This window comes from Olsenella phocaeensis, from assembly GCF_048189965.1.
GTDB classification, from domain to species: domain Bacteria; phylum Actinomycetota; class Coriobacteriia; order Coriobacteriales; family Atopobiaceae; genus Olsenella_I; species Olsenella_I phocaeensis.
The window spans coordinates 1-115,343 of the sequence record NZ_DBEZHV010000015.1 but is presented as its reverse complement, the minus strand read 5'-3'; the positions used below and the strand labels follow the sequence as shown (position 1 = coordinate 115,343).

Sequence of the window (115,343 nt, the reverse complement as noted above, 5' to 3'; positions counted from 1 at the left end):
CCGTGGACGAGTCTGCCATCACGGGCGAGCCCCTTCCCGTCGAGAAGGGCGTGGGCGACCGGCTGACGGGCGCCACCGTGTCCAGGCGGGGCTGGCTGGCCATGGACGTGACCGCCGTGGGCGAGGACACGGCCCTCGCGCGGATCATCCGCCTCGTGGACGAGGCGACCAGCACCAAGGCTCCCATCGAGAGGCAGGCGGACCGCATCGCCGGCGTCTTCGTGCCCGTCGTCATCGCCATCGCGCTGGCCACGCTGGTGGCCTGGCTCGCGTTCCTCTCGCCTGGCGACTTTGCCGGCGCCTTCACGCACGCCGTCTCGGTCCTGGTGATCAGCTGCCCCTGCGCGCTGGGGCTGGCCACGCCGACGGCCATCATGGTGGGCACCGAGCGCGGGGCGGCCAACGGCATCATGATAAAGAGCGCCGAGGCCCTCGAGGGCGCCTGCAGGTTGGACACCGTGGTGCTGGACAAGACCGGCACCGTCACCGAGGGCGCGCCCCGCGTGACCGACGTGGTGATGGCCGAGGGCGTCGAGGAGGACGAGCTCGTGGGGCTCGCCGCCGCGCTCGAGCGCAAGAGCGAGCACCCCCTGGCCGAGGCCGTCTGCGCCTATGCCGACGGGCGTGACGTGGCCAGCGAGGCCGAGGTCGAGGGCTTCGAGCAGGTCGCGGGTGGTGGCCTTGCGGGCACGGTGGCAGGCTATGCCGTGCTGGCCGGCAACGCGCGCCTCATGGCGCAGCGCGGCGTGGATGTCTCTGGGCTCACGCGTGCGGCGGACGACATGGCGGCACGGGGGCGCACGCCGCTCTTCTTTGCCGCCGACGGGAGCGCCCTGGGCCTCATGGGCGTGGCCGACGTGGTCAAGCCCAGCTCCGCCGAGGCCGTAGCCCGCCTGCGCCAGATGGGCGTGCGCACCATCATGCTCACCGGCGACCAGGCCGCGACGGCGCAGGTGGTCGCCGACCAGGTGGGCGTGGACGAGGTGGTGGCGGGGGTCCTTCCCGACCAGAAGGAGGAGAAGGTCCGCGAGCTCCAGGAGGCAGGCGCCAGGGTGGCCATGGTGGGAGACGGCATCAACGACGCGCCGGCCCTGGCCCGGGCGGACGTCGGGATCGCCATCGGTGCCGGGACCGACGTGGCCATAAGCTCGGCGGACATCGTGCTGATGCGCTCCGACCCGGCAGACGTCGCCACGGCGATCGAGCTCTCGCGCGCCACGATGCGCAACATCCGCCAGAACCTGTTCTGGGCCCTGTTCTACAACGCCATCTGCATTCCGGTGGCCATGGGCGTGCTGGCCCCGTGGGGCGTCACGCTCAATCCCATGATCGGGGCGGCCGCCATGGGCTTCTCGTCCGTGTTCGTGGTGAGCAACGCGCTCAGGCTCTTCGGCTGGAGACCCAGCCGGGCGGCGCGGGGTGGTGGCGCGGGCGTGCGTGACGCCGGAGTGGGTGGCGCGGGCGTGCGTTCCGCCGGAGTGTGTTCCACCGGAGTGGGTGGCGCCGTGGCGAAGGGCGTTGAACTGCGCAGGACCGAGACGCGCGGCGGAACCAAGCAAGTCGATGCAAGCGGGAAGGCTCTCGAGGGAGCCGACGAAGGGAGAGAAGACATGACCGAGAAGACCCTGAACGTCGAGGGGATGATGTGCCAGCACTGCGTGGCCCATGTGACCGAGGCCCTGGAGGGCGTCAAGGGCGTCAAGAACGTCCGCGTCTCGCTGGAGGACGGCACGGCCAAGGTGGATGCCGGGCTGCTCGTCAAGGACGAGGCTCTCGAGCAAGCTGTGGTGGATGCCGGCTACAAGGTGACCTCCATCGCGTAGGAGGCACCGCCGAGGATGGCGCCTGGGCTGAGGTGCCTGGCGCACATGGTGCGGGGGCTCGCTCCGGCGGACCCCCGTACTTTCTGCCTTGCGGGCGTGGACTTGCGGTTGTGCGGCGTCACCTCTCGTTCTCTATGCCTTTCTCTGAAATCACCAGCACAAAACCCCAGTTGAGAGGTACGGCAGTTCAGAGAGTTGCATAGAGAAGCGAGGCTGGGGGGCTACGGCGCGCTCGTGGTTGGGGGCGTGCTGGCGACCGGGGGCAGCTTGTGCCGCGGGCGAGGGGCGCTGTCGATGAAGAGACAGCTCCCCGTCCCCACGGCCGCTATTCCGCCCTGCGCACCCTCAGCCGCAGCAAGAAGGCAAGGGCGACGATTGCCACGGTCGTCGAGGCGGCAAACAGCACCGACTGGGCCCCAAGCCTGTTCGCGAGCAGCGGCGCGAGGAGCAGCGGCACGATGCCCGAGCTCATGATGCCCATTCGAATGACGCTGCTCACCCGACCCAACTGCCCGATCTCGCAGCGTTCCTGGACGAGCGTGTGCTCGACGGGAACGGAAAGGCCGTTGCCCACGCCCAGGACAAGCTGTCCCAGCACGGCGCACCATGGCTTCCTGGTTCCGACATAGAGCATGGCACCCAGGCCCTCGACGAGGAGGGTGGTGGCCAGGAGCCTGAGGCTCACCTGGCGGCGTGGGATGCGCAGCAGCGCGAGCGACCCCAGCGTGCAGCCCACGCCAGCCACCATGGAGAGCCAGCCCATCCAGGACGCGTCGAGTCTTAACACGTCACGGTAGTAGACGGACTCGAGAGCATCGAAGGCCCCAAAGGCAAAGAAGCCAAAGAAGCACATCGCAAGGATGAGGCGAAGGTCGCGGGAGGAGAGCGTCACGCGAAGCCCCTCCCCGAATTCGCGCAGGGTGGCCTTCGGCAGCGGGCCATCGTCCCTCTCGCCTGCCTGCCGTGCTCCGGGCAGCTCCTTGCATGCGACGGCGTAGGTCAGCGCAGCCCCGAGCGATGCCGCCATGAACGCGAAGACGTCGCTGGTCGATGACGCCGCAGAGATGGTCCCTCCGATGGCGGGCCCCACCACGACGGAGACGCTCGTCGCGGTGTCAATGAGCCCGTTCAACTGCTTGAGACGCTCGCCCTCCTGCGTGAGGTAGGGGGCGAAGCTCGACAGCGTCCCACTCGAGACACTCCACGCGAGGCCAAAGAGGCAGGAGGACATCATGAGCATGAGGGGAGAGAGGGGAACGGCCCACGCAAACGACGCCAGGCAGATCCCGCCGGCGAGCGAGGCCAGCAGGACCTGCCGCGGCCCTCTGCGGTCGATCAGTATGCCAGCGGCGATGCTGCCGAGGAACGTCGCCGCGTTGTACGCAAGGGTGAGAAGGGAGACCAGGTCGGTCCCCGCGCCAAGCGCATAGGTCGCATAGCCGATGATGCCTATGAAATAGGATGACTGGAAGGCGGTCACGAGAAAGAAGGATGCGAGCACGAGGGCGCGCTCGGATGGGCTGCACGCCCTGAGCGACTTGACGAGATGCATGGGTGGTCTCCTGGGTGACGTCTGCAAATGCCCATCGCCGCTGGCCCATGGGCCTCGCGTGCGGTGGCGATGCATATGAGGGATGCGGACAAGAGTGGACAGGCTGGCTGCCACGGCACGCCCTAATGGGCGAAGCGCTCCTTGATCCCAGCAGACATACGACATTCTCCCAGACGGAGTGGGCCATCAAGAGTCGACGACGGCCCCTTGCTCGTGCAACAACACGCGGGCAACTATAGCACAGCCCCGCCCGGCTCCACTACTTGGGCGGGGCGGGGCATGCTCTGCGCGCTTATCGCATCCTGTTAGAGATTTATGAGTATCGAGTCACCAAGGTGCAGGAGCCCATTGAGGTTCACCGTCAGCCGTCCCAGCTGCTGAACGGGGACGCCAGGCAGCGTGCTGATATCAAATCCGCAGCTCACGAGCGCTGTGAGAGTAGAGAGGGCCCCAAGTCCCACGAAGCCCAGGCCGGAAGAGAGCAACTCCTTGGGCCATCGAGGGGCGTGGAGCCTCGTGCGGGGTCGCGATTCCGCCGCATCACCCTGCCCGCCTCGCCTGAAGAGGCCGACGATCCGAAGGCCAAGCAGGCGGATGGTCTCCACGAGGGCTTGCGTCGCCCAGACGACCAGGGGAAGCAGGAGCAGCGCCGTGCCCGTGGAGAGCATCCCCACGCCAAAGACGAAGAGCCCGGAGAAGGGCACACCCGCGTGGAGGGACGAGAAGAACGTCACGACGCTTGCGACCCCCAGGAGGATCCCGCAGCCAAAGAAGAGCCACGCGCAGAGCAGGAGGGAGAAGAGCGTGACGTATGCCGACGCGACCACCATCAGGAACGCGATGACGAACATCCCCCATACGGGGAGCGTCAGGATCGCCAGCACGAGGTTGACCAACGCGAAGCGCGTGGCAAAGCGACGGACGAGGTGGGGGACGGGAGCCGTCTCGCTGGCTGCCGCCTGGGCACAGGTGACGGGCGACCCCATGCACGCGGTGGCTTCCTGCTCGGAGAGCCCGTCGTCCATGCGCTCGTCGATGGCGTCGGCGTAGTACTCCCTTGCCGCACGGACCTCGTCTGCCGAGAGCCGACGCTTTGTCAGCTCGCCTTCGAGCGCGTCGAGGAATGCCCCTTTGTTCATTGCTCCGCTCCCTTCTGGATGAAGTCCATAAGTCGGTCGATGGCGTCGCGCTCGGCGACGAATTCCCGTAGCTGGAGGCGCCCCTGCTCGGTGATGGAGTAGTACTTGCGTAGGCGACCGTTATGCTCGCTGCGATACTCCGTGAGGGCGCCCTGCTTCTCCAAGCGACGAAGCACGGGATAGAGCGTCGACTCCGAAAGCTCCAGCGATGGCGGGGCATCCCTCACGATCTGGTATCCGTAGGAGTCCTGTGCGGCGAGGATGGCAAGAACGCACGCATCGAGGAACCCACGCTTGAATTGCGAGTCCAACTTTCCCCCTCTCTCTAACTGTGCTTTACATCATACTATGTAAAGCACAGTATGATGTAAAGAGAAAAAGAGGCCGACTCCGCAGGAGAGGAGGGCGACGTGCGCGATGCGTGCGGGACGGTTCGGCGCCGTCGAGACGCTACGGGTCAGTGCGCTATGTGACTCACCAGGAAGTCAGCCGCCACGTTGACGACCTCGCTGTAGGCCGGCTCCACGAAGCCGTGGCCCCCGCCGTGCACGACGTGCAGCTCGGCGTGGGGGAACAGCGCCGCGGCACGCTCGGAGTACGAGAGCGGCACGGCCTGGTCGCTGTCTCCGTGGCAGATGAGCACGTCGCGAGGGAACGAGGGGATGTGCTCGAAGAAGTCGTAGTCCCAGCAGCTCTGCAGGAATGCCTTGCTCACCGTCGTGGTCATGATGGGGAACTCGTCGGGGATGTCCTCTCGCCTTGGGCAGGCGGCGCGCACGGAGTCGTGCAGGTTGAAGGCGGGGTAGAGCAACACGCAGGCGCGCACGAGCTCGGCGTTGGCGCGCGCGGCCATGAGCGTGACGGTGGCCCCCAGGCTGGCTCCCATGAGGAAGACGTTGTCCTCGTCCACGAAGGGCTCCCGCGAGAGCTCCCATGCAACGGACTCGAGGTCGTGCTGCTCGGTGAAGAGCGACATGCCGCCGGGCTGGTCGCTCGAGCGGCTGTAGGGTCCCGAGCCGCAGAAGTCGAAGACGTAGCTGACCATGCCGCGCTCCGCCGCCGTGCGGGCGTAAGGCTCCATGTCACCACGGTTCGTGGCGAGTCCGTGGGAGAAGATCGCGGTGGCTCGCGGGCGACCGTCGTCGAAACCCTCGGGCAGGAAGAGCTTGCCGTAGATGTCCCGGTCCTCGCGCCGGCCCCACCATTCGCGCTCGACGTAGCTTCCCATGTGGCCTCCATCCTCTGCGACGCATGGCGTCGCTGCGCGCATGCGTGGCGCTTGCGCCTGCGTCGCGTGCGATGCCATGCGCGGTGTGTTGCGCATTGTGAGGATTCTAGGGGACGACAGGGACGTTGGGTCGGCTGCTGCGCATTTCGACCCACGGACGTAATGCGAGGGATGATGTCGGCATCCCTCCGCCGTGACCCGTATTGCTGTGGCGCAGTGGTTTGCTGCGACGCTGTGCCCTGCCGCGACGCGGCGACGCGCCCTGCTACGATGCCGTACCCTGCTGCGACGCGCCCTCACCCTGCCGCCTCTCTCACCCTCCGTTCTCTATGCAAGTTCCTGACTTGTGCGTCCTCAACTCACGTTCTCTATGCCTTTCTCTGAAATCGCTATCACAAAACCCCAGTTGCGATGCGCTGTCGTTCAGAGAGTTGCATAGAGAATGCCGTATGCGGGGGGGGATTCCGCTGAGAACGCCGTATGCGGGGGGGGATTCCGCTGCCAACCCGCTGCCGGAACTCACCACCGGAACCCCGCTGTTGGACCCCGCTACCGGGATCCATCGTCGGACGGCTGCCAATCACGATGGCCGGGGCGAAGCTCGATTCTTCCAGGATCGCCCACCCTCGGGACCCCGTAAGCCACAAGCAGACGAGAGAAGCGCTGGTCATCGAGCAGGTCGGCGAACGAGAAGCGCAGGATGCGCGCACCCTGTGCGCTGATCCTGGATTCCCGCAGGCGCTCGTCGGCAAAGATGTCAACGGCATCTCTCCCCTGCGTCATGCGGGGGTTGCGGTACTTCTCTCGTCCGTCGAACTCGCCAAACACCGTCGCTCCGTCAAGCGCCGCCCAAGCGAAGTCGACACGGTAGCCATGCCAGGGCTCCAACGGGTCTGGCACCTCGACCTGCAGCTCGGGAAGCATGAAGCCAAGCTCTATCATCGCCCCACGAGCTATCGACTCGCCGCCGCTCTCCGCACGGCCATCGGCATAGGACGCCGCCACGCGCGCGTGCTTGATGCCGCGAGCTCCCTTGTGAGGTGCCGCGAACAGGGACGTGAGCCACTCCCGTGGTTTTCCGGTCACCCTCAGTGCGGAGTCGGCGAGCGCGAGCCCGCCTCGGAAGTCGAGTCTCCTCAGACAGTCGTAGACGGTCCGCTCCAAGGTCGAGACCCGTACGCCTGCGACGACCGTGCGCTCGTCGCGCCCGATGACGTGCCTTCCGACGTTTCTTGTCGAACGACATGGTGCCTCTTTGCGCGTGGCGACCTCGATGCGACTGGCGGAGCGGTACGAGACGGAGAGCCCATGGACGAGCGCGGCTGAAGCCCCGCAGAACACCCAGTCGGGATGGAGTGTCGCGAGCGCCCGAATTCGGCACATCGCGCGTCTGGCCGCATCGAGCCCATCCCAGTGTGCCGCACGTGCGTAGGCAGAGCTCTGGACGCGCGCAAGCTCCCCACGTCGGGTCAGATGGTCGAGACGATTCCGTACGGCCGTGGTGGATGGAACCAGGCAGCTTTCGCGTGCCTCGGCGTCGTCCAGGGCCACCCTCAGCTCGTCCGCCACGCTTCCCTCCACGCCTCCCCCTTCGACGGGAACTACTGGTAAATGGAATGATTTCCCATATGTGGGGAGACGTCCACACCGCCCGTCTGGTTGTTGTTCCGCAAACGGTAGCTTTGCGCTTAGCTGCCACGTTCTCTATGCAAGTTCATGACGGGCCCCTCCTTCTCTATGCCGTTCTCTGAAATCGTCATCGCAAAAGCCCAGTTGGTGCATGATTCATTTCAGGAGAATGCATAGAGAACGAAAGGGGGGAACGGGGTCGGCGCGACGGCGGGGGGCGCGGGCGTCCGGCGCGGCGGCGGGGGAGAGGCGGCGGCGCCCCGGCGCGGCGGGGCGTGCCGGGAATGCGATAATCGACGGCGCAACGAGCGCACGTCGCCGGAAGAATCGGTGCAAGGGAGAGGCACATGGCACAGGAGCAGTCGCAGATGTCGATGTTCGCGAGCGGGGACGACCCGGCCGGCGCCCCCGTCGGCGTCCCCGCATCGCAGCCCGCCGCGCAGCAGTCGCCAGCCGCCCGCGCCGCAGAGCTCGACCGCATCCTCAAGCACGCCGCGTATCAGTACTATGCCCTCGACGACCCGGAGATGTCGGACGCCGACTTCGACCGCGCCCTGCGTGAGCTGCAGGACATCGAGGCTGCCCATCCCGAGCTCGCGCGCCCCGACAGCTACACCCAGCGCGTGGGCGGCTACGTGAGCGAGCAGTTCGCACCCGTCCAGCACGCCCAGCGCATGTACTCCATCGACGACGCCATGGACCTGGGTGAGCTCGACGAGTGGCTTGCCCGCACCGACGAGGCCCTGGGCTCCACGCCCGACGCTCCCGTCGCCTACACCTGCGAGCTCAAGATCGACGGCTTGGGCGTGGCGCTGACCTACCGCGACGGCCAGCTGGTGCGTGCCGCCACGCGTGGGGACGGGACCACGGGTGAGGACGTCACGGCAAACGTCCTCACCATCGACGACATCCCGCGTGCCCTGGCGCCCGCAGGCCTCGACGACGTCGCCGACGGCGGCTTTGGCCACTCCATCGAGGTGCGCGGCGAGGTCTACATGCCCAAGCACAGCTTCGTGCGCCTCAACGAAGAGCGCGACGCCGCCGGCGAGCAGGTCTTTGCCAACCCCCGCAACGCCGCCGCCGGCAGTCTCCGTCAGAAGAACGCGGCCATCACCGCCCATCGCGACCTCGAGACCTTCATCTATGCCGTGGCGGACGAGTCCCCGCTGGCCGTGGACACCCAGCACGCCTTCCTCGACTGGCTGCGCGCCTGCGGCTTCCACGTGAACGACCGCGCCGCCCTCGTCACCAGCTCTCGAGAGGTGCATGACTTCTGCGCCGACGCCCTGGCGCACCGAGACGAGCTCGACTACGACATCGACGGCGTCGTGGTGAAGGTCGACTCCTTCGCTGGCCAGGACGCGTTGGGCTTTACCGCCCGCGCCCCGCGCTGGTCCATCGCGTTCAAGTTTCCCCCGGAGGAGAGGCGCACCGTCCTGCGCGAGATCCGCGTCCAGGTGGGCCGCACCGGCGTCCTGACGCCGGTCGCCGAGTTCGACCCCGTCGTGGTCGCCGGCTCGACCATCGCCCGTGCGACCCTGCACAACATCGACGAGGTGCGCCGCAAGGACGTGCGCGTGGGCGACACCATCGTGGTGCATAAGGCGGGCGACGTGATTCCCGAGGTCGTGGGTCCCGTGACCGAGGGCGACCTGGCTGCCGGGCACGAGGCGCGCCCCCTCTGGCAGATGCCCGAGGCCTGTCCCAGCTGCGGGAGTCCCGTGGTCCGCGAGGAGGGCGAGGTCGCCTTCCGCTGTGTCTCGATCGACTGTCCGGCCCAGGCCTCCGAGCGCCTCATCCACTGGGGCAGCCGCAAGGCCATGGATATCGACGGCCTGGGCGACGAGCTCGTGGGCCGCATGGTCGAGCAGGGCCTGCTCACGGACGTCGCGGACTATTACGACGCGCTCAGCGAGGACCTCCTCGCCGGCGTCGACACCGGCCGCGTCTACGAGACGAGCGCGAAGGACCACGAGGAGGGCGACCCGATCCTGGTGGGGAGGACCATCGCCGGCAAGGTGATGGCGCAGGTCGAGGAGTCGAAGGGCCGCGGGCTCTCGCGTGTGCTCTTCGGGCTGGGAATCCGTCACGTAGGGGCCAACGTGGCGGTGCTCCTCGCCGAGCGCTTCGGCAGCATGGCCGCCCTCTCGTCGGCGAGCGAGGAAGAGATCGCGCAGGTGGACGGTATCGGACCCAAGATCGCGGCGTCGGTGTGCGAGTTCTTCTCCGTGCACGAGAACGTCGCCGTGGTCGAGCGCCTGCGCGAGGCGGGCGTCGTGCTCGAGGAGGAGGTCCGCGAGCCCGAGCGGCCACAGTCCTTGGCGGGCCTCACCTTCGTGCTCACGGGCACGCTGCAGAACTACAAGCGCACGGACGCGGGTGACCAGCTCAAGGCCCTGGGCGCCAAGGTCTCGGGCTCGGTCTCGAAGAGGACGAGCTTCGTTGTGGCGGGGGAGGCGGCGGGCTCCAAGCTCGCCAAGGCGCAGGAGCTGGGCGTGCCCGTGCTGGACGAGGCGGCGCTTGCGCAGATCCTCGCGACGGGGGAGCCACCCCAGGCGTAGGTCGCGCCAGGCGAGAGGGTCGTGCCGGGGCGACGGCGTACGCCTCGCGGTCGCATGCCGCATCGACCCCGCCCCTCTCGCCTTGTCAGCCTTCAGGTTTTCAGAAATTTGTCAATCTAGTTTCAGATTACCAAGAACGTGGTCGCCCTTTGGTGGGCTGCCATGGATTTTAAGCTAGCTTACGATTTCGATTCGCATAATGCCTCCAACCCAGCCTCCAGACGCCGTGACGGCCACCCTGAGCTGGGCGAGGAGAGGAGGCAGCATGCAGTTCGTTTTCAAGCGCAACGAGCTCAAGTACCGCCTGCGGGAGGACCAGCGCAGGCTCCTCGAAGAGCTCCTGGCGGCACACATGGAGCCTGATGCCCATGGGGCGTCCACCGTGCGCAACGTCTACTACGACACCCCCACCCACCTTCTGGCTCGACGCTCCGAGGAGCACCCGCTCTACAAGGAGAAGCTCCGACTGCGCAGCTACGTGCCCGCGCGCGAGTCCTCCCTCGTCTTCATCGAGCTTAAGAAGAAGTTCGATGGGGTGGTGTACAAGCGTCGCGCGACCCTTCCCCTCGCCGCCGCGGAGGCCACGCTCGTCGGCGAGCGGGCACCCCAGGGGCAAATCGAGCGCGAGATCGCCACGGTGGCGTCCGTCTACGAAGGCTTGCGTCCGGCGATGTACCTCGCCTACGAGCGAGAGGCCTTCTTCGCCCGCGGCGACCATGACTTCCGCGTCACCCTCGACCAAGGCATCCGCTGCCGCTGGGACGACGTGAGCCTGGCGGGCCCCACCGACGGCGAGCTGCTCATTTCCCCTGGCGAGACGCTGATGGAGCTCAAGAGCAGCCAGGCCCTGCCCCTCTGGATGGTCGAGTTCCTTGGCTCCCAGAGGATCTTCAAGGCGAGCTTCTCGAAGTACGGGGCCGCCTGGCGACTTCAGTCCTCCCGTCGTCCCCTGTGCCAGCAGGTCCTGTCGACAGGCGGGAGGGAAGGTCTGCCTCTGGTGTCGGGTCCCCGCGCCGGCGAGCAGGTCCGTGCCAAGCTTCGCCGCGGCATAGCGCCCTACGTCATCCAACGAGGCTAGAGGAGGAACCCAGCCATGTTCGAGACGCTCTTCAACGACACGAACCTCAGCAACGCCACCACGGCGCAGGACGCCTTCGAGTTCGTCGTCTGCATGCTCGTGGCCCTGGCGCTGGGGCTCGCCCTCGCCCTCATCTACGGCTACCGCGGCCGACACACCCGGAGCCTTGCCATGTCCCTGGTCACCCTTCCCGCCATCGTCGCCGTGGTCATCATGATGGTCGACGGCAACGTGGGGACCGGCGTCGCAGTTGCCGGAGGTTTTAGCCTGGTGCGCTTTCGCAGCGTCCCCGGCCAGGCTCGCGACATCGCCTACATCTTCCTGGCCATGGCCCTGGGCCTGGTTTGCGGCATGGGCTACCTGGCGCTCGCCGCGATCGTGACCGTGGCCATAGGCGGCTGCAACCTCGTTCTCCAGGCAGTCGACTTCGGCCACGGGACCGAGGACGATCACCTCAGCCTGCGCGTGACCATTCCCGAGGACCTGGACCACACCCACGCCTTCGACGACCTACTCGAGCGCTACACCAGCCAGCATGAGCTCGTCTCGGTGAAGACCACCAACATGGGCAGCCTCTACAAGCTCGTCTACGACGTCTGTCTGCGCGAACCGGAGCAGGGGCGGCCCCTCATGGACGAGCTGCGCTGCCGGAACGGCAACCTCGAGGTTGCCCTTGCGCATCGGGAGGTGGCGGGAAATGAGATGTAGGAGACGCAACGAAGGTGGGGAGCCCACGGGGGCTCGCACGGGTGACTTCGGACAAGGGGAGAGGTGCGGATTGGTCGCGGCCACTTCCCAGGGGCGTATGCATGGCCTTCGTGGTGGCGTCATCGTCGCAGGCTTGGCGTTCGCCCTCGCTGCGACCCCGCTCACAGGCTGCACCGCAAGCGCCGTGCAGTCATCGACTGCGACGGGCGCTTCGACGGAGTCCGGATCGACCAGTTCCGTTGCGAGTGGGACGGCGATCAGCCTGGTGGATGCAAGTTCCCAGTTCACCGACCGCGACCTCGACGCCAGCTATGACGAGTCGGGCGCCACGCGCGTCGAGCTCGCCGACTCGGGGTCGAAGGTCACTGGCGGCGGGGCGAGCGTGGACGGCGGTACCGTGACCATCACCGAGGGCGGCACATACGTCGTCAGCGGCAGCCTGTCGGATGGGCGGATAGTCGTGAGCGCGGGGGAGGAGGACAAGGTGCAGGTCGTGCTCGACGGCGCGAGCGTGGGCAGCTCCTCGAGCGCCGCCCTCGTCGTGACGCAGGCCGACAAGGTCTTCCTGACCTTGGCCCAGGGCAGCCAGAACACCCTCACGGCAAGCGGTGCGGACGTCGAGTCGGACTATGGCAACGTGGACGGCGCCGTCTTCTCGAAGTCAGACCTCACCATCAACGGCGATGGCAGCCTGAGCGTCTCGAGCTCGCAGGGCCATGGCATCGTCTGCAGGGACGACCTGCGGCTGGTGGACGGCATCGTGGACGTGAGCGCGGCGGGCCATGCCATCCAGGCCAACGACAGCGTCCGCGTCAACGGCGGCGCCTGGACCCTCACGGCAGGCACGGACGGCATCCATGCCGAGAACGACGAGGACCCCTCGAAGGGCTACGTCTACCTCGCCGGAGGCTCGCTGGGCATCACCGCGGGCAGCGACGGCATCGACGCGGGCTCGGTCCTGCAGGTGGATGGGGGCAGCGTGAGCGTCGCCGCCCAGGACGACGGGCTCCACGCCGAGTACGACCTCGCCATCAACGGTGGCAGCGTCAACGTCACCCAGAGCTACGAGGGCGTCGAGGGCGCGCGCGTCAGCATCACGGGCGGCGAGACGAGCGTCGTCTCGAGCGATGACGGCCTCAACGCGGCAGGCGACCCGACGGGGTCTACGGGCGCTACGGGCGTGACGAGCTCGACGGATTCGACGAGCGTGACGGACCCCGCCCAGTCCGGTCAGGCACCGTCGGCGCCGAGCGGTGGCATGATGGGCTCCGACTCCAGCGCATCCATCCTCATCAGTGGCGGAAGGGTGGTGGTGAACGCCGGGGGCGACGGCATCGACTCCAACGGCGACCTCACCATCACGGGGGGCGAGACCTACGTGAGCGGCCCCACCGGCGACGGCGATGGGGCCGTAGACTACGGCGACGGCGCCACGGCCACCATATCGGGCGGCATCGTCGTCGCGGCGGGCTCCGCGGGGATGGCCGAGGGCTTCTCGGCCTCCTCCTCGCAGGGAAGCATGCTGGTCGCAGCCTCGGGCGACGCCGGTGATGTGGTGACCCTCAAGGACTCCGGCGGAGAGACGCTCGCGTCCTTCTCGCCTGCCAAGTCCTTCGCCTGCGTGCTGGCCAGCGCTCCGGGCGTGGAGTCCGGCAAGAGCTACAGCCTTGAGGTCGGAGGCAGCTCGACCGAGGTGACCATGGATGGCACGACCTACAGCGACGTGAGCGCCGCCATGAGCGGCGGTGCTCCGCAGGGCGGAGGCGGCCAGACGGGCCCGGGCCAGCCAGGGTTCGCCCCCGGAGGCGGCTCGACTTCGGGCGACGCGCGGATCGATCCGGGGCTCCTCTCGCCTGATGGCCGGTGACTCGGGCGCTAACCGCGCAGATTACGGCCAGTTTGCGCGCGAAAGAGAGAATAACCAGGTAAATTGATCATCCTGAGCAGTTCGCAGATGGGCTGCGCGGGACGGGACATAGGAGTTGGAGCGAACGGCGCCCCCACGTCCTGCACACGTGGGGGCGCTATAGTGACGGCATGAACACGATACTCTTCTCCCTGGCGCTCATCCTGGCCGTCTGTGCCTTCGCGCCCTTCCTCGCCAGCCTCGTTCCCGGCCGTGCCGTGCCCGAGGTCGTCTTCCTCGTCTTCGCCGGCGCCTTCCTGGGCGCGCATGGGCTCAAGCTGATCAACACCTCGAGCATCGCGCTCAGCCTGGTGAGCGACCTTGGCCTGGGCTTCCTCTTCCTCAAGGCAGGCTACGAGATAGACCCCCGCGAGCTGGTGGGGCACTCCGGTCGGGTTGCCGCCGCGTCGTGGGTGGCCTCGCTCGCGGTGGGGAGTGCCCTCGTCCCGCTCTTCGCCAACCTGGGGCTCTCGGACCCCGCAGCCTGGATGGCGCTCGCCATCGCCATGACCACCACCGCCTACGGCACCCTGGCGCCCATCCTGCGCGACCGCGACCTCACCCAGACCCGTGTCGGCCGCCTGGTCACCGTGCACGGCGCCTTCGGGGAGCTCCTTCCCGTCGTGGCCATGTCCTTTCTGCTCTCGTCTCGCTCCACGGTGGGCACGCTCGCGAGCTTCGCCACCTTCGGCCTCATCGCCCTCTTGGTCCTGGGTCTCTCCGCCAGGGCGAAGGGTGCCGGCGCACGCTTCTGGCACTTCCTGGTCAACGACGTGGGCCATGCCTCGCAGCCCCTCCTGCGCATGGTGTCGGCCGTGCTGGTGCTGCTGCTCCTGGCGGCGACCTACTTCGACTTCGACGCGGCGCTCGGCGCCTTCGCCGCTGGCTTCATCCTGCGCGCCCTCTTCCCCGAGGGCAACGAGCAGATGGAGGAGAAGATCGACATCATCTCCAATGGCTTCTTCCAGCCAGCCTTCTTCGTCATCTCGGGCGCGGGGATCGACCTTGCCGCCGCCACCCAGAACCTGCCCCTGCTCTTTGGCTTCATGGGCGCGCTGGTCCTGGTGCGCGGCGTCATGGTGGCACTATCGCTGCACCTCGACCCCAAGACGCGCGACCTGAGCTGGCGCGAGCTCGTTTCGGCCGCGGCCTACTGCACCATGGCGCTGCCGCTGGTCGTCGCCGTGACCTCCGTTGCCGTCGAGGGCGGCGTCATGGCGTCGCAGAGTGCGTCGGTGCTGGTCACCGCAGCCGCCCTCACGGTGCTTGGCATCCCCGTGCTGACCTCCTTCGTCCGTGTGGCAGACGACGCCGACGTGGCGAGCGCCGTGCTCGAGGTCGCGCGCGGGGAGGGCAGCCTCACCGAGGTCGTGGAGGGCCACAGCAGGGCCTACCAGGAACGGCAGCGCGTCTTTCGGGAGCAGCGCCGCCTGGGCAGGAGTCGCGGCCTGCAGATCAGCTCGGCAGACTACCTTGCTGGCAGGGGCAGGGCCTCGCGTGCGGAGGGCCACCGTCCCCAGAGTCCCCAAGAGTAGGGGAGAGGGGCGGCGCCACGCGCTCGCGCCGCCGAGCCAGGCTGCGGGCCCACGTCGCTCGGGCCTCCTTGCCCCAGGCTCCGGACCGGGCCGCATGCCGCCGGTCGTCAGGTTGCTCGGGCGCTGCCCAGGCCGCTAGGCCTCCTGGGGCCTGCCGTCGTAGTCGACGCGTCCCGCCAGCTCCCGCAGGGCCTCGACGTCGCGCGTGACGAAGGCCTCCGCCAGGTCGGGCCAGGCGTCCAACGCCGCATAGAAGAGGTCGGGGAAGCTCTCGAACCGCCGCTCTCCCGTCGAGGGGTCCGCCCATTCGTGACGGTCCAGGTTTGCGGCAGGGCAGTCTCCGCCCTCCCAGACGGGATGGGCGAGGGACGCCAGCTTGGAGTGAGGGCGCACGAGCCTCTCCACTGCCATGAGGGCACGACCCCGAGGCGAGCCCACGGGCTCGATGGCGCGGTACAGGAGCTCGTAGTCGTGGGTGCAGCCGGCGTACTCCTCCGCGTCGAGGGAGACGCCGTAGACCTGCCAGGCCAGCTGGGAGAGCAGGGCGCCCGCGACGCGGTCGATGCGCTCCGTGCGCGCCAGCATGTCGGCGGGAGGCGCCTGGACCACGGTCTGACGGCGCAGCTCCCAGAGGAGCCAGCTGTCGATGTCGGTCTCGATCAGGCTGTGGACCTCGCTCTGTGCGTCCTCGAGCCCGTCCGCCGCCGCGATGATGGCCGCCTGCTGGGCGTACACGAAGGCATGGGAGCCGCTGTCCAGTGCGTAGTGGCTGAGCATGCCCAGCGCGAAGGCGCGACCACAGGTCTTGTCGTCCTCGCGCAGGTGGCTCACGGCGTCGCGCAGGGCGAGGAAGGCGTCGAGCACCTTCTGGCCGTGCATGAGGCTGCCTAGGCGATGACAGGTGGCAGCCGTCCGGGGAAGGGTCGAGAAGCGCGCGAAGAGAGGGTCGGGACCCTGGTTGCCCAGGAGGAAGGCTAGGAGGTCCTGCTCGTCTGCCAGAATCCCCTGGGGCAGGAGGGCGGCCGCCTCCTCGCCAAACAGGTGGTGCGTGATAAGTGCCGGCATCCTGCTGCTCCTTGCCTCGTCCCATGCGGATGACTGGGCTACAGGGTAGACCATTTTGTGACCGTGGCATCGAGTCCGTCCCATCGGGCCGGGCAGTCGTACAATCGCGTTTCTGTGCAAAATCGCGAGCGCAGTTGGGGGGTTGTGCCGTGTCCATCGCAGGAATATTCATCCTGGGCCTCGCGCTCTCCGCCGCCGCTTTCGCCGTCACCATATCCAACAGCTTCGTGTACGGCGGCGAGCGCCGTTCGCGCCTGCTGCTCATGCCGCTCTTCTTCGGTGCCTTTCAGGCGCTCATGCCCCTTTTGGGCTATTACCTGGGAGAGCTCGCGGCGGAGCTGATCGAGGCCTACTCCGGAGTGGTGACCCTGGTCATCCTGGGGGTCATCGGGGGCAACATGGTGCGCGAGGGCGCGGCGGCGCTCATGGACCCAAGCTCCAGCGAGGCCTGCCAGGTCGCGGTGGTCTCGGGGAAGGACGGGAGCGCCTCTCGCCTGACCATTGCCACGCTGCTCTTCCAGGCGGTCGCCACTGCAATCGACGCCTTCGCCGTGGGCGTGTCGCTCAGGGCCATGGCCGTCAACCTGCCGCTTGCCGTGGGCGTCATCGGCCTCACCACGGCAGCCTGCTGCGTGGTCGCGCTTGCCATCGGCCGCAGGCTCGGCTGCCTTTTGGGAGATCGCGTCGAAGTGGCGGGCGGCGTCGTGCTCGTCATCATCGGCCTGAGGGCCTTCCTGGGGTAGACGGCGCGCCCCTTCGCCGTGCGAGGTGGGTGGGGCGAGCACGTCGAACGCGTTCGTCTGCCGCGCGACTACGTCCAACGCGTTTGTCCGCTATGCGACTACGTCGAACGCGTCAACCCAGTGCGCGACTACGCTCGGCGCGTCTATTTGATGTTCGACTACGTCGAACGCGTCTGAGCGCCGCTCGCCAACTGGGCAAACGCGGAGGCATCAGACGCGTTGGACGCTGTCAATGAAATGAGACACGCGTTGGACGTCGTCGGCAAGGTGAGACACGCGACGGACGCACTTGCGGACAGCACGCACGCGCGGCGGCCTAGACGTAGAAGAGCATCCTGTTGTAGCTGGGCACGGGCCAGTAGTCCCTGCCGCAGATCCTCTCCATGCCGTCCACCAGCTCGCGCAGCCGCGCCATGGCGGGGATGACCTCGTCGCGGTAGAAGTCGTCCTGCTCCTTGCAGCTTGCGATGCCATGCGCGTGGGAGTTCTTCTCCTCGAGCTCTGCCACGGCCTCGTGGATGGCGTTGATGCCGTCGGTGAGCGCGACCACGGTGGCCTTCTCGGCCGTCGCGGCGATGCCGATCTCGGCCTTGGCGGCGACGGAGGTCGCGATGTCGCCCGAGTAGCTGAATAGGGCGGGCAGGTACAGGTGGCGCGCCATGTAGACCATGGTGTTCGCCTCGATGTTGCTGAGCTTCGCGTACTGCTCGGCGGCGGCGGCGTAGCGCGCGCGGCTCTCCGCCTCGCTGAGGACGGAGTACTTCTCCATGAAGGCGATGTTCTGGGGCTCGATCATGCAGGGGAGGGCGTCGGGCGTGGTCTTGAGGTTGAGGAGCCCGCGCCGGGCCGCCTCCTCCTCCCACTCGTCGGCGTAGCCGTTGCCGTCGAAGATGACGCGCTGGTGGTCGCGGAAGGTGTGACGCACGAAGCGCATGGCCACCTGGGTGAAGTCGCCCAGCTCGCCGATGCGGTCCGCCACGTAGGAGCAGAAGCGGTCGCACTGCTCGGCCACGGCGGTGTTGAGCACCACGTTGGGGTCGCTCAGGTTCTGCTGGCTGCCGCACATGCGGAACTCGAACTTGTTGCCCGTGAAGGCGAAGGGGCTGGTGCGGTTGCGATCGGTGTTGTCGCGCAGCACGTCGGGTAGGGCGGGCACCCCCAGGTCGACGAGCTCGCGGTCGTGGGACTCGGCGTGCTCCTTGCGGATGAGCGCGTCGACGACGGGCGAGAGCGCGTCTCCCAGGAAGACCGAGATGATCGCCGGGGGCGCCTCGTTGGCGCCCAGGCGGTGGTCGTTGCCCGCGGACGCGACGGAGGCGCGCAAGAGGTCGGCGTGCTCGTCGACGGCCGCGACCAGGCAGGCGAGGAAGACGAGGAACTGCAGGTTGTCCTCGGCCTTGTCCCCTGGCTCGAGCAGGTTCTCGCCGTCGGCGGAAAGAGACCAGTTGTCATGCTTGCCCGAGCCGTTCACGTACTCGAAGGGCTTCTCGTGCTCCAGGCAGGCCAGGCCGTAGTGGGTGGCCAGAAGCTTGAGCTTCTCCATGGTGATGAGGTTGTCGTCGATGGCGAGCGGCCCCTGCTCGAAGATGGGTGCGAGCTCGTGCTGACAGGGCGCGACCTCGTTGTGCTTGGTGCGCGCGGGCACGCCGAGCTTCCAGAGCTCGTCGTCGACCTCCTTCATGAAGGCGTTGACGGAGGGGCGGATGGCGCCGAAGTAGTGCTCCTCGAGCTCCTGGCCCTTTGCGGGCTCGCAGCCGAAGAGGGTGCGGCCGCAGAGGATGAGGTCGGGACGCGCCTCGTAGTCCTCCTCCTTGATGAGGAAGTACTCCTGCTCGGGGCCGCAGGTGGTCACCACGCGCCGCGGCTCCTTGCCGAAGAGCGCCAGGACGCGCTTGGCCTGCTTCTCGAGGGCCACCTCGGAGCGCAGGAGCGGGGTCTTCTTGTCCAGCGCCTCGCCGGTGTAGCTGATGAAGGCGGTGGGGATGCAGAGCACCTCGTCCTTGATGAAGGCGGGGCTCATGGGGTCCCAGACGGTGTAGCCGCGGGCCTCGAAGGTGGCGCGCAGGCCGCCGTTGGGGAAGCTCGAGGCGTCCGGCTCGCCCTGGACCAGCTCCTTGCCCGAGAACGCCATGAGCACGGTGCCGTCGTCCTTGGGGTTGATGAAGCTGTCGTGCTTCTCGGACGTGATGCCCGTGAGAGGCTGGAACCAGTGGGTGAAGTGGGTGGCGCCCTTCTCCAGCGCCCACTCCTTCATGGCATGCGCGACCTCGTTGGCGATGTCGAGGTCGAGGGGCTTGCCGTCGTCGATGGTCTGCCGGAGCTCGCGGTAGGTCGGCTTGGGAAGCCGGTCCTGCATGTCCGCGTCCGTGAAGACCAGGCTGCCGTATTCCTCGGAAACCTTGTCCTTTGACATGGTGCCCCCAATTCCCCTGTGAGCCCGCGCTCCGCGGTGGCCCGGGCCTGCGTTTCTTTCCGAAAGGTACACTACCTGACCCCTGTTAAAGGGGAGTGAACGGCCACCGACACGAAATGCGGGCATTGGCTGCGCTCGGGTGCCCCGCCTGCCCCATGCGCTCGCGACTTGGCGTGGCTGGGTGAGAGGGGACGCGTCCTTCGCGGGTGGGGCGACGATCCCCGTGAGGGTCTTCGCAAAGGCCGCCGTCCCTCTTGTCCCAAAATGTGTCCGTCCCTCTCGCCTCAAAACTGTTAGTAATTAGGTAACATTAAAGCGAAGAGGCCAGGGGCGAGAGTGACCGCATTCCCTCCCGCAGCTGGCACGAGGGCGCAGGAAGCGCCACCGGAAGAGAGGGGAAGCACTGATGCCAGACAGCAAGAATGGGGCCCTGACCGTCGCCGTCGTGGGCTGCACCCACGCGGGGACCTTTGCCACCCAGTCGATCCTCGCAGCACATCCCGACTGGCAGGTCCACGTCTTCGAGCGCAACGACACGCTCTCGTTCCTCTCCTGCGGCATCGCGCTCTGGGTGGGCGGCCACGTGTCGGACCCCAGGCGCATGTTCTACTCCTCGCCGGCGGCCCTGTCCGAGCTCGGCGCCACCATGCACATGCGCTGCGACGTGACCTCCGTCGACCTGTCGGCAAAGACCCTGGCCTGGCGCGAGCTCGACGGCGAGGGCGAGGGGACCCTCCCGTTTGACAAGATCGTCGTCACCACCGGCTCCAAGCCCGTGATTCCGCCCATTCCCGGCCTGGCGGAGGGCTTCCAGGCCGGTCGCGTCCTGCGCTGCAAGAACTGGGACGACGGTCGCCAGATCAAGGAGAGGATGGCCGACGCCAGGTCGGTCGCCGTCGTGGGCGCGGGCTACATCGGGGCCGAGCTCGCTGAGCAGGCCTCGCTCATGGGTGCGAAGGTCACGCTGATCGACGGCCTCGATCGCGCACTCGCGAAGAACTTCGACGAGGACGTCACCCGCCTGGTCGAGGAAGCCTATCGCGACCATGGCGTGGAGCTGGCCTTCGGCCAGATGGTCGAAAGGGTCGAGGCGGACGAGGCGGGGGTCAGCGTCACGAGTGGTGGGGTCGAGCGCCGCGTTGACTACCTGATCATGGCCGCGGGCTTCTCTCCCCGGACCGAGCTCTTCCAGGGCAAGCTGGACATGCTGTGCAACGGGGCCATCAGGGTGGACCCCTACATGCGTGCGACGCTGCTCGACGAGGACGGCATGCCCGAGGCGGAGCCCTGTCAGGACGTGTTCGCGGCGGGTGACAGCGCCACCGTGCTCTACAACCCCACGGGCGAGGACGACTACATCCCCCTGGCCACCAACGCGGTGAGGCAGGGGCTGCTCGTGGGGGCCAACGCCGTCGAGCCCACGAAGGCCTACCTGGGCACGCAGGCGACCTCGGCCGTGCAGCTCTATGACCTCTCGCTCGCGGCGACGGGGCTTACCGTGGCGGGCGCTGCGGCGCGTGGCGTCGAGGTCGCCTCCACCACGCTGGTGCAGGACTTCCGTCCCGACTTCATGCTCACCACCGAGCCCGTGACCTGCGTCCTGACCTGGGACCCCACGACCCGCGAGGTCAAGGGGGCGCAGTTCGCCTGCAGGCATGACATCTCTCAGGCCGCGAATGCGGTGTCGATCGCGATTCACAACCACAACACCATCGACGAGCTGGCGGGCTTCGACTTCTTCTTCCAGCCCAACTTCGGCCAGCCCGTCAACTACGTCGGCGCCGTGGCCATGCAGGCCGTGGCCGAGGCCGACGCAGTGCGGTAGGGCCGGGAGGCATTCGGCGGGGTCGGGGTCGTCCGGCCGGGCTGGGTCCCGGCCGGGTGGCCTGGCCTATCTCGTCCGATTCGTTCAGAACTCGCTCGAGATTGCAGTTTGCTGTCATCTCGGGCGAGTCCTGAACGGTTGGCTTGAGCGCGGCGTGCCGAAAACGTGCCTGTCCCGTTCGACAACGTCCAACGCGCGCTACTTTTGTCCGACAGCGTCCAATGCGTCTGAGCAAGAATCGCGACCTGCGAGTTCTCTGGTGCCTTGGACGTGTCGGACGCTTTCGAGCAGCTGAGACGCGCGCCGGACGTCGTCGAGGATCCTATCCCAGGCTCCTCGCCCCTTCCGCTACCGTCCCGGCCCGCGGGTACAATGTGGCCTGGGGCCATCGCGCTCGCGAACGTCCCTCGACCACAGCAAGGAGCACCCATGCCAGACCAGCCAAGCACCGAGGCCGCCCAGGCCCAGCCCACCGCGCAGCCCGCGGAGCAGCGCACCATCGCCGTGATCGACGGCAACTCGCTCATGCACCGCGCCTTCCATGCCATCCGCCAGCCCATGAGCGCGCCGGACGGACGCTCCACCAACGCACTCTTCGGCTTCTTCAACATGTTCGTCAAGTTCGTCGAGACCTTCCGCCCCGATGGCATCATCTGCGCATTCGACAAGGGCCGGCCGCAGGTCCGTATTGACATGCTGCCCCAGTACAAGGCCCAGCGCCCCCCCATGGACCCCGACCTCCACGAGCAGTTCCCCATGGTCAAGGAGCTGCTCCGCGCGATGGACGTGCCCGTGGCGGAGCTTCAGGGCTGGGAGGGCGACGACATCCTGGGCACCCTCGCCCGCAGGGGAGAGGAGGCCGGCTACCAGATGCTGCTGGTCACCGGCGACCGCGACATGTACCAGCTCGCGACCGAGAGGGTGCGCATCGTCTCCACCAAGAAGGGCACCTCGGACGTCGCCATCATGACGCCCGAGAGCGTGGACGACCTCTACCATGGCGTCACACCCGAGCTCGTGCCCGACTTCTACGGCCTCAAGGGAGACGGCTCGGACAACATCCCCGGCGTTCCCGGCATCGGCCCCAAGAAGGCGGCGGCCCTCATCGTGCAGTACGGAAGCCTGGACGAGGTCATAGCCCATGCGGACGAGGTCAAGGGCAAGATGGGAGAGAACCTCCGCGCCCACGTGGACGACGCCCTTCTTAGCCGCAAGGTCGCCACGATCCGGACCGACGCGCCGCTCGAGCTCGAGCTCAAGGACGCTCGCTTTCCCACCTTCGACCCGGCAGAGGTGGCCGAGGCCTTCTCTGCCCTTGGGTTCACGGGCATGACCGGACGCATCGTGCGCCTTGCCGGCGTCGAGGACGTCCCGGAGCAGTCGCCGGCCCCTCAGGTCGCCCTCGATGCCCCGCTCGAGGGCGACGACGCGCGCAAGGCCCTGGACGTCGCCCTTGCCGCCGGCGAGTGGCTGGGCGCCTCCTTCGAGGAGGTCGAGGGCCCTGGTGGCCAGCTGGCGCTTGACCTGGGCGACGGCAAGACCCTGACCGTCTGGGTCAGCACCGAGGCCGCGCTGCTCAAGTTCGCCGCCTCCGACGCCACGAGCGCCCTCGCCCGCATCGCGCGCGAGGGTCGGCTCGCTTCGGGCGACGCGAAGGCCCTGCTGCACCTGGCCTGCCCCTATGACTCCGCCGAACCCGCCCTCGTCGAGGTCGGCGAGCTGGACGCCGCGCGCATCTTCGACGTCGGCGTGGCAGGCTACCTGCTGGCGTCGGACGATGCGGACTTCTCGCCCGTTGCCCTTGCCGGGGCGTACCTCGACGTGCCGCTGCCCGCCGCGACGGACGAGGTCGGCAAGGCGGGCGTCGACGCGCTTGCGGCGCGCCTCCTTAGGCCCGAGCTCGCGCGCAGGCTCGAGGAGGACGGTTCCCTCAGGCTCTTCCAGGGGCTCGAGATGCCCCTGCTCCCGGTGCTCCTGCAGATGGAGCGCTGCGGCCTGCACGCCGACCCCGCCGCACTCGCGGCGCAGTCCGCGGAACTCGGGGAAGAGATCGGCTCGATGGTCGCGGCGGTCAAGGCGGCGGCGGGGGAGGACTTCAACCTCGACTCCCCGCAGCAGCTGAGCCATGTGCTCTTTGACGTGTGGGGACTTCCCACCCTCGGGCTGAAGAAGACCAAGAAGGGCTTCTATTCCACCAATGCCAAGACCCTCGAGAACCTGGCGAGCGAGGACAGGCGCGTGCGCACGGTGCTCGACTACCGCGAGCGCGCCAAGATCAAGAGCACCTACCTGGACGCGCTGCCCGCGTTGATCCGCAAGGACGGCCGCATCCACACCACGCTCAACCAGACCGTCGCGGCGACCGGCCGGCTCTCCAGCTCCGATCCCAACCTGCAGAACATCCCCACCCGCTCCGAGCTGGGACACCGTGTGCGCACGGCCTTCACCGTACCCGAGGGCAGCGTGTTCCTCGCCTGTGACTACTCCCAGATCGAGCTCAGGCTGCTCGCCCACCTCTCTGCCGACGAGCACTTGGTCGAGGCCTTCTGCGAGGGCGCCGACTTCCATGCCGCAACCGCGGCGCGCGTGTTTGGCGTGCCCGTCGAGGAGGTGTCGCACGAGCTGCGCAGCCGGGCCAAGGCGGTCAACTTCGGCATCGTCTACGGGCAGCAGGCGTTTGGCCTTTCCAGTTCGCTGCACATCCCACGCGACGAGGCCCAGCGGATGATCGACCGCTACTTCGAGGTGTATCCCGGCGTTCGCGCCTTCCTGGACGCCCAGGTGGAGTTTGCCCGCAAGAACGGATGGGTCGCCACGTCCTTCGGACGGAAGCGCCACATCAAGGACATCAACAGCCGCAACTTCCAGCTGCGCTCCTTTGGCGAGAGGACCGCCATGAACCACCCCATGCAGGGAACGGCGGCTGACATCATCAAGATCGCCATGGTCCAGGTGGCCGCGCGGCTCCGCGAGGAGGGGCTGCGCTCCAAGCTCGTGCTGCAGATCCACGACGAGCTGGACTTCGAGTGCCCGAAGGACGAGGTGGAGGCACTCTCGGCCCTGGTGAAGGAGACCATGGAGGGCGTCGTGAAGCTGCGCGTCCCGCTGATCGCCGACGTCTCCTTCGGCTCCAATTGGGCGGAGGCGAAGTAGGGGGCATCGGACGGCCACGTTGGGCGGCCACGCTGGCAGCCTCCATCGTCGCTGGTAGATGGGACCTTCTCCTCACAAGGACCGTATGGGGAGAGGGTCCCACTCTCATTCCGTGGGGAGAATGACCTTTTTGCATGGCAATGAGTTTGCCATGTCTAACTATCTGTCATACACTGTGGGCGATAAAGTTAGACAAGACTAACTAATGTCATATGGACTCGGCCTTGTCGGGATTCGAAAGGAAGACCCGTGAGCTACATGGAACGATATGCCTCCCTCGACGGGAGCCGCACGGCGCGGCTCGCCCTTCTGGCCCATGAGGCACTGCCCTGCATCGTTGCCCTGGCCTGCGCCTTCATGCTGAGCCTCGCCCTCTCTGGCTGCTCGGGAGGCACCCCTGCCACGGACGCCACAACGAAGGACGCGGCTCAGAAGCCCGTGGTCCTGACCACCTTCACCGTCATCCAGGACATGGCACAGAACGTCGCCGGCGACCATCTGGACGTCCAGTCCATCACCAAGCCTGGCGCCGAGATCCACGACTACGAGCCCACGCCCGACGACATCAAGCGTGCCCAGGGAGCGAATCTCGTGCTCGAGAACGGGCTGGGCCTCGAGCGCTGGTTCGAGAAGTTCATGAGCGACTCCAGCGCACGTCGCGCCAACCTCTCCGAGGGAGTTGAACCCATGCAGATCTCGGAGGGCGAGTACCAGGGCAACGCCAACCCGCACGCCTGGATGTCGCCCAAGAACGGCATGGTCTACGTTGACAACATCGTGAAGGCCTTCTCGGAGCTCGACCCCGAGCATGCGGATGACTACAAGGCCAACGGCGAGAAGTACAAGAGGGAGCTCCAGTCCGTTGCCGACGAGATGGAGCAGGGCCTTGATGGCCTGCCCCAGGACCAGCGTACTCTGGTGACCTGCGAGGGTGCGTTCTCGTACCTCTGCCGTGACGCCGGCCTCTCGGAGGTCTACCTCTGGCCCGTGAACGCCGAGGACGAGGGCACGCCCCAGCAGATCGCAGGCGTGGTCAAGCGCGTGAGGGAGTCCAAGGTGCCCTGCGTGTTCTGTGAGTCTACGGTGAGCCCCAAGGCGATGCAGCAGGTGGCGGACGAGACCGGCGCGTCCTTCGCGACGGATGCCCGGCATGTGCTCTACGTCGACTCCCTCTCGGAGGAGGGTGGCGTGGTGTCCAGCTACCTCGAGCTGCTGCGCTACGACGTCCGCACCATCGTGGACGGCCTCACGGGAGGAGCACGCTGATGTCGCACGCCGCCTCAGGTGACTCCCTTCGCGTGGAGGGAGTCACCCTGCGATACTCGCGTGCCACGCATCCGGCGCTCGAGGACGTGAGCATCGGTCTCGAGAGAGGCAGCCTCTGCGCCCTGGTGGGACCCAACGGGGCAGGCAAGTCGACGCTCATGAAGGTGATCATGGGCGTCGAGAGGCCCCAGCGGGGGAGCGTCAGCTTCGACGGCCACGACTCCGCGCGGGCCCGTCGCCTTGGGCTCGTGGGATACGTGCCGCAGCGTGACGTCTCGGACGAGGGCTTCCCCCTCTCCGTGGAGGACGTGGTCATGCTGGGGCGCTACGGCAGGATTGGCCCCCTGCGTGGCCCCTCTCGCGCAGACCATGCCGCAGTGGACGAGGCGATCGAGCGTGTGGGCCTGCAGGACCTGCGCCACCGTCCGATCGCCTCTCTCTCGGGAGGGCAGACCAAGCGCATGTACGTCGCGCGTGCCCTGGCGCAGCAGGCACGGTTCATGCTGATGGACGAGCCCTTCGCCGGAGTCGACAAGAGCTCCGAGGCCACGCTCGCCTCGCTCATGCGCGAACTCTCGGGTGAGGGAATCACGCTGCTCGTGGCGGTGCATGACCTGCACATGGTGGCGGAGGAATTCGATCAGGTCATCCTCCTCAGGAGGTCCGTGGTCTTCCAGGGCCCTGCCCACGAGGCGCTCAGGCCGGAGATGCTGGCACGCGCGTTCTCGGTGGACGACCATCGCGCACGCGAGCTGGTGGCCTGATGGAGGACGTGACCGTGCTCGAGCTGCTCTCGTTCGCGTTCATGCAGCGCGCCATCGTCACGGGCCTCGCCACGGCCCTGGTCTGCGGGGTCATCAGCTGCTACGTGATACACGTGGGCTGGTCGCTCATGGGCGACGCCATATCGCATGCCGTGCTGCCCGGCGTGGTCGTCTCGTACATGTTGGGCCTTCCCTACGCCGTGGGCGCCGTCGTCGCGGCGCTTCTGGCGGTGGCGCTCATCGGTGTGGTGAGAAGGAGCGGGCAGATCCGCGCCGACACCTCCATGGGCATCGTGTTCACCACCCTGTTCTCGCTGGGGACCGTGCTCATCTCGAAGGTCCCCAGCCAGGTGTCCCTCTCACACATCCTCTTTGGCAACCTCCTTGGCATCGGTGTGCCCGACATGCATCAGGTGATCGTGCTCGCCTCCGTCGTGCTCGCGGTGCTCCTGATGCTCAAGCGAGACCTCGTGCTCTTCGCCTTCGACCCCATGCACGCCCAGGCGCTGGGAAAGTCACCCCAGCTCTTGAGTGGCGTCCTCCTGGGCGCCCTCGCCGTGACCGTCGTGGTGTCGCTGCAGGCCGTGGGCATCATCCTCTCCGTGGCGATGCTCGTCACCCCGGGTGCCACGGCACGCATGCTGACTGACAGCTTCTGGAAGATGCTGTGGCTGTCACCGCTCGTCGCCGCCATCGCCACCGTGCTGGGCATCTGGGCGAGCTACGTCCTCGACGCCTCCTCGGGTGGCATGATTGGCGTGGTCCTGGGCCTGCTCTTCGCGCTGGCCTGTGTCTTTGGCCCTCATGGACTCATCGTCGAGTTGCGTCACAGGGGCAGCCTGGCGTAGGGGCTGGCCGCCCACGCGGCGTGGGCTGCCACTCTGTCGTACAATGGCCCGCACCACGCAAGCCACATGGGGTGGCTTTCGGGAGGCGAGAGGAGCCAGCCATGATGCATGTGGTCGTCTATACGGACGGCTCCTCGCGTGGCAACCCCGGACCGGGCGGCTATGGTGCGGTCATGCGCTACGTCGACCCCTCTGGTGGGCTGCATGTCAAGGAGCTCGCCCAGGGATATCGCCGCACCACGAACAATCGCATGGAGCTACTGGGTGTCATCAGCGCGCTCGAGGCGCTCAGGCGTCCCTGCGAGGTGGAAGTCCACTCTGACTCGCAGTACGTGGTGAACGCCTTCAACAAGGGCTGGGTCTGGGGGTGGCTCAAGAAGGGCTGGAAGACGGCCAGCAAGCAGCCGGTCAAGAACCCCGACCTCTGGAAACGTCTGCTGGCGGCGGCGAAGCCCCACGAGCTCAGCTGGCATTGGGTCAAGGGACATGCGGGGGCCGAGCTCAACGAGCGCTGCGACGAGCTTGCCACCTCTGCCGCCGACGGCCTGCTGGGATCCCTCCTTGAGGATGCTGGCTTTGAGGGGTAGGCCTTCTCGTCTGCCTTGCGCGCCTCGCATGGTCATTTTGCCAAGTGCTATAGTTTGCCACGTCAAACTTATGGTCCTTGGAGGAATCGCATGGTCGTAGACGTCATCATCATCGTCGCCGTTCTGATTGGCATGTTCTTTGGCCTGCGCCGTGCCGTGGGAACTGCCACTGGCAGGCGTGACTGCTGCTCGGGCGATGCCAAACCGAGTGGGAAGAAGTTCCGCGCGACGAGGATTGAGGACACTGACGAGGCGCACTACCCTTACGCGACGGACCTCACCGTTGCGGGCATGAGCTGCCAGAATTGCGCGCGGAACGTCGAGAACGCCCTCGATTCGATTGAGGGCACCTGGGCGCGCGTCGACCTCGACACGCGGACTGCCCACGTCCTCTCGAAGCAGCCTGTCGACCTCGACGCCTATAGGGAAGTGGTCTCGGAGGCAGGCTACCGCGTCATCTCCTAGGCACACCCGTCAAAGGTGGACGTCGGCTTGGTCGTCGGACTTGGGATGCGGGCCGCAGACGCCTGAGGGGCAGCGGGCGCTTGAGGAGCGACGTGCCTAGGTAAGAGGCGCCTTGAGATGGGGTGCTATGGGCATCTCCTCGTAGATGAGGTGGTACTTCTCCTCCACAAGGGCCAGGAAGTCGGCGGGGGTGATGGCAGGGACGGCCGAGCGCTCGAAGCCCTCCACGTTGCGGGTAAGGATGTAGTCGGCACCCACCTTCTGTGCCGCCCTACTTACGACGCAGTCCTCGAAGTCTTCCCAGCCCTGCTCTGCTGCCCAGCGGATGTCCTCCCCATCTATGGCGCATGTCTTGACCAGGGAAAGGCATTCGATGATTGATTTCTGTACCGTCTTGCTGCTCATCTGCTTTCGTGCAACATAGAAGATGTCCGCGTATGACTTGGCGGACGCCCATAGCTCCGCATCGCGAAAGCAGCTCATGACATAAACCCTTTTCCAGTCCTCGACAAAGGGCTGTCTCGTCTCGAAGAAGTCGAGCAGGACGTTAGTATCAACCAAGAGCTTCATAGTCAGCCCGCTTTCCTTCGGCGATGATTTCCTTGTAGTCGCGAGGGTCCCAACCCCCGATAGGCGTGGGTAGTGCCACAGCCGCAAATGCGGCCTCGATCTGCGCCCGGATCTCTGGCGTGATGATGCGTACGGTCTTCTGGGGCTCCCCTCCTGCTGCGGGAGCGGAAGGCTCCTGGTCGGGCAGTGACTCATGTCTCAGCACGTAGTCGTAGGCTGCGTTCACGAGCTTCGTGGGGCTCGAACCGATGCGCTTCAGAATGGCGTTTCCCTGGTTGCGAACCTCGACGGGCACGCGCGCGGTGACCATGGCGTCCATTGCAGCTCCTCTCCTCTATTTTATGGTAATATTGTAATACAGAAGAGAAGCCAAGAGCTGTTTTTCTGTGGGCTTTCTGCTGGTTCGCTCAGGTGAGGGACATGAGCTCGATGACGACGCAGGCAAGCACGACGACTACGATTGCCCAAATGAACCATCTCGCCACGACGAGGAGGCGCGCCCAGAGGGGGAGCGGGAGTCGGCGGGAACGGATGGGCCTCTCCTCTTGGAGCTTCGCCCTGCTCGATTCGATCTGCCGCCGATCCTCCTCGAGCATCTCGCTCCACCAAGAGCTGCCCTCGACGGGCTTCCAGGGTTCCTTCCAATTGGTGCCCGGCAACATGCCGACCGCCTCCTCGTGCGACGGGGCTACAGGGACGTGTCCGTCTTGCCAATCATGATGTTGAGGATCTCGACGTCGGTTGGGTGCATGCCCACGCGTCCCACATAGCCCATGGACCGGATGGTCTCCTCGGCGTCCTTGCCCACCAGGCCGTCGCCCGCGAGGAAGTTGTCGTCCGCGAGCGCCATGTCGCAACCCAGTATCGCCGCGTCGACGGCAGCCGATATCTTTGCCGCGCAGCTGGGCTTGGCACCGTCGCAGACGATGCCGCCCACGTTGGCCAGGGTGTTCACGATGGTCGCCTCGAACTGCGCGAAGCTCCCGCCGCGCAGGTAGCAGATGCCGGCGCCGGCGCCACAGGCCGCACTCACCGCGCCGCAAAAGGCGCTCAGCTCGCCGATGAAGTACTTGACGTGCACGGCCACGAGGTCCGAGAGCGCGACGGCGCGGACCAGCGTCTCGTGGTCGCTCCAGAGCTCGTGGGCGTATTCGAGCACGGGCTGCGAGCAGGTGATCCCCTGGTTTCCGCTGCCACAGCAGATGGTGACGGGAAGGGGGCAGCCGCTCATGCGGGCGTCCGACCCCGCGGCTGCGGTCGCGCGGGCCTTGCATGAGATGTCGTTGGGACGGCTCGCGAGCAGCGTGGAGCCGATGTTCGCGCCCCAGCGGCCCTCGAGCCCCGCCTTCGAGATGGTCTGGTTGGTCTTTATCTGCCCGCTGATCAGCTCGTCCACGTCAGACAGATCGAGCTCATGGGCGAAGTCCCAGACGGACCTGAGCGAGAGCGCCGAGCGGTCTGCCGCAGGCCTCTCGCCTGCGTCCTCATCCGGTCTTCCCGAGGTGGTTGCCATGCCCGTCGCCACCCCATCAAGGGAGAGCTCGCAGACGTTGGTGTGACGCTCCTCGATGCAGGCGGCGGATTCGTGGCCCTGGCCGAGGGCGACCACGCGGACGTAGAGGTTGGGCACGCCCTCCGCGAGCTCGACTTCGCAGCGGCCCTCCTCGACGAGGGAGCGCGCGTCCAGGCGGTCCTGCTCGTTCACGCTCTGGAGCACCTCGAGCGAGCCGTCAGGGTCCCCACCCATGGCGCCGAGGGCGGCTGCGGCCTCGATGCCGCGCATGCCGCCGGAGTTGGGCACGGTGACGCTCTTCACGTTCTTGATGATGTTGCCGCTGCAGGCGACCCTCAGGCGCTCGGGGCGCTGCCCCAGAGTGCGGGTGGCGAGTGCGGCCGCGAGGGCAACGGCGATGGGCTCGGTGCAGCCCAGCGCGCAGACGAGCTCCTCGTTGAGGATGGCGACGTGGTTGAGGTACGAGCTTCGGTCCATGCGGGTCTCCAGTTAGGATGGGCGTGCGCGTCTTGACAGAATGCACTGTATATCATGCGCGAACGCGCGGGCGGGCCAGAAAAACTGTGCACGCTGGCTCCGAATTGTGAAGGCGAACGGCAAAGGGCCAGCTGCCGTGGGACCGTCAAGAGTCCCGTGCGCAGATCTTAGCGGTGACCCTCGTCCTCGGCGTCAAGTCGCGCCACGAGCTCGCCCAGCTCGTCCGCGAGCTTGCCGATGCTCCCGCGCCAGACGGCGGCCCTGGGCCAGCCGTGGCCCACGTATGCGGTGCGCAGGCCGATGTCGGGGCGGGGGATGTCGCGTCCGGCGTCGTTGCCCACCATGAGGCACTCCTCGGGGACGAAGCCCAGGCTGGCTATGAACTCCTGGTAGTAGCGGGCGCTCGGCTTGGAGCGACGGGAGTTCTCGAGGGTGGAGACGAGGGCGAAGTCGATGTCGTCCAGTCCCGCCCATCTCAGGCGTGCGCTGTCCACCGCGGGCGAGAAGACCGGGTTGGTGGCCAGGGCCACGGTGTATCCCAGCTCCTGCGCGCGCCTGACGCAGCGGCGCGCGCCCGGGCGCGGCCTGGCCTGGGTGACCCCGTCGCGCAGGTGGTCGATCCACTCCCCCTCGAGGCAGTCGATGGCACCCCTGACCGCCGGGTCATCCAGCGGCACGCCCGAGAGGCGCAGGTAGGTCTTGTCGAAGAGCTCGCGTCCCGTGAGGTCGTCCTGGCGCGTGGCGGAGTCCACCGCGAGGTAGCAGCGCGAGAGCCAGGCATAGGCCACGGGCACGGGAGTGCGGCCTATGCGTGCGAGCACGCGCGCCTCCGCCCAGAGGTAGCGGGCGATGAAGGCGCTGAGGTTGATGTCGAGCAGGGTGTTGTCCAGGTCGAAGAGGACGGCCTTGATCATGAGGGGGCAGCTCCCTTCCGTCATTGCTGGCCCTAGCTTACCCACCCGGTCGCCTGGGGCCGCCGGGCATCGGGCATGACTCGTGGAAATACAGATTTAAGCTCGTGAACCTTGAAATGCCCCATCTTGTCAAGGTATTCTGTCTAACGTGTGGCAAGGTGCCGCACGACTGTATCTGTCGGCCCCCGAGAGCATGTAAGTTCCCGATTGCGCGACGCACCAGCAGAGCGCCCTAGGCAGCGATCATGTAGATCGGGGCCCCGTTTTCGAAAGGGGTCCACCTTTGAGTGAGATTCAGAACTCGTCCATCTTCTCCCTGGATGACGTCTCAGACGAGGAGATGAACAGCCTCATCGACGGTACCATCACCGACTTCGATGAGGGCGATCTTGTGACGGGTACCGTCGTCAAGATCGAGCACGATGAGGTTCTGCTGGACATCGGGTTCAAGTCCGAGGGCGTCATTCCCTCTCGCGAGCTCTCCATCCGCAAGGACGTCAACCCCGAGGACGTCGTCGCCCTGGGCGACGGCATCGAGGCCCTGGTCCTTCAGAAGGAGGACAAGGAGGGTCGTCTAATCCTCTCCAAGAAGCGTGCCGAGTACGAGCGCGCCTGGAACCGCGTCGAGGAGAAGTTCAACGCCGGCGAGAACGTCGAGGGCGAGGTCATCGAGGTCGTCAAGGGCGGCCTGATCCTGGACATCGGCCTGCGCGGCTTCCTGCCCGCCTCCCTGGTCGACCTCCGTCGCGTCAAGGACCTCAACGCCTTCCTGGGCACCCGCATCGAGGCCCGCGTCATCGAGATGGACCGCAACCGCAACAACGTCGTCCTCTCCCGTCGCGTCGTGCTCGAGGAGGCCCGCAAGGCCGAGCGCTCCGAGATTCTCTCGAAGCTCCAGCCTGGCATGCGCCTCAAGGGCTCCGTCTCGTCCATCGTGGACTTCGGCGCCTTCGTGGACCTGGGCGGCATCGACGGCCTGATCCACATCTCCGAGCTCTCCTGGAACCACGTCAACCACCCCTCCGAGGTCGTCAAGGTCGGCCAGGAGGTCGAGGTGCAGGTCTTGGACGTCGATCTCAACCGCGAGCGCATCTCGCTGGGCCTCAAGCAGACCACCGAGGATCCCTGGAGGACCCTGGTCAAGAAGTATCCCGTGGGCGCCATCGTCGAGGGCACCGTCACCAAGCTCGTCACCTTCGGTGCCTTCGTCGACCTGGGCAACGGCGTCGAGGGCCTGGTCCACATCTCCGAGATGGCCAAGCAGCACGTCGACGCTCCCGCGCAGGTTTGTGCCGTGGGCGATACCGTGCAGGTCAAGGTCATGGAGATCGACCTCGACCGTCGCCGCATCTCCCTGTCCATGAAGTCCGCCGCCGAGACCCTGGGCGTCGAGGTCGAGGTCAAGCCCCTCGACAAGCCCGAGGATGACGACGAGGAGGAGGCTCCCGTCGAGGAGTAGCCTCCTGGCTCTTGCCTGCTTTGCCGTTGACGGGGTCGCCTTCGGGCGGCCCCGTTTTTGCGAGGGGCCGGGAAGAGAGTCGTGTACGACCCGCCTCGGTGCCGTGGGATGGCGTCTGCGCTATCCTATGGGTTTGTGGTGCGCGTTGTCGGGCGTGCGGGAATATCGCGTCTGCGAACGGGCATCCTGAAAGGGGCAGGCGCCCAGCAGGCGGGTCCCGATGGGGGATTCACGAAGCGAGAAGGGGTACGTGATGGCTAACGCCGATCTTAACAGGAAGGTTGCGGAGTTCATGCGCGGTCGCAACGGGGCCGACGAGCTCGCGGTCTGCGCCGGGCTTCTCGCCCTCGTCCTCGCCGTCATCAACATCTTCGCGCGCCAGGTCTGGCTCACCGTGGTCGTCGTCCTTCTTGTCGCCTATGCCGTGTTCAGGATCGTCTCGCCTGACGTGGCCGCCCGCCGCAAGGAGAACGAGGCCGTGATGGAGCGGATCGGGCCGGCCCGCCTGTGGCTGCGCAATCCCCCCGCCGCCCTGAAGGAGAGCAGGCAGTACAAGCATGCCCGCTGCCCGCGCTGCAACCAGGTGGTGCGCGTGCCGCGCGGCAAGGGACTGGTCAGGGTCACCTGCCCTCGCTGCGGGGAGAAGTTCGAGCTGCGCTCCTAGCCTTCACGAGCAATCTGTCGGCACCCCAGGCGCGGTCGGATTCGTCCGACCGCGCCTGGCTTGTGCGGATGGGGTCGTCGGCAGCCAGCGATTTGATGGAAGCGAGAAGGGCGTCCCACCGTCATGCGATGATGGATGCCCGACGGACGGAAGAGGGGAGGGGTCATGTACGTGGTGTTTCTGGCGGGCGGCATCGCATCGGGCAAGTCGACCGTCGCCCGTCTCCTTGCGGCCCGCGGGGCACGCGTGATCGACCTCGACCAGCTGTCTCGTGACGTCCTGGCTCCAGGCGAGCCGTGCCTCGCGGAGGTCGCGGCCACCTTCGGGGCCGACCTGCTCGATCCCGTGACGGGAGAGCTTGACCGGAGGCTTCTGGCCCATCGCGCGTTTGCAACGCCCGAGGGGACGTCCCGCCTCGAGGCCATCGAGCTCCCGCACATCAAGTCCCGCCTGGGTCGGCTCCTCGACGAGGCCAGGGCCGAGGCGGCGCCTCCCACCTGCGTCGTGGTGGAAGTGCCCCTGCTCGACCGCGTCCAGGACCTGCTTGCGCTTACCGACGAGGTCCTGGTAGTGAGCTGCCCCGCTCCGACCAGGCTCGAGCGCGCGGTGACACGCGGCATGGGCCGGGCGGACGCCGCAGCTCGCATGGCGCTGCAGCCTATGGACGAGTACCTTTCCGCCCACTGTGACGTCGAGCTCGCAAACGACTCGGACGAGGAGGGGCTTGCGGCAAAGGTCGATGCGTGGTGGGCGGAGCATGCGTCACGCTCATGGGCTCCCGCCCCAAGGAGGGGAGGGCCTGATGCGCCACGAGCGCTTCTTTAGGTGGTTCAGGACCCTTCCCATCCTCGCGATGCTCGCGGTCTGCGCGCTCACCTTCGCCGCTGACCTCGCGCCCAGGCAGGTCGTGAGGCAGCTGCTCTTCCCCGTGAGCCATGCGAGCCAGATTAACGAGTCCTCGAGCAGGCATGGGGTCGATCCCTACTTGACCTGTGCCGTCATCAAGTGCGAATCGGGCTGGAACGCCGACGCGAGCTCGTCCGCGGGGGCGGTGGGGCTCATGCAGCTCCTGCCCGCCACCGCAAGCGAGATGGCGCGCCTGGGGCTCGTCGACTCCTCGCGCTACGACCCCAGCGAGCTCACCGACCCAGCGACGAACATCGAGTACGGCACGGCATACCTAGCCTACCTGCAGAAGGCGCTGGGAAGCCGCGACGAGGTCATCGCCGCCTACAACGCGGGGGTGGGCAACGTCCAGGGCTGGCTCAGCGGCGGGGGAGAGATCTCGTCCAAGATCGAGTATGCCGAGACCGCCGCCTACCTGGTGCGCGTGAACGACGCCTACGACCGCTACCAGGAGCTGTACCCTGAGGGAGTGAGCGACTCCTCCCTCGCGCTCTCCTGACGGTCGGGGCCCTTGCCCGCCCGTGGGACGGCGTCCGGCCCGGTACCCCTGGGCACATGCTGCTGCGGAGGTGCCGCCGAATGTGGGTACACTTGTTCCTGTGAGCAGACGGCGGGCAGCGCGCCCGCGAGGGAGGGGCAGCCATGCCGCAGGAGCAGAAGCCGCGCACGTTCGTATCTGACGAGGGGCAGACCATAAGCTACGAGCCCCTTGCCGGGACGGCGGAGGCCAAGGAGCGCTTCGGCGCCGAGCTCAAGCGCTTCGGCTTGGAGCACGGTGACGAGCGACTAGAGGTCGTCTCTCCCTTCGAGCCCGCAGGTGACCAGCCCCAAGCCATCAAGAAGCTCAGCGAGGGCATCGAGCAGGGCCTGCGCTACCAGACGCTGCTGGGCGTCACCGGGTCGGGCAAGACCTTCTCCATGGCGAAGACCATCGAGGCCGTGCAGAAGCCCACGCTGATCATGGAGCCCAACAAGACCCTCGCCGCCCAGGTGGCGAGCGAGATGAAGGAGCTCTTCCCCCACAACGCCGTCGTCTACTTCGTGAGCTACTACGACTACTACCAGCCCGAGGCCTACGTCCCGCAGTCGGACACCTACATCGAGAAAGACGCCTCCATAAACGAGGAGGTCGAGAAGCTCCGGCACCAGGCCACCTCGAGCCTGCTCAGCCGCCGCGACGTGATCGTGGTCGCCTCCGTGAGCTGCATCTACGGCATCGGCAGCCCGCAGGACTACGCGGGCCTCGCCCCCAACGTGGACAAGTCGCAGCCCCTGGAGCGCGACGACCTCATACGCGAGCTCATCGACATCCAGTACGACCGCAACGACTACGACCTCGCCCGTGGCAGCTTCCGCGTGCGCGGCGACACCGTGGACGTGTACCCGCCCTATGCGGAGAACCCCCTGCGCGTGAGCTTCTTTGGTGACGAGGTCGAGCTCATAGCCGAGATAGACAACGTGACGGGCGAGGTGGTGCGCGAGTACGACGCCATCCCCATCTGGCCCGCTTCCCACTACGTGACGGAGCGGCCCAAAGTGGCGCACGCGCTCAAGACCATCAGCGAGGAGCTGGAGGGGCGCGTGGCGGAGCTCAAGGCCAACGACATGCTGCTCGAGGCGCAGAGGCTTTCGCAACGCACGGCCTACGACCTCGAGATGCTCGAGACCATGGGCTATTGCTCGGGCATCGAGAACTACTCGCGTCACATGGACGGCCGCTCGGCGGGTGAGCCCCCCTATACGCTGATCGACTACTTCCCCCGCGACATGCTTTGCATCATCGACGAGTCGCACGTCACGGTCCCGCAGATCCGCGGCATGTACGAGGGCGACCGCGCGCGCAAGATAACCCTGGTGGACCACGGGTTCCGCCTGCCTTCGGCGCTGGATAACCGCCCGTTGCGCTTCGACGAGTTCGAGCAGCGCATCCCCCAGTTCGTCTACGTGTCCGCCACGCCGGGCGACTACGAGGAGGGCGTGAGCCAGCAGGAGGTCGAGCAGGTCATCAGGCCGACGGGGCTCTTGGACCCCGAGGTCGAGCTCAGGCCCGTCCGCGGCCAGATCGACGACCTCCTGGACGAGATTCGCGAGCGCACCGCCCGCAAGGAGCGCGTGCTGGTCACCACGCTCACCAAGCGCATGGCCGAGGACCTCACCGATCACCTGCTGGATGCCGGCGTCAAGGTCAACTACATGCACTCCGACACGGCGACTCTCGACCGCATAGAGATCATCCGCGACCTGCGCCTGGGCAAGATCGACGTCTTGGTGGGCATTAACCTGTTGCGCGAGGGCCTGGACATCCCCGAGGTCTCGCTCGTGGCGATCCTGGACGCCGACAAGGAGGGCTTCCTGCGCAACCGCCGCTCCCTCATCCAGACCATGGGCCGTGCCGCGCGCAACGCGCAGGGCAAGGTCATCATGTACGCGGACTCCGTGACCGACTCCATGCGCATCGCCATGGACGAGACTGCCCGCCGCCGCGGCATACAGCAGGCCTTCAATGCCGAGCACGGCATCACCCCCAAGACCATCAACAAGTCCATCACCGACGTGAAGGGCTTCATCGACGAGGCGTCACGGACCCTGGACGACAAGTCGCGCATGAACGGGGAGTTCTTCACGGCGGCAGGGGAGGCGGGTGTCTCGGCGGACACCCCGGAGGGGCGCGAGGCAGTCGCGGACGCCGTGGCCGAGGAGCTGTCGGGCCTGCCCAAGGACGAGCTCGCGCGCGTGCTGGGGGCACTTGAGGACGAGATGATCCAGGCTTCCGCGGACATGGACTTCGAGCGTGCGGCGGTGCTTCGCGACCAGGTGGTGGCCCTGAGGGCGCGGCTTGAGGGTGCGAGCGCGGAGGACGTCATCGCGCGCCTCAAGGCAACGGATCGCAAGGGCAGCGCCCACGCCACGAGGCGGAGGTACAAGCCGCGCAAGCACTGATGTGAAAGAGACGCCTCCATCTCTTGGCTTCTCCTCTGGGAGAGCTCAGATGGTAGCTCGCTGCAAGATTACATATGTGTTCCGTGCCGCCGCTCGTCATCTGCGCGATGAGTCTTGATGTGCATGGTCTGTCGGATACGGACTACGATACTCATTCCCACGAGCATCGACTGTTCTGGTACGAGCGAGAAACTCTTTTACACCGACGCATTTTCTTTCCTGTTCTCCGTCGTACCCTTCCGCTTGTCAAGGTAGAGGAGGCTATTTCTCACTGAGCGTTAGCTTGTGCTCGGGTTCGATGAGGTCCTCCATGCTGCATCCGAGCACACGCGATAGCTTGAGAATCGAGAGCGCCTGGCCCTTATTGATGTCTTTCTTCCGTTGCTCGTATTGTTGTATGGATCTCAGGGACACGCCAGAGAGTCTCGCGAGGTCCGTCTGTGTGATGGATTTCTGCAGCCGCCGGATAGCGAGCTGTGTCTGGTCGTGGTGCCTGGTCGTGCGGCAGATGATTTCTTGTAGGCATTTCTCAATATCTTGCTCGCCGAGCTCATTGTGAAGCCTGCGTAATCTCTCAAGGGGAAGCGTCTTCGGGAGCGTGGCAAAGGAGTCTCCCGACGCCTCGTGGTAGCGCAGTACGATCTGCCCGCACCATCTGGCAAAGTGCTCCCGTTCTTTCGATATACGAGGAGTGTCCTGAATCATGAGGTCAAGGTTACTGCCGGCGTCATCCCTGAGTGCCAGGACGAGTTCTATGCCCGAGGCATAGCCGAAGCTTCTTTTGCCCCTTGGAGAGTAGCGGGCTGCGATTTCCGAGTTGCAGAACTCAGGATAGAAGGTTACAAGCCCTCCGGGGAGGTATCGATCTGCGAACTCGAAGGCCCTTCCCAGGAGGCTCGCATCAGTGGCAAGGTGCCTGTTCTCGTTCTCTTCTGCCATGCCTTACCTCCTGCCGCAAGTGTTGAAAATATGGAAGAACTGTGGTGTATAGACCTTTCACCGAAAGCGCATTCTCCCAGACCTTTTGGGTTTTCATGACCCACGCGAGCAAGCTAGACCTAATGGGATAGCTAACTCTGTGGAGATAGTACTCCCCACAAGCATGGTTAGAGATTGGTCCTTCCTCAAGCGGCGCGGCTCACCTCACATCTCGTTTGAAGACTAGCTCCCCTTTTTTGGAGTTTACGCTCGCGGATGAGGGGGCTGCGGAACTACCCCTGCTGTCGTAGACATTGACAGAGGTCAGGAGACGTAGCGTCCTGACACGAGCAAACAGGCAGTTCGAAGGTGCGGAAGAAAAGAGGAAACATGGAAGTACTCCAAGTGGTGCTGATTCTCGCCGTATTTATCGGTGGCGTTGCGCTCATGATGACGAAAAAGCTCCCGGCAATCCTTGCGCTGCCCTGCATGGGAGTCCTCATTGCGGCAATTGCCGGCGTACCGTTCGCGCTGCCTGCGGGTGCCGACCCCACCAAGGACCAGTCAATCACCACCTACGTGATCGCTTCCGGAGCCACCAAGCTCATGTCGACGATTTCGGTGACCATCTTTGGTGCGATCTTCGCGAAGGTCGTCCAGAAGGAGGGCATCTCTGACGCTATCATCCGCAAGGCCGCCGAGATGGCCGGTGACAAGCCAGTCGCCATCGCCATTGCGCTGACCGCGGCGACTGCGATCATCTTCACTGCAATGAGCGGTGCCGGACCCGTGATTATGGTCGCCCAGATCGCTGTTCCGCTGTTCCTCTCCGCTGGCATCGAACCTGTTGTCGCCGCGTCGCTCGTACTGTTGGGCCTCAACATGGGCCTGCTCTTCAACGTATCCCAGTATCAGCTCTACGTTGACACCATCGGCATGAGCATGGATACCATCACGTCTACCTCCGTGGTCATGGGCATCGTGTGCGTTGTCGTGACCCTCGCCTACATCCTTGTGAATGTCAGACGCGACGCCAAGGCGAGCGCCTGGGCCATGAGCGTCAGCACTGGTGCTAAGAAGGTCAGCCCCGTTGCCCTCGTAATGCCACTTGTGCCCATCGTCCTCGTGTTCTTCCTCAAGTGGAACGCCGAGACCTCGCTGCTGGTGACCATCGTCGCGACGGTCCTCATCTCTGGTCCTCGAGATGCCGTGCAGGTGCTCTCGAGCTCCGTCGTTGAGGGAATCAAGGACGTTGCTGGCGTCATTGGCCTCATGATTGGCATCGGCATCCTGCTGAACGGCGTGTCCGCGACGGCGACCTCTGCACTCATGCAGCCGATCATTAGCAAGATCCTCCCGTCCAACCCCATCGTGTACGTCCTCGTGTTCACCGTTCTCTCGCCTCTTGCCCTGTACCGTGGCCCGCTTAACATGTATGGCCTTGGATCCGGCCTTGCGAAGATCTTTGCGGCAGCTGGCATACTCTCCGCTCCTGCAGTGGGCATGGCCCTGAGATCCACGAGCGTTGTCCAGTGCGTTGCCGACCCGACCAACACGCAGAACGTGATCGTTGCCGACTACGCGAGCGTGGACGTCAACGACATTCTCAAGTCGACGCTGCCTTACACCATGGTCATGGCACTCTGCATCCTTGTCTATACGGCCGTCGTCCTCTTCTAGCGGGTGCGGCACTCATGGGGTGGCCCCTTTCTTGGGACCACTCCAGCACGAATCGACTCGAGGCACGTAAGGAAGGCACATGGCCGACAGGAAAGTACGCATTGGCATCGACGTGGGCGGCACCTTCACGGATGCGGTCGTCCTCGATGATGAGACCTATGAGGTCATCGCGAAGGAGAAGGTCCCCACCACGCACCACGACCCCAGGGGCGTGGCCGCCGGCATCGTCCAGACGATTGCCGATGTGCTCAGGAATAACGACATCTCACCTGAGGACGTGACTTTCATTGCGCATGGGACGACCCAGGCGACTAATGCCCTCCTCGAAGGCGACGTAGCGAAGGTGGGCATCGTGGGCATGGGTGCCGGAGGCCTTGTCGGTCGTGCTGACGGCGAGACGACCGTAGGCAACATTAAGCTTGCCCCTGACAAGTATCTGGAGACGGAGCACGAGTTCATTGACTCGTCGAATCTGGATGACAGCTCCATGCGTCAGGCGGTCAAACTCTTGCGTGACAAGGGCTGTGAGGTGATTGTCGCCTCTGAGAGCTATTCGGTGGACGATTCCACCAACGAGCGCAGGCTCATCAGCATTGCCGACCAAGAGGGCGTAGTCGCCACTGGTGGCTACGAGATTTCGCAGCTCTATGGACTACAGGCACGCACCCGCACTGCCGCGGTCAACGCGGCGCTCATTCCACGCATGATGGAGACGGCCAATATGACCGAGGGTGCCGTAAAGGACGTGGGTATCACGCGCCCCCTCATGATTATGCGCTGCGACGGCGGCGTCATGAGCATCGACGAAGTGCGCAAGCGTCCCATCCTCACCATGCTCTCGGGTCTCGCAGCCGGCGTTGCTGGCGCCCTTATGTACGAGAAGGTTACGGACGGCATCTTCCTTGAGGCTGGTGGCACTTCCACGGATATTTCCGTCATCAAGGACGGGAAGGTAATGATCAAGAACGCCGAGGTGGGCGGGCACAAGCTCTATCTCACCTCTCTTGATGTACGTACGCTTGGCATTGCGGGTGGTTCCATGATTAGGGTGGTGGATGGGCACCTTTCTGACGTGGGGCCGCGCTCCGCACACATTGCCGATCTTGACTACGAGGTGTTCGCCCGTCCCGAGGACATGCTTTCTCCCGCGGTGGAGCTCGTGGCGCCACTACCGGATGATGAGGCCAACTACGTTTCGATTTCCTGCGGGGGTGGAAAGTCCTTCGCGCTTACGCTTACGGGAGCGGCCAACGTGCTTGGCTACGTGCCAGAAGGCGATTATGCTGCCGGCAACGTCGAGGTGGCGCGTCTGGCCTGGGGTGCTTTGGCGGAGCAACTAGGTACGAGCGTGGATGGGCTTTGCCATCAGGTAGTGGACATTGCTACGGCGAAGGTCGAGGCCATCGTCTCGCAGCTCGTCACCGAGTATTCACTCAACCCCAACCTCACGAGCCTGGTGGGTGGCGGCGGCTCAGCTGCAGTCGTGGCGCCTGCACTGGGCAAGCGTATGGGCATTCGCCATCGTCTGGCACACAACGCTCCGTACATCTCCACTATCGGCGTGGCTCTTGCCCTCGTGCGCGAGCAGATTGAGCGCAACGTGGCGAATCCTAGTGACGAAGATGTACGACGTATCCGCCATGATGTCATGGAGGCGGTCACCCGCGCGGGTGCTGATGAGCGCACGGTAGACATCTCCGTGGAAATTGATTCGCAACGTAACATCCTTCGCGCTACGGCGACTGGGGCAACCGAACTCAGGACCAAGGACCGCGTGCAGAGGTCAAAAACTGACGACGAACTCAAGGCCATCGTCGCCGAGGCGTTGGGCATTCCTGTAGGTGACGTGAGCACCTTGTGTGTCCAGGGACGCTGGCATGTGCTCTCAGGAACCCTGCAAAAGAAGTCGTTCTTCGGCCTCATCTCTTCCAAACGAGAGGTCGTGCGCGTGCTCGACGAGGATGGCGTCATTCGCCTGCAGCGCAATGACGCGCGTGTGCTCCAGTTCACCCGTTCGGAGCTGCAGGGTTCGTTCGCACGCTTTGTGAGCGATATGACGAGGTACAGTGACGCGGGTGAGACGCTACCGAAGACCTTCCTGTTCTTCGGCCAGAAGATGAGTGACCTCTCGGGTGTCCTCAATATGGAGCAGCTTCTGAGCCTGGCAGAGATGGAGCTCGAGTTCGTGGCCAGTGATGAGACCATCATTGCTGTTGCCGCACGGGACTAGAGACCATGCTTGCGGCGCTGTACGAAAACCCGTCTGACGCTGCTCGCGAGCTGCTCGGGTCCTCGGACGAGCTGTGCGCAGCGCTCGAATTCTTGAAGGACCCGCTTGCATCCCAGCTTTCTGACGAGGAGGAGAGGGCCTGTGTTCGCGATGCTATGGAGGCGGGCCATGAGGCTGCTTGCCAATGGGTGGGGAATGACCTGCTCAGCACGCTTGCAGAGCATGGCTTCTTTTTACGGCAGATTGAGACGGGTGTGGTGGACACTACCGTGCGAAACCGCATACAAGCACGGCTGGTATGCCAGAAAGATGGCGGCACGCTTGACCTGTTCATGCCCCAGCTGCGGCACAAGAGCGAGGTGCTTGCTGCGCTATGTGGTGACGGTATGCCCAAGGACACCCTTTCCTGGCTCATCGACCTGCACATTGCTCACGAGTTCTTTCATTACCTCGAGCATCGCGAGGGGAGGAGCGTAGGCATGCGCATGCGTCCAGTGTGCATGCAGGGTCTCCTGCGTGTTAGGAGTCGACACTTGTCGTCGCCGAGCGAGGTTGCGGCTCATGCCTTTGCCTACGACATGGCAAGTGGTCCCGTGAGGCCGACAGCGAGCGACTATCTCGTGCTGTTGGCAGATGGTGCCATGACCGGCACCGAGGTGGTCGAACTGGTGGCTTCGGCACGACGGTTTGTCAAAGGGGGCTCTCATGAACGTGCAGAAAGACGTTGTTGAGGCACGGCTTCTTGGCCATTGGGACACCGTGGTCGTTGGTGGAGGCACTGCAGGGGCAAGCGTTGCTGCGAGCGCGGCACGGGAAGGAAATTCCACGCTCGTCGTTGAGGCCGGCTCCGTTCTGGGAGGCTCAATGACACGAGCGTTGGTCTCCCCGATGATGCCGTCCTTCGTACCGGGGCACGGACAAAACCTCACCCTCATCGAGGAGGGTCTTCGCGCATGCGGCCTTGAAACGCGTGAGCTTAATGCCTCGATGGGATATGTCTGGCATAACCCAGACGCGATGTCGAGCGTACTTGATGATCTGGTGAGTGATGCTGGAGCCCAGGTGCTGTTTGGCGCCAGCCTCGCAGGCGTGAAAGTGGAGGGCGTTCGCATCGTCTCCATTTGCGCAGGCTGCCCTGAGGGGTTCGTGCGCATCGAGGCGGACCAGTTCGTCGATGCGACGGGTGATGCCCTGCTGTCGAGGATGGCAGGAGTTCCCTGCGACAGGGGAGATAGCCTGGGACACAACCAGATGTCATCCCTGCGCTTCGAGATGGCCGGCATCGACATCGACGCCTATCGTGCCTATTGCCTTTCACTCGGAGACCATTTCTCACCGCTTGTTGACGGCTACTTTTGGGAGTCTGCCATGGTGGTGGCTAAGGGCTTCAAGCTCGAGCCACTGTTCAGGAAAGGCGTCGAAAAGGGATTGCTCAAGGAGGAAGACCTCGTCTACTATCAGTGCTTCTCGCTTCCTGGCATGCCAGGTTGCATGGCCTTCAACTGTCCTCATCTCACTGGTCTGAAGAATAATGAGAGCACCCTTGATCGTTCGAATGCGCTTATTGAGGGTCGCAGAAAGATAAGGCGTCTCGTAGACTTCCTGACGAAGATGATGCCCGGCTTCGAGCATGCCTTTCTTATTCGCACGGCGGACATGTTGGGCGTGAGGGAGTCATGGCGCGTGCATGGTACCTACACATTCACCGAGGAGGACTATCTCGCACGAAGGCGCTTCGACGATGCCGTGGCGAGGGGTGACTGGTACATCGATGTGCATTCGGTCTCGCGTGGTCTTGTGCACATGGATAAGTACGAACGGGGAGAGTTCTATGAGATTCCCTATCGCTGTCTCACCAACGAGGCCATAGAAAACATGTTGACCGTGGGCCGTTGCATCTCTACGTCGTTTTTGGCACAGGCGAGCGTACGTATACAGCCGACAGTAATTGATACGGGAGATCGTGCTGGTGTCGCGTGCGCCTTGGCAAAACGTGAGGGTGTCACGCTCTCATGTTTCGAGCCTAGGAACCTCATTGAGCCATGATGCGTGACCCATCGTTCACGTGGGCGGAAGGGCATGCTATTCTTTCCTTACACGAGTGTGGAAGGAGAGCCTCATGTCCGCCAAGGTAGTCGTCGCGTGTGGTCACGGAATCGCAACTTCGCACATGGTCGCCCAGAAGGTGGCCAAGCTGCTCGCTGCCGAGGGCGTCGAGGCAAACGTCGTTGCCGTCGACATGGACTCTCTGGCAGAGCAGCTCAAGGACGCCGACGCCTACATCCCCGTGGTGAAGACCGAGGAGGAGCTTGACGTCCCTACCTTCAACGGTGTCGCCTTCGTTACGGGCATGGGCCAGGACGAGGAGCTCAAGCGCCTGATCGAGGCCATCAGGGACAAGTAGCTCGCGGCTAAGAGAAGAGAATCGGGCCGACCGGCGGGAAATTCCCGCCGGTCGGCCCCTTGCGTCGCAAGTCATTTGTTCCACGCTATTCCATGCCGCAGGCGCCATGCCGCACGCCTTTGACCTCCGCCACCCTTCGGGGGCAACGTCAGCCCAGCATTCTGCCCGCCACGGTGACGGCGACCATCACCACCACGGCGACCATCACCACCAGACCGACGTTTGCCTGTGAGGCACCCAGCTCGCGCATGGAGTCCCTCACCGACTCGTGCCACCTCTCGGTCTTCCTCTGCTCCTCGGGGCTTGTGGCCGAGCGGTCGACCCTGACCTCCCGCATCTTGAGCCACCCCCCATTCACGCGAACCGTTCTCGCTTGGGGTTGGTCTACCCACGGCAACACCCCGACGATGGGATTTCGCTCCAAAAGGATGCAAACCCTCCGCAGGTGGCGATGGGGAAGGCGGGAGCGACCCCGGGACGCAGGGGGTCTCTCTCCGTCGCCCTACGTCAGGCTTTCCACCAGCGCCTCGGCCACGCGCAGTCCGTCCGTGGCCGCGCTCATGATGCCGCCCGCATAGCCTGCGCCCTCGCCACAGGGCCAGAGGCCGGGAGTCGAGGTGGACTGGAGGTTCTCTCCCCTGGTGACGCGGACGGGAGAGCTCGAGCGACTCTCGACCCCCGTGAGCACGGCGTCGGCGAGCGAGAAGCCGTGCAGCTGGTGGTCCATGGCAGGTATCGCCGCGCGCAGGGTCTTTGTCACGTAGTCGGGAAGGCAGCACGAGACGTCGCCCCAGGCCACGCCGCGGGGGTAGGTGGGCCGCACCTCCCCGCCGGCGGAGGAGGGGACGCCCTGCAGGAAGTCTCCCACCAGCTGGGCGGGCGCCACGTACGCGCCGCCTCCCGCCGAAAATGCCGCTCGCTCGCACTGGCGCTGGAGTCCCACGCCGGCGAGGACGTCGTCCCCGGGCAGGTCCTCGGGGAAGACGTTGGCGAGGAGCCCCGAGTTCGCGTTGGTGCCCGCGCGGTCCGAGAGGCTCATGCCGTTGGTCGCCACGCCGCCCGGCTCGCTCGCGGCGGCAACGACGTATCCGCCGGGACACATGCAGAACGAGAAGGCGCTGCGCCCGGAGTCCAGGTGGGCGACCAGCTTGTAGGGGGCGGCGCCCAGGGCGGGGTGCCCCGCAAAGGGGCCATACTGGGCGCGGTCGACGAGGGCCTGCGGGTGCTCGATACGCATGCCCATGGCGAAGGTCTTGCGCTCCAGCCTGACGCCGGAGTCGCGCAGGAGCTCGAAGACGTCGCGGGCGGAGTGTCCGCAGGCCAGGACCACGTCGGTGGCGGGAACGCGCTCCTCGACGAGGATGCCCCCCGCACGCTCCTCCTCGAGCGTGACGCCGCTGACGCGTCCCCCGGCAAGGGAGAGTCCCACCATCCTGCTGCCGAAGCGGACCTCCCCGCCCAGATCGCGGATGCGCTGGCAGACGTTGGTGACCACCGTGGGCAGCACGTCGCTGCCCACGTGGGGCTTGGCGTCCCAGAGGATCTGACGCGACGCGCCTGCGTCCACGAGGGTCTGGAGGATGAGGCGGTGCGCGGGGCTCTTCGTGCCCGTTCCCAGCTTTCCGTCGGAGAAGGTCCCGGCGCCGCCCAGGCCGAACTGGACGTTGCTCGAGGGGTCCAGCTCGCCGGTGCGATTGAAGCGCTCGATGTCGGCGCTGCGCCGCCGCGCGTCCCGGCCGCGCTCCACGAGCAGGGGCTCGAGCCCGGCCTCGGCCAGCGAGAGCGCGCAGAAGAGCCCGGCACAGCCCGCCCCGACGACCACGGGACGCCGGACGGGAGCGGTGCCCAGGTGGGCCGGCCAGGCGAGCCGATCCTCCTCGACCTGGCGGAGCTGCCGCAGGACGGGGGAGTGGCGGCGCCTGAGCCTGCGCAGGAGCTCGGCTTCCGCGTTGGCCCCTCCCCGCAGCTGCATGCGGGCGCTGTAGCTGAAGTGGACGTCCGACTTCTTGCGCGCATCCACCGAGCGCTTGCGCGGCTGGACAGCCGCGAGGTCGTCGGGCGTCAGGTGCAATCGACGGAGGACGGCGCGCCTCAGGGCAAGCTCCTCCGTGCGCTCGCTGCCGTCCAGCTGGTCCAGGGGTATGCGGATGCCAGAGAGCTCGAGCACGCTAGCCTGCCTTCCTCGCGGCCTCCGCCGCGGACCTGCCAGCGACGAGGCCGCTCTTCCACGCCCACGAGAGGTTGAGGCCTCCGCAGTCGCCGTCCACGTCCAGGGCCTCCCCGCAGGCGAGGAGGCTGGGGTACGTCTCGCACCGCAGGCTCTGCGGGTCGAACTGCCTGTTCTGGAGCCCTCCCTGGCAGACCTGCGCGCCCTTCTGGGCAACGAGTCCGGTGATGCGCAGGGGGAGCTGCTTGGTCAGGTGGACGAGCCAGTCCACGTCGTCGTCGCGCGGTGCGGGGCCCAGCTGGGGCGCGCCGGGGTCCCAGCGCTCGCGTGCGAGCCGCTCGAGCAGCCGCGCGACCTCGGGGTCCAGCACGCCGTCGAGGCAGCCTGGCTCGGGGTCCATGCCCACGATCTGGCGGAGCTCCGACGCGCCGTGGTCCGGCACGAGGTCGACGAGGGCCCAGTCGCCGGGACGGGTGCGCCTCGAGAGGTCGAAGGTCACGATGCCTGAGATTCCGTAGTCCCTGAAGAGGAGCTCGCCCCGCTCGTGCCAGCAGGGGAGGAGGTCGTCGTCGCGCACGAGGCTCAGGTCCACCTGGGCGCGCCTCCCGTCGAGCAGCGACAGGGGGGAGTCCTCGCAGGCCACGGGGCAGAGGGCGGGCGAGAGGGGCCTGCGTTCCAGCCCCAGGTCGTCGGTCAGCGCGCCACCGCCCACGGAGTTGGTCCCGCCCGTGGCGAGGACGACCGTCTGGGCGCGAAGCTCGCCCCGGCGCCCGGCGTCCCAGCGCGCCTCGAAGCGCAGCCGCCATCCGTCGTCGCGCGGCTCGAGCGCGACGAGCCTGCGGCCGCACGCCAGCTGCACGCCGGCCCTTCTCGCCCGCGCCAGGAGCACGTTGCGGACGGAGGCGGCCTGGCGCGAGAGGGGGTAGAGCCTGTCGTCCTCGAGCGACCAGCGCAGGCCGCAGTCGCGGAAGAAGCCCAGGACGTCGTCCAGGGGACGCTGGCCGAACGTGGCCCGCACGAACTCCGGGTCGTTGTAGCGCCGGGGGTCCAGCCTCACGGTGGAGAAGTTGCAGCGTCCGTTGCCGGTGGCGAGGATGCTGCGACCACATTCGAGCTCCGCCTCCAGCACGACGACGCTCGCGCCCTCCTCGGCGGCGACGATGGCCGCGACGAGGCCGGCGGCACCGCCGCCCACGACGCAGACGTCCGTCACGTCCGAGGGAGCTGCCTCGATGGCGGCGGAGACGAGCTCGGCCTCGCGCTGCGCGCGCGAGGGCCGCCTCTCTCCCCGTGCCCTTGTCCTGGATTTGGAGCCTGGCACCTAGGCCACCTGCTCGTGGGCCTCGATCTGCTCGACTGCCTTGGCCACGAAGCCCTCCGGGAGCACCTGTTCGAAGTTGCCCTCGTCACAGCTCCTGGCAATCCTGGGGTCGATGGGCAGCTGGTCCAGGGCGGCGATGCCAAAGTGGGCGGCCGTCTCCTGCAGCTTGCTGGGACCGAAGGGCTCCACGCGCTCGTCGCAGTTGGGACAGGGGAGCCAGCTCAGGTTCTCGACCAGGCCGATCACAGGGACCTCCATCATGGCGGCCATGTTGAGCGCCTTGCCTACGACCATCTGGACCAGGTCCTGGGGCGAGCTCACGATCACGACGCCCTCGATGGGCAGGCTCTGGAAGACGGTGAGGGCCACGTCGCCGGTTCCTGGGGGCATGTCGACCAGCAGGTAGTCGATGTCGCCCCAGCGGGTCTCCTCGAAGAACTGGCGGAGCGCCCCCATGAGCATGGGACCGCGCCAGAGCACGGGGTCGGTCTCGTTCTCGAGCACGAGGTTGGTGCTCATGACCTTGATGCCCCCGTCGGACTCGATGGGGACGAGCTTCTCGTCGCGAGCCAGGGCGTGCTTGCCGGACATGCCGAACATCTTGGGTATGGAGGGACCGGTGATGTCGGCGTCCATGATGGCCACCTTGCGGCCGTCGCGCCTGAGGCTGGTGGCGATGGCGCCGGTGACCAGGGACTTGCCGACGCCGCCCTTGCCCGAGATGACGCCGATCACGTGCTTGATGTGCGAGCCGGGCTCGGGCTGGAAGGTCTGGGGACCCTGCTGCTGTTGTCCTCCGTGGCCCAGGGCCGCGTCGACCTCCCGGCGCAGCGCCTCCTCGTCTATGTCTGCCATGTGGGATTCCTCTCCTTGGGAGCGCGGCGCGCCGGGCGGGACGTGGGTCCCGCGCGCCGGCGCGCCGACGAGTTGCCGATGAGTCGATTCTACCCAAGGGGGCGGTGGTGCACCCTGGGGCGTGACGCCCCTCTCGTCCGGTTATTCCTCCGTGACGTCCGTGATCGTGTACATGGCTGCCGTCAGTCGCGGGTCACTGGCATACTGCTCGTCGCTGATCGACCCTGCGTAGGTCATGCTTTCGCCGCGCACGTGGCTGGCACTCGTGTCCCAGTCCATCCAGGGAAGCCCCGTCCGTGCGATGAGATCCGCAGGTACCGTCCCTGCTGCCTCGCAGAGCGCGTCGAATCGGTCCGACAGCACCCGTTCATAGTCGTCGACGAGCTCGATGCGATACAGCCTGGTGGTCGTCGAGCCGTCCGCGAACGTCGCGGTCACCTCGAGTCGCGCCTGACTGAGCGAGTCGTTGCAGGTCACGAAGCCGGAGATGTAGTTCTTCCTCGTCCACTCGTATGCCTTCTCGGGCGTGGACGTCGCGTCCGCGAGCGCGGAGTCGTACGCGGCCCTGAGCTCGCTCGTCCTCTTGGGCCTGCTCGCGCGTTCCTGCTCGGAGTCCTGTCCCTCCGCTTCGGCGGAGGTGTCGTCCCACGACCGCGGGGTGGGGTTCTCGTTGTCGTCGCTGCCGTCTGGGCTGAGCGTGGCATCCAGCCAGGCGTCGAGGGCCTGCAGGGTGGGGTCGCTGTCCCAATATGACTGCATGTCTCCGGACGCCGCAACGAAGTGGTAGACGCCGTCGGCGGTGTGGTAGGAGCCGTCGGCGGACCGCTGTCCGTAGTCGATGGTGATCGACTCGGGCTGGAACTGCCCCTCTTTTGGGGCGACGAAGCCCTCCGTCTGCTCGTAGCTGCCCCAGACCGCCTGGTGCAGGCTCACGAGGTCGCGCGTTCCGACCCCGTCCGGGAACCTGTCCTTGTCCATGACGCTGGCGCGGTACTTCTCGGTGGGACTGCCGACGATGCGATACGTGACGGACGTTATGTTGTCGCCGGTGACCGAGAGGTTGAGCTTGAGCTCCTGGCTCCTTGAGACCTCGTCCGAGACGGGGCGGATGCCGTCGTTGGTCGCCGCGACGCTGACCTCCTTGCTCGTCTCGGATGCCTGGGCAATCGAAAGCGAGAAGGGATGCTCCGACGCCTCGGAGGCACCCGTGCCGGAGTCCTGCGTGGTGCCAGACGGGCTTGCGGGGCTTGACATGGCCCCGATGGCCACGGCGAGTGCGAGCCCACAGGCGACCGCTCCCACTGCGACGCGGGGAAGCAGGACCGGGGAACGTCCGTGGGGCACTTGGGCGTCCTGCTGCGAGCGTATGTCGCGGATGCGGTCAATCACGCGGTCGTCGAGCCGGGGGGAGGTCCGGACCTCGGACACGGCGGACTCCAGGCCCGCCTTGATGGCCTCGTCCGCGCCGCTCGCGAAGTCGCCGGCCTTGTCATCAAATTGCCTCATAGTCGAGTCCTTCCAACGTTTTCCTTAGCTTCTCGCGCCCGCGCTGCAGTCGCGTGCGAACGGTAGACTCCCTGCATCCAGCTACTTCTGCTATGCGTGCGCAGCTCATCTCCTCGACGTAGAAGAGGAAGACAGGGGTCCGATATCTCTCCGGGAGCCTGCGCAGGGCATCCCAGAGGGGCGGGCATGAGTCCTCCGGATGGCCGCGCCCGCCCACGACGCTGTCGGAGGTCGGGTCCTCGGGCGTGGATGGCTCTCTGTCGAGCTCCTCCATCGAGGCGATGTGACGCCACCACCAGGTCCTCCTGAGGTCGTGGCAGCGGTTGATGGTGACGCGCAGGAGCCAGGCCTTGAGGTGCTCGTCGCTCTCGAACTTGGTGGGGGAGCATGCCAGCGACACGAACACGTCCTGGTAGACGTCCTCGGCGTCTGCCCTGGAACCGGTCTGTGCCAAGGCGAGGCGCAGTACCGAGTCCCCCCAGGCGCTCATCGCGTCCCGCACGAACGCGTCCGAGCGTTGGACCCTTTCTCTCCCGTCTGCCACCCCATGCACCTTTCGTTGTGAGGGACTCCATCTGTCATTAACACGGGCTGGGACGTGTCGCGTCCCACGTTTTCTTGATCCGAGCGCTGTCGGGCAGCGAGGAGTCCCCATCGTCCCGCTTCTTGTTAGCGCGTCTTGCCGCGCGCCTCGTATAATCGAGGCAATGAGGGCGTTCTTTTCGTACTGCCTCTGACGAGGGGAGGAATCCAAATGAAGGCGCACAAGTTCTTTGCATGGGCCACCGTCACCTGCTTCCTGCTCACCATGGTGACGGGCTACAAGCACGCATAGCCTGGCGCCGCTCGGCCTCGGGCTGGCTCGTGCGGGGCGATGCCGCTTGGGACGCTGCGCTTCCTGGCGGGACTGCCGTCATTCTTCTCATCGTATGATTTATCGAAAATCAGTAAATTAATATCGAAAAACGATATGTTTGCCCTATAATGGCCGTCGACGAAGTGCCTGATTCGTCGACGGCCTCCGGCAGCTGCCAGGCCGACGTCCCATACCGACAGCCGCTTGGAGCTCGCATGTCACGAAGAGAGATGTCCCTCCTCCTCAAGGCGATCGATCTTCTCGCCGTCCTTTCCTGCCTCGTGGTCGCCATCGCCGCCATCCCGCCCGTCGAGGCGCGTGGCGTGGTCCCGCCCGGGTCGACCCTCCTGTTCACCCTGGGCATCCTGCCCCTCGTCGTCCTGGCGGCGGTGGCGTGGAGGCTCTTCTCGTCCATCGGCGTGGGAGACGTCTTCACGCAAGGCAACGCGCGTCTCCTGCGTCGCATGGGCTACCTTGCGGCGGCCGACGCGGCCGTGTGGCTCGCCGAGCTCGTGGCGTACCTCGCCCTCGTTGAACCTGTCGTATTCAGCGTCGTCGCGTCCCTCTCCGTCGCCCTCGTGTTCTCCGTCTCGCTCGCCGTGGTGTGCGTCGCGCTCTCGGGGCTCACCCAGAACGCGGCCCAGATCAAAGACGAGAACGACCTGGTGGTGTAGGCATGGGCCACATCCACGTGAACCTCGACGTCATGCTCGCGCGACGCCAGATGAGCCTCACCGAGCTCTCCGAGCGCGTCGGCGTGACCATCGCGAACCTCTCGATACTCAAGACGGGCAAGGCGCGGGCGATCCGCTTCACCACGCTCGAGGCGATCTGCGAGGAGCTCGACTGCCAGCCCGCCGACCTGCTCGAGTACCGCAGGGACACCGATGAGAAACACCGCAGGGACACCGACGAAAGGAAGTGGGACAGATGAGAGAGCCAGAAGCCGGGGGTAGGCCCCCCATGCCCGGACAGATCGCGGAGGAAGGTATCGCCGAGAAGCTCGCCTCCGCCGCGCCGGCCCGCAGCCCGGAGCCGGCAGGCCCGCGCGACTACCTCGTTCCCGCCTGCGCCGCGGGCCTCGCCATCCTCTGGAGCGTCGCCGCCGACCACACGATGCTCTCGCTCGCCCTCATCACCATCTGCGGCGTGGGCATCACGATCTGCATCTTCGCCTTCTTTGTCGTCGCGCTCGCCCTGCGCGGGGGCCTGCGCGACCTGGGGGGTGCCGCGAAGGCCCTGCTCGTCGCCTGCCTGCTCCTCGCGCTCGCCCCGACCCTCGTGTCAAACCGGGACCTCCGCATGCTCAATGCCCTCGTCATGGGGGCGAGCTGCATCCTCGAGTACCTGCTGCTCTCGGGCTGCGCCGAGGACGTGGCGCTGAGCCTCGGCGGCTGCCTGCGCGCCATCGGCTTCTTCTTCGTGGAGCAGTTCTCGAACACTGCCCAGCTCAGGCTGCTGAGCCGCGGCAGCTCGGGCGAGGGTCGGCTTCGCTCGTCCCTGCTGGGACTGCTCGTCGCGCTCGCGATCCTCATGGTCGCCGTGCCCCTGCTCTTCAGCGCCGACCCGGTCTTCGCCGACCTCTTCGGGAGGATCCTCGGCTGGCTCGACGACGGGCTCTTCGCGTGGGGCATGCGTGCCGCCCGCTTCGCCTTGGCCTTCGTCGCCGGCTCCGGGATGCTCCTGGGCCTGCTTCATGGGCACGGACGCTCCGTTGGAAGGCTCGAGCCCCACTCCCCGCGTCGCGCCAGCACCAGCTCCGTGGGCACCATGCTTGCGGCGCTCGACCTGGTCTACCTGCTCTTCGTGGGGGTGCAGTTCGCCTACCTCTTCGGCGGGGCGAGCTCTCCCGCCATGTTTGGCGGGTACGCCGGCTACGCGCGCTCCGGCTTCTTCCAGCTCGCGGCTGTCGCGGGCATCAACATCGTGGTGGTCCTGGCGAGCGTCTGGGTGCGCAGGGACGCCGAGCGCTTCCGGCCCGTCGTGGCTCTGCAGCTCGTGCTCCTGGCGAGTATCGTGGTCATGCTCGCGTCCGCGGCGCTGCGCATGTCGCTCTATGTGGGCGCCTACGGCCTGACCATCCTGCGCCTGCTCACCTTCGTGGGCATGGTGGGGATACTCTCGCTGGTCGTGTATGCGACCGTCTGGCTGCTGAGGCCCGAGTTCCCCATCTTCCGCTGGGCCATCGCCACGCTCCTGTGCATTTGGGTCGCCTTCATGCTGAGCGGTCCCGCCGCGCGCGTGGCCGACTTCAACGTCGATGGCTTCCTTGCGGGCAGGGTGCAGGAGATGGACGTCTACTACCTGGGCGACCTCTCGGCCGATGCGATACCCGCCCTCGAGCGGCTTGCCGCGCGGAGCCCGGAGTACGCCGTGGAGGCGCGGATGCAGGTCCGCTCGCTTCGGGCCGGCGTGGACGCGAGCGGGTGGCAGGAGCGCTCGGTCGCGGAGATGCTGGAGCTGCAGAAGCTCGAGGGCTGAGGAAGCCCGAAGGCTGCGGATGCACGAGGGCCGAGCAACTCGCCGTTGATTGTGGCTGCCCGGGCGGAAATTCCCGCCCGGGCTTTCTCGTGCCGCAGAAAACTGCGCATTGGGTTTCTTTCAGCCGCAAGAGTCATGGGCAAACGTGATTCGTCTCCACAATTTGAGCGAATCGTGCGCAGTTTTTGGCCGACCCTCCCAGTAGCGCGGTGCCGTCTGGCCTCCTCTCGCCCCGAGTCCCTGCGGGGATGCTGTCGAATCGCCGCCCAACGACACGGCCCCCAGCGCTTCGGGTATACGCTAGTGCTGTCTGAACGCCTTCATTTCCAAGGGGTAGCACATGGCCTCTGAGTCCATCGTCATCCGCGGTGCGCGCGAGCACAACCTGCGGGACATTGACGTCACCATCCCGCGCGACAAGCTCGTCGTCATCACGGGTCTCTCGGGCTCGGGCAAGTCGAGCCTTGCCTTCGACACCATCTATGCCGAGGGGCAGCGCCGCTACGTCGAGTCGCTCTCGAGCTACGCCCGCATGTTCCTGGGTCAGATGGACAAGCCCGACCTCGACTCCATCGATGGCCTCTCGCCCGCGGTCTCCATCGACCAGAAGACCACGAGCCGCAACCCCCGCTCCACCGTGGGAACCGTGACGGAGATCTACGACTACCTGCGCCTGCTCTACGCCCGCATCGGTGTCCCGCACTGCCCCGAGTGTGGCCGCGTGATCGAGCGCCAGACCACCGACCAGGTGGCCGACAAGGTCCTCGCCGTGGGCCAGGGCCGCCGCGCCCTCGTGCTGGCCCCCGTGGTCCTGGGCCGCAAGGGCGAGTACGCCAAGCTCTTCGAGGACCTGCGCCACGAGGGCTTCAGCCGCGTGCGCGTGGACGGCGAGGTGCGCGAGCTCGAGGAGGACATCAGGCTCGAGAAGAAGCTCAAGCACTCCATCGAGGTCGTCGTGGACCGCGTGGTCATTCGCGAGAACAGCCTCGGCCGCGTGGCGGAGGCCATCGAGACGGCTACGCGCCTCGCCTCGGGCCGCGTCTCGTTCTACCTGCTCCCCGACCGCGACGCCCCCGAGGCCGCGGAGGGGGAGCTCCTGAGCTACTCCCTGGCCCTGGCCTGCCCCGAGCACGGCCACTCCATAGACGACCTGCAGCCTCGCGACTTCTCGTTCAACGCGCCCTACGGAGCCTGTCCCGACTGTGACGGCATCGGGACGCGTCGCAGCGTGGACGCGGAGGCGCTGATCGAGGACCCGACGCTCTCCGTGGCAGGCGGCGTTTTCGGAAGCATCTTCGGCCACTCCAACTACTACCCGCAGATCCTCTCGGCCGTCTGTGTCCACATGGGCGAGAGCGACCAGACCCCTTGGAACAAGCTGAAGAAGAAGACCCAGCACGCCCTGCTCGACGGCCTGGGGGACGCCAAGGTCCGCGTGGAGTACCACACGCGCGACGGCCGCGACACCAACTGGACCACCACCTTCTCGGGCGTGCGCTCCATCCTCTTCGAGAAGTACCAGGAGACCACCTCCGAGACCATGAAGACCCACCTGGAGAAGTACATCCGGGAGGTGCCCTGCCCCACCTGCCACGGCGCCCGCCTCAAGCCCGAGTACCTGGCCGTCACCGTGGGGGACCGCAACATCCAGGAGGTCTGCGACCTCAGCTGCAAGGACGCCCTGGACTTCTTCGAGGACCTGTCCCTCACCGAGCGCCAGCACCTCATCGGCGCCCCCATCGTTAAGGAGGTCATCGCCCGCCTCCGCTTCATGGTCAACGTGGGCCTGGACTACCTCACGCTGAGCCGCGCCGCGGCGACGCTATCTGGTGGAGAGGCCCAGCGCATCCGCCTCGCCACCCAGATCGGCGCCGGGCTCATGGGCGTGCTCTACATCCTGGACGAGCCCTCCATCGGCCTGCACCAGCGCGACAACGACCGGCTCATAGACACCCTGCGCCGCCTGCGCGACCAGGGCAACACCGTGATCGTGGTGGAGCACGACGAGGACACCATACGCGCCGCCGACTACGTCATAGACATGGGTCCTGGCGCCGGCGAGCTGGGCGGGGCCGTGGTGGCCGCCGGCACGCCGGAAGAGATCATGGCCAACCCGGACTCCGTCACCGGCGCCTACCTCACGGGTCGCAGGCTCGTCGAGCTCCCTGCCGAGCGCCGCAAGCCCGGTCGTGGCGCCATCAGGATCAGCGGCGCGACCGCCAACAACCTGCGCTCCGTGAGCGCAAAGGTGGAGCTGGGGACCCTCACCGTGGTCACCGGCGTCAGCGGCTCGGGCAAGTCGTCCCTCGTGACGGACACCCTCGCCCCCGCCCTCACCAACGCCGTGCACCACTCCAAGCGCGCCGTCGGGCCCTACCGCCGCCTCGAGGGGCTGGAGGACGAGGAGGGCCGCAAGGCCATAGACAAGGTCATCGACATCGACCAGAGCCCCATCGGCCGCACCCCGCGCTCCAACCCCGCGACCTACATCGGCCTCTGGGACGACCTGCGCGCGCTCTTCGCCAGCGTGCCCGAGAGCCGTGCGCGCGGCTACAGCGCCGGGCGCTTCTCGTTCAACGTGCCGGGCGGCCGCTGCGAGGCGTGCAAGGGCGACGGCCAGATCAAGATCGAGATGAACTTCCTTCCCGACATCTACGTGCCCTGCGAGGTCTGCCACGGTAAGCGCTACAACCGCGAGACCCTCGAGGTCACCTACCACGGCAAGAGCATCAGCGACGTCCTGGACATGACGGTGACCGAGGCCCTGGCCTTCTTCGCCAGCATCCCCCGGATCAAGCGCAAGCTCCAGACTCTCTACGACGTGGGCCTGGGCTACGTGCACCTGGGCCAGCCCGCCACGACGCTCTCGGGCGGCGAGGCGCAGCGCGTAAAGCTCGCCAAGGAGCTCCACCGCCAGCAGACGGGCAAGACCCTCTACATTCTGGACGAGCCTACCACCGGCCTGCACTTCGAGGACGTGCGCATGCTCGTCGAGGTGCTCGAGAAGCTCGTCGACGCCGGCAACACCGTGCTGGTCATCGAGCACAACCTGGACGTCATCAAGATGGCTGACCGCATCATAGACATGGGACCCGAGGGAGGCGCCGGCGGTGGCACCGTCGTGGCCTACGGCACCCCCGAGCAGGTCGCCAAGGCCAAGGGCAGCCACACTGGCCGCTACCTCGCGCCCATCCTGGAGCGCGACCGTAGGCGCATGGCCGAGCGTGCCTCAAAGGGCAAGGGCTAGGGGAAAGGGACGTGGCAAAGCGGGAGAAGGTCGCGAAGACCAACGCCATGCGCGAGCTCGAGCGCGGGGGAGTCGCCTACACCTGCCAAGCCTACGACGCCGACGGGGAGGACCTCTCGTCCGGCGTGGGCGTCCGCATCAGCGAGGCCCTGGGGGAGGACGTCGACTCGTCCTTCAAGACCCTGGTCACGGTGACGCCCTCGGGAGGTCACGTGGTCTGCTGCATCCCCGTGGCCGAGGAGCTCGACCTCAAGAAGGCCGCGGCAGCGGCGGGGGAGAAGTCCCTCTCGATGATGCACGTGCGCGACCTCGAGGCCGTGACCGGCTACGTCCGTGGCGGCTGCTCGCCGGTGGGCATGAGGAAGCCCTTCCCGACCCTCATCGACGAGTGTGCCCAGCTTTTCGACGACGTAGGCATCTCGGGCGGGAGGCGCGGTCTCAGCCTGCGGCTCGACCCCCTCGACCTCGCCGCCTTCACCAAGGCGAAGTTCGCAGACATCTGCCGCTAGGCGGCACGACCCGGACGCCCGTAGGGCCCGCAGGACGGCCCGGCCCAGACAAGGAGCTAGCAATGCCCAAGCACATGGCAACGCCCACGAGCCCCCGGCCACGGGTCCGTCCCTCGGCCCCCGGTGCCGCCGGCGTCGAGCCCCAGGACCGCGAGGCGCAGGTCGGCCGCTCCGCTGCCCTCATGAGCGCACTCGTCATCGTGAGCCGCCTCACGGGCTTCTTCCGCACCTGGGGCCAGGCCTACGCGCTGGGTGTCACCGTCACGGCGAGCTGCTACTCCGTGGCGAACAACCTCCCCAACCAGCTGTACGAAATCGTGGTGGGTGGCATGCTGGTGACGGCCTTCCTGCCGGTCTACCTCTCGGTAAAGAAGCGCCTGGGGCGGGAGGGCGCCAACGCCTACACCTCCAACCTGGTCACGATCGTCCTCATCCTCATGGGGGCGGTCTGCGCCCTGGGCTTCGTCTTCGCGAGCCAGGTGGTGTGGACCCAGTCGTTCAGCGCGAGCTCCGACTTCGACAGCGAGCTCGCCGTCTACTTCTTCCGCTTCTTCGTCATCGAGGTCGTGCTCTACGCGCTCTCGTCGATCCTCTCCGGCGTGCTCAACGCCGAGCGCGACTACTTCTGGTCCAGCGCGGCGCCCATCTTCAACAACTTCGTGACCACGGCCTCCTTCCTGGCCTATGCCTGGCTCGTGGGGTCCGACCCGCAGCTCGCGCTCGTGCTCCTCGCCCTGGGCAACCCCCTTGGCGTGGCGGTCCAGGTCCTCATGCAGGTTCCGTCGCTGTCGAGGCATGGCATCCGCATCCGCCTGCACCTCGACCTGCATGACCCTGCGATCAAGGAGACCCTTTCCATTGGCGTGCCCTCGCTGGTGGTCATGCTCTGCTCCTTCGAGACGGTCTCGGTCATGACCAGCTCGTCCCTCTCGGCCACGGCGGCCGGCGCCTCGGTGAGCTACTACGCCCGTCTTTGGTACACCCTGCCCTATGCCATCCTCGCCGTCCCCATCACGACGGCGATGTTCACCGAGCTCTCGGACTACGTGGCTCGCGGGGACATGGACGCGTATCGGCGCGGCGTGTCGGCGGGGACGAGCCGCATCCTCTTCTTCATGGTGCCCTTCACCCTCTACCTTGTGGCCTTCGCGCGGCCGCTCGTCGTGCTGCTGGCCGCGGGCAAGTTTTCCGCCTCCGACATCGACATGACCGCGAGCTACCTGCGGGCGCTCTCGGTTTCGCTCGCGCCCTATGCCGTGGTCATGTACCTGCAGAAGGTCTGCTCGTCGCTCAGGCGCATGGGGCTCTATGCCAGCGCGCACGTGGTGGCCGCGGCGATCCAGACCGTGATCTGCCTCGCGTTCACGCCGGCCTTCGGGCTCAACGTGGTCGCATGGTCCTCTGCGGTCTACATGGTCGCCGTGCTGGCAGTGACCTTCTGGAACCTCAGGCGCACCATCGGTGGCCTGGGCATCCGCGGCATGCTGGCCACTGCGTTGCGCTCCCTGGCGCTGGGCCTCGCGGGCGCCGCCGCCGGCTGGGGCGTCATGCGCGGCCTTTCCGCCACCGTTCCCTCGCTGGCTGCGGGCGGCGTGCGCGGGGCGCTCGCGCTGGTGGTGGCGGGCGGCATCCCCTCGCTTGTCGTGACCTACGGCCTGGCCGCTGCCCTGCGCCTGCCCGAGATGTCGGCCGTCAACGCGATTCTGGGCAGGCTGCTCCGCCGTCGCGGCTAGCCATCGACCACGTCCGACGCGCCTCTCGCCTGCGAATGCCTGCGCCCGACGAGCCGGCTCACGCCGCGGGCACGCCTAGCGCGTTGTATAACGTCGCGACTACGCCCAACGCGTGCCGAACTACCACCACTACGTCCAATGCGTCATGCAACATCGCGACCACGTCCGACGCGTCATGCAACATCGACACTACGCCTAACGCGTCTCGATATTGCTCGAAGGCGTCCAATGCGTGCGGGGCGGCTGCGTTTGCCCAGTTGGTGACTATCGATAAGACGCGTCTGACGTAGTCGGAACAAATCGACACGCATTGGGTGTACTTGTGAGGGGCTGGCGCGCGTTGGACGTTGTCGACGCGGGTTGACGCGTGCTTGGCGTAGTCGAAACGATTGCCGGGCCGTTCGTCGCCGCGAAGGCGTCCAACGCGTCGGGGCCCATCGCGACTACGTCCGACGCGTCACGCAATATCGCGACTACGTCCGACGCGTTTTTTCGCTGCGTGCCAACTGGTCAAAGGTGAGGCTCTCAGACGCGCTGGACGTAGTGGTGGTAGTTCGGCACGCGTTGGACGTAGTGGCGGTAGTTCGGCGCGTGCCGGACGTAATGGTGGCAATTCGGCACGCGTTCGGCGTATTCGACGCCAGGGCGTACGTGCCGGGCGTGGTCGACGAAAGTTTCCGGACGGTGAAGCCTGTCTCCCCGCCGCTTTATCGTGATAAAGTACCTCTCGACAAAAGCACTTTACTAGGATAAAGCGCAGGGGGGAGAGGGACCGCATCCCTGCCAGAAGGGGGGGACGCCATGGCAGCACGGACTCCCCGGGGGTTCCGCGACATCCTGCCCGCCGAGGCGGCGGTGCGCGAGAGGATCCGCGCGCGGGTGGCGGACCTCTTCCGGTCGCATGGCTACCTCCCGGTCGAGACCCCGCTGCTCGAGGAGCGGACGGAGCTCGAGCGCGGGGGAAGGATACGCAACTCCCCCTTCCAGCTCATCGACGCGGACGGCAGCCTCATGGTGTTGCGGCCCGACCTCACGCTTCCCATCGCCCGCCTGGTCTCGGCCCGCGTGCCGGATGGCGGGCTGCCGCTTCGCCTGCGCTACGCCGCGCCCCTGGTGCGCGAGGAGTCCGAGCTCGGGGGCAGGCCCCGCCAGCTCACCCAGCTGGGAGTGGAGCTCTTCGACCTCGAGGGCGCCTGCCCCGAGCTCGAGCTCGTCCTGCTCTTGGCAGAGGTCCTCGACGCGCTGGGGGTTCCCGCCTGGCACGTGGCCTGTGGCTCGGTGCGCCCGCTGCAGGCGTTGCTGGCCCAGCGCTCGCCCTCCGGGGAGGTGACCGCTCGCGTGCTCGAGCTCGTCCATGCCTCGGACCTCGTGGGCCTGGACGAGTACCTGGACGGGCTCACGCTCGAGCCCGCGCTCGACCGCGCCTTGCGTGAGCTCCCGCGGCTGACGGGCGATGCCTCGGTGGTGGCGCGCGTGGACGAGCTCCTGGCGGCGGCGGAGGTCCCCGAGGGCGAGAGGGGCACGGGGGAGCTCGTGGCGATGGCCGAGGGCCTGCACGAGCTCCTGGGGTCCGGGCAGGTCGCCTTTGACTTCTCCATCCCCAACTCCTTCGACTACTACACGGGCGTCGTGTTCCGCTGCTACTCCGAGCTGGCCTCGGACGCGCTGGCGTCGGGTGGCCGCTACGATGCCGTCCTGCGCAACCTGGGCAGGCCCAACGTCCTGGCGTGCGGCTTCGCCCTCTCGCTCGAGGCGCTGCAGGAGGTCCTGGGGCAGCGGGGAGGCCTGGGGGGCGTGGCAAGCGCGAGCAGCAGGGCCGAGCGTCCGCTCAGGATTGCCGTCCCCAAGGGGAGCCTCTTCGCCCCCACGGTTAGGATGCTCGAGGCGGCAGGGCTGCCTGTGGGGGAGCTGCGCGAGCCGGGGCGCAGGCTGGTGATTCCCGCGGACGGGGTGGAGTACGTGATCGTGCGCGCGCAGGACGCCCCGGCCTTCGTGGGCAACGGAGGGGCCGACTGCGGCATCTGCGGCAACGACTCAATCATCGAGGCGGGCGAGGAGCTGGTCCAGCTCGTGGGCCTGGGCTACGGCGCATGCCGCTTCGTCGTGGCGGAGCCGGCGAGCCGGCGCGGCGCCGCCGAGGAGGCCTACGGCTGGCGGGGCAGCGTGCGCGTGGCGACCAAGTACCCGCGCATCACCCGGCGCTACTACGAGTCCATCGGTCAGCAGGTGGACATCGTGCAGCTGCACGGCAACATAGAGCTGGGGCCCATCGTGGGGATGAGCGACCGCATCGTGGACATCACCGCGACGGGGGAGACCCTGGCACAGAACGATCTCGTGGTGGTGGACGAGGTCATGGAGTGCGCCGCCCGCTTCTTCGCGGGACCGGCGGCCTACAGGTCGGACTTCCGGGTGCGCGCCCTCGCACGGCGGCTCCTGGAGGTATCGGCGTCAGGAGAGGGGAGCAGTCGATGAGGACCGTCAGGCTCGAGGGGGCGTCGCGCCTCACGCGCAAGGACCTGCAGAGGGCGGGGGCGCTGCCCCGCGAGGTCATGGAGGCCGCCGAGGCCATCGTGGACGACGTCCGCGAGCGCGGTGACGAGGCCGTGCGCGAGTACTGCCTGCGCTTCGACGGGGCCTGCCCGGACGCCTTCCGCGTCCCTGACGAGCTGGTCCGGGGCAGCGTGGAGCTCGTCGACGCGGGCTTCCTCGCGGCGCTCAGGAAGGCCCACGACCAGATCCTGGACTTCCACCAGCGCGAGCGCGAGCAGTCCTGGTTCACCACCCGCTCCGACGGGACCATCCTGGGCGTCAAGGTGACGCCCGTCCCCTCGGTGGCGGTCTACGTGCCGGGAGGTCGCGCGCAGTACCCCTCCACGGTGCTCATGGACGTCATCCCCGCCAGGGTGGCCGGCGTGCCTCGCGTCGTCATGGTCACGCCGCCGCAGAGGGACGGGTCACTCTCGCCCTACACGCTCGCCGCGGCAGCCGTCGCGGGCGTCGACGAGGTCTATGCCGTGGGTGGGGCGCAGGCGGTCGCCGCCGTCGCGTATGGCACCGAGTCCATTCCTCGCGTGGCCAAGGTCGTGGGGCCGGGCAACGCCTACGTGGCGGCGGCCAAGCGCTACGTGATGGGGGACGTGGGCATAGACATGGTCGCCGGACCCTCCGAGGTCTGCGTGCTGGCCGACTCGTCCGCAGACCCCGCCATCGTCGCCGCGGACCTCATGGCCCAGGCCGAGCACGACCCCATGGCCGCCTGCTACCTGGTGACCGACGACGCCGGCCTGCCCGAGCGCGTGCTCGCCGCGGTGGAGCTCCTGGTGGCGCAGTCCCCGCGCGAGGAGATCACCCGCAGCTCGCTGGACGGGCGCGGGCTCTGCGTGGTCTGCGACGGCCTTGACGCCGCCCTGGACGCGGTTGACCTCATCGCGCCGGAGCATCTCGAGCTGCACTGCCGGGACGCCTTCTCGCTCCTGGGGCGGGTGCACAACGCCGGCGCCATCTTCGTGGGCCCCTGGAGCTCCGAGCCTCTGGGAGACTACGTCGCCGGGCCCAACCACACGCTTCCCACCGGCGGCACCGCGCTCTTCTCCAACCCCCTGGGCGTCTACGACTTCCAGAAGCGCTCCTCGGTCATCGCCTACACGCCCGAGGGCCTCGCGGCAGACGGACCCGCCGTGCAGGAGCTGGCCCAGGCGGAGGGCCTCTGGGCGCACGCGCTCAGCGTTGGCCTGAGGCGGAGGCTGCTCGAGGGGGGCGGCCAGAATTTCGCCGATGTAACGACTGCCTGCGAGGACGCCATGTCCGCCGCCTGGCCGCGTAAGCTCGATGTGCCCGCCCCCGTCCGGCTGCCCGGCTTCGGCGGTGCGGGTCCCGACGACTGACGAAGCACGGGAGGTGACGCATGGCTGCCATCGACGACGCCCTCAGGTCCGCGCTCAGGCCCTCGGCCGCGGCGCTCGAGCCCTATGACCCCGCCTTCGCGCCGGTCCGCATCAACCTCTCCGCAAACGAGAACGGCCTCGGCCTCCCTCCTGGCGTGGCCGCAGAGCTGGGACAGGCGCTCGCCCGCACGGCGACCAACCGCTATCCCCGGCCCCTGAGCGACGAGCTGAGGCAGGAGATAGCGCTCTGGCACGGCGTGGCGCCCGAGCGCGTCTGCGTGGGCAACGGGGGGGACGAGCTCCTCTTCAACCTCTTCGTGGCCTTCGGCGGCGCCGGGCGCACCCTCGTGGACTGCCCTCCGTCCTTCTCGGTCTACCGCCTCTATGCGGAGCTTGCCGAGACCGAGGTCGTCGACGTGCCGCGCGACCCCGCGGACTTCTCCCTCGACGAGGCGGCTCTGGTCGACGCCGCCCGCGGCGCGAGCGTGGTGGTGGTCACCTCTCCCAACAACCCGACGGGGAACCTGGCCCGGCCCGGATTGGTGCGCGAGCTCTGCGGCGCCTGCCCCGGCCTGGTGCTGGCGGACGAGGCCTACATGGAGTTCGCCGACGCGGGACAGAGCTCGGAGCCGCTCCTGGGCGAGTTCGACAACCTCGTCGTCCTGCACACCTTCTCGAAGGCCTTCGCGCTGGCCGGCGCCCGCGTGGGCTACGTCCTTGCGTCGCCGGGCGTGGTCGCGGCGCTCAACGCGGTGCGCCAGCCCTATTCCGTGAACGTGCTCTCGCAGGCAGCTGCCCTGGTCTGCGTCAGGAGGAGGGACGAGTTCGCCCCGTCCGTGGAGCTGATCCGCCGCGAGCGCGCCCGTGTGCTCGACGAGCTGCGCCGCCTCGCGGGCCGCGGCGTCGAGGTCTGGCCCAGCCAGGGCAACTTCCTGCTCCTGCGCGTCCCGTCGGCGCACGTGCTCTGGGAGCGGCTGAGAGACGAGCGCTCCGTGCTCGTCCGCGACTTCTCGCGGGCGCCCGGCCTTTCCGACTGCCTGCGGGCGACCATAGGGACGCCCGAGGAGAACGACGCCTTCCTGCAGGCGATGGGGGAGCTTCTCCCCTGACCTTGGCTCTGGCCCCCGACGACCCCTGACCCCCGAACCTGCCCCGACCACACCCACTTGCCCCGACCACACCCAAGGAGGAACGATGGAGAGACGTGCCAGCGTGTCCCGCAGCACGGGCGAGACGAAGATCCAGGTCGAGCTGGACCTGGACGGGACGGGGGAGTGCGACGTCCGGACAGGCGTCGGCTTCTTCGACCACATGCTCTGCGCCCTGGGCAGGCACTCCCTCGTCGACCTGCGCGTCCGGGCGGAGGGCGACAGCTGGGTGGACGACCACCACACGGTGGAGGACGTGGGCATCGTGCTGGGGAGGGCCATCTCGGAGGCCCTGGGAGACAAGGCCGGCATCCGCCGCTTCGGCGACGCCCTGGTGCCCATGGACGAGTCCCTGGTCCTGGCGGCCATCGACCTCAGCGGCAGGGGGGAGCTTTACTGGGAGCTTCCCATTCCTGCGCAGAAGGTGGGCAGCTTCGACACGGAGCTGGGCCAGGAGTTCTTCGTGGGCCTCGCCCGTGAGGCCGGCATGACCCTGCACCTGAGGGAGCTTGCCGGCAGCAATGCCCACCACCTGCTCGAGTGCTGCTTCAAGGCCTTCGCCCGCGCCCTGCGCGCCGCGGTCGAGCCCGACCCTCGCGTCGAGGGCATCCCCTCCACCAAGGGGAGCCTCTGATGTCCGGCGGGGAGGGGCGCATCGTCGTCGTGGACTATCACGAGGGCAACCTCCGCAGCGTCGAACGGGCGCTCGCCGAGGTGGGCGCATCGGTCGTGGTGAGCGACGAGGCACGCGACGTGGACGGCGCCGCGGGCGTCGTGCTTCCGGGCGTCGGCGCCTTCGAGGACGCTATGGGTCAGCTGCTTGCCAGCGGCCAGGCGCAGTCCATCGTGGCCGCCATCGGTCGCGGCGTGCCCTTCCTGGGCATCTGCCTTGGCATGCAGCTGCTCTTCTCGCGAGGGAGCGAGAGGAGGGATGGACCCTCCAGCTGGGGCGGTGAGTGGGTCCCCGGCCTGGGTGTGCTCGAGGGCTCGGTGACCCGTCTGGAGTCCAAGCGCCTCAAGGTGCCCCACGTGGGCTGGGACCAGGCGCACCTCAGCGAGCTGGGGCGGACCTGCCCGCTCCTGGCAGACGTGCCCGAGGGGGCGAACTTCTACTTCACGCACTCGTATGCGCTGGCAGACGACGTGGACGAGGGCATCGTGGTGATGCGCACCCACTACGCGCGCAGCTTCGCCTCGGGGGTGTGGTCGGACAACGTCTTTGGCCTGCAGTTCCATCCCGAGAAGTCCTCGCGGGCGGGCCGTGCGCTGCTCGCGAACTTCGTGAGCGTCGTACGAGGATAGGGGGGCTGGCATGATCCTCTTCCCAGCCATAGACCTCGTGGGCGGCAGGGTCGTGCGCCTGCAGCGGGGCGAGCGCTCGCGCATGGACGTCTACTCCGACGACCCCGTCGCCGTCGCGTGCGACTTCGCGGCGCGTGGCGCCCACTGGGTCCACGTGGTGGACCTCTCCGCCGCCTTCCAGGAGGACGAGGCCGCGCGCGAGGCGAACCGCCGGGCCATCGCGGGCATCTGCTCCGTCGAGGGCATCCGGGTCGACGCGGGCGGAGGCGTGAGGTGCCTCGCGGACCTCGAGCGGCTCGTGAGCGCCGGCGCGAGCCGCGTCGCCTTGGGCACGGCCCTGGTGCGCGACCCGGCCTTCGCCCGCCAGGCGGCTCGCGACTTCGGCGGGCTCGTGGTGGCCGACGCCGCCGCGGAGGACGGCTGGGTGCGCGTCAACGGTTGGCGCGACGGTGCTGGACTCCTCCTGGACGAGCTCCTCGTCGAGCTCGCGGGCATGGGCTACCGCCACCTGGTGCTCACGGACGTCGCGCGCGACGGCATGCAGACCGGCATCGACCTGGGGCTCTACCGCCACGCGGCAGAGGTGGCCGGGTTTCCCGTGGTCGCCTCGGGTGGCATCGCGGGCCTGGACGACCTGCGCGCGCTCGCGGATGCGGGCGGGGACGTGGTGGAGGGCGCCATCGTCGGCCGTGCCCTCTACGAGGGAAGCTTCACGCTGGAGGAGGCCCTGGCGGTCGCGTGCCCGGGTTTCTCTCGCCAGAACGAGGACGGAGGCCCGGCATGCTGACCAAGAGGGTCATCCCCTGCCTGGACGTGAAGGACGGGCGCGTCGTGAAGGGCGTCAACTTCGTGGGGCTGCGCGACGCCGGCGACCCCGTGGAGCTGGCGCGCGCCTACGACCGCGAGGGCGCCGACGAGGTGGTCTTCCTGGACATCACGGCCACCTCGGACGACCGCTCCACCACCGTGGGCCTTGCCGCCCGCGCGGCCGAGGAGCTGCGCATCCCCTATGCCGTGGGCGGGGGCTTCCGGGACGTCGCGGGCATGAGGCGGATGATCGCCGCGGGGGCCGACAAGGTCTCGGTCAACTCCGCGGCCGTGCGCGACCCCGGGCTGGTCTCGGCCGCCGCCTCGGCCTTTGGCAGCCAGGCGGTGGTATGCGCCATCGACGCCCGACGTCGGGGCAGCCTGGACCGCTGGGAGGTCTATGTGGCGGGCGGGCGCGCAGCGACGGGGCTCGACGCCATCGAGTGGGCGCGCGAGGTGGAGCGCCGCGGCGCGGGAGAGATTCTGCTCACGAGCATGGACCGGGACGGCACCAAGGAGGGCTTCGACCTGGCTCTTACGCGCGCCGTGGCCCGTGCCGTGCGGATTCCCGTCATAGCCTCCGGCGGTGTGGGCAGCCTGGAGCACTTCGCCGAGGGCGTCATCGAGGGGGAGGCCGACGCCGTGCTGGCGGCGAGCGTCTTCCACTTCGGGACCTACAGCATCCGGCAGGTCAAGGAGTACATGGCAGCCCAGGGCATCCCCGTGCGCCTGGACTTCTAGGGAGGAGGGAGGCGCCTCTCCCCAGGCCCTCCTCGGGCCGGACGCCGTCGGGGCGGACTTGTCGCGTGGCTACCGTTCAGGACTCACTTGAGATTGCAGAATCTTGCGAACTCGGGCGAGTTCTGAACGATTGGCCAACTCATGCAGGCCTTTCTAGCTGCCACCCAAGGCCACGTTGGCCGAAACGACCCTCCGCGCCCTTGTTGGTGGTGGTCCCCCCGCCTATCGTGACGGCACCTTGAGGCCCGACACGAGGAGGGGAGAGGGACGAGCGTCTACGTGAGCCACCATAGCGCCCTGTGGTTCTGGGCCGAGCATGCCGCCCGGGGCAGAAGGCCGCCGTCACGTTGCACCAGGGGGCTTGAGGACGCCCGTGCCGGGTCAGCGACGCTCGAATCGCTGCGGAATCTGGGAGTCTTGCGACGAGGGCGCCCGGTCGACCTTCTCGTCGCGTCACAGGGCCAGCGCCGAAACGGCTCCGGCGTTCGTTGCCATTGCCTGTCGGGCGAGCTGCCGCGCCGGAGCTTCTCCGAGCTCGTCCCGAACGTCTACGTCTGCGTCCCCGAGCTCTGCTTCCTGCAGCTTGCGGGGAGCCATTCCCCCGTCGACCTCCTGCGGCTGGGCATGGAGCTGTGCGGACACTACTCCCTGGCGGAGGGCCGCCGTGGCTTCCTGGACAGGCCCCCTCTCTGCTCGAGGGCTGGCCTGCTCGCCTATCTGGACGCGGTGCATGCAACGCGCAGCGTCGCCAAGGCCCGGCGCGCGGCGGGGCTCGTCATCGACGGTTCCTCCTCGCCCATGGAAAGCTCCCTGGCGCTGCTCCTGTGCCTCCCGACCCGCTGGGGAGGCTACGGGCTGCCCCGCCCCATCCTCAACGGCCAGCTGACGCTGAGCCCCGGCGCCGCACGGATCGTGGGCCAGCGGCGCTGCTCCCCCGACCTTTCGTGGCCTCGGAGGCGGGTCGCCGTGGAATATCTTGGCAGGGAGTACCACGGGGAGTTTGGGCGTGACCTGTCGAGGGTCCTTGGCCTCAGGCGCGACGGCTGGCGAGTCGAGCTCGTGGGGATTGGCCAGCTTAGAAACCAGGCGGCTGCGACCGAGCTCGCAAGGAGGCTGAGCCGCCACCTATGCGGGCGCGACCTGGTGCTGCCCCCTTCCAAGGAGGGCAAGAGGGTCCTGCTCAGGGAGTCGCTGCTTCCCTTCGGACATGTATGGGACGACGAGGGGAATGCGATGTCCTCCCTTCGACCCAGCTGGTCCTTCCCGCATCAGGCTCTCTCTAGATGCCCCAACCGTTCAGGACTCGCCCGAGTTCGCAAGATCCTGCCGGCTCGGGCGCGTTCTGAACGATGCGCCGCCTAGGAAGACCCTCCGGCCAGTCTGAGCTTCAGCCGGCCCTGACCCAGCCGCGCTCGCAGGGGACTCCCGAGCTCGTCCCGCTCCTCGGGGAAGTCCGCCCGGAAGTGGCTCCCGCGGCTCTCGGCGCGTTCCAGCATCATGCGGGCCATGACCTCGGCGCAGAGGAGCTCCGCGCGAACCTGGGCGGTCTGGGCCATGCGACGCGCGTCAACGGACGCGGTCGAGGTCACCGCGAGCTCCCCGCGCAACCCTCCCAGCGCGTGCAGCACGTGTCCCAGGCCATGGGCGTCGCGGGGGAAGAGGCAGCCCTCGGCCATGACCTGTCGCAGCTCCCGCGCCGCCTTGGGCGCCAGGGGAGAGGAGCTCGATCTCAGCTCCAGCGCCTCGCCCGCACCAGCCGCCGCCACGCGCTCGCTGCCCAGGGCCCGCCGTGCGGCGCCCGCGCCCGCCGCCTGTCCGAACACGAGGCAGCTCGCGCTCGCCAGGCCGCCGATGCGGTCGGCGCCGTGCATGCCCCCGGCGCATTCGCCGCAGGCAAAGAGGCCCGGCACGCCCACGACCCCCGCGTCCGTCCCGATCAGGATCCCGCCATTGCTCGCCTGTGCGGCCAGCCCCACGCGGAGCTCGTCCCCGCGTGCCACGCCACGGCCCTCGAGCCAGGAGAAGAACGACTCGACGAACTCGGGCAGAGGGTCGGGAAGTCCCTCGTAGCGAAGCCCTGCCCCCTGGGGCGAGGCGAGGGCGAGGTCCACGTCGTGGTCACCAACGCGCGCGCTGGTGGGGCCGTGCCCCGCGCGCAGCTCGAGGAGCCGTTTCCAGTCGTCGGGTCTCCTGCGCTCGAGCTCGTCGACGCGGGCCCAGCGGAAGCTCTTCTCGTTGAAGACCACGTCCCTCACGGGCGAGACGATCGTGGGCATGACCTGGAGGAACTCAAGGTTGGTGAGGGTGGCGCCGTGCCTCAGCGCCAGGGCGTGGCCCACGCCGTCCGTCCCGGCTCCCGCGAGGGAGCCCGCGAAGAGGCCGGCGCAGCCGCCCGTGGCGAGCACCACGGAGGGGGCGTGGGCGCAGAAGGCACGGCCGTCCCTGGTGTCGAAGAGCAGGGCCCCGGCGATGCCAGCCCCCGCGCCCGGCGTCGTGTCGGTCGCCTCCGGTGCCATGGCGTCCAGGTCGACGCGCCGCTGGCCCTCCTCGACGAGCTCCACGAGCTCGCAGTGGGGGAGGAGCCCCACGCCGAGCCGCGCGAGCTCCCTGCCCACGGCCTCGCGGTAGGGCGCGCGCTCCAGGCCGCGCCAGAGCCTGCGGTGGCTGTCGAAGCAGGGGACGTACTCCCGCTCGCCGGCGTCCGCGGGCCGTCGCAGTGCCACCCCCTGGGACTCGAGCCTCTCGACGGCGTCGGGGATGCCCGCCGCCAGGGCGCGCGCGAGCACCGGGTCCGCCATGCCCTGGCCCAGCTCGCGGATGGCGCGGGCCAGGTCGTCCACGTCATCCGCGCCGTCCGGCCCCACGAGGCCCACGCCCCAGGTGCTCCCGGCAAAGCTCGAGCCAGAGAAGGTCGGCCCGGCGCAGGCCAGGGTCACGCGGGCCCCCTCCCTCGCTGCGGCGACCGCGGCCTGGGTCCCCGCGATGCCCCCACCCACGACCAGCACGTCGCAGCTTGCCTCGGCCTCGATCCTCATGGGGCTCCTTTCCACTGCGTTACCCCTTGCTCCCGTCGGCTGCAAGTGTAATAGAGTGACCCAGGCGGGCGTCGGCACCGGGACGTGCCGCCGCCGCGCAGGAGCGACATGACGCCAGGGAGGAACGATGGACGAGGAATCGCAGTCCTATGCGGGCGAGAGGGTCGAGCTCCGCAACCTGGACGAGCTCGACATCGCCTTCGACGAGCGCGGCCTCGTGCCGGCCGTGGTGCAGCAGGCGGGCAGCGGGGAGCTCCTCATGCTCGCCTGGATGAGCAGAGAGTCCCTGGAGCTCACGCTGGGGACGGGCACCAGCTGGTTCTGGAGCAGGTCTCGCCAGGAGCTCTGGAACAAGGGAGCCACCAGCGGAAACGTCCAGAAGGTCCGTCGCGTCCTGGTCGACTGCGACGCGGACGCCCTGCTCCTTGAGGTCGACTCCCCTGGCCCGGCCTGCCACACCGGCCACCGGAGCTGCTTCTTCCGCGCCATCGCCCCGATGGGCGCGTCCGCGTGGGAGGGCGACGACGGCAGGCACGATGCGGGCGATTCCCATCCGTCCGACGGGGAGGACTGAGCAATGGGCGAGAGAACCGCGAACGTCCGGGCGGCGGACATCGGCCAGACCCTGGAGTCGCTTGCCCGCACGCTCCACGGCCGTTGGGAGAGCGACCCCGAGGAGTCCTACACGGCGCGGTTGCTCACCGGCCAGGAAGACGAGCTGCTGAAGAAGCTCGCCGAGGAGGCCAGCGAGGTGATCATGGCCTGCAAGGACGACGACCACGACCACATCCGCTACGAGGCAGGCGACCTCGTCTACCACCTGCTGGTCACGCTCGAGCGCTATGGCGTGGGGCTGGGCGAGCTCGCGGGCGAGCTCGAGGCCCGCAAGCGCTAGCGCCGGCTTCGCGTCCCCCACCTTACTTTGGCTGGATGTTGACTCTTTGTAGTCGGTCGCGACCACGAACTGACGTCGTGCGAGTTGCGTTAACCTAACCAGATAACCATGGCGACCGGACCCTCCGGTCGCGGGCGCGCTCCTCGCGTCCGGCAGCAGGGCGTGGCTCCCGTTCCCGCAAGGGGATAGACTGGTCGCGACTGCTGCTCTCAACGCACGTCCAACGCACCAGAGACAGTATTGCGAGGAAACAGATGACGGAAAAGACACGCGCTGTCGTCAGGTCGGGGGTCGCCCTGAGCCTCTCCCTCACCCTGGCACTCTCCGCAGTCCCGACCCACGCCTTCGCGGCGGACACCGCCGCCCAGACCCAGACCGAGCTCGACTCCGCCCGCGCACGTCTGGACGAGCTCCAGGGCCAGTGTGCCACGGCATTCTCGCAGCTCGAGGACGCCCAGGCCTCGTTGGAGGACACCCGCGCGGCAATGAGCGAGACCCAGTCGCAGATCGACGCGAAGGAGCAGGAGCTTGGCGTCGCGCGCGGCACCCTCTCGCAGACCATGGCGGCCAACTACAAGAGCGGCGTCGACTTCCTCTCGTTCGTGCTCGGCTCCAACGACTTCCAGGACCTCGTCTCGCGCGTGTACTACGCCAACAAGGTCTCGGCCAGCCAGACCGACGCCATCAACGTGGTGAGGACCATCCAGGGCGAGCTGCAAGGGCAGAAGGACCGCCTCCAGGAGGAGGAGAGCCAGCAGGAGGAGCTGCTCAGCCAGTCCGAGCAGAGCTTCAGCCAGATCCAGAGCCTCCAGTCGCAGCAGCAGGAGTACGTGAACGGGCTCTCCGAGGAGGTCCAGCGCCAGCTCGCCGCAGAGCGCGAGGCCGCAGAGAAGGCCGCTGCCGAGAAGGCGGCCGCCGAGGCGGCCGCGCGTGCCGCGCAGGATGCCCAGCAGGGTGAGAGCGGCGGACAGTCCGATGCCCAGGCAGGTGGGCAGACGGGCGCAGACGGCCAGTCGGGCGAGTCGAACCAGGGCGAGGCCCAGGGCCAGGGCGACGCCAACCACGACTCGAACGCCGGGTCCGGCCAGGAGGCCGGCACGGGCTCCGACTCCGGATCGAGCTCAGGCTCAAGCTCCAACTCCAGTTCCAACAGCGCTCCCGCCCCCGCCCCGCAGGTCGACGAGTCGTACGGCTCGGGCATCTCGGCCGTCATCTCGGCCGCCCGCTCCCAGCTGGGCGTGAGCTATTCCTGGGCGGGCAACGCCATCGCCAACCAGGAGTTCGACTGCTCCGGCATCGTGTGGTGGGCCTACCGGCAGGCCGGCTACAGCATCCCCCGCGGCCAGCGCATGTCAAACGGCTACAACAACTCGATGATCGGCTGGGTGCTCCAGAGGGGCGGCTTCACCACCAACCAGGCCAACCTCAAGGCGGGGGACCTCATGTTCTGGGGCGGGGGCACCGGCTCCACGACCCACGTGGGCCTCTGCATCGGCAACGGGCAGATGATCCACTCCAACTACGGTGGCGTCGAGGTCACGAGCGTCTACTACTCCGCCGGCAGCTTCGTGGGCGGCGGCCCGATCGTCTAGCCTGCGGGCAGCGACGGCCGTCACGGGCAAACGACTTGTCACGGGGAGGCTTCGCTTCGGCGGGGCCTCCCCTTCTTCTTCCGGGTGGCTGGCCATGGTGCGACGGCCTGCCTCCGTGTCGCCTGCGGCTGGGCCAGCACCATCTTCTAGCCGTCTTGAGCTACCACGTCCCGCTTGGCTCGCGGAACCGACCGGCCGCACGACCCGCCGCGGGGACCAGTCCGGGGGGCCACCGTCCATGGGATAATCGGCCCAGAGGCCGACACCGCAAGCGCAGGCGGCGCCAGCTCCTAGGCGACCGTGGGACTCGTGCCCCCATGGGCCCGCCCATCGCGATGTCGACCCGCAGGTATGGGGTTCCCGACGGATGGGAGGTTGGAAGATGAACGCCGCGTCAATCCGCACGTCCCTGGCAAGGAGGCTGGGTGCCCTCGTCGTCCTCGTCGCGCTCGTCGCCCTCGTGGGCTGTGGCGCATCGAAGGGCATGGGGACGGTGGCGCCCTCCAAGGACCCCAAGGCGGACTTCCTGGGCACCTGGACCGCCGTCTCGGTCAGCGACAAGGACCTGGGTGACCTCACGCTCGAGGACATGACCGGGTTGGGGATCTACTTCCGCATCACGCTCGTCGAGGACGGCACGGGGACGATGGACCTCGCCGGAGACGTCGAGGACCTCAAGTGGAGCCTCAAGGACGACACGACCGTGCTCATCAACGACAGCGAGACTGCGGCGAGCAGCCTCGAGCTCAAGGACGGCAAGCTCGTGGGCGACGAGGACGGCACCAAGATGGTGTTCGAGAAGGGCGACCTCGTCAAGGAGGACATGCCGAAGGGCGGCGGAAGCACGGACGACAAGGCAAGCGAGGCCGTGGACTACCTCATCGCAGACGACGAGCTCGCCACCATCCGCATGACCGAGGTCTTCGTCGACTTTACGGGCGACCCCGGCTTCGTGGTCAACTTCAAGAACAACTCAGACAAGAGCCTCAGGATCTGGTCGCAGTCCGAGAGCTTCTCCATCAACGGGGAGATGCGCGAGCCCATCGGCCTCTTCGAGCTGACAAAGCCGGGGACCTACGTCGACTGCAAGGCCTTCTATGATGGCGCCGAGGTTGGCCACGAGCTCGCCTCCCTCAAGGACATCAGCGGCAAGATCGAGCTCATGGACGAGGACTACGACGTCCTGCGCACCTACGACTTCAGCTACAGCTACGGCGCGAAGGGCTAGGGCGTCAGCCGCCTGCCCTAGGGGCGGGCGGGAGAGGCCTCCGTCCGTGGTCGGGACGTCGCTGCGGGGCGGAGGCCAGGCGGGGCGGCGGGAGCGGGTCTCTCGCCGCCCCTACATGCCGATGTCGCCGCCTCGCTCGCGCGCCCAGAGGTAGAGGTCGACGCAGCGCTGCGCCAGCACGTCGAGGGAGTCGTAGAGCCAGGTAGGGCGCTCTGCCAGGTCCTGGTAGATGACAGAGAGCTCGGTGCAGCCCACCACGACGGCGTCGCAGCCCTCCTGGCGCAGCTCCTCGGCAATGGCGCAGAGCTCGCCCGGGTCGTAGGGCGCGTTTGCCTTGACCCCGTCGTAGATCAGCGACATGATCCTGCGCTGCGTCTGGGCCCTGGGCACCACGCCGACGAGCCCGCGCTCTGCGAGGTAGCCCTGGAAGACGCCGGACTGGACCGTCCCGTCGGTTGCCATGAGGCCCACCCTGCCGCCACGACCCACGTCGAGTGCCATGCGCTTGGCGGTCTCCTCCATGATGTTGAGGACGGGGACGTCCACCGCGTCGCTGATCGCGTCATAGAAGTAGTGCGCCGTGTTGCAGGCGATGGCCAGGTAGTCGGCACCGGCGTCCTCGAGCCAGCGGGCCACCTTGCGCATCTCGGGCTGGGGGTCGGGGCGCGAGTGGTCCAGGATGTAGGCGGTGCGGTCGGGGATCTGCGGGTCGTTGAAGACGATCATGGGGATATTGTCCTGGTCGGTCGCCGCAGGGGTCTTCTTGATGATGGCCTCCATGAAGTAGGCGGTGGCGAGGGGTCCCACCCCGCCGATGATCCCCAGGATTGGCTTGTTCACGAAGGCTCCTCCCCGGCGCGCACGCGCCTCTCGCCCATCCGGACGATTGTAGGCGAGTGGGAGGGAGTTCTGTTCCTACGGTGCACTGTCCCTGCCCCCTTCGCAGCCTGCCTACAATATGCGGAGGCCCGCGCCACGCGGGCGGGCAGGGTCGGGCGGCCGGCAGGCGGGTGGCATGGCGCCGCCTGGGCAGGGCCGAGGCACAAGCACGAGAGACGGGTGCGCGCGATGGCGGAGCAGGCTGTGGAGGGTGGCAGGTCAGCAATGGGGGAGAGGGGCGCTGCTTCCTTCGTGTCCATCCTCCTGGGAACCGAGATCGGGTCCTACGGCATGGCGCGCGCCTTCTGGGAGCGCTACGGCGTGGCCAGCGTCTGCTACGGCAGCTTCCCCCTCACCCCCACGCGCGACTCGAAGTTCATCGAGCAGCGCTGTGACGCCGACTTCCTCGACCCCGCGCGCTTCGTCGAGCTCCTCAACGGGGACGCCGACGGCTTCAGGGACACGATCCCCCTGGTCATACCCTGCGGCGACGACTACTCGCTGCTCCTCTCCAACCACAAGGCCGAGCTGGACCCGGTCTATCGCTGCGTCTGCTCCGGGCCGGGCGTCCTCGACGAGCTCAACGACAAGGCGCGCTTCTACGCCCTCTGCGAGCGCGCCGGCGTGCCCTACCCCCGCACGGTCACCATCGGTCCCGGGGACGAAGGCAGGCTGCCCGAGCTTCCCTTCGGATTTCCCGTGGCGCTCAAGCCCACCGACGCCGCGTCGTGGCGCGACCACCCCTTCCAGGGGCAGAAGAAGGCCTTCGTCCTGGACGACGGGGAGATGCTGGCCAAGACCATACGACGCGCCTACGCCTCGGGCTACCAGGGGCAGCTCGTGATCCAGGACTTCATCCCCGGCGACGACGGCAACATGCGGGTCATGAACGGCTACGTGCGCCAGGACGGCTCCATATCACTCCTCTCGCTGGGCCACCCCGTGCTCGAGGACTGCGCTCCCATGCGCATCGGCAACTATGCGGCCATCGTCTCGTACGCGGACGAGGGCATCTATGCCTCCGTCGAGCGGCTGATGGGCCACATCGACTACTTCGGCTACTTCAACATCGACATGAAGTACGACGAGCGCGACGGCAGCTGCAAGCTCCTTGACTTCAACCCCCGCCAGGGGAGGAGCAGCTTCTTCACCACGCTGGCCGGCTACAACCTCGCCGAGCACGTGGTGGCGGACGTCGTCGAGGGCAGGCGCGGGCCCGCGGTCCACGCCACCAACGAGTTCCTCTGGGTGGGCGTGCCCCGCTCCATCGTGCGCCGCTACGCCGCCAAGGGGCCGGGCCGCGACCGCGCGCTCGAGCTCATGCGCCAGGGCAGGGTGGGCACCACGCTCTTCGGGGCGCACGACGACAGCCCCCGGAGGCTCTGGAACATGGCTAAGCTCTGGGCGCATTACTATCTGGACTTCAAGAGGCACTTCGGGCACCGAGAGCTCGAGGACTAGGCGAGAGGGGCATACATGGCGGACTCGTCGCTCGAGCTGAGGCGCGCGCTCGCGCGGCGCAGCGGCACCTCCGAGGACGACTGGTTCCTCACCTACCGGGCGCGGCACGGCATGCTCGTGGCCTTCCGCGAGCTCGCACGGCTGCGGGGCGCGGGCGAGGTCGTGACGCAGCTCCTGACCTGCTGCACCGCCGTCGACCCCATCGTCGAGGCCGGGCTCGCCCCGCGCTACGCGGACGTCTCGGCGTCGAGCCTGGCGCTCGACGCCTCCCGGCTCGGACTCGGCCCGAGCTCGCGGGCCGTGGTCCTTCAGCACAGCTTCGGGATCTTCGAGCCAGCGGGCGACCTCGCCCTGAGGGAGGCCGCGGACGCGGCGGGGGCGCTTCTCGTCGAGGACTGCGCCCACTGCGTGGGGAGGCTCGCGCGCGACGGCGAGGGACGACCGCTCGCCGACGTCTCCGTCCACTCCTTCGGGGTGGAGAAGATGCTCCCCACCCACTTCGGCGGGGCGGTGTACGTGAGCCCCCGGATGGCGGACTCCGGGCTCAGGGCCGCCCTGGTGGGGGCTCTGGGCTCGCTTCCCCCCATCGACCCCGTGCTCGAGGAGGCCGCCAAGGGCTATCGCAGCCGCATCCGCGTGCTCAACCACCTGCCCGCCGGTCCCCGCCGCGCCCTTCGCGCGCGCTGGGAGGCCCGAGGAAGCTTCGACGCCGCGATATCACCCGAGGAGCAGAGGGGCCACGTCTCGCACGAGCCCTGCCAGCCTGGCGAGTGGATAGCCTCCCGGGCCCTGGAGGCCCTGGAGGGGCTCGACGCCCAGGAGGCCCTGCGACGAGAGGCCGTGACCGAGTACGTGCGCTCCCTTGCCGACACGGGAGTCGCCCTGCCCGCCGCCGTGTGCGCAGGTCCCGCCCAGCCGCTGCTGCGCCTCCCCGTCTTCCTGGCCGACTCCGGGCGCTCCGAGGCTCTCCTCGCCAGCGTGCGCGCGGCGGGGCACTATGCCGTGCCCTGGTACCGCCCGCTCCTCTTCCCCGGCGTCGAGGACCCTGCTGCATATGGCTTCGACGGCGGCATGGAGGGGCTCCCCGTGACCGAGCGCCTCTCGCGCGGGCCGGTGGCGCTTCCCTGCGACGTCACGCCCGAGCAGGCACGCCAGCTCGCGGCCCTCGCGGCAGAGGCGGCCCGCTAGCATGGCCGCGCGTGGGGGCAAAAGGCCGGGCGAGGGGGAGCCTCTCGCCACAGACCGCTCCGAGGGCGGCAGGCCCAGCATCGCCGAGCAGGTGGAGCTCGTCCCCACCGACCCCGGCTGCTACCTCTGGAAGGACGGCAAGGGCGAGGTCATCTACGTGGGCAAGGCCAAGAACCTCCGCGCCCGCATGCGCCAGTATGTGACCCTCCAGGATGACCGCGCGAAGATTCCCCTCATGATGCAGGTGGTGCGCAGCTTCGACTACGTGGTCGTGGGCTCCGAGCACGAGGCGCTGGTGCTGGAGCGCAACCTCATCGCCCAGTACCACCCCTACTTCAACGTCGACTTCAAGGACGACAAGAGCTATCCCTACATAGCCATCACCGAGTCGGACGTATACCCGGCCATCAAGTACACCCGCGAGCGCCACCGCAAGGGGACCCGTTACTTCGGTCCCTACACCGACGCCCAGGCCGCCCGCGAGACCATCGACACCCTGCGCAAGGTGCTCCCCATCTGCTCCGCCAACTGCGCGGAGTGGAAGAGGGCGCGTCGCTACCTCCAGAGCCACCCCGACGACGTGGCCGTGGCCAACATGGTCCTGGCCGAGCGCGGCCGCCCCTGCTTCGACTACCACGTGGGTCGCGGGCCCGGCGTCTGCTGCGGCGCCATCACCACCGTGGACTACGCACGTCACGTGAGCCAGGTGGAGAGCTTCCTCTCGGGGAGGCGACGACAGGTGGTGGAGGAGCTCGAGGAACAGATGCGCGATGCGGCGGCCGAGCTCGAGTTCGAGCGCGCCTCCCGCATCAAGCGGCGCCTCGACGTCATAGGCGGGCTGGACGACCGCCAGGAGGTCATGTTCTCGAGCGACGTGAGCCTCGACCTCATCGGCTTCTACCGCGAGGAGACGATCAGCTGCGCCTGCGTCTTCGTCGTGCGGGAGGGGCGCACGATCCGCACCAGCGAGTTCATCCTCAACAAGGGCATGGACGTGGACGAGCAGGAGCTCGCCGCCGGCTTCCTCAAGCGCTACTACGACGAGACCGCCGACGTGCCCCAGGAGGTCGACCTCGCCTGCGAGCTGCCCGACGCGCAGCTCCTGGGCGAGTGGCTCAGCGCGAAGCGCGGGAGGCTCTGCCGCTTGCACCGCCCCCAGCGAGGCGAGAAGAGCCACCTCCTCCAGATGGCGGAGAGGAACGCCCGCCACGCCCTCATGCGCTACATGGTGCGCACGGGGTACGCCGACGAGCGCACCAACCAGGCCCTCCTCCAGCTCGAGAGCGCGCTCGCCCTGGAGCGACCGCCGATGCGCATAGAGTGCTTCGACATCTCGACCCTGCACGGGGCCTTCACCGTGGCGTCCATGGTGGTCTTCACCAACGGTCGGCCCGACAAGGGCCAGTACCGTCGCTTCAAGATCCGCGCCGAGCTCGACGAGGCCAACGACTTCGCAAGCATGGAGGAGGTGCTGGGCAGGCGCTACAGCCCCAAGAACATGGGGGACGAGCGCTTCGCCGCGGCGCCTCCCGACCTCCTCGTGGTGGACGGCGGCAAGCCCCAGCTCTCCGCCGCGATTCACCAGCTCGAGGAGCTGGGGCTCGACATCCCGGTCTGCGGCCTGGCCAAGTCGGACGAGGAGGTCTTCGTCCCCTGGGACGACACGCCGGTGGTGCTGCCCTCGGGCTCTCCCTCGCTCTACCTCATCAAGCAGGTGAGGGACGAGAGCCACCGCTTCGCCATCACCTTCCACCGGGAACTGCGCACCAAGGCGCAGTCCGTCTCGGTGCTGGACGACGTCGAGGGCGTGGGGCCCAAGCGCAAGCGGGCCATCCTACGTCGCTTCGGCTCCCTCAAGGGCCTGCGCGCCGCGAGCGTCGACCAGGTCGCCGAGGTCGAGGGCCTTCCCCGCTCCGTGGCCGAGGAGGTCTGGCAGACGGTGCACGCCTGGGAGGGGGAGGGCGCGTCCCTCTCGCCCGAGACGGAGGCGGATGCCGGGGGAGCCCCTGGTCCCAGTTCGCCTTCCGGCGGAGAGGGGCGAGGGGACGGGTCGGAGTAGCCCACGCCCGAAGCCCCTGCCACCCCGTCCGTTGCCCCTCGCTTGCCGCTGGGCGGAGATGATCTCGAAACATGCCTGAAATGCCATACGCTAGCGGGCGAGAGGTTGCGCCGACCCCGTTCTGCGCAACAAGGGACACGTTTGCGTGGAGAGAGGCAAGAACATGAAAGACCTGATGGGCAAGAACCTTTCGCGTCGCACCTTCCTCGGAGTCTCGAGCGGCGTCGCGGCCGTCGCGGGCCTGGGGCTCGTGGGCTGCGGCGGCGGCTCCGGCAGCAACGGCGGCAGCAGCGCCGGTGGCGAGAAGGCGGCCGGCGGCACCCTCACCGTGGGCACCGCCTACGCGACCCAGAACTACCACCCGTCCACCACGTCCTCGGCGCTCGCCCTGAGTGCCAACATGAACGTGGTCGAGGGCCTCTACGAGCTCGACTTCCATGACTACAGCACCCGCGCCGCCCTGGCCGCCGGCGACCCCACCAAGGTCGATGACACCACCTTCGAGGTCAAGCTGCGCGACGGCGCCAAGTTCTCCGACGGCACCGACGTCAAGGCGGAGGACGTCGTCTCGTCCTTCAAGCGCGCCAACGCCGAGGGCAACATCTACGTCTCGATGCTCACCCCCATCGCCTCCATCGAGGCCAAGGACGACACCACCGTCACCGTCAAGACCGCCTTCCCCGACTTCTCGCTGCTCAAGGAGCGTCTGGCGATCGTCAAGGTCGTCCCCAGCTCCGCGACCGACGAGGACCTGACCGCGAAGCCCACCGGCACCGGCCCCTGGATGTACGACGAGATCACCGACGCCTCCGTCACCCTCGTCCCCAACCCCAACTACAACGGCGAGTTCGCCGCCAAGGACGAGAAGATCCGCTATGACGTCCTGAAGGACGCCACCGCCCGCGTGACCGCCGCCCAGGAGGGCACCGACCTCATCTGCGAGTCCGTCCCCGCCGACTCCATCGACCAGCTCAAGAGCGCCGGCCTCTCCATCGACACCGTCCAGGGCTTCGGTACCCGCTTCATGATGTTCAACGTCAAGAAGGCCCCCTGGGACAACGTCAAGGTCCGCCAGGCCGTCATGTACGCCCTGAACTACGACCAGATGATTTCCAACGCCCTGGCCGGCATGGCCTCGACGCCCTCCTGCTACCTGCCCGAGACCTTCACCAACTACAACAAGGCCTCCATGGTCTATTCCTACGACCAGGAGAAGGCCAAGTCCCTCATCGCCGAGGCCGGCATCACGCCGAGCGCCATCACCCTGCGCACCACCGACAACGACCAGGTCGTCGCCATGTCCACGCAGATCAAGAACGACCTCGACGCCCTGGGCTTCGACGTCTCGATCCAGACCGACACCTCCGCGGCGACCTACGCCGCCATCGACGGCGGCGAGGCCTACGACCTCCTGCTCGCCCCCGGTGACCCCAGCTGCTTCGGTGCCGACCCCGACCTGCTGCTCAACTGGTGGTACGGCAACAACACCTGGATGCAGAAGCGCTGCGTCTGGAACGACTCCCCCGAGTTCGCGAAGCTCCACGAGCTGATGGACCAGGCCCTCTCCCAGACCGGCGACGAGCAGCAGAAGACCTGGAACCAGTGCTTCGACCTCATCTCCGAGAACGTTCCCCTGTATCCCGTCCTGCAGGTCCAGACCACGACCGGCTCCTGGCGTGACACCGCCAACGGCGACGGCACCAAGGTCTCCAGCGACTTCAAGGGCATCGGGACCACGGGCATCTCGCTGATCGGCGTCTCCACCACGAAGTAGTCGGCTCCGTCCCAACAGGCAGCGCGAGGGTAGGGCCCGGGCTTCAGGTACTGCCCGGGCCCTACCTCCTTGGAGCTGCCACGTCCTGACCGCACAGCGTTCGGAAAGGGGAGAGGCCACGTGAACAACCTCCTGCGCCTCATCGGACGGCGATTGGTGGCGCTGCCCATCATGGCCCTCGGCGTCACGATCCTCGTGTTCTTCCTCATGTCGTTCTCCAAGGTCGACCCAGCCTACAACGCGCTCGGCGAGAGCGCCACGCCGGAGGCGGTGGCCCAGTACCACGCCGACCACGGCCTGGACGACCCGTTGCCCACCCGCTACCTCCGCTACATGGGAGGGCTCCTCCACGGTGACCTCGGGAGTTACGGCGCCTCGAACTACTCCGTCGGCGAGCGCGTGGCCAAGGCCCTGCCCGTCACCATGCAGCTCACCTTCATCGGCCTGATCCTGGGTGCCATCGTGTCCTTCCTCCTGGGAGTGCTCGCCGCGCTCTACCGCGACGGATGGCCCGACCAGCTGATCCGCGTGCTCTCCATCGCCGGCCTCGCCACGCCCTCGTTCTGGCTGGCGGTCCTCATGATCCTGCTCTTCTCGTCGATGATGCACGTGCTGCCCGCCTCGGGCCCGCTGCCCAACTTCTTCGCCAACCCCGGCGGCTATGCCGCGCGCATGCTCATGCCCGCCGTGGCCCTCGCCTTCCCGCTCACCGGCCAGATGACCCGCATCGTGCGCACCGCCATGGTCGAGGAGCTCGACAAGGACTACGTCAAGACCGCGAAGGGCGCCGGGCTTCCCCAGGCCGTCGTCATCGGTCGCAACGTCCTGCGCAACGCCCTCATCACGCCCGTCACCACGCTGGGTCTCAAGATCGGCTACCTCATGGGCGGCGCCGTGGTCATCGAGACCATCTTCAACCTGCCCGGCATGGGCATGGCGATCCTCGAGGGCATCCAGGGCAACGAGACGAACCTGGTCCAGGGCGTTGTCATCGTCGTCGCGCTGTCGTTCATCGTGATCAACATCGTGGTCGACATGCTCTACCTCCTCATCAACCCCAGGATCAGGACGGTGTAGCCATGCTGACTCAGAGAAAAGAACAGGCCGAGAAGCTCGAGCAGGCCGCCGCCGGCGGCGCTCGCCTCGGCGGCTGGAAGAAGATGAGCGTCGGCTCCAAGGTCTCGCTCGTCCTGCTCGTCCTGGTGGCCCTCTCGGCCGTCCTCGCCGCGGTCCTCTCGCCCTATGACCCGGTCGAGATCTTCACCGCGCGCCAGGCTCCCGGTGGCGGCTTCATCTTCGGCACCGACGACAAGGGGCGCGACATCCTGAGCCGCATGCTCTACGGCGGCCGCTACTCGCTGGTCATCGGCTTCGGCGCCACCCTCATGGCGCTGGTCTGCGGCTCCGTCATCGGCGCCATCGCCGCGGTCTCGCGCAAGTGGGTGTCCGAGGTGATCATGCGCGTCCTGGACATCATCATGTCCTTCCCCGGCATCGCGCTCGCGGCCGTGTTCGTGTCCATCCTGGGCAACAGCATCGGCTCGATCATCTTCTCCATCGGCTTCATGTACACGCCCCAGATCGCCCGCATCGTGCGCGCCAACATAGTGAGCGAGTACGGAGAGGACTACGTGCGCGCGGTCATCGTCTCCGGCGCCCGCGCCCCCTGGATCCTGATCAGGCACGTCCTGCGCAACTGCATCGCGCCGATCATGGTATTCACCGTGACCCTCGTGGCCGACGCCATCATCTTCGAGGCCTCCCTCACCTTCATAGGGGCCGGCATCCAGGAGCCCACCCCCACCTGGGGCAACATCCTGGCCGACGCCCGCGGTGGCGTGCTCGCGGGCCGTTGGTGGCAGGCGCTCTTCCCGGGCATGGCCATCATGGTCACCTGCCTCGCGCTCAACATCCTCTCCGAGGGCCTCACCGACGCCATGGCCGCCGCCCCCGGCGCCCCCGTCGACGCGGACAACTCCGAGAGCCGCCGTGCCGACGACATCCTGGCCTCCAATCCCGTCAAGGCCTACGAGGAGCAGGCGGAGGCGCTGGGTCGCAGGCTCGGCGCGCTGCGCGAGGTCGAGCTCGCCCGCGACGACCGCCACGTCCCCGACTACTCCGTGGAGCCCCTGCTGCAGGTCAAGGACCTCTGCATCAGCTTCCTCTCGCACGGTGACGTCCAGGTCGTGGACCACGTCAGCTTCGACGTGCGCCCCGGCCAGTGCATGGCCCTGGTGGGCGAGTCGGGCTGCGGCAAGTCCATCACCACCAAGACGATCATGAACCTCGTGGACCCCAAGGAGACGGTCACGGGCCAGCTCATCTACAAGGGCCAGGACCTGCTCAAGCTCAGCTCCGAGGAGCATCGCAAGCTCCTGGGCACCGAGATCGCCATGGTCTACCAGGACGCGCTCTCGTCCCTGAACCCCTCCATGCTCATCTCGACGCAGATGAAGCAGCTCACCGACCGAGGCGGGACCCGCTCCGCGGAGGAGCTGCTCGAGCTCGTAGGCCTCGATCCCAAGCGCACCCTCGAGTCCTACCCGCACGAACTGTCGGGCGGTCAGCGCCAGCGCGTGCTCATCGCCATGGCGCTCACCCGCGACCCGTCGCTGGTCATCTGCGACGAGCCCACCACGGCCCTGGACGTCACCGTCCAGAAGCAGGTCATCAAGCTCCTGAACGACCTCCAGGCAAAGCTGGGCTTCGCCATGGTCTTCGTGAGCCACGACCTCGCCCTGGTGGCCGAGGTGGCGTCCGAGATCACCGTCATGTACGCCGGCCAGGTCATCGAGCAGGCGCCGACCAAGGAGCTGCTCTGCAACCCCGTCCACGAGTACACCCGCGGGCTCCTGGGGTCGGTCCTCTCCATCGAGGAGGGCGCCCGTGACGGGAGCCGCCTGCACCAGGTGCCCGGCTCGGTCCCCTCGCCCGAGGACTTCCCGCGCGGCGACCGCTTCGCCCCGCGCTCCAGCCATCCCACGCTGGGCCTGGACGTGCACCCCGTCATCAAGAGCCTGCCAGGATGCGCCAACCACCGCTTCTCGGAGCTGCCCGACGACTACCTGAGGCAGAACGGGCTCGTTCCCTATCTAGACACCCTCAAGGAGGTGAGGTAGGTGGCCGACCAGAAGGAACCCATCATCTTCCTCGATGACATCTCCGTTACCTTCCGCACCCGCACGGGATCCATCCTCCACCCCAACCTGGTCCATGCGGTCCAGGGCGTGACCATCAAGCTCATGCCGGGCGAGACCATAGGAATCGTGGGCGAGTCGGGCTGCGGCAAGTCCACCACGGCCAACGTCATGTGCGGCCTGCAGTCGCCGACCTCCGGCCACGTCTACTTCCAGGGGACGGACGTCACGAAGCGCACGGCGGACCTGCGCAAGAAGATAGGCCGCGTCGTCTCGGTCGTCTTCCAGGACCCCGCCACGGCCCTCAACCCGCGCATGGTCGTCCGCGACCAGCTGCAGGACCCGCTGCTGGTGCACAAGGTGGGGGCGTCCGCCGACCAGGAGAGGCGCATCAACGAGCTCGTGGAGCTCGTGGGCCTGCCCAAGAGCGCGCTGCGCGCCCTGCCGGGTCAGCTCTCGGGCGGGCAGCGCCAGCGCGTCGCCATCGCCCGCGCCATGTCGCTCAACCCCTCGGCGATCATCGCCGACGAGCCCACCTCCGCCCTCGACGTGTCCGTGCGCGCCCAGATCCTCAACCTGCTCACCGACCTCAAGAGCGAGCTGGGGCTCTCGATGATCTTCATCAGCCACGACATCCAGACGGTCCGCTACATCTCCGACCGAATCATCGTCATGAACCACGGGCAGATCATGGAGCAGGGTCCGGCGCAGCAGGTGTTCAACGACCCCCAGGACGAGTACACCAAGACGCTCCTCGGGGCGGCACCGTCGCTCTTGCATCCCAAGATAGGTCGCTAGCAGCGAGCGCCCCGTCTGGCCGCGTGCCGGGCGGGGCGCGTCTCTCATGCGCGTCGCAGAGGACTAAGATGTGCCATCGTGCCCGGGCTTCCGGGCAGGCAGAGAGAAAAGGGTAGCCACATGTCAGACTTCAAGATCCGTGGCGTCGTGCCGCCCGTCGTCGTCCCCGACACCGAGGACCGCAGGCTGGACGTAGCCTCCTTCGAGCGCTCCATCGACCGCATGATCGACGCGGGCGTGGACGGCCTCTTCTTCCTGGGCTCCTCGGGAGAGGTGGTCTTCTCCACCGACGAGAGGCGCGACGAGGTCGTGCGCGAGGCGGTGCGCATCGTCGACCACCGCGTGCCCGTCCTGGTGGGCATCATCGACACCGAGACCGAGCGCGTGATCGAGCACGGGCGGCGCGCCCAGGAGCTGGGCGCCGACGCCCTCGTGGCCACCGCCCCCTTCTACGCGCTGGGCGGCATGGCAGACGTGGAGGAGCACTTCCGCATCCTCCACGAGGAGCTCGACCTGCCCGTCTTCGCCTACGACATCCCCGTCTGCGTTCACACCAAGCTCCCCTGGAAGCTCCTGGCCAAGCTGGGCGCCGAGGGCGTGCTCGCGGGCGTCAAGGACTCCTCGGGCGACGACATCTCGTTCCGCTACCTCTGCCAGGAGAACGAGAGGCTGGGTCACCCCCTGAGCCTCCTCACCGGCCATGAGATTGTCGTCGACGGCGCCTACCTCTCGGGCGCGGACGGCTCCGTCCCCGGCCTCGCCAACGTCGAGCCCCACGGCTACGTGCGCATGTGGAAGGCCGCCGAGGCGGGGGACTGGGCGACGGTCAAGGCCGAGCAGGACAAGCTCAACGACCTCAGCCACATCTTCGACGTCACCACGGGCGTCCAGGGCTTCGGCGGCGGCGTGGGCGCCTTCAAGACCGCCCTCATGCTCATGGACGTGTACGAGTCCAACCAGATGCCCCGCCCGGTCAAGGCGCTCGAGGGCACCAACGTCGAGGCCATCCGCTCGGTGCTCGTGAGCTGTGGCCTCCTCGAGGCCTAGGCGAGAGGCGGCTCTCGCCCGAAGACGCAAGCCCGGGCGCGCTTGCGACGACGGTGCGCCCGCACCCCAGGAAGGAGTCCCATGGCAGCAGAGGCCAAGCGCGTCATCGCGCTCGACATCGGAGGCACCAAGATCGCCTCGGCCCTCGTGACGCTCCGCGCGGGCGAGGCGCCCCTCATCGAGCACTATGGCAAGGTTCCCACCGAGGCCAAGCTCGGTGGGCAGAGGGTGCTCGGGAACGCCATCGAATCCGCCCGTCGCGTCGCGGAGGCGGCGGTCGGCGGGCTGGACGGCATCGGCGTCTCGAGCGCGGGCGTCATCGACCCCGCGACGGGAGACGTCACCTACGCGAACGAGATCATGCCCGGCTGGGGCGGCACCCACCTGGGAGCCGAGCTCGCGCGCGAGCTCGGACTTCCCGCCCGCGTCCTGAACGACGTGCACGCCCATGCCCTGGGCGAGGCGCGCTGGGGCGGTGGCAGGGACGCCTCGAGCTGCCTGGTCGTCGCCGTGGGCACCGGCATCGGCGGTGCCTTCGTGCTGGGCGGCCACATCCTTCTGGGCGCCCACAACGAGGCGGGCCACGTGGGCCACGTGAGCTGCTCCGACGCCACCGGAGTCCCCTGCTCCTGTGGGGCGACGGGTCACCTCGAGCCCATCGCCGCAGGTCCCGGCATCATCGAGCGCTACCTCGAGCTGGGCGGCGATGCCACCCAGGCGGACGGCAGCCCCATGGACGGGGCCGAGATAGACCGCCGCGCGGCACGGGGCGACCAGGCCGCAAGGGACGCCGAGGCGCGCTCCGGCCATGCGATAGGCGAGGTCCTGGGCAGCATGTGCAACATGCTCGACCCCGACTGCGTCATACTCTCGGGCTCCGTCGCCCAGTGCGGGCCCGCCTGGCACGATGCCATGGAGCGCGGCTGGCACGAGGCGGTCATGCCGCCCGTGGCATCCACGCCCGTCCGCTCGGGCGAGCTGGGCGGCAACGCGCCCCTCATCGGCGCCGCCGAGAACGTAGTCCGCTCGGGCTACGCCGAGTTCGAGTAGGCAACGAGGGGGCCGTGCGAGGAGCGCGGCCCCACGTCTGGAGGTAGAAATGGAAGTCTCGCCCCTGGTCCAGTCGCTCAAGGGAAGGCTCGTCGTGAGCGTCCAGGCCTATCCCGGGGAGCCCCTGCGGCATCCCGAGACCATGGCCCAGATGGCGGAGGCCTGCGAGCAGGGTGGCGCCGCCGCCATCCGCTGCCAGGGCCTCTCTGACATCGCCGCCATCAAGGGCAGGGTCCAGGTGCCCGTCATCGGCCTCTGGAAGGAGGGGCACGAGGGCGTATACATCACGCCGACCCTGCGCCATGCCGTCGCCTGCGTCAACGCCGGCGCGGACGTCGTCGCCATAGACGCCACCGATCGGCCCCGTCCCGACGGGAGGACCTTCGCCCAGACGGTGGCGGACCTTCGCGCCCAGTGCGAGACCCTCGTCATGGCCGACTGCATGACCATCGACGACATACGCAACGCGGTGGCCGTCGGCTGTGACCTCGTGTCCACGACCCTCTCGCACAACAAGGCCGCCATCGATACCACCATGGACGACGGGCCCGACCTCCCGCTCCTGAGGCAGGCCACCGAGGAGTTCCCAGGCCTTCCCATCATCTGCGAGGGCCACGTGCACACGCCGGCGGACGCGGCGGCGGCCATCGGCGCCGGCGCCTGGGCCGTGGTCGTGGGGACGGGCATCACGCACCCCACGAGCCTCACCAAGTGGTTTCGCGCCGCGGTGGAGGGATGAGTCGGGGCCCTCGGGTCAGTTGCGGACTTCTCGCGTCTCAGGGTCCGCAGCTGACCTCCTGCTGGCGCGAGCCAGGCAGGGGTCTGGCCTGCCCTGGGCGCGCGTCGCAAACGGTTCGTTCGCGTGGGACGTCTAGCCGTACAATCAGGTGAGTCCGCAGCGCGGGCGGGGGAGGACCCCGCCCGCACCCCGTAGAGGGAGGGTCCATGGGAGCCGCAGTCAAGCCAAACGTGACCATCGACGACTGGGACAAGCTCGACGTCCGCGTGGGTCTGATCGAGCGCGTCGAGGACGTCAGGGGCTCCAAGAAGCTCGTTGCCCTCCACGTCGACTTCGGTGACTTCAAGCGCACCATCCTCACGGGGATGAGGGAGGAGCGCGAGGACTGCAAGGCCATCGAGGGGACCAAGACGCTCTTCCTCGTCAACATGGCCCCGCGCAAGATGGCGGGCATGGTGAGCGAGGGCATGCTCCTGGACATCGGCTACGAGGACGGGATCCCCTCGGTGCTCGCCACGCTCGAGCGGGACGTCCCCGCGGGCACGAGGCTCTGCTAGCCATGCCCAGCAGCAGCCAGCGCATGAGGGAGGCGGCCGCCGCCGACCGCGTTCCCGACATCGTCGTGATAACCGGGATGTCGGGCAGCGGCCGCACCCAGGCCCTGCACGTCTTCGAGGACATGGGCTACTACTGCATAGACAACCTGCCTCCCCGCCTCATCCTCGACCTCGCCCGCGTGGTGGGGATCAACGCCAACACCGGCCGTCACCTGGCCGTCACCTGCGACCTCAGGAGCCAGGGGCTCTTCGACGAGGTCACCGACGCGCTGGCGCAGCTCCGTGACCACGAGCTCAGCGTCAAGACCCTCTTCCTCGACTGCTCGGACGAGGTGCTGCTGCGCCGCTACGACGAGACCCGTCGCCGTCACCCCATCGCCCAGGAGGGCGAGACGACCGTTGCCGCCATAGCCCGCGAGCGCGCCGCGCTCGCGCCCATCCGCGACGAGTCCGACCTGGTCATCGACACGAGCCGCCTGCGCACGAACGCCCTGCGCAGCCGCATCAGGCACGCATTCTCGGAGCTCGACGAGCAGCAGCTCCTGGACGTGAGCGTCTTCAGCTTCGGCTTCAAGCACGGGCTCCCCGCCGAGGCCGACCTCATGATCGACGTGCGCTTCCTGCCCAACCCCTTCTACGACCCCGCCATGCGCGAGCTCACCGGCAACGACGCCCTGGTCACCGACTTCGTCATGCAGAACAAGGTGACGGCGGACTTCATGGTCGCCTGGAAGCGCCTCCTGGACGTGGCGATGCCGGGCTACGTGGCCGAGGGCAAGACCCAGCTCTCCATCGCCGTGGGCTGCACGGGCGGCCAGCATCGTTCCGTGGCCATCGCCAACGCGACTGCAGCCTACCTCACGGGGCAGGGCTACCGCGTCTCGCTTTCGCACCGCGACCTCCCCCTCGCCAACCGGAGGCCCTGATGGGCCTCGCGACGGTGCGGCACGGGGGTCGGTCGCAGCCCGCGCGCGTGGCCACTCTCGCCTGCGGGGGTGATGGGACATGTCGTTCACCGCGCAGGTGAAGGACGAGCTGTCGCGCGTGGAGGGGGAGTGCCCGCTCTGCGCCTACGCCCAGCTCTCGGCCATAACGCGCATCTGCGGCACGCTCTCCTTCAGGGGTCCGGGGCGCTACTCGATCCGCGTCTCGACCGAGACCGGCGCCGTGGCGCGCACCATGATCAAGCTCACCCACGAGCTCTTCGACCTCGAGACGCCTCTCACCGTGCGCCGCTCCAACCTGCACAAGGCCCGCAACTACCTCATAGAGATCCCCGAGCAGCGCGAGCTCGAGGCCGACCTCGTCCGCCTGGGCATCCTCCTGCCGGGCCGCGGCCTCGCGCCGGGCATCCCCTGGCAGCTCCTGCGCTCGGACCACTGCAGGCGCGCCTTCGTGCGCGGGGCCTTCATGGCCGGGGGCTTCATCGCGGACCCCAGGGGCGACTTCCACCTCGAGGTCGCGGTCACGGGCGAGGAGTTCGCCCGCGAGCTCGCCGACGTCCTGGAGGACCTGGGGGTCTCCGCCCGCCTCAACCGCCGACGCGGCTCCTTTGCGATCTACCTCAAGAGCTTCGACGAGATAGCCCGCCTCCTCGACGCCATGGGCGCGCGCCGCTCCACCCTTCTCGTCGACAAGGTGCGGCGCATGAAGTCGCTCAAGAACGACGTCAACCGCCGCGTCAACGCCGAGATGGCCAACCAGGCCCGCTCGACCGGTGCCGCGGCGGACCAGCTGGGCCTCATCGACCAGGCGGAGCGCGAGCCCGGGCTGCGCGCGCTGCCGCCGGCGGTGAGGGAGTTCTGCGCCCTCAGGAGGGCGCATCCCGAGAAGTCGCTGGCGGACCTCGGCGCCATGGCCGAGCCGCCGGCATCCAAGTCGGCCATGTACCATCGCCTCCTGCGCCTCCAGAAGATCGTGGGGGAGTCGCAGGGGGCGTAGCGCGTGCCCGTATGGGCGAGAGTTGCCCTGGCCACGGCACCTGACGAGGAGCGCGAGCGCGGCGTAGCGCGCGCCCGTGGGCGAGAGTCGCCCCCGTCCCGCCTGGAAGGTCCCTGCCGGCGCGCCGGACACGGCGGCGGGCCCGGGTACCTCTCGCCTGGCCATTCCAAATGCACCCCGAACAGTGGCCAACCGTGGGCGCGCCTCCAAATTCACCCCCATTTGGCTTTGGGCGACCGAGTTGCAGTTTTGTGGGTAAAATAGGGGCGTGCTTGTAAGAGTGTTGGCCACTCCCGAGGAACGGCCTCGGTTGGCCTCGCGAAAGGAGAAAGCATGGCAGTCAAGGTTGCTATCAACGGCTTCGGACGTATCGGTCGCCTCGCGTTCCGCCAGATGTTTGGCCACGAGGGCTCCGAGATCGTCGCCATCAACGACCTCACCTCGCCCGATATGCTCGCGTACCTCCTGAAGTACGATTCCACCCAGGGCAACTACGCCCGTGACCACAAGGTCGAGTCCACCGAGGATGCCATCATCGTCGATGGCAAGAAGATCACCATCTACAAGGAGGCGGACGCCAACAACCTGCCTTGGGGCGAGCTCGGCGTCGACGTCGTCCTCGAGTGCACCGGCTTCTACACCTCCAAGGCCAAGGCGCAGGCCCACATCAACGCGGGCGCCAAGAAGGTCGTCATCTCCGCCCCCGCCGGCAACGACCTGCCCACCATCGTCTTCAACGTCAACCACGAGCAGCTGACCGCCGACGACAACATCATCTCCGCCGCCTCCTGCACCACCAACTGCCTCGCCCCCATGGCCAAGGGCCTGAACGACTTCGCCCCCATTGTCAGCGGCATCATGACCACCATCCACGCCTTCACCGGCGACCAGATGGTCCTCGACGGCCCCCAGCGCAAGGGCAACAAGCGTCGCTCCCGCGCGGCCTCCGAGAACATCGTCCCCAACTCCACCGGCGCCGCCAAGGCCATCGGCCTGGTGCTCCCCGAGCTCAACGGCAAGCTCATCGGTGCCGCCCAGCGCGTCCCGACGCCGACCGGCTCCCTCACCAACCTCTATGCCGTCGTTGACAAGAAGGTCACCGTCGACGAGGTCAACGCTGCCATGAAGGCCTACGCCGAGACCATCCCCGAGACCTTCGGCTACAACGAGGACGAGATCGTCTCCCGCGACATCGTCGGCGAGACCCACGGCTCGATCTTCGACGCCACCCAGACCATGGTCCAGGACCTCGGCAACGGCCAGAGCCTCGTCCAGGTCACCTCTTGGTACGACAACGAGAACTCCTACACCTCTCAGATGGTCCGCACCATCAAGTACTTCGAGAAGTTCGTTGCCTAGCCACTAGGCACCCTCGGTTCTGCAGGGGCGCGGCCGCTGGCCCACGGGTCGCAGCCGCGCCCCTTTCTTGCACGGAGTCGCATCGATCGCCGCAGCAGAAGGAGTGAGCATGGCTTTTACCAAGAAGACCGTCCGCGACGTGGACGTCGACGGCAAGCGCGTCATCATGCGCGTCGACTTCAACGTCCCCCTGAAGGATGGCGTCGTCACCGATGACACGCGCGTCCGCGCCGCCATCCCCACCATCAAGTACCTCAAGGAGCACAACGCCGGCATCGTCCTCATGAGCCACCTCGGACGTCCCAAAGGTGACGGTCCCGAGCCCGAGCTCTCGCTGAAGCCTGCCGCAGACAAGCTCGCCGAGCTCACCGGATACGAGGTCAAGTTCGTGGACGACACCTACGGCGAGAAGGCGGCCGCCGCCGTCGCCGAGGTCAAGCCCGGTGACATCCTGGTCCTCGAGAACGTCCGCTTCCTCAAGGCCGAGAAGAAGAACGACCCCGAGGTCGCCAAGAAGCTCGCCTCCTATGGCGACATCTTCGTCCTCGACGCCTTCGGCACCGCCCACCGCGCCCAGGGCTCCGTCGTCGGCCCGGCCGAGTTCATCCCCGCCGTCGCCGGCTTCCTGCTCGAGAAGGAGGTCGACACCCTGACCTCGATCTTCGCCGAGCCCGAGCGCCCCTTCGTCGCCATCGTGGGCGGCTCCAAGGTCTCCAGCAAGATCGGCGTCCTCGACCACCTCATCGACTCCGCCGACACCCTGATCATCGGCGGCGGCATGGCCTACACCTTCTTCCTGGCCAAGGGCTACAGCGTGGGCACCTCCCTCAAGGAGGAGGACTGGATCGAGCGCGCGGCCGAGATGCTGAAGAAGGCCGAGGCCAAGGGCTGCAAGATCCTGCTTCCCGTCGACAACGTGGTCGCCGACCACTTCGGCGAGGACGCCACGGGCGAGGTCGTCGACTCCGACAAGATTCCCGACGACCGCATGGGCATGGACATCGGGCCCAAGACCGTCGAACTCTACTGCGAGGCCGTCAAGGCCGCCAAGACCGTCTTCTGGAACGGCCCCATGGGCGTCTTCGAGATGGACCAGTTCGCCAAGGGCACCGAGGCCGTCGCCCGTGCCATCGCGGACTCCGACTGCACGTCCATCATCGGCGGCGGTGACTCCGTCGCGGCAATCAACAAGTTTGGCCTGGCCGACAAGATGAGCTGGATCTCCACTGGCGGCGGCGCCTCCATGGAGCTCGTCGAGGGCAAGGCCCTTCCCGGAGTGGAGGCGCTTCTCGATGCGTAACAGGATGATCGCCGGCAACTGGAAGATGAACAAGAGCTACTCCGAGGGCGTCGTTCTGGCTCAGGGCCTGGCCCGCGAGCTCGAGGGCGGCACGGGAGACGTCGACGTCGTCGTCTGCCCCCCGACGGTCGACCTCAAGGGCGTCGCAACCGTCATCGAGCAGGAGAGCGCGCCCTTCTCGCTTGGCGCCCAGAACGCCTACTTCGAGGAGTCTGGCGCCTACACCGGAGAGACCGCTCCCTCGATGTTGACCGACATCGGCGCGACCTACTGCATCATCGGCCACTCCGAGCGTCGCGGCTACTTCGGCGAGACCGACGAGGACATTAACAAGAAGGCCAAGGCCCTGATGGCCCATGGTATCGTGCCCATCAGCTGCTGCGGCGAGTCCCTCGAGGTCCGCGAGGCGGGCAAGCACGTCGAGTTCGTCGTGGACCAGATCAGGAAGGACACCGAGGGCCTCGTCATCGACGATCCTTCGAAGTACGTCGTCGCCTACGAGCCCATCTGGGCCATCGGCACCGGCAAGACCGCCACGGCCGACGACGCCCAGGAGGTCTGTGGCGCCATCCGCAAGACCTTGGCCGAGGTCTTCGGCCAGGAGGTGGCCGACGGCATCCGCGTGCTCTACGGCGGCTCCGCCAAGCCCGAGAACGTGGCCGGCTTCCTCGAGAAGGAGGACGTGGACGGCGCGCTCGTCGGTGGAGCGTCCCTCAAGGCGGACTCCTTCGCCGCCATGGTCAAGGCGGCCATGTAGGGGGACGGTCCCTCTCGCCCAAGAAGGCCTGGGCCCCGGCACGGAGGTGTCGGGGCCCATTTTTTGTGGGTGGGACCGACGCGCGTGGGGCGAGCGTCGGCAGGCTTGGGGCTGCCGTCGATTCTATGGCAGTTGGTAACGGCCTTGACTCATGTGGTAAGCTAACCAATCGATGTAGTTGCGCCATCCGTGGGCACATAAAAAGGAGCACTTCGTGGGCGTTCTGAACACCATCCTTCTGGTCATCCTGGCACTCTCGGCCGTCCTGACGGTCATCCTCATCCTCATGCACTCCGGGAAGGGGACCGGGGTCTCGGACATGATCGCCTCCTCCATGTACAACTCGGCCGCCGGCTCGGGGGTCTGGGAGAAGAACCTCGACCGCCTCACCGTCATCACCGCGGTCGTCTTCGGTGTCACCGTCTGCGTCATGGCGTTGACCTTCCCGCTGGGCACCATCTAGGCTCTTGCGTGCACGGCCCGTCTTCCGCCCCTGGGCGCGTGGATGGGCCGTTATCTCTGCCGCGTCTCGTGCCGTGGTAGGATTTTGCACGTTGTGTTCTTGCGTGCCCTGGCTCCCGGCCCACCCGAGGCCCGACGCGAAGGCATGCTGCTTGCGCCTCTGGCTGGGCGGACGTGCCGCCACGGAAGCGCATTCTGCAGAAGAGGGACGTGGTCGCATCGCCGTCGCGTCCTCGTGCGCCCCCGGGGCGCGCGAAGCGAAGTGAGGAGCGTCCATGGCGCGATTCGTCGGGTACATAGCCAAGCGTGTGGCGAGCTACATAGTCATGATCTTCGTGGCGACCTCGCTCACGTACTTCCTGGCATCGGCCTTCATGAGCCCGCGATCCAACTACGAGTCCCGCACTCCCAGGCCACCGCAGGAGTCCATTGAGGCGTCGCTCGACGCCACCAACCTCAACGACAAGACCCCCATCCTCCAGCGCTACCAGAGGTGGCTGGGCGGCATCGTCACCAGGTGGGACTGGGGTCAGACGCCCACCGGCGTCTCGGTGAACGAGGAGATGTCCTCGCGCATCGGCGCCTCTGTGGAGCTGATGTCGCTCGCCACCATCATCTCCATCGTGGTGGGCGTGAGCCTGGGCGTGTACACCGCCCAGCGGCAGTACCAGTGGCAGGACCGCTTCCTGGGCGGCATGGCCTCGCTCTTCATGGTCATCCCCACCGTCGTCCTGGCCATCCTCATCGTGTTCGCGGCCATCGAGATAAACCAGGCGGCGGGGTCGCGCCTCTTCTACGTGACGGGCCTCTCCAGCTACGAGGGCGGCAATCCCCTCATGACCTTCCTCGACTTCCTCCAGCACATCCTGCTGCCCACCGTGGTGCTCACCATCATCAGCTCCGTGGGCTACCACCTGGGCCAGCGCACCTACCTCCTGGACGAGATGCACGCCGACTACGTGCGCACCGCCCGCGCGAAGGGCCTCACCAAGAAGCAGGCCATCCGCAAGCACGCCCTGCGCGCCTCGCTCATCCCCACGGCCGTCTCGGTGGCCTTCTCCATCGCCGGCATCTTCACGGGCGCCGTCATGACCGAGAAGATCTTTGCCATCCACGGCCTGGGCGAGTACTTCATCAACTGCATCAACAACAACAACATCCATGGCGCCGTGGCCGTCGCGGCGTTCAGCGGGGCCTGCACGCTCGTGGGCGCGCTCCTGGCGGACCTCTTCGCCGCCGCGCTCGACCCCCGCATCAAGATGAGCTAAGGAGAGCGCGATGTCAGACGAAATCAGGCAGGACGCTCCCCAGGCGGAGGGCGACGCACGGCAGGCCGGCGACGGGGAGGGCAGGCAGCTCACCAACGCCGAGCTCGAGCTCCTCGCCGACAAGATGGGCGGCTCCGGCGGCGAGGTCAAGCGCATAGGCTACCTCTCGCTCATCGGCAGGCGCTTCGTGCGCCAGCGCAGCGCCATGGTGGGGCTGGTGATCCTCGTCCTGCTGGTGCTGATGGCCATCTTCGGTCCCCACGTCACCCCCTTCACCTACACCGACCCGGACTTCACCTCCCTCAACGTGCCGCCCAACGCCACGCACTGGTTTGGCACCGACGGCGGCGGCTTCGACCTCTTCGCCTGCGTGGTGCACGGCCTGGGCCGCTCCCTCGTCATCGGCGTCATCTACTCGGTGCTCACCACCGTCATCGCGGCCGTGGTGGGAACCTCCATCGCCTACGTGCGCGGCGTCCCCGAGAAGATCGGCATGTGGTTCCTGGACATGCTGCTCATCATCCCGAGCTTCCTCCTCGTAGCCATGGTCGTCCGCGCCGCCAGCGGCACCCAGGGCTGGGTCACGCTCATCGTGGGCCTCACCGCCTTCGGCTGGATCGGCTACGCCCGAACCCTGCGCACCATGGCCCTCTCGCTGCGCGAGCGCGACTACGTGCGCGCCGCCAAGTACATGGGCGTGTCCCCCTTCAAGACCATCGTGCGCCACCTCATCCCCAACCTGGGCTCCATCCTCATCCTGGACACCGTGCTGGGCGTGATAGGCGGCATCAACTCCGAGACCGCCTACAGCTTCCTGGGCCTGGGCATCAAGGCCCCCGACACCTCGCTGGGCTACCTGCTGAGCCAGGGCTCCTCCGCAATGCTCTCGGCCCCCTGGATCGTCCTCATCCCCTCCGCCGTGCTGATCGTGCTCTGCGTGAGCATGCAGCTCATCGGCGACGGCCTGCGCGACGCCATCGACCCGTACTCGCGCGCCGCGGGAAGCGTCGAGGACGAGGCCGAGCAGGAGGAGGCACCGGAGCCCGCGGGCAACTAACGCCAGCACGCGGCGCGGCGCCCCGCCGGGTGCCGTCCGCCAACCCCAAGACACGTTACGGAGCGAGATATGGCCGAGAAGGCAAACGACAGCACGAGGGGCACGTGGGTTCCCCAGGACGACGTGATTCGCTACGAGCTCCTCGAGGGCAACGGCCCCAAGGGCGCGCCCCAGGGCGACCCCATCATGAGCGTGCGCAACCTCAAGGTCTCCTTCGCCACCGAGGCCGGCAGGGTCGACGCCGTCCGCGGGGTCAACTTCGACCTGTGGCGCGGGCGCACCTTGGGCATCGTCGGCGAGTCGGGCTCGGGCAAGTCGGTCACCGCCCTCTCGCTCATCGGGCTCCTGGACGACAACGCCAAGGTGGGCGGCTCCGTCAAGTTCGACGGCGAGGAGCTCGTGGGCAAGTCGGACGAGCAGATGGCGGCCTTCCGCGGCAAGTCCATCTCGATGATTTTCCAGGACCCCCTGAGCGCCCTCACGCCCATGTTCACCATCGGCGAGCAGCTCGAGGAGACCCTCCTCATCCACAATCCGCAGATGGGCAAGCAGGAGCTCCGCGCGCGCTGCGTCGAGCTCCTGCGCATGGTGGGTATCACCAATCCCGAGGAACGCCTGGACGCCTACCCGCACGAGTTCTCGGGCGGCATGCGCCAGCGCGTGGTCATCGCCATCGCCATCGCCAACGACCCCGACGTGATCATCGCCGACGAGCCCACCACGGCCCTCGACGTGACCATCCAGGCCCAGATTCTGGACGTCCTGGCCGTGGCCCAGCGCGAGACGGGCGCCGCCGTCGTGCTGATCACCCACGACCTGGGGGTCATCGCCGGTACCGCAGACGACGTCCTGGTGATGTACGCCGGGCGTGCCGTCGAGCGCGCGAGCATCGACACCATCTTCGACCAGCCCTCGCAGCCCTACACCATGGGCCTTTTGGGCGCCGTGCCCAAGCCCCACGTGGCGGCCGAGCATCGCCTGGTCCCCATCAAGGGCAACCCGCCCTCGCTGGCCGCCATCCCCAAGGGCTGCCCCTTCTCCCCCCGCTGCCCGATGGCGAGCGGGAAATGCTTTGAGGTCGAGCCCGTCCTCGAGCCCTTCGACGCCGCCGAGGGCCACCTCGTCAGCTGCCACAAGCTCGCGGAGATCCGCGAGCGCCACCTGAGCTTCCAGGAGGTCTACCCCGAGCTCGAGCCCCTGCCCGCAAAGTGGGCGGAGGTCCCCCGCGACCAGCGCCCGGTGGTCCTCGAGGTCAAGGACCTGGTGAAGACCTTCCCGATCCAGGGCAAGGGCCTCATCCGCCGCGACCGGGGCACCATGTGCGCGGTCGACCACGTGAGCTTCAAGATCCACGAGGGCGAGACGCTTGCGTTGGTGGGCGAGTCAGGCTCCGGCAAGTCCACCACCCTCATGCAGATCATGGACCTCGTGAGGCCCGAGCACGGCAGCATCGAGGTGCTGGGCCGCGACATCGCGACCCTGCGCAACAACCGCGAGAGGCGCGAGCTCAGGCGCGACCTGCAGGTCATCTTCCAGGACCCCATGAGCTCGCTTGACCCCCGCATGCCCATCTACGACGTGCTGGCCGAGCCCCTGCGCGCGCAGAGGTGGTCCGCGAAGGACATCAACTCCCGCATCGGCGAGCTGATGCACCTCGTCGGCATCAACCCAGACTACGTCGACCGCTTCCCCAGCCAGTTCTCCGGCGGCCAGCGCCAGCGCATCGCCATCGCCCGCGCCCTGGCCACGCGCCCCAAGATCCTCCTGCTCGACGAGCCCATCGCCTCCCTGGACGTCTCGATCCAGGCCGGCATCATCAACCTGCTCGAGGACCTGCAGGTGCAGCTCAAGATCTCGTACCTCTTCGTCGCCCACGACCTTGCCGTCATCCGCCACATCTCCGACAGCGTCGCCGTGATGCACCTGGGCAAGATCGTGGAGCAGGGTGATACCGAGGAGGTCTTCACCAACCCGCAGGACCCCTACACCAAGGCCCTGCTCTCGGCCATCCCCATCCCCGACCCCAAGGTGGAGCGCTCCCGCGAGCGCCTGGTCTACCAGGACGGGAAGCTCGTCTCGTCCTCGAGCCTCTTGCCCACGCTGGAGGGGTAGGGGAGAGGCCTCTCCTCCGCCTCCGAGGCCTCCCTTGTGGAGGCCATTGGGTCGGGGCGCACTTGCTGGATTCCCAGGGCGGTCCGCGACGCTGCGGGCCGCCCTGCGCTATGTTGTTGGGGTCGAACGGCCCATCCCAATGCGCAGGCGCTGCGCGAACGGAGGATCAGATGGCAGAGAGCTACAAGTCCCGCGCGGACGTCCCCGAGAGGTACACCTGGGACACCAGCGGGCTCTTCGTGGGCGACGAGGCGGCCGACGCCGCGTTCGAGGAGGTGCGGGCGCTTCCCGCCGAGCTGGAGTCATGGAAGGGCAGGGCGCTCGAGAGCGCGGAGGGGCTTCTCGCCTTCCTCCGCCTCGAGGACGAGGTCACGATCAAGGTGGCCCGCCTCTACGAGTACGCCGCCCGCAAGGCCGACGAGGACACCCGCGTCGGGCGCTACCAGGACATGCTCGCCCGCCAGCGCTCGCTCATGGCAAGCGTGGACGCGGCGAAGTCCTGGTTCGAGCCGGCGCTCCTCTCGCTTGACGAGGCCACGCTGGACGCGTGGTGCGAGGAGTGCGAGGGCCTGGGGACGTACCGCCGCGCGCTGGACAAGATCCGAGCCCTCGCCAAGCACGTGCTCACGCCCGAGCTCGAGGCGCTCTTGGCCAAGGCCCAGGAGATGGCCGCCAGCCCCGAGGTCGGCTTCTCCATGCTGAACGACGCCGACCTGCGCTTCGCCGACGCGCTCGACTCCAAGGGAGAGGCGCACCCCATCACGCACGGCAGCTACGGCACGGCGCTGATCAGCCCCGACCGCACGCTGCGCGAGAACGCCTACAAGAGCGTCTACGGCAGCTATCGTGGCGTGCGCAACACCTCGGCGGCCCTCCTTGCCGCCCAGATGAAGCAGCTCGAGTTCTTCGCCACCGCCCGTGGCTACAAGAACACCCTAGATGCCTCCCTCGCCCCCACCGAGGTGCCCCGCGCCGTCTATGAGTCCCTCATCGAGTCCGTGCACAAGAACGCCCCCGCCATGCACCGCTACATGGCGCTGAGGGCCCGTGCCCTGGGCCTCGAGCAGGCCCGCTACTGGGACGTCTACGTGCCCATAGTCAAGATGCCGGAGCGCCGCTACAGCTTCGAGGAGGCCTGCGACCTCATGCTCGAGGCCCTGGCGCCCCTGGGCGAGGACTACCTCGCCGTGGTGAGGCGTGCCATAGACGAGCGCTGGATCGACGTGTACGAGACCCCGGGCAAGGCGAGCGGTGCCTACTCCTCCGGTGGCCGCGGCCTCACGCCCCTCATCCTCCTCAACTTCATGGGCACCCTGGAGGACGTCTTCACCCTGGTGCACGAGATGGGACACTCGCTCCACACCTACCTGGCCAGCAAGGCGCAGCCCACGCGCTACGCCGACTACGAGATGTTCGTGGCGGAGGTGGCGTCCACCACCAACGAGATGCTCCTCATGCGCTACCTGCTCGACCATGCGGCAGACGACGCGGAGCGCGCCTACCTCCTCGACGACCTCTGCGGCAAGTTCAAGGGCACGCTCTACCGTCAGACCATGTTCGCGGAGTTCGAGATGCTCGCCAACGACGCCTCCCAGGCGGGGGAGGGGGTCGGAGCGGAGGCCAACAGCAGGCGCTACCGTGCCCTCAACGAGCTCTACTACGGGCCCGCCGTCCTGACGGACGAGGACATCGCCCTGGAGTGGTCCCGCATCCCGCACTTCTACTACGACTACTACGTCTACGTCTACGCGACGAGCTTCGCCGCGGCCGTGGCGCTCTCGGACAAGATCCTGGCCGATGGCGCGCCGGCGGTCGAGCGCTACCTGGGCTTCCTCGCGGGCGGCAGCTCGAAGCCCCCGCTGGAGCTGCTCGCCGGGGCGGGGGTCGACATGGCCTCCGGCAAGGCGGTCGACGACGCGCTGGTGCGCTTCGGCCAGGTCGTGGACGAGCTGGATGGCCTGATCTAGCGACGGGCCGCAGGGCGGGTCACCTCGCGGCCCCTTTGTCCCAGTACACAAGCTTGTAACAATCGGGCAGGGATTTTTTTATCTTTTTGAAATAAAATGTGAACAGGCATCCGTCGGGGTGCATGCATTTCGCCGTGCGCACGTCGCGCAGGAAATTGGAGGAGAAATGATTTCTAACATCGTCTCGCGTCGCTCGTTCGTGGGCATGGCCGGTGCGGCTGCGGCTCTCGCCGGCCTCGGACTTGCAGGCTGCGGCGGTTCGGGCAACTCCGGCAGCGGCTCCGCCGGCGCCGACACGGGCGTCGAGCCCCAGAACGGCTCGCCCGCAACCACTCCCATCGACCAGCTGCCCCTGCCCGAGAAGGGCAAGACCTACGACAACCCGCTCAGCCGCGACAAGGTCAAGGACGGCGGCACCCTCGTGCTCCCCGTCACCGAGGTCGGCCCTGACTTCAACTACTTCAGCGTGAACGGCAACACCGTCTACATCTACTGGTTCTGGTACTTCTACATGCCCACGCTCTTCACGGTGGACGCCACGGCCTCCGCGTTCACGCCCAACCCCAACTTCGTCGCGTCCGCGTCGGCCGACATGGTGGACGGCAAACAGGTTGCCACCATCACCCTTGCCGACAAGGCGAACTTCAACGACGGCACGCCCATCGACTGGCGCTCCATCGAGGCCGTCTGGAAGTGCTGCAGCGGCGCCGACGAGAACTACACCCCCTCCTCGACCGACGGCTTCGTCCAGGTCGAGAGCGTGGTCAAGGGCGAGACGGACAAGCAGGCCGTCATCACCTTCTCCCAGCCGTACTACCCCTGGCAGAACCTCTTCCAGAGGGTCCTGCACCCCTCCGCGGCGACGGTCGACGCCTTCAACAACGGCTGGGTGAACAACCCGCACAACGAGTGGGCGGCCGGTCCCTTCGTCGTCGACAGCTCCGACGAGACCCAGATCACCTTCAAGCGCAACGAGAAGTGGTGGGGCGACGAGGCCAAGCTGGAGACCGTCACCTTCAAGCAGATGGAGTCCCAGGCGATGTTCAACGCCTTCAAGAACGGCGAGATCGACGCCACCGAGCTGGGCGCCTCCGGCACCGGCGAGATGCTCTCCAACTTCGTGGGCATGGAGAACACCGAGATCCGTCGTGCCGACTCCAAGTCCATCGCCGTCATCGAGGTCAACGCCACCCGCGAGGGCCTGAAGGACGAGGCCGTGCGCAAGGCCTTCATGCAGTGCATCAACACCGAGACCATCGTCGGCATCGTCTACCAGGGAGTCAACTGGAAGGAAGACCGCATGGGCTCGCTGGTGATCGCCCCCTGGATGGATGGCTACGAGAACAACCTGCCCGAGGACGTTGCCGCCAACACCACCGCCGAGGCCCAGGCCGAGGCCGCCAAGAAGACCCTCGAGGCCGCTGGCTACGAGATGGGCTCCGACGGCTACTACGCCAAGGACGGCAAGCAGGTGACCTTCTCCTTCACCGCCATCGGTGACTCCAACGTGGTCAAGAACCGTGCCGCAGCCATCCAGAAGATGGCCAAGGACGCCGGCATGAACCTGACCATCGACAACAAGCCCTCCTCCGAGTTCTCCAAGACCCTCACGGGCGGCGAGTGGGACACCATCCTCTTCGGCTGGTCCTCGGGCTCCGCCTCCTACAACAACGGCGGCCAGATCTTCGGCTCCCAGAGCTCCTCGAACTTCACCCACTGCGGCAACGCCGAGCTCGACGCCAAGTTCCTCGCGGTCACCGGCATCGCCGACCACGCCGAACAGATGAAGGCCTTCAACGCGGCCGAGAAGGAGGCCCTGAAGTCCTACGCCTTCATCCCCCTGTTCGCTGGCGCAGACGCCATCGCCTGCAAGGCCGGCCTTGCCAACTGGGGTCCCGCGCTTCTGAAGGACATCGTCGCCGAGAACGTCGGCTGGGCCAAGGAGTAGCGTCCAAGACGGCATCCGCCGATGCCTCTGGGTTGGGGTCCCCTTGGCCTCAGCCCAGGCAAAAAAGTTGTTGCCACGGGGCAAAGGCGGATGCTATAGTACTCTTTGCTGCGACGCAGCAAGCCATGTCGGAGTGGCGGAATTGGCAGACGCGCTAGCTTGAGGTGCTAGTGACTGACTAAAAGGTCGTGCGGGTTCAAGTCCCGCCTCCGACACCAGAGAATGCGAGAGGCCCCTTCGGTGGGCCTCTCTTCTTATGTATGCTTCCTCTGTGTGGCCTTGGTTGGCGCCGAGCGAGGCGCGTGACTTTGGGGGCGGAAGATGGCGAGAGGCGAGTTGGTGCGTCGCGTGGACGGCATCGGCCAGGGCAGCGTCAACGGGGCGCTGGCCGCCCTCCTCTCGCTCACGAGCGACGCCGTCCTCGCCTTCGACGGCCTGGGCAGGGTCCTCCTCGCCAACGAGCGGGCAGAGAGGCTCCTCTCGCACGCGCCCGACGGGCTCGTGGGGCAGGACGTCCGCTCCCTTTTTCCGCCGGCGGTGGGGGCGGCGCCCAGGACGCCCTTCTCGCCCACGGACCTGCCCTTCGCCCTGGACGGGAGCGCGGGGTCGGTGCTGTGCCTGCGCCCCGATGGCTACTCCGCCGACCTGGCGATTCGCTGCATGCGCCTCCCCTCCGCCGGGGACACCTACCTCCTCGTGGCGCGCCAGGCCGATTCGGCGCAGGCCGCCAGGGGCGAGCACGAGCGCCTGGTGGGGGAGCTGTCGCGCGCGAACAAGAGACTCTCCGGCACGCTGCGCATCGTGCTCGAGACCCTGGGCTCGGGCGACGTCACGACCCTCTTCGACCGCGTGCTCGAGGAGGTCACCAGCACCATGGAGGCTTCCGGCACGGTCTTCTACGTGGCCGAGCCCGACGGGTACCACCTGCGAGGCGTGAGCTCCAGCCTGGGGGGCGTGCGCGTGCCGCGCTTCCTGCCGGCGGGCAGCACCCTCGAGGCCCTGAGCGTCCGCGCCCGCGAGGCGCTGCGCCTGCGCGTGCTGGCTCCCGGCAGGGAGGAGCTCCGGCGTGGCAGGCTCACCCAGCGCGAGCTCGTCAACGAGGAGACCCGCGAGGTCTATCGCGTGCGCGCGAGCCACCTGCCGCCCTTCTCGAGCCTCATCTGCGTTCCCGTGTGGTTCGGCGGGCACGTCATTGCCCTCATCGAGGTGGGCTGGCAGCAGGCGCACGTCACGAGGCGCGAGGACGGGGAGCTCCTGGACGCCGTGACGCAGTACCTCTCGGTGCAGCTCGTGGGCGCGTTCTCGGCATTGCGCACGCACAAGGAGGAGGAGCTTCGCGAGCTGGGCATACAGCTACACGACCACGTCCTCGCCGCGGACGACGCCCGCGCCGCCACCAACGAGGCCACGGAGCGCGTCTGCAGGAGCCTGGGGGTGGCCGTGCTGCCGCTCGTGCCCCCCGGGGACGGCGGTACGGGGTTCTCGCTCGAGCTACCGGGAGGGGAGCCCAGGCGGATCGACCCGGACCTCGACGCCCTTTTGGGCAAGCACGCCGCAGACCAGGCGGTCGTCCTCCCGCTCCGCCTTGCGCCGAGCCTCCAGGAATGGCTGCAGGAGCAGGGGATGTCCCCCCTCGGTGCGCTGGTGGACCTGGGGACGCTCTGGGGCGAGCGTCGGGTCGTGCTGCTCTCGCGTCCCGCCGACGGCGAGCCCCTGGACGACGTCGAGATCGCCTTCCTGCGCACCGTGGCCCAGGGGCTGGGCGACATCTCGCGCGGGGAGGAGGAGCGCCGCCAGGACCGCCGCATCTCGCAGGCGCTGCAGACGGGCATGAGAAACGAGCTCCAGCGGGTGCCGGGCATCACCGCGCAGGGCATCTACTCGTCCGCCACCGCCACTGCCGTCATAGGCGGGGACTTCTACGACCTCATCCGCCTGCCCGACCAGCGCTCCTGCGTGATCATGGGCGACGTGAGCGGCAAGGGGGTCGAGGCCGCCTCGGTCTCGGCGGCGGTGAGGACGGCACTGGGCGCCTACTCCTGGCAGGGTCTGAGCCCCGCCCGGATGGTGCGCCTGCTCAACGACTTCCTCCTGGGCTTCTCGAGGCTCGAGACCTTCGCCACGCTCTTCGTGGGCGTGTGCGACCTCGCCGCAGGCACCCTGACCTACTGCTCGGCGGGGCATCCGCCTGCGATCCTGGTGCGTGCGGGCTCCTGCCAGGTGGAGACCCTGGACGTGCAGTCCGGTGTGGTGGGGGCCTTCCACGAGATGCGCTACCGCAACGGCTCCGTGCGCCTGGAGCCGGGGGACATGCTCCTGCTCTACACCGACGGGACGACCGAGGCTCGCGCGACGGATGGTTCCTTCTTCGGGGAGGACGGCTTGCGTGACGCGGTGATGAGCGAGTTTCCCCGTGGCTTCGAGGGCGTGCTCGACCGACTGCTGAGCCATCTGGACAGCTTTACCGAGCGCCACCTGGACGATGACGTGGCCATGGTATCGTTGCGCTTCGACGACGTGCGGGGGGCGGGGGAGTAGCCGGTGCGCGCCTGCCATGAGGCGGGAGTGGCCCGGACGCGGCTGCCGCGAGGAGGGGGCGGGGGCAGGACGTGCCCACAAGCCGTGCGCGAGGCACGCGGCTTCGGGCGGTTTGGCCGATTCTCTCGCCTCGCGCGCGTTTGCGCCCGTCCGTTTTGGGCAAAAGAGCCACATGGAGGAGCATTCCAACATAGCCCTGGTGCCGGTTGACCATGACCTCGACGTGAGCTCGGTCGACGAGGTGAGGCGAACGCTCGACGGCCTCATCGACGGAGGCTGCCGGCGCATCGTGCTCAACCTCTCGGGCATGAGCTTCGTGGACTCGGCGGGGATGGCACTCATCTTCAGGGAGGTCCGCCGCATGAGGCAGGTGGGGGGCCTCATGTCCATCACCAACGCGAGCGACCGCGTCCTGCGCTCGCTGCGCATCGCCCGGCTGGTCGACTTCGCGCCCGTGTCTGGCTGCGGCGACCGCCCCCAGGTCCAGGAGCTGGACCCCGGCGTGTTGCCCGAGTGGCGCTCGACCCTCTCCATCGACCCGACGGACCTCGCGGGGTCGCGCCGCAGGGTGGAGGGGATGCTCGCGAGGCTGAACCTTGCCGCAGATGCCGCCTTCGACCTCACGTTGGCGGTGGGGGAGGCCATGGGCAACGCGGTGGATCACACTGACGGCCATTGCGCCCTGGTGACGGTGGCTCGCTACCCTGATCGCGCCGTCGTGGAGGTGAGCGACTGCGGCTGCGGCTACGAGCTGGGGCCTGACGGAGACCTGCCCGAGGTCTCTGATTCGGGCGAGAGGGGCCGCGGGATCCGGCTGATGCGCCTCCTGGCGGACGCGGTGACCATCGCGCGAAAGCCCTCCGGGCGCGGGACCGTGGTGAGGATCGTGAAGCTGCTGGGATAGGGGCGACCCGCGGGTGCGGGCGTGGGTTGCGAGGCGGGGTTCCGCTGCGGGCGCGGCCGTCTCGACGCGCACGACCGTCGCAGTGCGCACGACCGTCGCGACGCGCTCGGGTGCTGCGATGTTCTTTACTGCGCCGTTTCCGAGGCATCTCTCACTTTGAGGCGAGTGTGGAACACGTCGCCGCGTGCTGCCCAGGCAAACGGGCCGTGGCGTGTTCTTTACTCTGTCCGATATCGCACGTGCCGTCATGGAAGGCGAGAAGAGAACAACTACGGCCGTGAATGGCCCAAAAGCGTTCTTTACTGCCGTGCATTTGCCGCTTCTCTCACTTTGACGTGAGTTTGGAACACGCAACCGGGCGGCGTCCAGGCGCAAGCGTCGCCGCGCCACCCGCGCCGCTCGCGCTACCCGCGCGGATCGTCCGCGCCGCTCGCGCTACCTGCGCCGACCGCGCCGCCGCCCACCCCGCGCGTGCCGCAGCATGTTCTTTTCCGTGTCCGACGTCGCATCTGCCGCCAAAGAAGGCGAGAAAAGAACGCCCGGGCTCGGGGGGTGCCAGCCCAAAGGGAGCGTGCCAGCCCAAAGAAGAGGGCGACCGCCGAAGCAGCCGCCCTCTTGCGTTCGTTGGAGGCGAGACCCGGATTCGAACCGGGGATAAAGGCTTTGCAGGCCTCTGCCTTACCACTTGGCCATCTCGCCGTATGAAAAAGGCCGATCGAAACCGGCCCGATGTTCGCATGGAGCGGGCTACGGGGTTCGAACCCGCGACCTCCACCTTGGCAAGGTGGCGCGCTACCAACTGCGCCAAGCCCGCGAACGCGAGGAATAATATACGTGACGGCAACGGGCTATGCAAGCCCGAATTTCGAAAAACTTCCCCTCAGCCTTAAACGCGCAGCTAGACGTGGATAAAAACTTTTGAAGCAGACCAAGCCGCCTCGCTGCGCTATGCTCGATGGACGGTCAGGGCGCCAGGCAACCGGCCCCCGGGCCGACTGGTCGCTCCCGATCCGCCGGACCTACTCCCACTCGCCGCCGTCCCAACCCGACCCATGTCCATCCCAGAAGACGGAGCCGCATGCTTCTCAACATCCTCCTCCTGCTCGTCATCCTCCTGGTCGTGCGCGGCATCGCCCGCCTCGTCAGGTGGTTCCTCCTGTGGCTCGGCCGAGGCCGACGGCTGGATGGCGCCGTGGACATGCGCCGCATCAACCAGGACGCCGTCCGGGCCGACATAGAGGCCGAGAACGCGGCCGCTGGCGTCGAGCGACTCACGCGAGCCCAGCAGGCAGAGGTCATCGCCGCCCAGCTCATGGACCGCGAGCTCTTCCTGGCCGACCTGCACGTGGGCTGGTACCAGGTGGTCATCATCTTCGTGATCGGCTCCATGGCAGGCCTCGTCCTCGAGGAGCTCTGGATGCTCATCACGGCCGGGCTCACCCAGAGCCGCGTGGGGCTGGTATGGGGACCGTTCTCGCCTTTGTACGGCTTCGGCGCCGTGCTGCTCACCCTCGTGAGCTTTGGCCTGCGGGAGAGGGGCGCGCGCGACTGGCAGGTCTTCCTCGCCTCCCTGGCCCTGGGAGGTGCGCTCGAGCAGCTGACCGGCTGGGGCATGCAGACCCTGTTCAGCGCAGAGTCCTGGACCTACGCCCACCTGCCCGACCACATCACTCAGTGGGTCGCCTGGCGCTTCCTCGTCGCCTGGGGGCTCCTCGGGCTGGTGTGGGCCAAGCTCATCATGCCCGAGGCCCTGTACCGCATCGGCAGCCCCACGACGCGACGGCAGGTCGTCTTCGTGGTGCTCCTCGCCGCCTACCTGGCGTTGGACATCCTCATGACCGTGGCGTGCTTCCAAAGGAGGGCCGAGAGGGACGCCGGCATCCCGCCCCTCAACGCCTTCGAGGCCTGGGTGGACGTCCACTACACCGACGAGTTCATGTCGAACCGCTTCCAGAACCTCGTGGTGGGGAGGGAGCTGTGACGGTCTCGGCTGGTGGGAACATGGGAGAGGAGCGCTCGCCCGTGCCTCCCACGACGCGCGGCACGGGGGTTGACGTCGCCCCTTGCGAGGCCTACTTGGACTACGCGGCCGCCACGCCCCTCGACCCGCGCGTCCTCGAGGCGATGCTGCCTTACCTTACGGAGCGCTTCCACAACCCCTCGTCGCCCTACGCCGCCGCGCGCCGCGTGCGTGCCGACGTCGAGGACGCCCGCCGTCGCCTGGCGCTGGTGCTAGGCGCCCGTGCCGACGGGATCACCCTGACCTCAGGGGCCACCGAGGCCAACAACCTGGCCTTCGCCGCGACGGACGGACACGTGGTCACCGATGCCATCGAGCACCAGAGCGTCCTGCGCGTCGCCGAGGGACGGCCGCACACGCTGGTGGGGGTCGCCGCGGACGGGCGCGTGGACGCCCATGCCATGGCCGCCGCCATCACGTCCCAGACCGAGCTCGTGAGCCTCGAGCTGGCAAACGGCGAGGTGGGCTGCGTCCAGCCCGTGCGCGAGCTTGCACGGCTGGTCGCGGCGGAGCGCCGGCGCAGGCTCGAGGCGGGGGAGCCGCGCCAGCTCCTGCTGCACGTGGACGCCTCCCAGGCGACGGGTCAGCTGGCCGTGAACGTCTCGTCCCTCGAGGCGGACATGGTCACCGTGTCGGCGGCGAAGATCTATGGCCCCAAGCAGGTGGGCCTGCTCTGGTGCTCCGACCGCGTGCGCCTGCGCCCGCTGGTGCTGGGGGGCGGGCAGGAGCGCGGCGTGCGCTCCGGGACGGAGAACGTCGCCGGCATCGTAGGCTTCGCGCGGGCGTTGGAGCTCGCGGAGGCCCTGCGCCGGGAGGAGGAGGCGCGCCTGCGCGGCTTGCGACAAGGCATGGAGGCCGAGCTGCGCCGCGAGCTGCCCTGGTGCGTGGTGAGCGGTCCCAGGCAAGAGAGGCTGCGCCTGCCCGGGCTGCTGCACCTCTCGCTTCCCGGACTCGAGGCCCAACGCCTGGTCGTGCTGCTCGAGCGCGAGGGCGTCAGCGTGGGCACGGGCTCGGCCTGCGCGGCGAGCAAGATGCGGGCGTCCCACGTGCTCGAGGCGCTGGGGATGCCGCCGACCCTCTCTCAGGGGAGCCTGAGGCTCACGCTGGGCCGGCCCAGCACGCCCGAGGAGGTCGCGTACGGCACGCGGGCCATCGTGCGCTGCGCGCGGTCCGAGATGGTGCGCCTCGGCCTGGATGACGCTGCGATGTCGGAGCGCGCGGCGGCGCTGGGGGCCGCGGGCGGACGATGGCGGGGAGGCAGGGGCTGATGGCGAAGACGGTGTGCCTGGGCATGAGCGGGGGCGTTGACTCCGCGCTGGCGGCCGCGCTCCTCGTGGAGCAGGGCTTCGACGTGCGTGCGGTGTACATGCGCAACTGGTCGCGCGACCTGCCGGGGTTCCGCTGCCGCTGGGCGGACGACCTGGCGGACGCCGAGCGTGTCGCGGTGACGTTGGGCATCGGCCTCGAGGTCTGGGACTGCGAGGAGGAGTACCGGCGCACGGTGGTCGACTATCTCGTCGACGCCTATGCTCGCGGCCTCACGCCTAACCCCGACGTGATGTGCAACCAGACCGTGAAGTTTGGGACCTTTGCCCAGCGCGCGCTGGCGGAGGGCGCGGACTACGTGGCCACGGGCCACTACGCGCGCGTGGGCTCGCAGCTGGGCGAGGGGGGCGCGCCGTCTGGGGTCGCGGCGGCGATGCCGCAGGCGGGCGTCCCGGCGTCCGGGCAGGCGGGCATGGACGGCCTTGGCGCCGCGTCCGGCCTCGTCGCACCCGCGCGCCTCTTCCGCGCCGCGGACGAGTACAAGGACCAGACCTACTTCCTCTGGCGCGTCCCCGGTGAGGTTCTCGCGCACACGCTCTTCCCCATAGGCGGCTATGCCAGCAAGGCGGAGGTACGTGCCGCCTGCGCCGAGCGGGGCCTGGGCGTGGAGGCCAAGCCGGACTCCGACGGCATCTGCTTCGTGGGCGAGGTGGGCATCCGCAGCTTCCTCCTGGACACGCTGGAACGCCGCGCGGGAGACGTCGTGGAATGGGAGACGGGCCGGGTCCTGGGCCGCCATGACGGGGCCTTCCTCTTCACCGTGGGGCAGCGTCGCGGGCTCGACCTGGGCGGGGGGCCTGCCCGCTACGTGGTGTCCACGGACGTGGAGAGGAACGTCGTCTACGTCAGCGCAAGCCTGGACTGCCCCGGGCTCTGGTGCCGGGGCCTGGAGCTCTCTGACGTGCGCTGGATTGCGGGACTCCCGCCTCGAGCTGGCCGCTACCTGCTGCGTACCCGCCACACGGGCGAGCTGGTCGAGGCGCTGGTCACGCCCCGCGAGCCCGACGTGGTGCACGGGCTTCCTTGGGCCACGGTCGAGTTCGACGAGCCGCGGCGCACGGTCGCGCCCGGACAGAGCGCCGTCGTGTACGACGGGCTGGAGTGCCTGGGGGGCGGCGTGGTCGTCCGCGGTCCGGAGGGCGTGCCGGGCTGGGCTTAGGAGGGGGCGGCGTACGCGCGCGTCTCTCGGCCGTCATGTCCCGTCGCGGTCATGGCTCCCGCCCCGTTCGCGTTGGTTGCCGCCCCTCGTGGCCCTTACCTCCCCGATTGCGCCATCTGGCGTCGTGCATCGGGGGGCGTACGCGCGCTGGGATATAGTTGCGAACACGCACGGACCGCAACGTCGCGCCGGCTGGTGCGACGCGCCTTTTGCATCGTTGGAACTTTGATTAGGAGGAGGAATCGGGTGCTGGGAGCTTACTTCACCCATCTGGCAGACGTGACCGCAGGTTGGAGCGCCGAGGCGGTGTTCTTGCGCATGGCGCTCGCGACATTGGTAGGCGTGGTCATCGGCCTCGAGCGAGAGTACAAGAACAAGGGCGCGGGCATCAAGACCCACGTGCTGGTGTGCCTGGGCTCGGCGATGTCCATGCTCGTGGCCCAGTACGTGCTGGTCACCTTCCCCGACGCACGCGCGGACATGAACCGCATCGGCGCGCAGGTCATCAGTGGCGTGGGCTTCCTGGGCGTGGGCACGATCATGGTCACCGGCCTCAACGAGGTGCGCGGCCTCACCACGGCAGCGGGGCTCTGGGCCTGCGCCTGCATTGGCCTGGCAGCGGGCATCGGGTTCGTGGAGGGCACGCTGATCGCGCTGGTCTTCGTCCTGTTCACCTTCGCGGTGCTGTCGCGCATCGACGCGCGGGTGCGCAGCAAGTCGAAGAACTTCGACATCTACGTCGAGTTCGAGGATCGCAGCGGTGCGAAGAAGATGCTCAAGATGCTGCACTCGTGGGATTGCACCTACAGCGACTTCACCCTGACGCGCGGGGAGTCGGGCGAGAGGGGCATGGCGGCGACGATGTCCATCCATCTCTTCGAGCTGGGCCAGAAGGAGCCGTTCCTCAACTCGATCCAGAACCTGGACTTCGTCAGCTACTGCGATGAGATGTAGGGGAGAGGGGCGCGCGGCGGCCGCGACGGCGTCAGGCGCGTGCGTCTTTGCTGCGACAACGTCCAACGCGTGCGTGTCGACCGCGCGACTACGCTCGGCGCGCATATCTCGCCCGCGATGACGTCCAATGCGTGCGGTACTGCCACGACTACGTCCAACACGTGCGAATTTGTCGCGAGAACGTCCAGCGCGCGCTTCTCGCCCGCGACAACGTCGAACGCGTGCGTTTTTGCCGCGACTACGTCCGACGCGTCTTTTCTCCATCGCTCAACTGGGCAAACGTGACGCGTATAAACGCGTTCGACGTGCTCGCGAGCGATAATGACGCGTTGGACGCTGTCGCAGGCATGATGGCCGATCATGTCATCTTGGTAAGTCAGCAGAATTTGAATTTTTGCTGACTAACCTTTCCGTGAGCTGGGCAAATGCGAATGAGGTCAGCAGAAGAGAAAATAATGCTGACTTGGTACGGAGCGGATGACGGGGCGAGTGGCCGGAAACTCCCAATGCCAGCCGACAGCCGTCCACCATGCCAGCCATCTGACAAGTCACCGAAAGAATGCCGTCCTGCCATTTAGGCAAGTACAATCAAGATGGTTCACAGCGGAGAGGAGGCGTCATGTCCGAGCCACTTTCAAGAGATGAGATCACCCAGATCATCAGGCCAATCCTAAGGCGATATCATGCGAGCGGCGCCGCCCTATTCGGCTCATACGCACGTGGGGAAGCGACGCAAGACTCGGACATTGACCTCATCATCTATGGCGGTCCCGATTTTGATCGTACGGACATCTTCTCCATTGCCGAGGAGCTCTTTGAGGCCTCTGGGAAGCGAGTTGACGTCTACGAGGCAAGCGAACTCGACCCGACCTCCGACTTCTATAGTTCGATCAAGCATGACGAGGTGCGTGTGGCATGAACGACTCCGACCGCCGGAACCTCGAGCGAGCACTTGAGTTCGCCGATGAGCTCGCAAGTACGCTCGTCGAGCGCGACATCCTGATATCCGATCGCTTTGTTCAGTGGGCAATCACAACGCCGCTGTATAACGTGGGCGAGTTCGTCTCGCACGTCTCCAAAGAACTGCGGGCCTCGCACCCAGAAATCCCGTGGTCCAAGGTCGCGGGCACGAGACATCGCTTGGTACATGACTACGGCGGCACCGATTGGACCATAGTCACGGAGATAGTCTATAGGGGCCTGCCCTCCTTCGCGGACCAAATCCGTGGACTGCTGAGATAGCGATTCTTCCAATCGAATGCTTTCTGGCAGCCAGCAATAGGCTGCATATCGACAACGTCCAACGCGTCATCATCGCTCGCGAGCGCGTCGAACGCGTCTGAGAGTCTTGCGTTTGCCCAGTTGATCGAGGGAGAAAAGACGCGCCGGACGTAGTCGCGGCAAAAACGCACGCGTTCGGCGTAGTCGCGGCAGAGACGCACGCGCCGCCATCGCTGCATCAGCGCCAAGCGCTCCGCCAGCCACTTCGAGCGAGTAGGTATGGAGAGAAAATATCTGTTGCATGCTGGGGGGAGTTCCTCTATAGTAGCTAACGCGCTGCGCGAACCCCCATGCGTGGCAGACATATTCGGGCGTTTAGCTCAGGGGGAGAGCGCTTCCCTGACACGGAAGAGGTCACAAGTTCAAATCTTGTAACGCCCACCAAAATCAAGCCCTGTACCTGCGGAAACGCGGATGCGGGGTTTTCCTTTGCCGTGATTTAGGCAGTTCTCCCACACTTCTCCCACAGCAACGCGGGTGAGATTGCCCGTGCGGGTGTGGGTTGCCCTCACGCTCGGTACTGGCATGCGCTGTTTTCGTGAAGCGGTGGGCGGTGGGGTAACTCCATGGGGTGCGGTTCGCATCTCGGGACGGAACCGATTCTCACCCGTGCACCTAGTAGGGGTGGGCAAACGCCAGTGCCCACCTACTACAGGTGTACGCACCACTTCCAGTGGAACGTAAGGAACGGAACGTTCTTATATATATCGGTTCCGTTCCAATCTCGGGGGGCACTCGGGGCGGTGTTTGGTGGTGGGCTGGGCCGGTCGTCCCTGCCCGCGAAAAGTCGGGATTTTAAAATTTGGGGCCTCGGTCGGAATCCGTGGAAGGGACGCCGGTCTACGCCATGCGGCGAAAAGGGGGCGTTACCCCCGGGGGAGGGCACGCCCCGCTCACGGCCCAGGCGAGAGGGCCGTTTGAGATGTTTACGCTGGGTGGCAGGCAGGCATTGCGTGGAACGGGGAGGAAGCCATGACGTACGATCGCCAGCCGGGAAGCCAGCCACGCCCGCGCTCCGCCAGGGACGGCCTGGGGCGGGTGCGCGCCATGTCCGCCGACTACGCCAGGTCGCGGCGCACGCTCGCCCAGGTGAACGCGATGGCGGCGGAGAGGGGCGGGGAGGCCCCGGCGCACCTCCTGAGGGCCAGGGACGCCATGACGGCCCGTCTGGCCGCCTGCGAGGACGCCTGGGACGCCCTGGTTCCCTCGCTCGCGCGCGTGGCCTCCTCCTGCGGCCCCGCCGCCGCCGAGGTCGTGCGCCTGAGGTGCTGCGAGGCCCTGGCGTGGGAGGAGGCGGCCAGGGGCGTCTCCTACTCCGCGAGGCAGGCGCAGAACCTCTATAACGGCGCCTGCCGCGCCCTGGACGAATGGGACGGCCCGGTGCCGTGGCGGGGCTCCGGGACCGCCCCACCTGCCTAGCGTCCCGCAGCTGGGAGCAGGCCGAGCGCCTTCGAGAAGCTGAGCAGGAGCCTGAGCTGCTGGGGCGTCACCTTTCTGGCCCCGTCCATCTGGCCCGCAAGGTCGAGCGCCCCGAGTATGAGCGCCTCCTGGGCGTCCTCGTCGAGCTTGCCTGCGGCCACGGCGGCGTCAACGCCCGCCCGCATCGAGCCGTAGTACCCCTGCGCTATCGTCCCCACCATTACGTCCCTCATCGTTCCTCCATCCTGCCCGTCTGGGCACTCGCTGCCGCTTTCTCTGAAAATGCTCCGGGGGGAGAAAGGCCCTAATGCAGGGCCAGGGCCCCTCCCCTCAAATAAAAGGCTCCTCATCATTTCTAGTGGCCACCACTCCCCGGGACGGGAGGCGGTCCCCCGCCCCGAACGGTAGAATCCGGTCATCGGACGGACTTCGGCGGCCGGGGGGACGAGACGGGCGACGCCGGGATGCCTGCGAGCCTGTTCGAGAGGTCGATGGGGCCGGGCCCGGAGCGGAGGGTCTCCGAGGCCTGGTCCGGGGAGGGGGCCCGGCACCCCGCACGCGAGGGTGGAGGGGGCGTCCGGGGCGGCCGTCCCCTGCCCGGAGCGCGGC

General features: G+C 67.4%; 95 protein-coding genes and 4 tRNA genes (1 of these 99 running past the window's edge). 75 read left to right on the top strand and 24 right to left on the bottom strand.

All coding sequences use genetic code 11. The features are described from left to right. A protein-coding gene (locus tag ACMPH2_RS07785) for a heavy metal translocating P-type ATPase (RefSeq protein WP_417119122.1) crosses the window boundary here: on the top strand, window positions 1-1,823 show its 3' portion. It extends 952 nt beyond the left edge of the window; only the last 1,823 of its 2,775 coding nucleotides appear in the window; its start codon lies beyond the left edge, outside the window; the stop codon is at window positions 1,821-1,823. A gap of 325 nt (window positions 1,824-2,148) precedes the next feature. Here the strand turns inward: ACMPH2_RS07785 and ACMPH2_RS07780 are convergent, their stop codons facing one another. The 5 genes from ACMPH2_RS07780 to ACMPH2_RS07760 form a co-directional block, all read right to left on the bottom strand. Next, window positions 2,149-3,375, bottom strand: coding sequence for an MFS transporter (locus tag ACMPH2_RS07780; RefSeq protein ID WP_417119121.1), 1,227 nt, complete (start codon window positions 3,373-3,375; stop codon window positions 2,149-2,151). 305 nt (window positions 3,376-3,680) lie between these two features. After that, complete coding sequence (locus ACMPH2_RS07775) at window positions 3,681-4,514, bottom strand: DUF1700 domain-containing protein (protein WP_417119120.1); 834 nt, start codon at window positions 4,512-4,514, stop codon at window positions 3,681-3,683. Next, on the bottom strand, window positions 4,511-4,825 hold the full coding sequence (locus ACMPH2_RS07770; protein ID WP_009277909.1) for a PadR family transcriptional regulator: 315 nt from the start codon (window positions 4,823-4,825) through the stop codon (window positions 4,511-4,513). The genes ACMPH2_RS07775 and ACMPH2_RS07770 overlap by 4 nt, the downstream gene beginning before the upstream one ends. A gap of 146 nt (window positions 4,826-4,971) precedes the next feature. After that, on the bottom strand, window positions 4,972-5,742 hold the full coding sequence (locus tag ACMPH2_RS07765) for an alpha/beta hydrolase family protein (protein WP_062529629.1): 771 nt from the start codon (window positions 5,740-5,742) through the stop codon (window positions 4,972-4,974). 549 nt (window positions 5,743-6,291) lie between these two features. Continuing rightward, window positions 6,292-7,323 (bottom strand): hypothetical protein, encoded by a 1,032-nt coding sequence (locus ACMPH2_RS07760; protein ID WP_417119119.1) that lies wholly within the window; start codon window positions 7,321-7,323, stop codon window positions 6,292-6,294. 395 nt (window positions 7,324-7,718) lie between these two features. Here ACMPH2_RS07760 and ligA point away from each other — a divergent pair, with 395 nt between their 5' ends. The 5 genes from ligA to ACMPH2_RS07735 all read left to right on the top strand — a co-directional run bounded on the left by ligA (window position 7,719) and on the right by ACMPH2_RS07735 (window position 15,159). Beyond that, window positions 7,719-9,932: an NAD-dependent DNA ligase LigA gene (gene ligA, locus ACMPH2_RS07755; protein ID WP_417119118.1), complete on the top strand. Its 2,214-nt coding sequence runs from the start codon at window positions 7,719-7,721 to the stop codon at window positions 9,930-9,932. A 265-nt stretch (window positions 9,933-10,197) separates the two neighbouring features. Continuing rightward, window positions 10,198-11,010, top strand: a complete 813-nt coding sequence (locus tag ACMPH2_RS07750) for a polyphosphate polymerase domain-containing protein (protein ID WP_417119117.1) — start codon at window positions 10,198-10,200, stop codon at window positions 11,008-11,010. Between the two features lie 15 nt (window positions 11,011-11,025). Further along, window positions 11,026-11,718 (top strand): DUF4956 domain-containing protein, encoded by a 693-nt coding sequence (locus ACMPH2_RS07745; RefSeq protein WP_062529642.1) that lies wholly within the window; start codon window positions 11,026-11,028, stop codon window positions 11,716-11,718. Between the two features lie 265 nt (window positions 11,719-11,983). Further along, window positions 11,984-13,585: a carbohydrate-binding domain-containing protein gene (locus ACMPH2_RS07740; RefSeq protein ID WP_417119116.1), complete on the top strand. Its 1,602-nt coding sequence runs from the start codon at window positions 11,984-11,986 to the stop codon at window positions 13,583-13,585. Window positions 13,586-13,755: 170 nt separating this feature from the next. Beyond that, window positions 13,756-15,159, top strand: a complete 1,404-nt coding sequence (locus ACMPH2_RS07735; protein ID WP_417119115.1) for a cation:proton antiporter — start codon at window positions 13,756-13,758, stop codon at window positions 15,157-15,159. A gap of 135 nt (window positions 15,160-15,294) precedes the next feature. Here ACMPH2_RS07735 and ACMPH2_RS07730 read toward each other — a convergent pair whose 3' ends face one another. Next, the gene (locus ACMPH2_RS07730; protein WP_417119114.1) at window positions 15,295-16,224 is read right to left on the bottom strand and encodes a zinc dependent phospholipase C family protein; all 930 of its coding nucleotides are present in this window, start codon (window positions 16,222-16,224) and stop codon (window positions 15,295-15,297) included. Between the two features lie 149 nt (window positions 16,225-16,373). Between ACMPH2_RS07730 and ACMPH2_RS07725 the strand changes: the two genes are divergently transcribed. Next, a complete protein-coding gene (locus tag ACMPH2_RS07725) occupies window positions 16,374-16,967 on the top strand; it encodes a manganese efflux pump MntP (protein ID WP_062529651.1) in 594 nt (197 codons plus the stop codon). A 316-nt stretch (window positions 16,968-17,283) separates the two neighbouring features. On the opposite strand, the gene ACMPH2_RS07720 is transcribed toward ACMPH2_RS07725, so the two are convergent. After that, entirely contained in the window at window positions 17,284-19,380 is a 2,097-nt protein-coding gene (locus ACMPH2_RS07720; protein ID WP_417119113.1) for a glutamine synthetase III family protein, read from the bottom strand. Between the two features lie 406 nt (window positions 19,381-19,786). Here ACMPH2_RS07720 and ACMPH2_RS07715 point away from each other — a divergent pair, with 406 nt between their 5' ends. The 7 genes from ACMPH2_RS07715 (at window position 19,787) to ACMPH2_RS07685 (ending at window position 28,288) form a co-directional block, all read left to right on the top strand. Further along, entirely contained in the window at window positions 19,787-21,205 is a 1,419-nt protein-coding gene (locus ACMPH2_RS07715) for an NAD(P)/FAD-dependent oxidoreductase (RefSeq protein ID WP_417119112.1), read from the top strand. Between the two features lie 429 nt (window positions 21,206-21,634). After that, complete coding sequence (polA, locus tag ACMPH2_RS07710) at window positions 21,635-24,358, top strand: DNA polymerase I (protein ID WP_417119111.1); 2,724 nt, start codon at window positions 21,635-21,637, stop codon at window positions 24,356-24,358. A gap of 258 nt (window positions 24,359-24,616) precedes the next feature. Then, window positions 24,617-25,624 (top strand): metal ABC transporter substrate-binding protein, encoded by a 1,008-nt coding sequence (locus ACMPH2_RS07705; RefSeq protein ID WP_417119140.1) that lies wholly within the window; start codon window positions 24,617-24,619, stop codon window positions 25,622-25,624. Next, on the top strand, window positions 25,624-26,388 hold the full coding sequence (locus tag ACMPH2_RS07700) for a metal ABC transporter ATP-binding protein (RefSeq protein WP_417119110.1): 765 nt from the start codon (window positions 25,624-25,626) through the stop codon (window positions 26,386-26,388). Before ACMPH2_RS07705 ends, ACMPH2_RS07700 begins: the two co-directional genes overlap by 1 nt. Next, window positions 26,388-27,236, top strand: a complete 849-nt coding sequence (locus ACMPH2_RS07695) for a metal ABC transporter permease (protein ID WP_417119109.1) — start codon at window positions 26,388-26,390, stop codon at window positions 27,234-27,236. The genes ACMPH2_RS07700 and ACMPH2_RS07695 overlap by 1 nt, the downstream gene beginning before the upstream one ends. A gap of 101 nt (window positions 27,237-27,337) precedes the next feature. After that, window positions 27,338-27,823, top strand: coding sequence for a ribonuclease HI (gene rnhA, locus ACMPH2_RS07690; protein ID WP_417119108.1), 486 nt, complete (start codon window positions 27,338-27,340; stop codon window positions 27,821-27,823). Between the two features lie 90 nt (window positions 27,824-27,913). Continuing rightward, window positions 27,914-28,288, top strand: coding sequence for a heavy-metal-associated domain-containing protein (locus tag ACMPH2_RS07685; RefSeq protein WP_062529664.1), 375 nt, complete (start codon window positions 27,914-27,916; stop codon window positions 28,286-28,288). Between the two features lie 96 nt (window positions 28,289-28,384). Here ACMPH2_RS07685 and ACMPH2_RS07680 read toward each other — a convergent pair whose 3' ends face one another. The 5 genes from ACMPH2_RS07680 to ACMPH2_RS07660 all read right to left on the bottom strand — a co-directional run bounded on the left by ACMPH2_RS07680 (window position 28,385) and on the right by ACMPH2_RS07660 (window position 31,762). Continuing rightward, a complete protein-coding gene (locus ACMPH2_RS07680) occupies window positions 28,385-28,858 on the bottom strand; it encodes a PIN domain-containing protein (RefSeq protein ID WP_417119107.1) in 474 nt (157 codons plus the stop codon). Further along, window positions 28,842-29,177, bottom strand: coding sequence for a hypothetical protein (locus tag ACMPH2_RS07675; RefSeq protein ID WP_417119106.1), 336 nt, complete (start codon window positions 29,175-29,177; stop codon window positions 28,842-28,844). The genes ACMPH2_RS07680 and ACMPH2_RS07675 overlap by 17 nt, the downstream gene beginning before the upstream one ends. An 88-nt stretch (window positions 29,178-29,265) precedes the next feature. Next, the gene (locus ACMPH2_RS07670; protein WP_009277887.1) at window positions 29,266-29,520 is read right to left on the bottom strand and encodes a hypothetical protein; all 255 of its coding nucleotides are present in this window, start codon (window positions 29,518-29,520) and stop codon (window positions 29,266-29,268) included. A gap of 26 nt (window positions 29,521-29,546) precedes the next feature. Beyond that, window positions 29,547-30,848, bottom strand: a complete 1,302-nt coding sequence (locus ACMPH2_RS07665; protein WP_417119105.1) for an L-cysteine desulfidase family protein — start codon at window positions 30,846-30,848, stop codon at window positions 29,547-29,549. Between the two features lie 167 nt (window positions 30,849-31,015). Continuing rightward, complete coding sequence (locus ACMPH2_RS07660; RefSeq protein WP_009277885.1) at window positions 31,016-31,762, bottom strand: HAD family hydrolase; 747 nt, start codon at window positions 31,760-31,762, stop codon at window positions 31,016-31,018. A 283-nt stretch (window positions 31,763-32,045) separates the two neighbouring features. On the opposite strand from ACMPH2_RS07660, the gene rpsA reads away from it, so the two are divergent. The 5 genes from rpsA (at window position 32,046) to uvrB (ending at window position 37,731) form a co-directional block, all read left to right on the top strand. Then, on the top strand, window positions 32,046-33,221 hold the full coding sequence (gene rpsA, locus ACMPH2_RS07655) for a 30S ribosomal protein S1 (RefSeq protein WP_303133057.1): 1,176 nt from the start codon (window positions 32,046-32,048) through the stop codon (window positions 33,219-33,221). Between the two features lie 253 nt (window positions 33,222-33,474). Then, on the top strand, window positions 33,475-33,885 hold the full coding sequence (locus ACMPH2_RS07650; RefSeq protein ID WP_417119104.1) for a hypothetical protein: 411 nt from the start codon (window positions 33,475-33,477) through the stop codon (window positions 33,883-33,885). Window positions 33,886-34,050: 165 nt separating this feature from the next. Continuing rightward, a complete protein-coding gene (gene coaE / locus ACMPH2_RS07645) occupies window positions 34,051-34,710 on the top strand; it encodes a dephospho-CoA kinase (protein WP_417119103.1) in 660 nt (219 codons plus the stop codon). Beyond that, the gene (locus tag ACMPH2_RS07640) at window positions 34,688-35,290 is read left to right on the top strand and encodes a lytic transglycosylase domain-containing protein (protein ID WP_062529681.1); all 603 of its coding nucleotides are present in this window, start codon (window positions 34,688-34,690) and stop codon (window positions 35,288-35,290) included. Before coaE ends, ACMPH2_RS07640 begins: the two co-directional genes overlap by 23 nt. Window positions 35,291-35,433: 143 nt before the next feature. Beyond that, window positions 35,434-37,731, top strand: coding sequence for an excinuclease ABC subunit UvrB (uvrB, locus tag ACMPH2_RS07635; protein ID WP_417119102.1), 2,298 nt, complete (start codon window positions 35,434-35,436; stop codon window positions 37,729-37,731). A gap of 261 nt (window positions 37,732-37,992) precedes the next feature. On the opposite strand, the gene ACMPH2_RS07630 is transcribed toward uvrB, so the two are convergent. Then, window positions 37,993-38,670 carry a helix-turn-helix transcriptional regulator gene (locus tag ACMPH2_RS07630; RefSeq protein ID WP_062529683.1) on the bottom strand — a complete coding sequence of 226 codons (678 nt, stop codon included), beginning with the start codon at window positions 38,668-38,670 and terminating at the stop codon, window positions 37,993-37,995. Between the two features lie 369 nt (window positions 38,671-39,039). Between ACMPH2_RS07630 and ACMPH2_RS07625 the strand changes: the two genes are divergently transcribed. The 5 genes from ACMPH2_RS07625 (at window position 39,040) to ACMPH2_RS07605 (ending at window position 44,963) form a co-directional block, all read left to right on the top strand. Further along, the gene (locus ACMPH2_RS07625) at window positions 39,040-40,329 is read left to right on the top strand and encodes a transporter (protein ID WP_062529685.1); all 1,290 of its coding nucleotides are present in this window, start codon (window positions 39,040-39,042) and stop codon (window positions 40,327-40,329) included. Between the two features lie 79 nt (window positions 40,330-40,408). Further along, window positions 40,409-42,559, top strand: a complete 2,151-nt coding sequence (locus ACMPH2_RS07620; RefSeq protein ID WP_062529687.1) for a hydantoinase/oxoprolinase family protein — start codon at window positions 40,409-40,411, stop codon at window positions 42,557-42,559. A 5-nt stretch (window positions 42,560-42,564) separates the two neighbouring features. After that, window positions 42,565-43,290: a hypothetical protein gene (locus ACMPH2_RS07615; protein WP_062529689.1), complete on the top strand. Its 726-nt coding sequence runs from the start codon at window positions 42,565-42,567 to the stop codon at window positions 43,288-43,290. Further along, a complete protein-coding gene (locus ACMPH2_RS07610) occupies window positions 43,265-44,605 on the top strand; it encodes an FAD-dependent oxidoreductase (RefSeq protein WP_062529691.1) in 1,341 nt (446 codons plus the stop codon). The genes ACMPH2_RS07615 and ACMPH2_RS07610 overlap by 26 nt, the downstream gene beginning before the upstream one ends. Before the next feature lie 73 nt (window positions 44,606-44,678). Further along, window positions 44,679-44,963, top strand: coding sequence for a PTS sugar transporter subunit IIB (locus tag ACMPH2_RS07605; protein WP_062529693.1), 285 nt, complete (start codon window positions 44,679-44,681; stop codon window positions 44,961-44,963). A 148-nt stretch (window positions 44,964-45,111) separates the two neighbouring features. On the opposite strand, the gene ACMPH2_RS07600 is transcribed toward ACMPH2_RS07605, so the two are convergent. The 6 genes from ACMPH2_RS07600 to ACMPH2_RS07575 all read right to left on the bottom strand — a co-directional run bounded on the left by ACMPH2_RS07600 (window position 45,112) and on the right by ACMPH2_RS07575 (window position 51,356). Continuing rightward, window positions 45,112-45,300, bottom strand: coding sequence for a hypothetical protein (locus tag ACMPH2_RS07600; RefSeq protein ID WP_417119101.1), 189 nt, complete (start codon window positions 45,298-45,300; stop codon window positions 45,112-45,114). A gap of 165 nt (window positions 45,301-45,465) precedes the next feature. Continuing rightward, complete coding sequence (locus tag ACMPH2_RS07595; RefSeq protein WP_417119100.1) at window positions 45,466-47,130, bottom strand: NAD(P)/FAD-dependent oxidoreductase; 1,665 nt, start codon at window positions 47,128-47,130, stop codon at window positions 45,466-45,468. Window position 47,131: 1 nt separating this feature from the next. Next, entirely contained in the window at window positions 47,132-48,451 is a 1,320-nt protein-coding gene (locus ACMPH2_RS07590) for an aminoacetone oxidase family FAD-binding enzyme (protein ID WP_314638993.1), read from the bottom strand. After that, window positions 48,452-49,306, bottom strand: coding sequence for an Mrp/NBP35 family ATP-binding protein (locus ACMPH2_RS07585; protein ID WP_314638994.1), 855 nt, complete (start codon window positions 49,304-49,306; stop codon window positions 48,452-48,454). Window positions 49,307-49,447: 141 nt separating this feature from the next. Continuing rightward, window positions 49,448-50,812, bottom strand: a complete 1,365-nt coding sequence (locus ACMPH2_RS07580; RefSeq protein ID WP_314638996.1) for a hypothetical protein — start codon at window positions 50,810-50,812, stop codon at window positions 49,448-49,450. Continuing rightward, on the bottom strand, window positions 50,799-51,356 hold the full coding sequence (locus ACMPH2_RS07575) for a sigma-70 family RNA polymerase sigma factor (RefSeq protein ID WP_314638997.1): 558 nt from the start codon (window positions 51,354-51,356) through the stop codon (window positions 50,799-50,801). Before ACMPH2_RS07575 ends, ACMPH2_RS07580 begins: the two co-directional genes overlap by 14 nt. A 527-nt stretch (window positions 51,357-51,883) precedes the next feature. On the opposite strand from ACMPH2_RS07575, the gene ACMPH2_RS07570 reads away from it, so the two are divergent. The 14 genes from ACMPH2_RS07570 to ACMPH2_RS07505 all read left to right on the top strand — a co-directional run bounded on the left by ACMPH2_RS07570 (window position 51,884) and on the right by ACMPH2_RS07505 (window position 68,885). Further along, entirely contained in the window at window positions 51,884-52,342 is a 459-nt protein-coding gene (locus ACMPH2_RS07570) for a DUF2975 domain-containing protein (RefSeq protein WP_062529707.1), read from the top strand. A 2-nt stretch (window positions 52,343-52,344) separates the two neighbouring features. Further along, window positions 52,345-52,602, top strand: coding sequence for a helix-turn-helix transcriptional regulator (locus ACMPH2_RS07565; RefSeq protein ID WP_314638999.1), 258 nt, complete (start codon window positions 52,345-52,347; stop codon window positions 52,600-52,602). Further along, on the top strand, window positions 52,599-54,149 hold the full coding sequence (locus tag ACMPH2_RS07560) for a DUF4153 domain-containing protein (RefSeq protein WP_314639000.1): 1,551 nt from the start codon (window positions 52,599-52,601) through the stop codon (window positions 54,147-54,149). The genes ACMPH2_RS07565 and ACMPH2_RS07560 overlap by 4 nt, the downstream gene beginning before the upstream one ends. A 340-nt stretch (window positions 54,150-54,489) precedes the next feature. Next, entirely contained in the window at window positions 54,490-57,396 is a 2,907-nt protein-coding gene (gene uvrA, locus ACMPH2_RS07555; RefSeq protein WP_417119099.1) for an excinuclease ABC subunit UvrA, read from the top strand. 11 nt (window positions 57,397-57,407) lie between these two features. After that, window positions 57,408-57,905: a Cys-tRNA(Pro) deacylase gene (ybaK, locus tag ACMPH2_RS07550; protein ID WP_417119098.1), complete on the top strand. Its 498-nt coding sequence runs from the start codon at window positions 57,408-57,410 to the stop codon at window positions 57,903-57,905. Window positions 57,906-57,967: 62 nt separating this feature from the next. After that, a complete protein-coding gene (gene murJ / locus ACMPH2_RS07545) occupies window positions 57,968-59,638 on the top strand; it encodes a murein biosynthesis integral membrane protein MurJ (RefSeq protein ID WP_417119097.1) in 1,671 nt (556 codons plus the stop codon). Between the two features lie 801 nt (window positions 59,639-60,439). Then, window positions 60,440-62,113, top strand: coding sequence for an ATP phosphoribosyltransferase (hisG, locus tag ACMPH2_RS07540; RefSeq protein WP_417119096.1), 1,674 nt, complete (start codon window positions 60,440-60,442; stop codon window positions 62,111-62,113). Continuing rightward, window positions 62,110-63,525 (top strand): histidinol dehydrogenase, encoded by a 1,416-nt coding sequence (gene hisD, locus ACMPH2_RS07535; RefSeq protein ID WP_417119095.1) that lies wholly within the window; start codon window positions 62,110-62,112, stop codon window positions 63,523-63,525. The genes hisG and hisD overlap by 4 nt, the downstream gene beginning before the upstream one ends. Before the next feature lie 20 nt (window positions 63,526-63,545). Beyond that, window positions 63,546-64,634: a histidinol-phosphate transaminase gene (hisC, locus tag ACMPH2_RS07530; RefSeq protein WP_417119094.1), complete on the top strand. Its 1,089-nt coding sequence runs from the start codon at window positions 63,546-63,548 to the stop codon at window positions 64,632-64,634. A gap of 85 nt (window positions 64,635-64,719) precedes the next feature. Next, on the top strand, window positions 64,720-65,307 hold the full coding sequence (gene hisB / locus ACMPH2_RS07525; protein ID WP_417119093.1) for an imidazoleglycerol-phosphate dehydratase HisB: 588 nt from the start codon (window positions 64,720-64,722) through the stop codon (window positions 65,305-65,307). Continuing rightward, window positions 65,307-65,975 carry an imidazole glycerol phosphate synthase subunit HisH gene (gene hisH / locus ACMPH2_RS07520; RefSeq protein WP_417119092.1) on the top strand — a complete coding sequence of 223 codons (669 nt, stop codon included), beginning with the start codon at window positions 65,307-65,309 and terminating at the stop codon, window positions 65,973-65,975. The genes hisB and hisH overlap by 1 nt, the downstream gene beginning before the upstream one ends. A gap of 10 nt (window positions 65,976-65,985) precedes the next feature. Further along, complete coding sequence (locus ACMPH2_RS07515; protein ID WP_417119091.1) at window positions 65,986-66,762, top strand: 1-(5-phosphoribosyl)-5-[(5-phosphoribosylamino)methylideneamino]imidazole-4-carboxamide isomerase; 777 nt, start codon at window positions 65,986-65,988, stop codon at window positions 66,760-66,762. Further along, the gene (hisF, locus tag ACMPH2_RS07510) at window positions 66,756-67,523 is read left to right on the top strand and encodes an imidazole glycerol phosphate synthase subunit HisF (protein ID WP_009277848.1); all 768 of its coding nucleotides are present in this window, start codon (window positions 66,756-66,758) and stop codon (window positions 67,521-67,523) included. The genes ACMPH2_RS07515 and hisF overlap by 7 nt, the downstream gene beginning before the upstream one ends. A 417-nt stretch (window positions 67,524-67,940) precedes the next feature. Beyond that, complete coding sequence (locus ACMPH2_RS07505; RefSeq protein WP_417119090.1) at window positions 67,941-68,885, top strand: hypothetical protein; 945 nt, start codon at window positions 67,941-67,943, stop codon at window positions 68,883-68,885. Here ACMPH2_RS07505 and ACMPH2_RS07500 read toward each other — a convergent pair. Next, window positions 68,882-70,558: an FAD-binding protein gene (locus ACMPH2_RS07500; protein WP_417119089.1), complete on the bottom strand. Its 1,677-nt coding sequence runs from the start codon at window positions 70,556-70,558 to the stop codon at window positions 68,882-68,884. The two genes, ACMPH2_RS07505 and ACMPH2_RS07500, sit on opposite strands and share 4 nt — an antisense overlap. 127 nt (window positions 70,559-70,685) lie before the next feature. Between ACMPH2_RS07500 and hisI the strand changes: the two genes are divergently transcribed. The 4 genes from hisI to ACMPH2_RS07480 all read left to right on the top strand — a co-directional run bounded on the left by hisI (window position 70,686) and on the right by ACMPH2_RS07480 (window position 74,273). Beyond that, window positions 70,686-71,132 carry a phosphoribosyl-AMP cyclohydrolase gene (hisI, locus tag ACMPH2_RS07495; RefSeq protein ID WP_417119088.1) on the top strand — a complete coding sequence of 149 codons (447 nt, stop codon included), beginning with the start codon at window positions 70,686-70,688 and terminating at the stop codon, window positions 71,130-71,132. Between the two features lie 3 nt (window positions 71,133-71,135). Continuing rightward, window positions 71,136-71,453 carry a phosphoribosyl-ATP diphosphatase gene (gene hisE / locus ACMPH2_RS07490; RefSeq protein WP_009277844.1) on the top strand — a complete coding sequence of 106 codons (318 nt, stop codon included), beginning with the start codon at window positions 71,136-71,138 and terminating at the stop codon, window positions 71,451-71,453. 254 nt (window positions 71,454-71,707) lie between these two features. Next, entirely contained in the window at window positions 71,708-73,045 is a 1,338-nt protein-coding gene (locus tag ACMPH2_RS07485) for a C40 family peptidase (RefSeq protein ID WP_417119087.1), read from the top strand. Between the two features lie 382 nt (window positions 73,046-73,427). Next, window positions 73,428-74,273 (top strand): hypothetical protein, encoded by an 846-nt coding sequence (locus tag ACMPH2_RS07480; RefSeq protein ID WP_314639013.1) that lies wholly within the window; start codon window positions 73,428-73,430, stop codon window positions 74,271-74,273. Window positions 74,274-74,384: 111 nt separating this feature from the next. On the opposite strand, the gene cuyB is transcribed toward ACMPH2_RS07480, so the two are convergent. Next, window positions 74,385-75,113 (bottom strand): cysteate racemase, encoded by a 729-nt coding sequence (cuyB, locus tag ACMPH2_RS07475; RefSeq protein ID WP_417119086.1) that lies wholly within the window; start codon window positions 75,111-75,113, stop codon window positions 74,385-74,387. 228 nt (window positions 75,114-75,341) lie between these two features. Here cuyB and ACMPH2_RS07470 point away from each other — a divergent pair, with 228 nt between their 5' ends. From ACMPH2_RS07470 to ACMPH2_RS07350, 25 genes are all read left to right on the top strand, one after another. Continuing rightward, window positions 75,342-76,613: a carboxylate--amine ligase gene (locus tag ACMPH2_RS07470; protein WP_417119085.1), complete on the top strand. Its 1,272-nt coding sequence runs from the start codon at window positions 75,342-75,344 to the stop codon at window positions 76,611-76,613. A gap of 15 nt (window positions 76,614-76,628) precedes the next feature. Continuing rightward, complete coding sequence (locus tag ACMPH2_RS07465; RefSeq protein WP_417119084.1) at window positions 76,629-77,801, top strand: DegT/DnrJ/EryC1/StrS family aminotransferase; 1,173 nt, start codon at window positions 76,629-76,631, stop codon at window positions 77,799-77,801. A gap of 1 nt (window position 77,802) precedes the next feature. Then, window positions 77,803-79,860: an excinuclease ABC subunit UvrC gene (gene uvrC, locus ACMPH2_RS07460; protein ID WP_303133002.1), complete on the top strand. Its 2,058-nt coding sequence runs from the start codon at window positions 77,803-77,805 to the stop codon at window positions 79,858-79,860. Window positions 79,861-80,023: 163 nt separating this feature from the next. Continuing rightward, window positions 80,024-81,634, top strand: coding sequence for an ABC transporter substrate-binding protein (locus tag ACMPH2_RS07455; protein ID WP_417119083.1), 1,611 nt, complete (start codon window positions 80,024-80,026; stop codon window positions 81,632-81,634). A 120-nt stretch (window positions 81,635-81,754) separates the two neighbouring features. Beyond that, entirely contained in the window at window positions 81,755-82,711 is a 957-nt protein-coding gene (locus ACMPH2_RS07450) for an ABC transporter permease (protein WP_009277836.1), read from the top strand. Window positions 82,712-82,713: 2 nt separating this feature from the next. Then, window positions 82,714-84,753, top strand: coding sequence for a dipeptide/oligopeptide/nickel ABC transporter permease/ATP-binding protein (locus tag ACMPH2_RS07445; RefSeq protein ID WP_417119082.1), 2,040 nt, complete (start codon window positions 82,714-82,716; stop codon window positions 84,751-84,753). Next, window positions 84,754-85,569, top strand: coding sequence for an ABC transporter ATP-binding protein (locus ACMPH2_RS07440; protein ID WP_009277834.1), 816 nt, complete (start codon window positions 84,754-84,756; stop codon window positions 85,567-85,569). Between the two features lie 120 nt (window positions 85,570-85,689). Continuing rightward, on the top strand, window positions 85,690-86,616 hold the full coding sequence (locus ACMPH2_RS07435) for a dihydrodipicolinate synthase family protein (protein ID WP_417119081.1): 927 nt from the start codon (window positions 85,690-85,692) through the stop codon (window positions 86,614-86,616). A gap of 81 nt (window positions 86,617-86,697) precedes the next feature. Next, window positions 86,698-87,666, top strand: coding sequence for an ROK family protein (locus ACMPH2_RS07430; protein ID WP_062529757.1), 969 nt, complete (start codon window positions 86,698-86,700; stop codon window positions 87,664-87,666). 49 nt (window positions 87,667-87,715) lie between these two features. Next, the gene (locus ACMPH2_RS07425; RefSeq protein ID WP_062529759.1) at window positions 87,716-88,405 is read left to right on the top strand and encodes an N-acetylmannosamine-6-phosphate 2-epimerase; all 690 of its coding nucleotides are present in this window, start codon (window positions 87,716-87,718) and stop codon (window positions 88,403-88,405) included. A 206-nt stretch (window positions 88,406-88,611) separates the two neighbouring features. Further along, window positions 88,612-88,962 carry a tRNA-binding protein gene (locus ACMPH2_RS07420; protein ID WP_303132992.1) on the top strand — a complete coding sequence of 117 codons (351 nt, stop codon included), beginning with the start codon at window positions 88,612-88,614 and terminating at the stop codon, window positions 88,960-88,962. A gap of 2 nt (window positions 88,963-88,964) precedes the next feature. After that, window positions 88,965-89,888, top strand: coding sequence for an RNase adapter RapZ (rapZ, locus tag ACMPH2_RS07415; protein WP_062529763.1), 924 nt, complete (start codon window positions 88,965-88,967; stop codon window positions 89,886-89,888). A 79-nt stretch (window positions 89,889-89,967) separates the two neighbouring features. After that, window positions 89,968-90,903 carry a DNA-binding protein WhiA gene (gene whiA, locus ACMPH2_RS07410; RefSeq protein WP_009277828.1) on the top strand — a complete coding sequence of 312 codons (936 nt, stop codon included), beginning with the start codon at window positions 89,968-89,970 and terminating at the stop codon, window positions 90,901-90,903. A gap of 333 nt (window positions 90,904-91,236) precedes the next feature. Beyond that, complete coding sequence (gene gap, locus ACMPH2_RS07405) at window positions 91,237-92,262, top strand: type I glyceraldehyde-3-phosphate dehydrogenase (RefSeq protein WP_009277827.1); 1,026 nt, start codon at window positions 91,237-91,239, stop codon at window positions 92,260-92,262. A 109-nt stretch (window positions 92,263-92,371) separates the two neighbouring features. Beyond that, the gene (locus ACMPH2_RS07400; protein WP_062529765.1) at window positions 92,372-93,562 is read left to right on the top strand and encodes a phosphoglycerate kinase; all 1,191 of its coding nucleotides are present in this window, start codon (window positions 92,372-92,374) and stop codon (window positions 93,560-93,562) included. After that, on the top strand, window positions 93,555-94,319 hold the full coding sequence (gene tpiA, locus ACMPH2_RS07395) for a triose-phosphate isomerase (protein WP_062529767.1): 765 nt from the start codon (window positions 93,555-93,557) through the stop codon (window positions 94,317-94,319). The genes ACMPH2_RS07400 and tpiA overlap by 8 nt, the downstream gene beginning before the upstream one ends. A 214-nt stretch (window positions 94,320-94,533) precedes the next feature. After that, complete coding sequence (gene secG / locus ACMPH2_RS07390) at window positions 94,534-94,782, top strand: preprotein translocase subunit SecG (RefSeq protein WP_009277824.1); 249 nt, start codon at window positions 94,534-94,536, stop codon at window positions 94,780-94,782. Window positions 94,783-95,056: 274 nt separating this feature from the next. After that, window positions 95,057-96,049 (top strand): ABC transporter permease, encoded by a 993-nt coding sequence (locus ACMPH2_RS07385; protein WP_009277823.1) that lies wholly within the window; start codon window positions 95,057-95,059, stop codon window positions 96,047-96,049. Window positions 96,050-96,059: 10 nt separating this feature from the next. Then, entirely contained in the window at window positions 96,060-97,106 is a 1,047-nt protein-coding gene (locus ACMPH2_RS07380; protein WP_009277822.1) for an ABC transporter permease, read from the top strand. A 69-nt stretch (window positions 97,107-97,175) separates the two neighbouring features. Further along, window positions 97,176-99,218, top strand: a complete 2,043-nt coding sequence (locus ACMPH2_RS07375; protein WP_072499878.1) for a dipeptide ABC transporter ATP-binding protein — start codon at window positions 97,176-97,178, stop codon at window positions 99,216-99,218. Window positions 99,219-99,388: 170 nt separating this feature from the next. Continuing rightward, window positions 99,389-101,185 carry an oligoendopeptidase F gene (gene pepF, locus ACMPH2_RS07370; protein ID WP_417119080.1) on the top strand — a complete coding sequence of 599 codons (1,797 nt, stop codon included), beginning with the start codon at window positions 99,389-99,391 and terminating at the stop codon, window positions 101,183-101,185. A gap of 166 nt (window positions 101,186-101,351) precedes the next feature. Next, on the top strand, window positions 101,352-103,133 hold the full coding sequence (locus ACMPH2_RS07365; RefSeq protein ID WP_417119079.1) for an ABC transporter family substrate-binding protein: 1,782 nt from the start codon (window positions 101,352-101,354) through the stop codon (window positions 103,131-103,133). Window positions 103,134-103,260: 127 nt separating this feature from the next. Next, a tRNA-Leu gene (locus tag ACMPH2_RS07360) sits at window positions 103,261-103,351 on the top strand. 103 nt (window positions 103,352-103,454) lie between these two features. After that, entirely contained in the window at window positions 103,455-105,671 is a 2,217-nt protein-coding gene (locus ACMPH2_RS07355; RefSeq protein ID WP_040656635.1) for a SpoIIE family protein phosphatase, read from the top strand. Between the two features lie 172 nt (window positions 105,672-105,843). Then, a complete protein-coding gene (locus ACMPH2_RS07350; protein WP_417119078.1) occupies window positions 105,844-106,575 on the top strand; it encodes an anti-sigma factor antagonist in 732 nt (243 codons plus the stop codon). Between the two features lie 625 nt (window positions 106,576-107,200). Here ACMPH2_RS07350 and ACMPH2_RS07345 read toward each other — a convergent pair. Beyond that, window positions 107,201-107,274: transfer RNA gene (locus ACMPH2_RS07345), tRNA-Cys, on the bottom strand. Window positions 107,275-107,313: 39 nt separating this feature from the next. Beyond that, window positions 107,314-107,389, bottom strand: a tRNA-Gly gene (locus ACMPH2_RS07340). A 264-nt stretch (window positions 107,390-107,653) separates the two neighbouring features. Between ACMPH2_RS07340 and ACMPH2_RS07335 the strand changes: the two genes are divergently transcribed. The 8 genes from ACMPH2_RS07335 to ACMPH2_RS07300 all read left to right on the top strand — a co-directional run bounded on the left by ACMPH2_RS07335 (window position 107,654) and on the right by ACMPH2_RS07300 (window position 114,734). Further along, window positions 107,654-108,556: a putative ABC transporter permease gene (locus ACMPH2_RS07335; RefSeq protein ID WP_009277816.1), complete on the top strand. Its 903-nt coding sequence runs from the start codon at window positions 107,654-107,656 to the stop codon at window positions 108,554-108,556. After that, window positions 108,553-109,863 (top strand): cysteine desulfurase family protein, encoded by a 1,311-nt coding sequence (locus ACMPH2_RS07330; RefSeq protein ID WP_417119077.1) that lies wholly within the window; start codon window positions 108,553-108,555, stop codon window positions 109,861-109,863. Before ACMPH2_RS07335 ends, ACMPH2_RS07330 begins: the two co-directional genes overlap by 4 nt. Further along, window positions 109,863-111,080 carry an MnmA/TRMU family protein gene (locus tag ACMPH2_RS07325; RefSeq protein WP_417119076.1) on the top strand — a complete coding sequence of 406 codons (1,218 nt, stop codon included), beginning with the start codon at window positions 109,863-109,865 and terminating at the stop codon, window positions 111,078-111,080. The genes ACMPH2_RS07330 and ACMPH2_RS07325 overlap by 1 nt, the downstream gene beginning before the upstream one ends. A 246-nt stretch (window positions 111,081-111,326) precedes the next feature. Continuing rightward, window positions 111,327-112,034 carry an MgtC/SapB family protein gene (locus tag ACMPH2_RS07320; RefSeq protein ID WP_009277813.1) on the top strand — a complete coding sequence of 236 codons (708 nt, stop codon included), beginning with the start codon at window positions 111,327-111,329 and terminating at the stop codon, window positions 112,032-112,034. A 619-nt stretch (window positions 112,035-112,653) separates the two neighbouring features. Beyond that, window positions 112,654-112,953 (top strand): nucleotidyltransferase family protein, encoded by a 300-nt coding sequence (locus ACMPH2_RS07315; RefSeq protein WP_062529781.1) that lies wholly within the window; start codon window positions 112,654-112,656, stop codon window positions 112,951-112,953. Next, window positions 112,950-113,276, top strand: a complete 327-nt coding sequence (locus tag ACMPH2_RS07310; RefSeq protein ID WP_417119075.1) for a HepT-like ribonuclease domain-containing protein — start codon at window positions 112,950-112,952, stop codon at window positions 113,274-113,276. Before ACMPH2_RS07315 ends, ACMPH2_RS07310 begins: the two co-directional genes overlap by 4 nt. Window positions 113,277-113,624: 348 nt before the next feature. After that, window positions 113,625-113,699, top strand: a tRNA-Val gene (locus ACMPH2_RS07305). Window positions 113,700-114,287: 588 nt separating this feature from the next. Further along, window positions 114,288-114,734, top strand: coding sequence for a hypothetical protein (locus tag ACMPH2_RS07300; RefSeq protein ID WP_417119074.1), 447 nt, complete (start codon window positions 114,288-114,290; stop codon window positions 114,732-114,734). Here ACMPH2_RS07300 and ACMPH2_RS07295 read toward each other — a convergent pair. Continuing rightward, on the bottom strand, window positions 114,731-114,967 hold the full coding sequence (locus ACMPH2_RS07295; protein WP_417119073.1) for a hypothetical protein: 237 nt from the start codon (window positions 114,965-114,967) through the stop codon (window positions 114,731-114,733). The genes ACMPH2_RS07300 and ACMPH2_RS07295 overlap by 4 nt on opposite strands. Window positions 114,968-115,343: the final 376 nt, after the last annotated feature.

Excerpts from the sequence above, each read along its gene's own strand:
- ACMPH2_RS07745 (WP_062529642.1), top strand. The coding sequence starts at position 11,026 with ATGTTCGAGACGCTCTTCAACGACACGAACCTCAGCAACGCCACCACG.
- ACMPH2_RS07295 (WP_417119073.1), bottom strand. The coding sequence starts at position 114,967 with ATGAGGGACGTAATGGTGGGGACGATAGCGCAGGGGTACTACGGCTCG.
- ACMPH2_RS07660 (WP_009277885.1), bottom strand. The coding sequence starts at position 31,762 with ATGATCAAGGCCGTCCTCTTCGACCTGGACAACACCCTGCTCGACATC.
- hisE (WP_009277844.1), top strand. The coding sequence starts at position 71,136 with ATGGGCGAGAGAACCGCGAACGTCCGGGCGGCGGACATCGGCCAGACC.
- ACMPH2_RS07695 (WP_417119109.1), top strand. The coding sequence starts at position 26,388 with ATGGAGGACGTGACCGTGCTCGAGCTGCTCTCGTTCGCGTTCATGCAG.
- ACMPH2_RS07680 (WP_417119107.1), bottom strand. The coding sequence starts at position 28,858 with ATGAAGCTCTTGGTTGATACTAACGTCCTGCTCGACTTCTTCGAGACG.
- ACMPH2_RS07300 (WP_417119074.1), top strand. The coding sequence starts at position 114,288 with ATGACGTACGATCGCCAGCCGGGAAGCCAGCCACGCCCGCGCTCCGCC.
- ACMPH2_RS07375 (WP_072499878.1), top strand. The coding sequence starts at position 97,176 with ATGGCCGAGAAGGCAAACGACAGCACGAGGGGCACGTGGGTTCCCCAG.
- hisG (WP_417119096.1), top strand. The coding sequence starts at position 60,440 with ATGGCAGCACGGACTCCCCGGGGGTTCCGCGACATCCTGCCCGCCGAG.
- hisB (WP_417119093.1), top strand. The coding sequence starts at position 64,720 with ATGGAGAGACGTGCCAGCGTGTCCCGCAGCACGGGCGAGACGAAGATC.
- ACMPH2_RS07765 (WP_062529629.1), bottom strand. The coding sequence starts at position 5,742 with ATGGGAAGCTACGTCGAGCGCGAATGGTGGGGCCGGCGCGAGGACCGG.
- hisI (WP_417119088.1), top strand. The coding sequence starts at position 70,686 with ATGGACGAGGAATCGCAGTCCTATGCGGGCGAGAGGGTCGAGCTCCGC.
- ACMPH2_RS07605 (WP_062529693.1), top strand. The coding sequence starts at position 44,679 with ATGTCCGCCAAGGTAGTCGTCGCGTGTGGTCACGGAATCGCAACTTCG.
- ACMPH2_RS07335 (WP_009277816.1), top strand. The coding sequence starts at position 107,654 with ATGCTTCTCAACATCCTCCTCCTGCTCGTCATCCTCCTGGTCGTGCGC.
- ACMPH2_RS07685 (WP_062529664.1), top strand. The coding sequence starts at position 27,914 with ATGGTCGTAGACGTCATCATCATCGTCGCCGTTCTGATTGGCATGTTC.
- rapZ (WP_062529763.1), top strand. The coding sequence starts at position 88,965 with ATGCCCAGCAGCAGCCAGCGCATGAGGGAGGCGGCCGCCGCCGACCGC.
- ACMPH2_RS07700 (WP_417119110.1), top strand. The coding sequence starts at position 25,624 with ATGTCGCACGCCGCCTCAGGTGACTCCCTTCGCGTGGAGGGAGTCACC.
- ACMPH2_RS07480 (WP_314639013.1), top strand. The coding sequence starts at position 73,428 with ATGAACGCCGCGTCAATCCGCACGTCCCTGGCAAGGAGGCTGGGTGCC.
- ACMPH2_RS07610 (WP_062529691.1), top strand. The coding sequence starts at position 43,265 with ATGAACGTGCAGAAAGACGTTGTTGAGGCACGGCTTCTTGGCCATTGG.
- uvrB (WP_417119102.1), top strand. The coding sequence starts at position 35,434 with ATGCCGCAGGAGCAGAAGCCGCGCACGTTCGTATCTGACGAGGGGCAG.
- ACMPH2_RS07325 (WP_417119076.1), top strand. The coding sequence starts at position 109,863 with ATGGCGAAGACGGTGTGCCTGGGCATGAGCGGGGGCGTTGACTCCGCG.
- ACMPH2_RS07500 (WP_417119089.1), bottom strand. The coding sequence starts at position 70,558 with ATGAGGATCGAGGCCGAGGCAAGCTGCGACGTGCTGGTCGTGGGTGGG.
- ACMPH2_RS07425 (WP_062529759.1), top strand. The coding sequence starts at position 87,716 with ATGGAAGTCTCGCCCCTGGTCCAGTCGCTCAAGGGAAGGCTCGTCGTG.
- ACMPH2_RS07720 (WP_417119113.1), bottom strand. The coding sequence starts at position 19,380 with ATGTCAAAGGACAAGGTTTCCGAGGAATACGGCAGCCTGGTCTTCACG.
- ACMPH2_RS07580 (WP_314638996.1), bottom strand. The coding sequence starts at position 50,812 with ATGAGGCAATTTGATGACAAGGCCGGCGACTTCGCGAGCGGCGCGGAC.
- ACMPH2_RS07565 (WP_314638999.1), top strand. The coding sequence starts at position 52,345 with ATGGGCCACATCCACGTGAACCTCGACGTCATGCTCGCGCGACGCCAG.
- ACMPH2_RS07780 (WP_417119121.1), bottom strand. The coding sequence starts at position 3,375 with ATGCATCTCGTCAAGTCGCTCAGGGCGTGCAGCCCATCCGAGCGCGCC.
- ACMPH2_RS07630 (WP_062529683.1), bottom strand. The coding sequence starts at position 38,670 with ATGGCAGAAGAGAACGAGAACAGGCACCTTGCCACTGATGCGAGCCTC.
- ACMPH2_RS07400 (WP_062529765.1), top strand. The coding sequence starts at position 92,372 with ATGGCTTTTACCAAGAAGACCGTCCGCGACGTGGACGTCGACGGCAAG.
- tpiA (WP_062529767.1), top strand. The coding sequence starts at position 93,555 with ATGCGTAACAGGATGATCGCCGGCAACTGGAAGATGAACAAGAGCTAC.
- ACMPH2_RS07750 (WP_417119117.1), top strand. The coding sequence starts at position 10,198 with ATGCAGTTCGTTTTCAAGCGCAACGAGCTCAAGTACCGCCTGCGGGAG.
- ACMPH2_RS07650 (WP_417119104.1), top strand. The coding sequence starts at position 33,475 with ATGGCTAACGCCGATCTTAACAGGAAGGTTGCGGAGTTCATGCGCGGT.
- ACMPH2_RS07350 (WP_417119078.1), top strand. The coding sequence starts at position 105,844 with ATGGAGGAGCATTCCAACATAGCCCTGGTGCCGGTTGACCATGACCTC.
- murJ (WP_417119097.1), top strand. The coding sequence starts at position 57,968 with ATGCCCAAGCACATGGCAACGCCCACGAGCCCCCGGCCACGGGTCCGT.
- ACMPH2_RS07365 (WP_417119079.1), top strand. The coding sequence starts at position 101,352 with ATGATTTCTAACATCGTCTCGCGTCGCTCGTTCGTGGGCATGGCCGGT.
- uvrA (WP_417119099.1), top strand. The coding sequence starts at position 54,490 with ATGGCCTCTGAGTCCATCGTCATCCGCGGTGCGCGCGAGCACAACCTG.
- ACMPH2_RS07445 (WP_417119082.1), top strand. The coding sequence starts at position 82,714 with ATGCTGACTCAGAGAAAAGAACAGGCCGAGAAGCTCGAGCAGGCCGCC.
- hisF (WP_009277848.1), top strand. The coding sequence starts at position 66,756 with ATGCTGACCAAGAGGGTCATCCCCTGCCTGGACGTGAAGGACGGGCGC.
- ACMPH2_RS07735 (WP_417119115.1), top strand. The coding sequence starts at position 13,756 with ATGAACACGATACTCTTCTCCCTGGCGCTCATCCTGGCCGTCTGTGCC.
- whiA (WP_009277828.1), top strand. The coding sequence starts at position 89,968 with ATGTCGTTCACCGCGCAGGTGAAGGACGAGCTGTCGCGCGTGGAGGGG.
- ACMPH2_RS07560 (WP_314639000.1), top strand. The coding sequence starts at position 52,599 with ATGAGAGAGCCAGAAGCCGGGGGTAGGCCCCCCATGCCCGGACAGATC.
- pepF (WP_417119080.1), top strand. The coding sequence starts at position 99,389 with ATGGCAGAGAGCTACAAGTCCCGCGCGGACGTCCCCGAGAGGTACACC.
- ACMPH2_RS07315 (WP_062529781.1), top strand. The coding sequence starts at position 112,654 with ATGTCCGAGCCACTTTCAAGAGATGAGATCACCCAGATCATCAGGCCA.
- ACMPH2_RS07625 (WP_062529685.1), top strand. The coding sequence starts at position 39,040 with ATGGAAGTACTCCAAGTGGTGCTGATTCTCGCCGTATTTATCGGTGGC.
- hisH (WP_417119092.1), top strand. The coding sequence starts at position 65,307 with ATGTCCGGCGGGGAGGGGCGCATCGTCGTCGTGGACTATCACGAGGGC.
- ACMPH2_RS07620 (WP_062529687.1), top strand. The coding sequence starts at position 40,409 with ATGGCCGACAGGAAAGTACGCATTGGCATCGACGTGGGCGGCACCTTC.
- ACMPH2_RS07385 (WP_009277823.1), top strand. The coding sequence starts at position 95,057 with ATGGCGCGATTCGTCGGGTACATAGCCAAGCGTGTGGCGAGCTACATA.
- ACMPH2_RS07640 (WP_062529681.1), top strand. The coding sequence starts at position 34,688 with ATGCGCCACGAGCGCTTCTTTAGGTGGTTCAGGACCCTTCCCATCCTC.
- ACMPH2_RS07465 (WP_417119084.1), top strand. The coding sequence starts at position 76,629 with ATGGCGGACTCGTCGCTCGAGCTGAGGCGCGCGCTCGCGCGGCGCAGC.
- ACMPH2_RS07355 (WP_040656635.1), top strand. The coding sequence starts at position 103,455 with ATGGCGAGAGGCGAGTTGGTGCGTCGCGTGGACGGCATCGGCCAGGGC.
- hisD (WP_417119095.1), top strand. The coding sequence starts at position 62,110 with ATGAGGACCGTCAGGCTCGAGGGGGCGTCGCGCCTCACGCGCAAGGAC.
- ACMPH2_RS07435 (WP_417119081.1), top strand. The coding sequence starts at position 85,690 with ATGTCAGACTTCAAGATCCGTGGCGTCGTGCCGCCCGTCGTCGTCCCC.
- ACMPH2_RS07675 (WP_417119106.1), bottom strand. The coding sequence starts at position 29,177 with ATGGACGCCATGGTCACCGCGCGCGTGCCCGTCGAGGTTCGCAACCAG.
- ACMPH2_RS07570 (WP_062529707.1), top strand. The coding sequence starts at position 51,884 with ATGTCACGAAGAGAGATGTCCCTCCTCCTCAAGGCGATCGATCTTCTC.
- ACMPH2_RS07585 (WP_314638994.1), bottom strand. The coding sequence starts at position 49,306 with ATGGCAGACATAGACGAGGAGGCGCTGCGCCGGGAGGTCGACGCGGCC.
- ACMPH2_RS07730 (WP_417119114.1), bottom strand. The coding sequence starts at position 16,224 with ATGCCGGCACTTATCACGCACCACCTGTTTGGCGAGGAGGCGGCCGCC.
- ACMPH2_RS07715 (WP_417119112.1), top strand. The coding sequence starts at position 19,787 with ATGCCAGACAGCAAGAATGGGGCCCTGACCGTCGCCGTCGTGGGCTGC.
- coaE (WP_417119103.1), top strand. The coding sequence starts at position 34,051 with ATGTACGTGGTGTTTCTGGCGGGCGGCATCGCATCGGGCAAGTCGACC.
- hisC (WP_417119094.1), top strand. The coding sequence starts at position 63,546 with ATGGCTGCCATCGACGACGCCCTCAGGTCCGCGCTCAGGCCCTCGGCC.
- ACMPH2_RS07470 (WP_417119085.1), top strand. The coding sequence starts at position 75,342 with ATGGCGGAGCAGGCTGTGGAGGGTGGCAGGTCAGCAATGGGGGAGAGG.
- ACMPH2_RS07430 (WP_062529757.1), top strand. The coding sequence starts at position 86,698 with ATGGCAGCAGAGGCCAAGCGCGTCATCGCGCTCGACATCGGAGGCACC.
- ACMPH2_RS07515 (WP_417119091.1), top strand. The coding sequence starts at position 65,986 with ATGATCCTCTTCCCAGCCATAGACCTCGTGGGCGGCAGGGTCGTGCGC.
- ACMPH2_RS07310 (WP_417119075.1), top strand. The coding sequence starts at position 112,950 with ATGAACGACTCCGACCGCCGGAACCTCGAGCGAGCACTTGAGTTCGCC.
- ACMPH2_RS07775 (WP_417119120.1), bottom strand. The coding sequence starts at position 4,514 with ATGAACAAAGGGGCATTCCTCGACGCGCTCGAAGGCGAGCTGACAAAG.
- ACMPH2_RS07380 (WP_009277822.1), top strand. The coding sequence starts at position 96,060 with ATGTCAGACGAAATCAGGCAGGACGCTCCCCAGGCGGAGGGCGACGCA.
- ACMPH2_RS07600 (WP_417119101.1), bottom strand. The coding sequence starts at position 45,300 with ATGCGGGAGGTCAGGGTCGACCGCTCGGCCACAAGCCCCGAGGAGCAG.
- uvrC (WP_303133002.1), top strand. The coding sequence starts at position 77,803 with ATGGCCGCGCGTGGGGGCAAAAGGCCGGGCGAGGGGGAGCCTCTCGCC.
- ligA (WP_417119118.1), top strand. The coding sequence starts at position 7,719 with ATGGCACAGGAGCAGTCGCAGATGTCGATGTTCGCGAGCGGGGACGAC.
- gap (WP_009277827.1), top strand. The coding sequence starts at position 91,237 with ATGGCAGTCAAGGTTGCTATCAACGGCTTCGGACGTATCGGTCGCCTC.
- ACMPH2_RS07665 (WP_417119105.1), bottom strand. The coding sequence starts at position 30,848 with ATGGACCGAAGCTCGTACCTCAACCACGTCGCCATCCTCAACGAGGAG.
- ACMPH2_RS07420 (WP_303132992.1), top strand. The coding sequence starts at position 88,612 with ATGGGAGCCGCAGTCAAGCCAAACGTGACCATCGACGACTGGGACAAG.
- rnhA (WP_417119108.1), top strand. The coding sequence starts at position 27,338 with ATGATGCATGTGGTCGTCTATACGGACGGCTCCTCGCGTGGCAACCCC.
- ACMPH2_RS07455 (WP_417119083.1), top strand. The coding sequence starts at position 80,024 with ATGAAAGACCTGATGGGCAAGAACCTTTCGCGTCGCACCTTCCTCGGA.
- ACMPH2_RS07670 (WP_009277887.1), bottom strand. The coding sequence starts at position 29,520 with ATGTTGCCGGGCACCAATTGGAAGGAACCCTGGAAGCCCGTCGAGGGC.
- ACMPH2_RS07705 (WP_417119140.1), top strand. The coding sequence starts at position 24,617 with ATGGAACGATATGCCTCCCTCGACGGGAGCCGCACGGCGCGGCTCGCC.
- ACMPH2_RS07615 (WP_062529689.1), top strand. The coding sequence starts at position 42,565 with ATGCTTGCGGCGCTGTACGAAAACCCGTCTGACGCTGCTCGCGAGCTG.
- ACMPH2_RS07485 (WP_417119087.1), top strand. The coding sequence starts at position 71,708 with ATGACGGAAAAGACACGCGCTGTCGTCAGGTCGGGGGTCGCCCTGAGC.
- polA (WP_417119111.1), top strand. The coding sequence starts at position 21,635 with ATGCCAGACCAGCCAAGCACCGAGGCCGCCCAGGCCCAGCCCACCGCG.